The sequence below is a fragment of the Oceanobacillus sp. FSL K6-0251 genome (genome assembly GCF_038004725.1).
Lineage (GTDB): Bacteria > Bacillota > Bacilli > Bacillales > Amphibacillaceae > Oceanobacillus > Oceanobacillus oncorhynchi.
This window is the reverse complement of the sequence record NZ_JBBORS010000001.1, coordinates 1,694,257-1,809,599: the sequence shown is the minus strand read 5'-3', so window position 1 is coordinate 1,809,599 and position 115,343 is coordinate 1,694,257. Positions and strand designations below refer to the sequence as shown.

103 protein-coding genes, 5 pseudogenes and 1 other annotated feature (2 of these 109 only partly in view) are annotated in these 115,343 nt (G+C 38.5%); of the genes and pseudogenes, 25 read left to right on the top strand and 83 right to left on the bottom strand.

Going from position 1 to position 115,343, the window contains the following annotated elements; genetic code table 11:
* The 6 genes from MKY45_RS09200 to MKY45_RS09175 form a co-directional block, all read right to left on the bottom strand.
* A protein-coding gene (locus tag MKY45_RS09200; RefSeq protein WP_193065378.1) for an ATP-dependent Clp protease ATP-binding subunit crosses the window boundary here: on the bottom strand, positions 1 to 1,326 show its 5' portion. It extends 819 nt beyond the left edge of the window; only the first 1,326 of its 2,145 coding nucleotides appear in the window; its start codon is at positions 1,324 to 1,326; its stop codon lies beyond the left edge, outside the window.
* Positions 1,327 to 1,725: 399 nt separating this feature from the next.
* The gene (pdaA, locus tag MKY45_RS09195) at positions 1,726 to 2,508 is read right to left on the bottom strand and encodes a delta-lactam-biosynthetic de-N-acetylase (protein WP_341172850.1); all 783 of its coding nucleotides are present in this window, start codon (positions 2,506 to 2,508) and stop codon (positions 1,726 to 1,728) included.
* Between the two features lie 60 nt (positions 2,509 to 2,568).
* Positions 2,569 to 3,876: a Na+/H+ antiporter family protein gene (locus MKY45_RS09190; RefSeq protein ID WP_332094480.1), complete on the bottom strand. Its 1,308-nt coding sequence runs from the start codon at positions 3,874 to 3,876 to the stop codon at positions 2,569 to 2,571.
* 128 nt (positions 3,877 to 4,004) lie between these two features.
* Positions 4,005 to 4,799 (bottom strand): YfkD family protein, encoded by a 795-nt coding sequence (locus MKY45_RS09185; protein ID WP_379542156.1) that lies wholly within the window; start codon positions 4,797 to 4,799, stop codon positions 4,005 to 4,007.
* 172 nt (positions 4,800 to 4,971) lie between these two features.
* Entirely contained in the window at positions 4,972 to 5,658 is a 687-nt protein-coding gene (locus MKY45_RS09180; RefSeq protein WP_042533407.1) for an amino acid ABC transporter permease, read from the bottom strand.
* 9 nt (positions 5,659 to 5,667) lie between these two features.
* The gene (locus MKY45_RS09175) at positions 5,668 to 6,516 is read right to left on the bottom strand and encodes a transporter substrate-binding domain-containing protein (protein WP_332094481.1); all 849 of its coding nucleotides are present in this window, start codon (positions 6,514 to 6,516) and stop codon (positions 5,668 to 5,670) included.
* 201 nt (positions 6,517 to 6,717) lie between these two features.
* Between MKY45_RS09175 and MKY45_RS09170 the strand changes: the two genes are divergently transcribed.
* Complete coding sequence (locus tag MKY45_RS09170) at positions 6,718 to 6,921, top strand: hypothetical protein (protein ID WP_341172849.1); 204 nt, start codon at positions 6,718 to 6,720, stop codon at positions 6,919 to 6,921.
* A gap of 175 nt (positions 6,922 to 7,096) precedes the next feature.
* Here MKY45_RS09170 and MKY45_RS09165 read toward each other — a convergent pair whose 3' ends face one another.
* From MKY45_RS09165 to MKY45_RS09145, 5 genes are all read right to left on the bottom strand, one after another.
* The gene (locus MKY45_RS09165) at positions 7,097 to 7,912 is read right to left on the bottom strand and encodes a YihY/virulence factor BrkB family protein (protein ID WP_042533403.1); all 816 of its coding nucleotides are present in this window, start codon (positions 7,910 to 7,912) and stop codon (positions 7,097 to 7,099) included.
* A 202-nt stretch (positions 7,913 to 8,114) separates the two neighbouring features.
* A complete protein-coding gene (locus tag MKY45_RS09160; protein WP_042533401.1) occupies positions 8,115 to 8,411 on the bottom strand; it encodes a hypothetical protein in 297 nt (98 codons plus the stop codon).
* Positions 8,412 to 8,424: 13 nt separating this feature from the next.
* On the bottom strand, positions 8,425 to 8,892 hold the full coding sequence (locus MKY45_RS09155; RefSeq protein WP_306432744.1) for a low molecular weight protein-tyrosine-phosphatase: 468 nt from the start codon (positions 8,890 to 8,892) through the stop codon (positions 8,425 to 8,427).
* Between the two features lie 191 nt (positions 8,893 to 9,083).
* Entirely contained in the window at positions 9,084 to 10,079 is a 996-nt protein-coding gene (locus MKY45_RS09150; RefSeq protein ID WP_042533397.1) for a glutaminase, read from the bottom strand.
* 497 nt (positions 10,080 to 10,576) lie between these two features.
* Positions 10,577 to 11,281 (bottom strand): CAP domain-containing protein, encoded by a 705-nt coding sequence (locus tag MKY45_RS09145; RefSeq protein ID WP_042533395.1) that lies wholly within the window; start codon positions 11,279 to 11,281, stop codon positions 10,577 to 10,579.
* A gap of 817 nt (positions 11,282 to 12,098) precedes the next feature.
* Between MKY45_RS09145 and mreBH the strand changes: the two genes are divergently transcribed.
* The gene (gene mreBH, locus MKY45_RS09140) at positions 12,099 to 13,106 is read left to right on the top strand and encodes a rod-share determining protein MreBH (RefSeq protein ID WP_256706037.1); all 1,008 of its coding nucleotides are present in this window, start codon (positions 12,099 to 12,101) and stop codon (positions 13,104 to 13,106) included.
* Between the two features lie 353 nt (positions 13,107 to 13,459).
* On the opposite strand, the gene MKY45_RS09135 is transcribed toward mreBH, so the two are convergent.
* From MKY45_RS09135 to MKY45_RS09120, 4 genes are all read right to left on the bottom strand, one after another.
* Positions 13,460 to 14,632 (bottom strand): saccharopine dehydrogenase family protein, encoded by a 1,173-nt coding sequence (locus tag MKY45_RS09135; protein WP_042533391.1) that lies wholly within the window; start codon positions 14,630 to 14,632, stop codon positions 13,460 to 13,462.
* 52 nt (positions 14,633 to 14,684) lie between these two features.
* Positions 14,685 to 16,184: an aldehyde dehydrogenase family protein gene (locus tag MKY45_RS09130; protein WP_042533389.1), complete on the bottom strand. Its 1,500-nt coding sequence runs from the start codon at positions 16,182 to 16,184 to the stop codon at positions 14,685 to 14,687.
* Positions 16,185 to 16,577: 393 nt separating this feature from the next.
* Positions 16,578 to 17,474, bottom strand: coding sequence for a shikimate dehydrogenase (locus MKY45_RS09125; RefSeq protein ID WP_042533387.1), 897 nt, complete (start codon positions 17,472 to 17,474; stop codon positions 16,578 to 16,580).
* A 31-nt stretch (positions 17,475 to 17,505) separates the two neighbouring features.
* A complete protein-coding gene (locus MKY45_RS09120) occupies positions 17,506 to 18,702 on the bottom strand; it encodes an MFS transporter (protein ID WP_256706036.1) in 1,197 nt (398 codons plus the stop codon).
* 438 nt (positions 18,703 to 19,140) lie between these two features.
* Here MKY45_RS09120 and MKY45_RS09115 point away from each other — a divergent pair, with 438 nt between their 5' ends.
* Both MKY45_RS09115 and MKY45_RS09110 read left to right on the top strand, forming a co-directional pair.
* On the top strand, positions 19,141 to 20,496 hold the full coding sequence (locus MKY45_RS09115; RefSeq protein ID WP_042533383.1) for a sodium-dependent transporter: 1,356 nt from the start codon (positions 19,141 to 19,143) through the stop codon (positions 20,494 to 20,496).
* A gap of 587 nt (positions 20,497 to 21,083) precedes the next feature.
* Positions 21,084 to 22,433, top strand: a complete 1,350-nt coding sequence (locus MKY45_RS09110; RefSeq protein WP_256706035.1) for a CoA-disulfide reductase — start codon at positions 21,084 to 21,086, stop codon at positions 22,431 to 22,433.
* 35 nt (positions 22,434 to 22,468) lie between these two features.
* On the opposite strand, the gene MKY45_RS09105 is transcribed toward MKY45_RS09110, so the two are convergent.
* From MKY45_RS09105 to MKY45_RS09090, 4 genes are all read right to left on the bottom strand, one after another.
* Positions 22,469 to 23,137: a hypothetical protein gene (locus MKY45_RS09105; RefSeq protein WP_042533379.1), complete on the bottom strand. Its 669-nt coding sequence runs from the start codon at positions 23,135 to 23,137 to the stop codon at positions 22,469 to 22,471.
* A 312-nt stretch (positions 23,138 to 23,449) separates the two neighbouring features.
* The gene (locus MKY45_RS09100) at positions 23,450 to 25,336 is read right to left on the bottom strand and encodes an ABC-F family ATP-binding cassette domain-containing protein (protein ID WP_341172848.1); all 1,887 of its coding nucleotides are present in this window, start codon (positions 25,334 to 25,336) and stop codon (positions 23,450 to 23,452) included.
* A gap of 29 nt (positions 25,337 to 25,365) precedes the next feature.
* Positions 25,366 to 25,551: a hypothetical protein gene (locus MKY45_RS09095; protein WP_042533375.1), complete on the bottom strand. Its 186-nt coding sequence runs from the start codon at positions 25,549 to 25,551 to the stop codon at positions 25,366 to 25,368.
* Between the two features lie 317 nt (positions 25,552 to 25,868).
* The gene (locus MKY45_RS09090; protein WP_332094483.1) at positions 25,869 to 26,387 is read right to left on the bottom strand and encodes a TlpA family protein disulfide reductase; all 519 of its coding nucleotides are present in this window, start codon (positions 26,385 to 26,387) and stop codon (positions 25,869 to 25,871) included.
* A gap of 98 nt (positions 26,388 to 26,485) precedes the next feature.
* Between MKY45_RS09090 and MKY45_RS09085 the strand changes: the two genes are divergently transcribed.
* On the top strand, positions 26,486 to 27,472 hold the full coding sequence (locus MKY45_RS09085; protein ID WP_332094484.1) for a P1 family peptidase: 987 nt from the start codon (positions 26,486 to 26,488) through the stop codon (positions 27,470 to 27,472).
* 87 nt (positions 27,473 to 27,559) lie between these two features.
* Here MKY45_RS09085 and MKY45_RS09080 read toward each other — a convergent pair whose 3' ends face one another.
* From MKY45_RS09080 to MKY45_RS09070, 3 genes are all read right to left on the bottom strand, one after another.
* Positions 27,560 to 28,471, bottom strand: a complete 912-nt coding sequence (locus MKY45_RS09080; protein ID WP_042533369.1) for an RluA family pseudouridine synthase — start codon at positions 28,469 to 28,471, stop codon at positions 27,560 to 27,562.
* Positions 28,472 to 28,556: 85 nt separating this feature from the next.
* Positions 28,557 to 28,787, bottom strand: coding sequence for an excisionase family DNA-binding protein (locus tag MKY45_RS09075; protein ID WP_042533367.1), 231 nt, complete (start codon positions 28,785 to 28,787; stop codon positions 28,557 to 28,559).
* Complete coding sequence (locus tag MKY45_RS09070) at positions 28,788 to 29,075, bottom strand: GNAT family N-acetyltransferase (RefSeq protein WP_042533365.1); 288 nt, start codon at positions 29,073 to 29,075, stop codon at positions 28,788 to 28,790.
* A 170-nt stretch (positions 29,076 to 29,245) separates the two neighbouring features.
* On the opposite strand from MKY45_RS09070, the gene MKY45_RS09065 reads away from it, so the two are divergent.
* Entirely contained in the window at positions 29,246 to 30,118 is an 873-nt protein-coding gene (locus MKY45_RS09065) for a GNAT family N-acetyltransferase (protein ID WP_042533363.1), read from the top strand.
* A 56-nt stretch (positions 30,119 to 30,174) separates the two neighbouring features.
* Here MKY45_RS09065 and MKY45_RS09060 read toward each other — a convergent pair whose 3' ends face one another.
* Both MKY45_RS09060 and MKY45_RS09055 read right to left on the bottom strand, forming a co-directional pair.
* Positions 30,175 to 30,705, bottom strand: a complete 531-nt coding sequence (locus MKY45_RS09060; RefSeq protein ID WP_052485027.1) for a thermonuclease family protein — start codon at positions 30,703 to 30,705, stop codon at positions 30,175 to 30,177.
* A gap of 47 nt (positions 30,706 to 30,752) precedes the next feature.
* A complete protein-coding gene (locus MKY45_RS09055) occupies positions 30,753 to 31,706 on the bottom strand; it encodes a D-2-hydroxyacid dehydrogenase (RefSeq protein ID WP_042533361.1) in 954 nt (317 codons plus the stop codon).
* Between the two features lie 215 nt (positions 31,707 to 31,921).
* Here MKY45_RS09055 and MKY45_RS09050 point away from each other — a divergent pair, with 215 nt between their 5' ends.
* Together MKY45_RS09050 and MKY45_RS09045 are read left to right on the top strand one after the other, a co-directional pair.
* A complete protein-coding gene (locus MKY45_RS09050) occupies positions 31,922 to 32,791 on the top strand; it encodes an ATP-binding protein (RefSeq protein WP_175297044.1) in 870 nt (289 codons plus the stop codon).
* Positions 32,792 to 32,812: 21 nt separating this feature from the next.
* Positions 32,813 to 34,726: a vWA domain-containing protein gene (locus MKY45_RS09045; protein ID WP_341172847.1), complete on the top strand. Its 1,914-nt coding sequence runs from the start codon at positions 32,813 to 32,815 to the stop codon at positions 34,724 to 34,726.
* Positions 34,727 to 35,168: 442 nt separating this feature from the next.
* Here the strand turns inward: MKY45_RS09045 and MKY45_RS09040 are convergent, their stop codons facing one another.
* On the bottom strand, positions 35,169 to 36,197 hold the full coding sequence (locus MKY45_RS09040) for a PTS transporter subunit IIC (RefSeq protein ID WP_341172846.1): 1,029 nt from the start codon (positions 36,195 to 36,197) through the stop codon (positions 35,169 to 35,171).
* 217 nt (positions 36,198 to 36,414) lie between these two features.
* On the opposite strand from MKY45_RS09040, the gene MKY45_RS09035 reads away from it, so the two are divergent.
* The 4 genes and pseudogenes from MKY45_RS09035 (at position 36,415) to MKY45_RS09020 (ending at position 40,483) form a co-directional block, all read left to right on the top strand.
* Positions 36,415 to 37,161, top strand: coding sequence for a DeoR/GlpR family DNA-binding transcription regulator (locus MKY45_RS09035; RefSeq protein ID WP_042533356.1), 747 nt, complete (start codon positions 36,415 to 36,417; stop codon positions 37,159 to 37,161).
* Positions 37,162 to 38,073, top strand: a complete 912-nt coding sequence (pfkB, locus tag MKY45_RS09030) for a 1-phosphofructokinase (RefSeq protein ID WP_042533354.1) — start codon at positions 37,162 to 37,164, stop codon at positions 38,071 to 38,073.
* 16 nt (positions 38,074 to 38,089) lie between these two features.
* Positions 38,090 to 38,530 (top strand): annotated as a pseudogene (locus tag MKY45_RS09025) (PTS sugar transporter subunit IIA); the annotation flags it as partial.
* 69 nt (positions 38,531 to 38,599) lie between these two features.
* Entirely contained in the window at positions 38,600 to 40,483 is a 1,884-nt protein-coding gene (locus MKY45_RS09020; protein ID WP_193065127.1) for a PTS fructose transporter subunit IIABC, read from the top strand.
* 122 nt (positions 40,484 to 40,605) lie between these two features.
* Here the strand turns inward: MKY45_RS09020 and MKY45_RS09015 are convergent, their stop codons facing one another.
* Entirely contained in the window at positions 40,606 to 40,821 is a 216-nt protein-coding gene (locus MKY45_RS09015; RefSeq protein ID WP_042533352.1) for a DUF2187 family protein, read from the bottom strand.
* 156 nt (positions 40,822 to 40,977) lie between these two features.
* Between MKY45_RS09015 and MKY45_RS09010 the strand changes: the two genes are divergently transcribed.
* Complete coding sequence (locus MKY45_RS09010; RefSeq protein WP_193065113.1) at positions 40,978 to 41,385, top strand: SLAP domain-containing protein; 408 nt, start codon at positions 40,978 to 40,980, stop codon at positions 41,383 to 41,385.
* Positions 41,386 to 41,811: 426 nt separating this feature from the next.
* Positions 41,812 to 42,429 (top strand): response regulator transcription factor, encoded by a 618-nt coding sequence (locus MKY45_RS09005; RefSeq protein WP_226895178.1) that lies wholly within the window; start codon positions 41,812 to 41,814, stop codon positions 42,427 to 42,429.
* A gap of 132 nt (positions 42,430 to 42,561) precedes the next feature.
* Here MKY45_RS09005 and MKY45_RS09000 read toward each other — a convergent pair whose 3' ends face one another.
* The 8 genes from MKY45_RS09000 to MKY45_RS08965 all read right to left on the bottom strand — a co-directional run bounded on the left by MKY45_RS09000 (position 42,562) and on the right by MKY45_RS08965 (position 48,873).
* Positions 42,562 to 42,816, bottom strand: coding sequence for a spore coat protein (locus tag MKY45_RS09000; RefSeq protein ID WP_042533348.1), 255 nt, complete (start codon positions 42,814 to 42,816; stop codon positions 42,562 to 42,564).
* Between the two features lie 15 nt (positions 42,817 to 42,831).
* Positions 42,832 to 43,017 carry a hypothetical protein gene (locus MKY45_RS08995; protein WP_042533346.1) on the bottom strand — a complete coding sequence of 62 codons (186 nt, stop codon included), beginning with the start codon at positions 43,015 to 43,017 and terminating at the stop codon, positions 42,832 to 42,834.
* A gap of 106 nt (positions 43,018 to 43,123) precedes the next feature.
* Positions 43,124 to 43,657 carry an isochorismatase family protein gene (locus tag MKY45_RS08990; RefSeq protein WP_042533342.1) on the bottom strand — a complete coding sequence of 178 codons (534 nt, stop codon included), beginning with the start codon at positions 43,655 to 43,657 and terminating at the stop codon, positions 43,124 to 43,126.
* 327 nt (positions 43,658 to 43,984) lie between these two features.
* Positions 43,985 to 44,527, bottom strand: a complete 543-nt coding sequence (locus MKY45_RS08985; RefSeq protein WP_042533340.1) for a GNAT family N-acetyltransferase — start codon at positions 44,525 to 44,527, stop codon at positions 43,985 to 43,987.
* Positions 44,528 to 44,707: 180 nt separating this feature from the next.
* Positions 44,708 to 45,163, bottom strand: a complete 456-nt coding sequence (locus tag MKY45_RS08980) for a GNAT family N-acetyltransferase (RefSeq protein WP_042533338.1) — start codon at positions 45,161 to 45,163, stop codon at positions 44,708 to 44,710.
* A 105-nt stretch (positions 45,164 to 45,268) separates the two neighbouring features.
* Complete coding sequence (gene thrS / locus MKY45_RS08975; protein ID WP_341172845.1) at positions 45,269 to 47,197, bottom strand: threonine--tRNA ligase; 1,929 nt, start codon at positions 47,195 to 47,197, stop codon at positions 45,269 to 45,271.
* Entirely contained in the window at positions 47,187 to 47,348 is a 162-nt protein-coding gene (locus MKY45_RS08970; protein ID WP_341172844.1) for a hypothetical protein, read from the bottom strand. The genes thrS and MKY45_RS08970 overlap by 11 nt, the downstream gene beginning before the upstream one ends.
* A 739-nt stretch (positions 47,349 to 48,087) precedes the next feature.
* Positions 48,088 to 48,873, bottom strand: coding sequence for a lytic polysaccharide monooxygenase (locus tag MKY45_RS08965; RefSeq protein ID WP_341172843.1), 786 nt, complete (start codon positions 48,871 to 48,873; stop codon positions 48,088 to 48,090).
* A gap of 288 nt (positions 48,874 to 49,161) precedes the next feature.
* Between MKY45_RS08965 and MKY45_RS08960 the strand changes: the two genes are divergently transcribed.
* A complete protein-coding gene (locus MKY45_RS08960) occupies positions 49,162 to 49,407 on the top strand; it encodes a phage holin (RefSeq protein ID WP_042533332.1) in 246 nt (81 codons plus the stop codon).
* Positions 49,408 to 49,485: 78 nt separating this feature from the next.
* Here the strand turns inward: MKY45_RS08960 and MKY45_RS08955 are convergent, their stop codons facing one another.
* From MKY45_RS08955 to uvrA, 5 genes are all read right to left on the bottom strand, one after another.
* Positions 49,486 to 50,385, bottom strand: a complete 900-nt coding sequence (locus MKY45_RS08955; protein ID WP_289585441.1) for a diacylglycerol/lipid kinase family protein — start codon at positions 50,383 to 50,385, stop codon at positions 49,486 to 49,488.
* Between the two features lie 328 nt (positions 50,386 to 50,713).
* Positions 50,714 to 51,811 carry a hypothetical protein gene (locus tag MKY45_RS08950; protein ID WP_341172842.1) on the bottom strand — a complete coding sequence of 366 codons (1,098 nt, stop codon included), beginning with the start codon at positions 51,809 to 51,811 and terminating at the stop codon, positions 50,714 to 50,716.
* A 95-nt stretch (positions 51,812 to 51,906) separates the two neighbouring features.
* Positions 51,907 to 52,692, bottom strand: a complete 786-nt coding sequence (locus MKY45_RS08945; RefSeq protein ID WP_042533326.1) for an ABC transporter ATP-binding protein — start codon at positions 52,690 to 52,692, stop codon at positions 51,907 to 51,909.
* 331 nt (positions 52,693 to 53,023) lie between these two features.
* A complete protein-coding gene (locus tag MKY45_RS08940) occupies positions 53,024 to 53,743 on the bottom strand; it encodes a DUF998 domain-containing protein (RefSeq protein ID WP_042533324.1) in 720 nt (239 codons plus the stop codon).
* 241 nt (positions 53,744 to 53,984) lie between these two features.
* Entirely contained in the window at positions 53,985 to 56,450 is a 2,466-nt protein-coding gene (uvrA, locus tag MKY45_RS08935; protein WP_341172841.1) for an excinuclease ABC subunit UvrA, read from the bottom strand.
* Between the two features lie 260 nt (positions 56,451 to 56,710).
* Here uvrA and MKY45_RS08930 point away from each other — a divergent pair, with 260 nt between their 5' ends.
* Complete coding sequence (locus MKY45_RS08930) at positions 56,711 to 57,424, top strand: MerR family transcriptional regulator (RefSeq protein WP_042533320.1); 714 nt, start codon at positions 56,711 to 56,713, stop codon at positions 57,422 to 57,424.
* A 100-nt stretch (positions 57,425 to 57,524) separates the two neighbouring features.
* On the opposite strand, the gene MKY45_RS08925 is transcribed toward MKY45_RS08930, so the two are convergent.
* The 10 genes from MKY45_RS08925 to MKY45_RS08880 all read right to left on the bottom strand — a co-directional run bounded on the left by MKY45_RS08925 (position 57,525) and on the right by MKY45_RS08880 (position 67,167).
* Positions 57,525 to 58,448 carry an aminopeptidase gene (locus tag MKY45_RS08925; RefSeq protein ID WP_256706025.1) on the bottom strand — a complete coding sequence of 308 codons (924 nt, stop codon included), beginning with the start codon at positions 58,446 to 58,448 and terminating at the stop codon, positions 57,525 to 57,527.
* Positions 58,449 to 58,477: 29 nt separating this feature from the next.
* Complete coding sequence (locus tag MKY45_RS08920; RefSeq protein ID WP_256706024.1) at positions 58,478 to 59,152, bottom strand: AroM family protein; 675 nt, start codon at positions 59,150 to 59,152, stop codon at positions 58,478 to 58,480.
* Position 59,153: 1 nt separating this feature from the next.
* Positions 59,154 to 60,089, bottom strand: coding sequence for a DUF1177 domain-containing protein (locus MKY45_RS08915; RefSeq protein ID WP_289585331.1), 936 nt, complete (start codon positions 60,087 to 60,089; stop codon positions 59,154 to 59,156).
* Between the two features lie 37 nt (positions 60,090 to 60,126).
* Complete coding sequence (locus MKY45_RS08910; protein ID WP_042533313.1) at positions 60,127 to 61,176, bottom strand: DUF917 domain-containing protein; 1,050 nt, start codon at positions 61,174 to 61,176, stop codon at positions 60,127 to 60,129.
* A 16-nt stretch (positions 61,177 to 61,192) separates the two neighbouring features.
* Entirely contained in the window at positions 61,193 to 62,761 is a 1,569-nt protein-coding gene (locus tag MKY45_RS08905; RefSeq protein ID WP_256706022.1) for an OPT/YSL family transporter, read from the bottom strand.
* On the bottom strand, positions 62,751 to 63,404 hold the full coding sequence (locus tag MKY45_RS08900; protein WP_042533309.1) for an aspartate/glutamate racemase family protein: 654 nt from the start codon (positions 63,402 to 63,404) through the stop codon (positions 62,751 to 62,753). The genes MKY45_RS08905 and MKY45_RS08900 overlap by 11 nt, the downstream gene beginning before the upstream one ends.
* 305 nt (positions 63,405 to 63,709) lie before the next feature.
* Entirely contained in the window at positions 63,710 to 65,296 is a 1,587-nt protein-coding gene (locus MKY45_RS08895) for a PucR family transcriptional regulator (protein ID WP_341172840.1), read from the bottom strand.
* Between the two features lie 303 nt (positions 65,297 to 65,599).
* Complete coding sequence (locus MKY45_RS08890; RefSeq protein WP_042533305.1) at positions 65,600 to 65,821, bottom strand: helix-turn-helix domain-containing protein; 222 nt, start codon at positions 65,819 to 65,821, stop codon at positions 65,600 to 65,602.
* A gap of 11 nt (positions 65,822 to 65,832) precedes the next feature.
* The gene (locus MKY45_RS08885) at positions 65,833 to 66,318 is read right to left on the bottom strand and encodes a DUF2975 domain-containing protein (protein ID WP_332094141.1); all 486 of its coding nucleotides are present in this window, start codon (positions 66,316 to 66,318) and stop codon (positions 65,833 to 65,835) included.
* A 39-nt stretch (positions 66,319 to 66,357) separates the two neighbouring features.
* Entirely contained in the window at positions 66,358 to 67,167 is an 810-nt protein-coding gene (locus tag MKY45_RS08880) for a DUF817 domain-containing protein (RefSeq protein ID WP_042533300.1), read from the bottom strand.
* A gap of 303 nt (positions 67,168 to 67,470) precedes the next feature.
* Here MKY45_RS08880 and MKY45_RS08875 point away from each other — a divergent pair, with 303 nt between their 5' ends.
* Positions 67,471 to 68,574, top strand: coding sequence for a 5-methyltetrahydropteroyltriglutamate--homocysteine S-methyltransferase (locus tag MKY45_RS08875; protein WP_341172839.1), 1,104 nt, complete (start codon positions 67,471 to 67,473; stop codon positions 68,572 to 68,574).
* Between the two features lie 110 nt (positions 68,575 to 68,684).
* On the opposite strand, the pseudogene MKY45_RS23290 reads toward MKY45_RS08875, so the two are convergent.
* The 4 genes and pseudogenes from MKY45_RS23290 to MKY45_RS08855 form a co-directional block, all read right to left on the bottom strand.
* Positions 68,685 to 69,164, bottom strand: a pseudogene (locus tag MKY45_RS23290) (methylated-DNA--[protein]-cysteine S-methyltransferase); the annotation flags it as partial.
* Between the two features lie 60 nt (positions 69,165 to 69,224).
* Positions 69,225 to 69,770: pseudogene (locus tag MKY45_RS08865) on the bottom strand (bifunctional transcriptional activator/DNA repair enzyme AdaA); the annotation flags it as partial.
* A 77-nt stretch (positions 69,771 to 69,847) separates the two neighbouring features.
* Positions 69,848 to 70,264, bottom strand: coding sequence for a DUF5367 family protein (locus MKY45_RS08860; RefSeq protein ID WP_341172838.1), 417 nt, complete (start codon positions 70,262 to 70,264; stop codon positions 69,848 to 69,850).
* Entirely contained in the window at positions 70,261 to 70,848 is a 588-nt protein-coding gene (locus MKY45_RS08855; RefSeq protein WP_341172837.1) for a TetR/AcrR family transcriptional regulator, read from the bottom strand. Before MKY45_RS08855 ends, MKY45_RS08860 begins: the two co-directional genes overlap by 4 nt.
* Before the next feature lie 194 nt (positions 70,849 to 71,042).
* Here MKY45_RS08855 and MKY45_RS08850 point away from each other — a divergent pair, with 194 nt between their 5' ends.
* Positions 71,043 to 71,786, top strand: coding sequence for a GNAT family N-acetyltransferase (locus tag MKY45_RS08850; protein WP_341172836.1), 744 nt, complete (start codon positions 71,043 to 71,045; stop codon positions 71,784 to 71,786).
* 147 nt (positions 71,787 to 71,933) lie between these two features.
* Here the strand turns inward: MKY45_RS08850 and MKY45_RS08845 are convergent, their stop codons facing one another.
* On the bottom strand, positions 71,934 to 72,902 hold the full coding sequence (locus MKY45_RS08845) for a 2-hydroxyacid dehydrogenase (protein WP_341172835.1): 969 nt from the start codon (positions 72,900 to 72,902) through the stop codon (positions 71,934 to 71,936).
* Between the two features lie 341 nt (positions 72,903 to 73,243).
* On the opposite strand from MKY45_RS08845, the gene MKY45_RS08840 reads away from it, so the two are divergent.
* Complete coding sequence (locus MKY45_RS08840; RefSeq protein ID WP_332094143.1) at positions 73,244 to 73,726, top strand: DUF7832 domain-containing protein; 483 nt, start codon at positions 73,244 to 73,246, stop codon at positions 73,724 to 73,726.
* Between the two features lie 110 nt (positions 73,727 to 73,836).
* On the opposite strand, the gene MKY45_RS08835 is transcribed toward MKY45_RS08840, so the two are convergent.
* The 3 genes from MKY45_RS08835 to MKY45_RS08825 all read right to left on the bottom strand — a co-directional run bounded on the left by MKY45_RS08835 (position 73,837) and on the right by MKY45_RS08825 (position 78,809).
* Positions 73,837 to 75,522 (bottom strand): 2-isopropylmalate synthase, encoded by a 1,686-nt coding sequence (locus MKY45_RS08835; protein ID WP_042533288.1) that lies wholly within the window; start codon positions 75,520 to 75,522, stop codon positions 73,837 to 73,839.
* A gap of 65 nt (positions 75,523 to 75,587) precedes the next feature.
* Positions 75,588 to 75,851: a binding site (T-box leader), on the bottom strand.
* A gap of 308 nt (positions 75,852 to 76,159) precedes the next feature.
* Positions 76,160 to 78,061, bottom strand: coding sequence for an endonuclease MutS2 (locus MKY45_RS08830; RefSeq protein WP_042533286.1), 1,902 nt, complete (start codon positions 78,059 to 78,061; stop codon positions 76,160 to 76,162).
* A gap of 523 nt (positions 78,062 to 78,584) precedes the next feature.
* On the bottom strand, positions 78,585 to 78,809 hold the full coding sequence (locus MKY45_RS08825; RefSeq protein WP_341172834.1) for a hypothetical protein: 225 nt from the start codon (positions 78,807 to 78,809) through the stop codon (positions 78,585 to 78,587).
* A 123-nt stretch (positions 78,810 to 78,932) separates the two neighbouring features.
* Here MKY45_RS08825 and MKY45_RS08820 point away from each other — a divergent pair, with 123 nt between their 5' ends.
* The gene (locus MKY45_RS08820) at positions 78,933 to 80,969 is read left to right on the top strand and encodes a copper-translocating P-type ATPase (RefSeq protein WP_042533284.1); all 2,037 of its coding nucleotides are present in this window, start codon (positions 78,933 to 78,935) and stop codon (positions 80,967 to 80,969) included.
* Positions 80,970 to 81,044: 75 nt separating this feature from the next.
* Here MKY45_RS08820 and MKY45_RS08815 read toward each other — a convergent pair whose 3' ends face one another.
* From MKY45_RS08815 to MKY45_RS08715, 21 genes and pseudogenes are all read right to left on the bottom strand, one after another.
* On the bottom strand, positions 81,045 to 82,382 hold the full coding sequence (locus tag MKY45_RS08815) for a D-serine ammonia-lyase (protein WP_042533282.1): 1,338 nt from the start codon (positions 82,380 to 82,382) through the stop codon (positions 81,045 to 81,047).
* A gap of 90 nt (positions 82,383 to 82,472) precedes the next feature.
* The gene (locus tag MKY45_RS08810) at positions 82,473 to 83,042 is read right to left on the bottom strand and encodes a GNAT family N-acetyltransferase (RefSeq protein ID WP_042533280.1); all 570 of its coding nucleotides are present in this window, start codon (positions 83,040 to 83,042) and stop codon (positions 82,473 to 82,475) included.
* 142 nt (positions 83,043 to 83,184) lie between these two features.
* Positions 83,185 to 83,571, bottom strand: coding sequence for a hypothetical protein (locus MKY45_RS08805; RefSeq protein ID WP_042533278.1), 387 nt, complete (start codon positions 83,569 to 83,571; stop codon positions 83,185 to 83,187).
* Positions 83,572 to 83,848: 277 nt separating this feature from the next.
* The gene (locus tag MKY45_RS08800; RefSeq protein WP_042533276.1) at positions 83,849 to 84,307 is read right to left on the bottom strand and encodes a hypothetical protein; all 459 of its coding nucleotides are present in this window, start codon (positions 84,305 to 84,307) and stop codon (positions 83,849 to 83,851) included.
* A gap of 13 nt (positions 84,308 to 84,320) precedes the next feature.
* The gene (locus MKY45_RS08795; protein WP_042533274.1) at positions 84,321 to 85,121 is read right to left on the bottom strand and encodes a DUF3100 domain-containing protein; all 801 of its coding nucleotides are present in this window, start codon (positions 85,119 to 85,121) and stop codon (positions 84,321 to 84,323) included.
* Positions 85,122 to 85,136: 15 nt separating this feature from the next.
* Positions 85,137 to 86,036, bottom strand: a complete 900-nt coding sequence (locus MKY45_RS08790) for an NAD(P)-dependent oxidoreductase (RefSeq protein ID WP_341172833.1) — start codon at positions 86,034 to 86,036, stop codon at positions 85,137 to 85,139.
* A 114-nt stretch (positions 86,037 to 86,150) separates the two neighbouring features.
* Positions 86,151 to 87,602: an aldehyde dehydrogenase family protein gene (locus MKY45_RS08785; RefSeq protein WP_212928302.1), complete on the bottom strand. Its 1,452-nt coding sequence runs from the start codon at positions 87,600 to 87,602 to the stop codon at positions 86,151 to 86,153.
* 83 nt (positions 87,603 to 87,685) lie between these two features.
* The gene (locus MKY45_RS08780; protein ID WP_212928301.1) at positions 87,686 to 89,311 is read right to left on the bottom strand and encodes a helix-turn-helix domain-containing protein; all 1,626 of its coding nucleotides are present in this window, start codon (positions 89,309 to 89,311) and stop codon (positions 87,686 to 87,688) included.
* A 179-nt stretch (positions 89,312 to 89,490) separates the two neighbouring features.
* Positions 89,491 to 89,997 carry an O-acetyl-ADP-ribose deacetylase gene (locus tag MKY45_RS08775; RefSeq protein WP_042533266.1) on the bottom strand — a complete coding sequence of 169 codons (507 nt, stop codon included), beginning with the start codon at positions 89,995 to 89,997 and terminating at the stop codon, positions 89,491 to 89,493.
* A gap of 297 nt (positions 89,998 to 90,294) precedes the next feature.
* Positions 90,295 to 90,957 (bottom strand): TetR/AcrR family transcriptional regulator, encoded by a 663-nt coding sequence (locus MKY45_RS08770; protein ID WP_193063822.1) that lies wholly within the window; start codon positions 90,955 to 90,957, stop codon positions 90,295 to 90,297.
* A gap of 362 nt (positions 90,958 to 91,319) precedes the next feature.
* Positions 91,320 to 92,849: a BCCT family transporter gene (locus MKY45_RS08765; RefSeq protein WP_042533262.1), complete on the bottom strand. Its 1,530-nt coding sequence runs from the start codon at positions 92,847 to 92,849 to the stop codon at positions 91,320 to 91,322.
* A 104-nt stretch (positions 92,850 to 92,953) separates the two neighbouring features.
* Positions 92,954 to 94,465: a BCCT family transporter gene (locus MKY45_RS08760; protein ID WP_256706300.1), complete on the bottom strand. Its 1,512-nt coding sequence runs from the start codon at positions 94,463 to 94,465 to the stop codon at positions 92,954 to 92,956.
* Positions 94,466 to 94,785: 320 nt separating this feature from the next.
* Positions 94,786 to 95,795: pseudogene (gene namA / locus MKY45_RS08755) on the bottom strand (NADPH dehydrogenase NamA).
* Between the two features lie 88 nt (positions 95,796 to 95,883).
* Positions 95,884 to 96,225, bottom strand: coding sequence for an NAD(P)-binding oxidoreductase (locus tag MKY45_RS08750; protein WP_256706299.1), 342 nt, complete (start codon positions 96,223 to 96,225; stop codon positions 95,884 to 95,886).
* A gap of 150 nt (positions 96,226 to 96,375) precedes the next feature.
* Complete coding sequence (locus MKY45_RS08745; protein WP_139089098.1) at positions 96,376 to 97,428, bottom strand: proline racemase family protein; 1,053 nt, start codon at positions 97,426 to 97,428, stop codon at positions 96,376 to 96,378.
* Between the two features lie 54 nt (positions 97,429 to 97,482).
* Positions 97,483 to 98,580 (bottom strand): alcohol dehydrogenase family protein, encoded by a 1,098-nt coding sequence (locus MKY45_RS08740; RefSeq protein WP_256706017.1) that lies wholly within the window; start codon positions 98,578 to 98,580, stop codon positions 97,483 to 97,485.
* A gap of 229 nt (positions 98,581 to 98,809) precedes the next feature.
* Positions 98,810 to 100,045: an NAD(P)/FAD-dependent oxidoreductase gene (locus MKY45_RS08735; protein ID WP_256706016.1), complete on the bottom strand. Its 1,236-nt coding sequence runs from the start codon at positions 100,043 to 100,045 to the stop codon at positions 98,810 to 98,812.
* Positions 100,046 to 100,120: 75 nt separating this feature from the next.
* Positions 100,121 to 100,480 carry a Rieske (2Fe-2S) protein gene (locus tag MKY45_RS08730; RefSeq protein WP_042533254.1) on the bottom strand — a complete coding sequence of 120 codons (360 nt, stop codon included), beginning with the start codon at positions 100,478 to 100,480 and terminating at the stop codon, positions 100,121 to 100,123.
* A 108-nt stretch (positions 100,481 to 100,588) separates the two neighbouring features.
* Entirely contained in the window at positions 100,589 to 101,746 is a 1,158-nt protein-coding gene (locus tag MKY45_RS08725; protein WP_042533252.1) for an aromatic ring-hydroxylating oxygenase subunit alpha, read from the bottom strand.
* Positions 101,747 to 101,780: 34 nt separating this feature from the next.
* Entirely contained in the window at positions 101,781 to 103,328 is a 1,548-nt protein-coding gene (pruA, locus tag MKY45_RS08720) for an L-glutamate gamma-semialdehyde dehydrogenase (protein ID WP_256706015.1), read from the bottom strand.
* Positions 103,329 to 103,347: 19 nt separating this feature from the next.
* The gene (locus MKY45_RS08715; RefSeq protein ID WP_042533248.1) at positions 103,348 to 104,388 is read right to left on the bottom strand and encodes an ornithine cyclodeaminase family protein; all 1,041 of its coding nucleotides are present in this window, start codon (positions 104,386 to 104,388) and stop codon (positions 103,348 to 103,350) included.
* A 1,068-nt stretch (positions 104,389 to 105,456) separates the two neighbouring features.
* Here MKY45_RS08715 and MKY45_RS08710 point away from each other — a divergent pair.
* Positions 105,457 to 107,019, top strand: a complete 1,563-nt coding sequence (locus MKY45_RS08710) for a BCCT family transporter (RefSeq protein ID WP_193063826.1) — start codon at positions 105,457 to 105,459, stop codon at positions 107,017 to 107,019.
* A 95-nt stretch (positions 107,020 to 107,114) separates the two neighbouring features.
* Here the strand turns inward: MKY45_RS08710 and MKY45_RS08705 are convergent, their stop codons facing one another.
* The 5 genes from MKY45_RS08705 to MKY45_RS08685 form a co-directional block, all read right to left on the bottom strand.
* The gene (locus MKY45_RS08705; protein WP_338112849.1) at positions 107,115 to 107,603 is read right to left on the bottom strand and encodes an MFS transporter; all 489 of its coding nucleotides are present in this window, start codon (positions 107,601 to 107,603) and stop codon (positions 107,115 to 107,117) included.
* Complete coding sequence (locus MKY45_RS08700) at positions 107,548 to 108,531, bottom strand: MFS transporter (protein WP_256706013.1); 984 nt, start codon at positions 108,529 to 108,531, stop codon at positions 107,548 to 107,550. Before MKY45_RS08700 ends, MKY45_RS08705 begins: the two co-directional genes overlap by 56 nt.
* 47 nt (positions 108,532 to 108,578) lie before the next feature.
* Complete coding sequence (locus tag MKY45_RS08695) at positions 108,579 to 109,199, bottom strand: nitrite reductase (RefSeq protein ID WP_256706012.1); 621 nt, start codon at positions 109,197 to 109,199, stop codon at positions 108,579 to 108,581.
* A 128-nt stretch (positions 109,200 to 109,327) separates the two neighbouring features.
* On the bottom strand, positions 109,328 to 109,606 hold the full coding sequence (locus MKY45_RS08690; RefSeq protein ID WP_042533242.1) for a glutaredoxin family protein: 279 nt from the start codon (positions 109,604 to 109,606) through the stop codon (positions 109,328 to 109,330).
* Positions 109,607 to 109,642: 36 nt separating this feature from the next.
* Positions 109,643 to 109,861, bottom strand: coding sequence for a hypothetical protein (locus MKY45_RS08685; protein WP_193063829.1), 219 nt, complete (start codon positions 109,859 to 109,861; stop codon positions 109,643 to 109,645).
* A gap of 308 nt (positions 109,862 to 110,169) precedes the next feature.
* On the opposite strand from MKY45_RS08685, the pseudogene MKY45_RS08680 reads away from it, so the two are divergent.
* The 4 genes and pseudogenes from MKY45_RS08680 to MKY45_RS08665 all read left to right on the top strand — a co-directional run.
* A pseudogene (locus MKY45_RS08680) lies at positions 110,170 to 111,307 on the top strand (IS3 family transposase).
* Positions 111,308 to 112,068: 761 nt separating this feature from the next.
* Entirely contained in the window at positions 112,069 to 113,559 is a 1,491-nt protein-coding gene (locus MKY45_RS08675) for a spore germination protein (RefSeq protein WP_256706011.1), read from the top strand.
* The gene (locus MKY45_RS08670; protein ID WP_256706010.1) at positions 113,537 to 114,643 is read left to right on the top strand and encodes a GerAB/ArcD/ProY family transporter; all 1,107 of its coding nucleotides are present in this window, start codon (positions 113,537 to 113,539) and stop codon (positions 114,641 to 114,643) included. The genes MKY45_RS08675 and MKY45_RS08670 overlap by 23 nt, the downstream gene beginning before the upstream one ends.
* Positions 114,630 to 115,343: the 5' portion of a Ger(x)C family spore germination protein gene (locus tag MKY45_RS08665; protein ID WP_256706009.1), read on the top strand. Its footprint extends 399 nt past the window's final position; only the first 714 of its 1,113 coding nucleotides appear in the window; it begins with the start codon at positions 114,630 to 114,632; its stop codon lies beyond the right edge, outside the window. The genes MKY45_RS08670 and MKY45_RS08665 overlap by 14 nt, the downstream gene beginning before the upstream one ends.

The window sequence follows — 115,343 nt, the reverse complement described above, 5'->3', positions numbered from 1 at the left end:
GCGGATGGATTTCGCAACTTTCTCTACTGCTTCTTCCTGTCCGATAACTTTGGAACGAAGATCGTCAGCTAAGTTTTTCATTTTTTCTTTTTCATCTTTTTGCATTTTCGTTACAGGTATACCTGTTTTTTCTTCTACAATTAATTGAATATCAGAAACGTCTACATCCAGTGTTTTCTCGCCGTCTTCAACTTTTTCCAATTGTTTTTGTAATTGGATTTCTTGATAACGGAGATTTGCAGCACGCTCATATTCTTCTTTTTCGGCTGCTTCCTGTTTTTGTTTCACTACTTCATCTAAGCGCTCTTGCAAGGAATCAGAATCTTTCTGAGCGTTAGCAAGATTTAATCTGGAACCGACCTCATCCATTAAGTCAATTGCTTTATCCGGCAGGAAGCGGTCTTGGATATACCGGTTGGATAAACCGACAAATGCTTCAACGACTTCATCAGAATAGCGGACTTCATGGAATTTTTCATAACGGTCCTTGATACCTTTTAATATTTTCACTGCATCCTCTAAGGATGGTTCTTTTACGATAATCGGCTGCAGACGTCTTTCCAGCGCCGCATCCTTTTCAATCTGGCGATATTCTTTCAATGTTGTTGCGCCAATTACTTGCAGGTCACCGCGTGCAAGAGCTGGCTTCAAGATATTGCCTGCATCCATTTGTGAGCTTTCTGCAGTACCTGCTCCAACAAGCAAATGGATTTCATCGATAAATACAATCACGTCGTTACGCTCTTGCAGCTCAGCAATCAATTTATTCATCCGCTCTTCAAATTGACCGCGGATACCAGTGTTTGCGACTAAAGAAGCGACATCCAGCAAGTAGATTTCCTTGTTCATTAATTTAGCAGGAACATTTCCTTCTACAATATTTACAGCCAGTCCCTCTGCTATCGCTGTTTTACCAACACCTGGTTCACCGATTAATACCGGATTGTTTTTATTTCTTCTATTTAATGTTTCGATAACTCGTTTAATTTCTTTATCTCTGCCAATGACAGGATCAATCTTTCCTGCTCGTGCTTGATCAGTAATATTTTTTGCTAACTGATCAATCAAGCCATTTCCATTGTTTGATTTTTGTTGTGTTCTCGTGCGTGCGTTTGCACCACTTTGCTGATTTCCTTGGAAAAAGTTGTTGGCAAATGATTGATCCATATTGCCAAATGGAGAATTAGAGAAAAAGTCGCTGTTCATCATATTTCCTTGTATTTCTTGTAAACATTCATGGCAAAGATGCACTTCCATACGCTGTCCATTCATTTGCATTTGTGCATTAATCGTTGCCTCATTTTGTCCACAGTTTTGACATTTCATTTCTCATTCCTCCTTATAACTTAGTCAGATAGCCTATTTATTCGTTGTTTTGACTTTGACTATCTTTGACTATATTTACATTATACTCTGACCTTCTTTGACTTTCAAGTGTTTTAGTCAAATTTTTTTACTTTTTTTTGACCTTTATCTTTTATGCTAGTTTACATATAGGCTAACCCGTTAGCCCGCAAGAGATTTAACAGCTTATATATTCGTCTGATTTTTGGCCAAAGAGGTCAACACACACAAATTTCTTATAAAAAGAAGACTTTTTCTTTTCCATAAGGATGATTTGTTTTTGAAGTATATCAAAAAAACTGTCCTTTTAGAAGCGTAACGGTTTATCAGAATTGTTTCTTCTGACTTTCATCCGTTTCTTCTATATAAGGACAGTTCAACTTAATAAGGAAACTGTTTTGGCAATTGCTTGCTTAGCCATAAATCGTCTAAACTTTTAAATTGGTACCCTTCTTTCTTTAAATCCTGAATGACTTTTTCCAAAGCGGTTGCATTATCACTGGAAACTGCGTGAAGTAAGATAATGGCTCCTGGATGTATCTGCTTCATAATTTCATCGTAAGCATAATCTGCACCTTTTTGTGAGTTGGTTTCCCAATCTTTAAAGGCTAATGACCAAAATACATGGACAAGCCCTAGCTCTGTTGACCATTTTAATGTATCTGTACTAAAGGTTCCCCGGGGCGGCCTGACATAAATTAATTCATCCTGATCACTGACCTCTGCAACGGCCTGCTCTAAATCCTGCAGTTCTTTGTTAATGGCTTCCTTATCCATCACGGTAAAGTCCGGATGGTGATAGGAATGGTTGCCAATAATATGTCCTTCATCGACCATCCTTTTGACCAGTTCAGGCTCACTCTCTACATAATGCCCTGTCACAAAAAAAGCGGCAGGAACCTCTTCCTGCTTTAATACATCTAATATTTCCGGCGTAAACCCTTGCTCATAGCCATTATCAAATGTCAGATAAAGGTTTTTATCACCGGAATCGTCCACATAAAAAGCATTGTATTTATCCAATACCTCCTGATAAGAGCCAATTTGAGGCGGTGTATGATTGGAGTTCTTTTGATATCCCCATCCGTATGCGCAACCGGTATTCATTGGAAATACGCATAAGAAAAAGGCAAGTGAAAGCAGCAAAGTGATTGTTCTTTTCATTTCAAGTTCACCTACTTTTTTCTCTTACCTTTTCCTTTATAACTTCATTTTATTCACTTTTTAAAGAACCATTGCAGCAATCCATCCGAAAATAAATAAGGGAATATTATAATGGATGAAGGTTGGCACGCATGTATCCCAAATATGGTCATGTTTTCCGTCCGCATTGAGTCCGGAAGTTGGTCCAAGCGTACTGTCTGAAGCTGGCGAACCGGCATCTCCCAATGCTCCGGCTGTACCGACTAAAGCTGCTGTTGCTAAAGGCGAAAAGCCAGTTGCCAAACAGATAGGAACAAATAGAGCAGCAACAATCGGGATTGTTCCGAATGATGTCCCGATACCAATCGTAATAACCAGACCCAGCAGTAACAGAACAAATGCAATTAACGGCTTATTATTTCCTAATGCAGAAACAGATACCTCCACTAATTCCGATACAGCTCCTGTTTCCTGTAAAACATTTGCAAAACCGGCAGCTGCAAAAATGATAAAAGAAATCATCCCCATCATGGAGATTCCTCCTGCCATCACAGAATCCAGTTTTTTAAATGGCAATGCTACCAGAACGAACATAGCAATAATCCCCGTCAATGCTCCCAGAATCAAATCTTGCGTTATAATTTGAACGATAAGTGCCGATATAATAGCAATAATCGTCATTACATGCTGTTTGCCGAAAGTGATTTCTTCGACCAGATCTTCTGTTTTTATTTTTTCTTCCTTCATTGAATCTTTAGATGCTTTATCTTTTCTATAAGTAAATAGAATACCGATTAAAAGTCCAACAATCATTCCAGAACCGGGAATAAGCATAGATAAGGTTACTTCATATAAAGTAATTTCTCCCCCATTGGAGTTTAGGCCATCCAAAATCAAGCTTTGGAAAAGTAAACCAAAACCGGCCGGAATCATCACATAAGGTGCTTTCAAACCAAATGTCAGAGCCAATGCTACAGCCCGGCGATCCATCCGCATTTGATCAAATACTTTTAACAGGGGAGGAATCAATATAGGAATAAAAGCGATATGAACCGGCACCGCATTTTGTGATAAACACGCAACACCAGCTAATGCAAAGAGCATCATTGTTTTCTTCCCTGTTAATACACGAATAATAAAATTCACTAAAATTTTTGTAATCCCTGTATAACTGATAGCCACTGCAAAAGCTCCTAACAATATATAGCTTAATGCTGTATTTGCAGAGTTCCCCATACCAGCTACCAGCAATTCAACAGAATCTGCAAATCCTAACCCGGACATTAACCCGGCAGCAATTGTTGAAATTAAAATAGATAAAATAACATTAACCTTTAATAAACATAAAACAGTCATTAATAGGACTGCTGAAAGAACAACCCATTCCATTTTTCTTCCCCCAATAATCATCACATTTCTCTTTAATACTTTACCATAATAAAGCAATAAAGATTAAATTGCAATATATTTTTGCTGAATATGTAAAAAGGACTGTCTTTTCGACAATCCTTTGACGTTTATTTCACTTTAAAGGAGAAAGATAAATAATCCTGTACAGGGATCCAAGCTCCTATTCCTTGCTTAGTTACATTCTTAATTTGAATGGTTTTATTGGATCCTTTTAATTCAATATATACTTCCCCGAATGTCACCTGCCCTTTCTCATTAACGGCCGGCGCATAAGCATCCAGTATTCCATGCTTTTCCATTGGGATATTATACGAATTAGTTAATTTTGTATTATGACCGATAACGGCCTGATACGAAAGAGGAAGCTTTGTATTTTCGCTGGCTTTTAACAGCATCATCGTTTTTATTTGTTCCGGATTACTTATTTTACTGGTCAGGGCGCCATTTATTTCTTTTTCTTCCTGCTGATAATAGCTCATCTCCTGGGCTTTCTCACCGCCGACATTATTCATTTCATTTTTATTGATATGCTGGTATTCCCAATTAATATTTGATTCCGCAGATTGATAATTGATTGGCCACCTTCCCAGATAAACCATACCGCGATATCCAATTGCTATAGGAGATGGTTTGATACTGCTTTCATTCAAAATCTTAATCAGCTCCGGATTTTCGATTGGAATGCCGACGTCTTCGATCAACTCTTTCGTTAACTTGCTTGGTTCAATAATCTCCTGGTCTTCTGTTGAATTCGGAAATGTGTTTTCTTTTGAGATATCCAATACATGGCTGGGTATATTCAATCCTTCTTTTATTTCTTCAGCAAAGCTGCTGATCGGCATCAAAAGCCAGGTTAAACATAAAAGAAGTGTAAAAAAATAAGCACGATTGCATTTTTTCATTCCCGTACCTTCCTTTCTTTTTGTTTTATTTTTTCTGAAAGGAGGGAAACTATACACGAGAAGCCTTGAGACTTTTTGGAAATTATAAAGCAAGCGGAGCAATGTAAAAAAAGAGACACCGGAATGTCTCTTTTTTACCTTTTGTTAGATTCTGTTATTTCATGCAATACACTTATTTTACAAATACACTATATTTTTTCTCTAAACGATCCTGCAGCATGCCGATTAAAATACATACCGGCCAATAAATAAGCGCCACCAGCACGTACATGGTCATTGCATCAAATTCTCTTCCAGCGACAATTTGCGCTTTTTGAAATAACTCAGGCACTGTAATCACTGCTGTCAAAGACGTCGCCTTCACAATATCCATAAAAACGTTTGTTAAAGGCGGAATGGCAATTCGTGTAGCCTGGGGCAGTATAATCTTACGCAGTGTCAGCCAATAAGACATATTCAACGCCCGTGAAGACTCCCATTGTCCTTTTTCCACACTATTTAATGCCGATCTGTCGATTTCTGCAATATATGCGGCACTATTCAGACCTAATCCAATAATTGCCGCATGGACAGCGACAAGCTGAATTCCAGCAGAGGGTAAACCCAGATAGAGGATATATAAAAAAACAATAATTGGTGTTCCCCGCATAAAGGATATATATAGTCTGGCCGGCCATCTCAGGAAAATATTTTTAGAGCCTCTTGCCAAAGCTAACAACAGCCCCAAAACAAGTCCAATCAGCATACTGCCGATGGAAATCAGTAATGTTATCGGCAGCCCGCCAAGAACAAATGGCAGGCTCTCCCAAGCTAATTGAACATCAAAAAAACCGCCAAAATCAATATTGGTTATATTCATTTTAAACCTCTAAAAATCCAGACCTTCTACAATTTCGACTTCTACATCCGGTTCTTGTGAAGCATCTTCTTCGTAAAATTCTTTGGCCAGTTCACTTAATGTTCCGTCTTCACGCATATCATTTAAAGCACCATTCATTTCCTCCTGAAGCGTTGTAGATTCTTTTGGCATCATAAGAGCCTGCTCCGTCGGATTAAATTTTAAGGTTGGGTGCAAGTGTAAATCAAAATCAGGAAATGCTGCTACCCCAAATTTAGTTAAATAATAATCGTTTAATACTAAATCCGTTCTGGCTGTACTGATATCACTTAGATAAGCTTCATTCGGAGCATTGCCATAGGTTACCACTTCTGCTCCATAATGTTCTGCAATTTGGCTGTAGATAGTCGAGGCTGCCCCGCCGGCTTTTTTACCCTCTAAGTCTTCCAATGTTTCTATTTCTGAATTATCCGATTCTCTGACTGCTGCGACAATGTACGAATATTTATATGGATCCGTAAATCCAAATTTTTCTTGATTGGTTTCTGTGATCGTAGCATCATTTGCTCCTACATCAATTCTGCCGCTATTGATTGCGGTTGCTAAATCATCCGCTCCCATGATTTCAAATGATACCTCTAAATCTAAGCGCTCCCCAATTTCTCTCATAATCTCTACGGTATAGCCTGTCAACTCATCATTTTCATCGTAGTAGGATGCACCAATCAATGTTCCAGAAGTCCCTGCTACAATTTCCCCTTTTTCTTGTATGCTCTCCCAATGTTCATCTGTTCCCTCTTCCTGGTCTGCAGACCCGCAAGCAGCCAGCAACAATGTCGCTAGAAAAATAAAGCTAAAAACAAATATGTTCTTTCTCATTCGAAACCCTCCCTGTATTATACTTTTTGCATAAAATCAGTATAACAAAGAAAGATTTGTATGAAAACACTTTAGTATCCTGTTTAGGCTTTTCAATTTATTATATTAGTACAGAAATAAATCGGAGGCACATGCTTTTTAATTTCATTCTTTTAAAAACCAAGAATACCGCTTGGTCTTTAAAACATCGGTGTTCTTGCCATGGAGATGTCCGCTGCGGGAAGTCGCTTTCCGCGGGGCATAAGTGCGATTATGCTTCTGTCTGCGCCTGTCGGCTTGCCAATCAGCAAGTCTTCTTTTCACCCGCAGGGCATAAGTGCGACTTTGCTTCTGTCTGCGCCTGTCGGCTTGCCAATCAGCAAGTCTTCTTTAAAGGAGATGAGCTCGGGGCCCATGGAATGCTAGTGTTTTTCTGGGGTTGCGATTACTCACCCAACCATAACCCGTCGCAGCGGTCGCATTAACCTGACAACATTGAAGATTACTCACCCCATGAAACCCGTTAGAGCCCTATATTCAGCATTTTTATGCTTTCCTATCCTAAAAAAAAGAAACGGCAAGCTGACTCACCGTTTCTTTATTAATCTCTTTTCCAATTTAGAAGGGCTGCATTAAAAATACCGCCAATAATAATAATGATTCCAAATAAATAAAACCAAATCAATAAAATAATGATAGTACCTAAGCTGCCATAGGTAGCAGAAAAATTCCCCAGGTTATGTACATAAAAGGAAAATCCCCAGGAAACCAGCTGCCACGCAAGCGTTGCAAATGCAGTGCCCCAGACAACCTGTGAAAATTTGAGACTCCGGTTAGGTGCCAGCTTATACAAAAAGAGCAGTACAATAAAGAAGATAAAAGAAGACACAACCCAGCGCAAGGTTCCCCATGCTGCTAAAAAAGATTCTGTAAAACCAATCCATGAAAAGAGATACGTGCCAATCATTTTTCCGAAAACCGGAAGCAGTAAGGCTAAAATAATAATTAAAACCATCCCTATAGTAAGTACCATCGCCACAAGCCGTGAAACGATAAATGACCGGTCTGTTTTTATCCCGTAAGCGTAATTAAATGCTCTTGTAATTGCATTGACCCCGTTGGATGCTGCCCATAATGTTCCAATAATACTGATAGAAAGCAGTCCGCTGTTTTGAACAGTTAATGATTGCAGATTTGTTGTAATCAGCCCCATCACCTGTTCCGGTGCAAAATCACCAATTGTTTCTAAAATTAAATCCATATCAATTGGCAAATACGGAATCAAATTAAGTAAGAAGATTAAAAAAGGGAATAAAGACAAAATAAAGAAGTAAGCAAGCTGAGCTGCTAGTCCAAACACATCCACTTCCCCATAATGCCTCCAAAAATATTTACCCACACTCTGCAGATTTCGAATATTTTTCTACCTCCCCTTCCCACTTTGAAGACGGCTTGTTCAAAAAAGGAGAAGGCCGATGCTACCAAAGATAAACATTCCTTTTTTTAACTTTCACTTTAAGGGGATGTCCAAAAATCCCAATACAAATGCCACGGCAAATTTCTGCGTTGCTGGAATTTTTGAACACGCACTTTAATCCTTCAAATTTGAACATCCTATACTATTCTATTTCTTTATTTGAAAATTTATTCGTTACTTTATCTAATGTTTGTTCTACTTGCTCTAAAGCATTCATTGCATTGGCTGACCCGCTTTCAAAAGCTTCGTTCACCTTGTCCACTGTACTTTGCAGACCTTGAATTGCTTCAGAAGGATTGCTGATATAATAAGATGAAGCAGATTTTACCTCTTTTACTTTTCCGCAGGCATAACTGCGTGCTTCTTTATCCAATAACGCTACTGCACCTCCTGCTACCGCTCCTGCTACAACACCTAAAATAATTTTACGTTTTCCCATTAGTATCTCTCCTTTAATCTAAATGATGCTTTTCTTTTAAAAATTGAAGCAGCCCATGGCAGCCCTCTGAAACTAATCGATATGTCTGATCGAAATCCCCGGTATAATATGGATCAGGGATATCCTCTTCTTCTATGTCTTCCACAAATTCCATTAATTTCACGATAGCTGCCTTTTCCTGATTGTTGGATTCTGTAAGTGAATTATAATTATTCTGATCCATCGCAACCATATAATCAAATCGCTCATAATCATCTGCTGTCAGCAATCTTGATTCCATTCCATCACAGGAAATCCCCTGCTGCTCAAGTATCTCCCTTGTCCCGGAATGCGGTGATTCCCCAAGGTGCCAGTCGCCGGTTCCGCAAGAATCAACCTGAATCTTCTTTTCCAGCTGCTCTCTCTCCACAAAATCTCGAAATATCGCTTCCGCCATCGGGGAACGGCAGATATTCCCTAAACATACAAATAATACACGCACCAATACCTACACACCTCATTACTTATTTCTCTACTGCTTTTAAAAAAGCTCTTCCCATTCTATACCCCAAATATTAAAAAAAGGCTGGGATATTCTACATTAACTCCATTATAAGCAACTTAGTCTGATAAGCAAAGACTAAATTGCAGAAAGTTGTTATTCTGTTTCCATTTTTGTCGAAAAATATTTAGTTAAAACAAACTCAAATCCCAGCTGTTCGCAATATGACGGAGTAATTTAATTCCTGCAACACTATTTCCCTGCTTGTCCAAAGCTGGTCCAAATACACCAATACCACAGCCGCTTAAAAATGGCAACTCATTTTCACGCACTCTTGGAGGGACAACTGCCAGAATCCCGCCTGAAACACCACTCTTTGCAGGAATACCGACATAAGAAGCAAATTTCCCTGAAGCATCATACATCCCGCATGTCAACATTAAAGATTTGGCAATACGTACGATATTCCTGGGAATAATTATTTCTTCTGTTTCAGGGTGAATGCCATCATTCGAAAGAACCAGGCCTATACGGGCTAAATCATCTGTCGTAACATTAATCGAGCATTGCTTAAAATATGTTTCTAAGGTTACTCCTAAATCCGATTCTAAATACCCTTCTTCTAATAAGTAATAACCAATGGCTCGATTTCGCATGGAAGTATCACGTTCCGATACATATACATCAATATCAATTTCCGGACGGCGGCCGATTATTTTTTCCATTAATTGAAATAATGGCTCCAGCTTTTCATCTGATGTGTTCCCGCTTAATAATGATGAGGTAGTAATTGCTCCTGAATTGACCAGAGGATTAAATGGCCTCTGGTGTCCCTTAACTTCTAAGTGCATAATAGAGTTAAACGCTTCCCCTGTCGGTTCCACATCCACTCTTTGCAGAACATAAGCTATTCCTCTGTCCATACATGCCGTAATAAAGCTAAGAACTTTAGAAATACTTTGAATAGAAAACTCATGCTCCACATCACCAGAGCGGATTTCTGTTCCTTTCTTACCAATAATCGTAATGCCTAAAGAATTGGGATCTGCTTCTTCTAATTTTGGTATATAATCAGCAACTTTTCCAGTGTCTGTCTGTTTTTTAAAAAACTCTACCCAGCCATCTACATATTCTTGAATCCATTGCTCCGTTTTTTCTGTATTTAAATTCACATGTCCTTGTACCATTTTGACACCCCTTTACTATAAATTGAAACTATCTTCATTCTAAAACTTCTTATAAAAACTATACCCCGTAAATCATCATTTTAGCCGTCAATCTTTTCCATGATGCATTTATTTTCTTACCTGACAGAGAGTTTGGCCGGAACAATCAACCAAATGATAAAAAAGCACTCCTTTTTTCGGCAGCTAAAAACCACAAAAACTTCTGTCATTACAGCATTTTTGTGGTTTTCACTATTGTAGCATGAAGCATCTTATGTAAGAAAAACCAAGAATACCGCTTGGTCTTTAAAACATCGGTGTTCTTGCCGAAGAGATGTCCGCTACGGAAAGCGAAGTATATTTCTGGGGTTGCGATTACTCACCCCATGAAACCCGTTGGAGCGGATATATTCAGCATCTTATGTAAAAAACCTCCCGTATGAATGGCTCTTCAATAAAAAGCATTGTCATTCACGCGGAAGGTTTTTCATTTATCTTATTCTATTAAAAGAATCTGTTTATTTTCCAATAAACATTTGAGTCCAATAGTTGCCATCTTCTACATGACCAATTCCAATGTGAGTGAAATCACCATTCATGATGTTTTCACGGTGTCCTTGGCTGTTCATCCATGCATCTACAACTTCTTCTGGAGATTGCTGTCCTTGAGCAATATTTTCACCCGCAGTATTGTAATCAATACCGAAGCTTTGCATCATATCAAATGGAGAACCATAGTTCGGGCTATTATGATCGAAGTAGTTATTTTCTTGCATATCTTGTGATTTCGCGCGAGCGACTTCACTTAACTCAGTGTCTATTTCAAGCGGTGCAAGACCTTCTTTTTCTCTTTCTTGGTTAGTTAAGTCAACTACTTCTTGCTCAAATTGACTTACCTCTCCATCCGCTTGATTATTTTCTTGATTTTGCTGAGCTGCTTCCTGATTTCCAGCCTCTTCCTGATTTGCTTCTTCAGATGACTGATTTTCAGCTGGCGCCTCAGCTTCTGTATTTGGAGCTGCTTCTCCGTTTATCGTATTAAAGCAATCGAAATTGCTCGTATTTAATGTGTCCCAACCTTGCCCGTTCACAGTATAATCGTTCTGTGCGGAATTTTGAGGAAAGGCCCCTGAATTTGCAGATGCTTCTACATCTGAAACGAACGCTCCTCCAAATAATACGGTTGCTGACAATGCAGTAGCAATGCCTACTTTCTTAAACATGCACATACACTCCTTTTTTTGTTGTTTTGTTTTGTGCGAAATCATCATAACACAGGGTTTTCTGTAATATTTGAAATAATCAAGGCAAGGTTTACCAGAGCTCTTTTTCCCACTCTATTTTTTTGCTTCTAAACTTGTAAAACCTTATCAAATCTACTATTCTAAATGAAGTATAATTCTCCTGCTTTGGAAATTACTCAATTGACAGGAAATCATTTCTATAAAATGAATATTGACAAGTTTCTACAGCAGGTCTAATGTTACATCATAAGCACATTTGTAACAGAAATGTTACTTGATTTCATTTTGCTTATGTTTTATTTTAAAAACTAGTTCTTTCTATATAATAAAGGGAGTTCAATACCCCCAAAAAAGCAATCATTTGATAGAATAGTATTTTAAGAAAATGAAATAATTTTGTTATTATTTATCGATAACCAGTAGACCTATAGTAGCAGCCGATTTAAAATACACGCTGCGCTGGTTACGATATTTTGTCGTGATTTGTACATTATTACTATAAAGAATCAAAAAATGTAATCATTTAAATTTAGATATGTATATGTATGAAATGTATAAAAACGGATATGAAACAGACTGATATAAAGAAATGTTTTTTCATTCTTTTTGAGGTTTATTGAATATTCACTTACAGAGGAAATTTAGAAATCCAATAAAAATAAGGCGTTGGAAAAGGAACTTCTTGGTCTTATTTACTGGTCTTTTTGAACACGTACTTATATGGAAAAGTGCCGTAGCTTATCTTTTCTGTCTAGAATCAAAAATAAAAATGGAATTATAATGGAGGATTTTATATATGTTTTCAAGTGCTGAAATTGGTATTGATTTAGGAACTGCAAATATTCTGGTGTATTCAAAATCAAAGGGAGTTGTTTTAAACGAACCTTGTGTAGTAGCAATTGACGTGAATACAAAGCAAGTAATGGCTGTCGGAACAGAAGCAAAGGAAATGGTCGGTAAGACGCCGAAGAATATCATCCCGATCCGCCCTTTAAAGGATGGGGTAATTGCAGATTATGACGTTACTGCTCAATTACTGAAGGAATTACTTAAAAAGGTAAGCAAAACATTAGGGATGTCTATGCGTAAACCGAATGTCATTGTATGTACCCCATCAGGCAGCACAAGCGTAGAAAGAAGAGCGATTCATAATGCGGTATCAAGCTATGGCGCAAAACAAGTTCATTTAATTGAAGAGCCTGTTGCTGCAGCAATCGGTGCGGATTTACCGGTGGATGAGCCTTATGCAAATGTGATCGTGGATATCGGAGGCGGTACTTCAGAGGTTGGTATTATTTCCTTTGGAGGTATTGTATCCTGTAACTCTGTACGTACTGCAGGAGATAAAATGGATGAAGAAATTATTCAGCATATCCGGAAGCAATATAATATTTTAATCGGAGAGCGCACTGCCGAAAATATCAAAATGGAAATTGGGTATGCACATCCAAATCATAAAGAAGAAACAATGGAAATCCGCGGCCGTGATATGGTTACTGGACTTCCAAAAACAATCGAAGTTACTTCTACCGAAATTTATGCGTCCTTAAAAGAATCTTTAGAACAAATTTTAGAAACGATTCGTTCAACATTAGAAGAATGCCCGCCAGAATTGAGTGGTGACATCGTTGATAACGGGATTGTTCTTACAGGCGGCGGTTCTCAACTAAATGGAATGCAGGAGTGGCTTGCAGAAGAGCTTAGCGTTCCTGTTCATATTGCTCCAAATCCGTTAGAATCTGTTGCTATTGGAACTGGACGGGCGTTGAAAATGATTCATAAATTACAAAAAGCAGTAAAATAGAATTTATTTTTCTCTGAGGTGCACCCAGAAATAGAATAAATTGCGATATTTAATTCATTTTTGCTCTATCATAATCATATACGGGGACTTATAACCCCTGTATATGATTAAAATAGCTTTTCCTTTTAAAAATTAGAGTTTTAAAGGGCTTTTTAAAGCTGTCTAAAAGAATGTTAGAAAGAAACGAAGCAACGAGCTCACTTAGTTTCTCTCTCCATCTTTTATATTTAAAGTACAATCGTCTCTTTTGAGTAAAATCAACCAAAGGTTCTTCCTTTTTTTAAAATACCAATAGGGGAGTTCTTTTTCTCGTGCTCTTTAATGAAATCGTTTTCTGTATTAGTTTATCTTTGTCAAGAAACTGTGGAGTGTGTTTCCATCGATATTTTTTCTTTTATTATTACTCCCCTTTTCGCCATTTCGTTAATATAAGCTTTTCCCGGGATGATTTTTTCAGGCGGATACACTCCTTTTTTGGTGACAACCCCTCCTGCAATCATCTGTGCAGCAATAGATATGGTGTTTGCTGTCGCCCGTGCCATCGCCGTCACGCCTGTCTCCTGATCTTTATACGTTACCATTTCATAGGTGAATATTGTTTCTACACGCTTATTATAGCCTGTAATCACAGCACGTAATAAAACAGCATCCTCTTTATCCTTTAAATCAACAATGGGGTCAAGCACCTTCAGCAAAACCTTGCGGGGGCTGACTTTTACGCCATCGATAACCACCTCATAATTGTTTCTGGTTAAATTCAAATCGACCAGTAGCTTGAATTTTTCTGCATGCCCGGGATAACGTATTGTTTTATATTCTAATGTCTCTAAATAAGGAAAAGACTTTGTCAGTGTTGACGTTCCGCCTGAGGTGTGAAATGCCTCCAACTCTCCAAAATCAGCAAATTCTATCGGCTCTATTTCAGATAAGGATGGCACGGTGATTAATTTATGATTCCGGATAATCTCTGATGGATCGGTATAATGATCTAATACACCTTCCATAGAAAATACATGATTATATTTTAAAGGAGCTTCCGGCTGGACAGGAATCCCGCCTACAAATAATTGAATGGAAGCTGCTTTTTCTAATTTGCTGGCACCATAACCGGATAATATATTGATCATACCGGGGGCTACACCTAAATCAGGGATAATCGTTACACCGGCAGCCCTCGCCTCTCCTTCCAGCTCCAGCACTTTATCCGTAATATGGTCAATATGACCTCCCAGATCTACGACCGAGGTGCCCACTTTGATGCCTGTTTTCGCAACCGTCTCATTAAAGGTATAAAATAAAGCATTCACTACTACATCAAAACGGCTCATAAAATCAGCGAGCTCCGCTTCATTTTTTGCATTTACCTGATAGGCCGTCATCAGAGGCGATTGAAGCTGATAACAAATATCCTGAGCCCGCCCTAAATCGATATCTGCAAGACCAATTTCTTTGATGCCCTCACTATTTGCCAAATCTCTTGCAACCTCTTTTCCCATGAGGCCGGTTCCTAACACTCCTATTTTCATGCTAATTCCTCCTTTTCGCTTCCTGCTTTTCAAGGCAACCTATCATGATAGTCTATGCATCTGTATCAATTTGGGCACGCTGCAGCTTCCCGCTATAATCGACATAGACTGCCTTCCATTCTGTAAAAACATCAAGCGCCTGCACACCGGAATCACGATGGCCATTCCCCGTGCCCTTTGTTCCTCCAAAAGGTAAATGGATTTCCGCTCCTGTTGTTCCGGCATTGACGTAAACAATCCCCGTATCTAAATCACGCTGCGCTTGAAAAACTCGATTGACATCCTTGGTGAATATAGAACTGGATAAGCCATACTTCACCTTATTATTTGCAGCAATGGCTTCTTCAAAATTATTTACTTCAATGAGTGAAACAACCGGCCCAAAAATTTCTTCCTGTGCAATTCGCATATCTATCGAAACGTCAGTAAATAGCGTCGGTTCAAAGTAAAAGCCTTTCTCATAATTTTCTACAGTAAGCTGTTTGCCGCCAGCAGCTAATTTTGCTCCTTCTTCTTTCCCAATTTCTATATATTTTAAGATTTTATCTAAGCCGGTCTGATTAATGATTGGACCAATCTTATTATTGGAATCAAGTCCATCTCCTATCGTCAGGTTTTTCATCGCTTTTAATAAACGTTCTTCCAGTGTTTTTCGAACAGCCTTATGGACAATAACGCGGCTGCAGGCGGTACAGCGCTGGCCGCTTGTTCCAAAGGCGCTCCAGAGAATCCCTTCTACGGCTAAATCAATATCTGCATCTTCCATTACAATCACAGCATTCTTCCCGCCCATTTCAAGGGAAACCTTTTTCAATTGTTTCCCGCATTCCGTTGCTACCTTTCTGCCTGTTTCATTGGAGCCGGTGAATGAAATAACACGGATTGCATCATGCTCAATCATTGCCTGCCCGACGATAGCACCAGAACCATAGACAACTTGAAGAATTCCTTTTGGCAGTCCTGCTTCCTCAAAAATCCTTGCTAATTCATTTGCCATAAGCGGGGTTTCCGAGGAAGGCTTCCAGATAACTGCATTCCCGGAAACAATTGCTGGAAACGATTTCCATGTCGCAATTGCAATCGGGAAATTCCATGGCGTGATAATCCCGACCACCCCGACTGGGCATCTCTCGCTCATCGCAAATTTATCCTTTAATTCAGAAGGGGTAGTCTGCCCAAATAAACGCCTTCCCTCTCCTGCCATATAAAAAGCCATATCGATTCCTTCTTGAACCTCTCCCCGTGCTTCTTCAATGACTTTCCCGTTTTCCAATGTTAATAGCTGAGATAACCTTTCCTTCCGTTCCTTCATCATTGTTCCTGCTTTATACAATAGTTCTGCACGCTGCGGCGCAGGTACCAGTGCCCACTCCCTTTGTGCAATACGTGCTGATTCTGCTGCCTGTGTAATTGCTTCTGCACCGGAATTAGGAACTTCTGCAATTACTTCTCCATTTGCCGGATTATAGACCTTTTCCTTATTTGTTACCTCTGTCCATTCACCGTTAATAAAGTTTTTTAAATTTCTTTCTTCTTTTGTAAGCGTTATCATTTTGATTTCCTCCCTTTTAAAAAATGATTCAATCACATTTCTCAGGTAAGTTCATTCATCAAATTGATTTGAGATGATTATAAAATTCATATAGCTTGAAATACGATGACCGTTTCCCGGACTCTTTGAAAGATTCAAAAAGATTAATTTGGTCTTGCGTTCTTCTTTCTCACAAAATAATTTACTCTTTCTAATTTTAGTATAATGGAACTGCCAATATGTTTACAACTAATTTCAAATAATTTTCAGAAATTGACATATATACTTACATTGACTTATGTTTGACGGATAATAGACAGTCTTCATCTTCATCGTTTAAAAAATTAGCTGGATAAAGTCCGGTTAAAACCAAACTGCATCCAGCCAATCAAACGCTTTTTTAGGTTGCTTCAATTAAAACATGATTTTTTTTATTTTTTCACGAGGCATTTCCTCACCAGTGAATTTTTCGAATGCAAGCGCCCCCTGCCAAAGCATCATGCCAAGGCCATTAATCGCTGTACTGCCACCTTCTGCTGCTTGCTGGAGCAGCTTTGAGCGCTGCGGGTTGTACACTACATCGGTAACAACAAGATCATCACGAAGCACGTCTAACGTATCGTCGATAATGCTCAGATCATCAAGCGGCTTCATACCAAGGCTTGTAGCATTAGCAAGAACGAGGCTTTCAGCAACTTCGCGGCGAAATGCTTCTTTATCCTCAAGCGGTAAAATATTTGCTTTTACTTGGTATTCTTGCATTTCTTCATTGATGTATTTCACGTTTTTTTCTGCATTGCTGAAAAATTTATCATCACGGGCGAAAACACTAATTTCCCGGATACCTGATTGAACAAGCTGCGTGGCAATTGGTGTAGCAACCCCGCCAGAACCAACTAATGTGACTTTTTGTCCTTTAAGTTCGACGCCGTGTTCAAGCAAATTAGACACATAACCAAGCCCGTCTGTGTTATATCCTTTTAGCTTGCCGTTTTCGTTCACAACAGTATTGACAGCACCAGCATGCTTCGCACCTTCATCAAGCTCGTCCAAGTATTGAATCACTTCCATTTTGTTTGGCATCGATATGTTAAACCCAATAGCTCCTATAGCTTTCATACCTTCTACAGCCTTCTCTAATTCATCGTTGCCTACTTCAAATGCAAGGTATGCATAATTTAAATCTTTCAGCGTATAGCCTAAGTTGTGCATACGCGGAGATAAGCTGTGCCCAATCGGTGTAGCGAGAAGCCCAACCAATTTCGTGTAACCATCTATTTTTTCTAAGTTTTTTTCAAAATCTGCTGCCATCCTATCCATCTCCTCTATTTTATTCTTACCCTTAAGAAAAAATCTTTTTTCTTCGGGAAGCGATATAAAGTGCTAACAGAATACCCAGTACTGCAATCACCATATCAAACACAAGGGTCATGCTGATTCCAATATAACCAACAAGTGACCCGGTAATGATTGGAACCAAAATAAAAGCGGCACTTGATGCAATATTTACATAAGCTGTTGTTGTTCCTTTGTTTTTCCGGAAAAAATCAGTCATGATACTTAACGCCAGCTGGAAAAGTCCTGAGGTAAATAATCCTAATAAGAAGGTGCTGACCAGAACAACCGGGTAGGACTCAACAAAGAACAGTAAAAGCATTGCAATAAAAGCTATAATTGGATAAACGATTAAAACAGTAATCGGCTTAATAAATCGATCCAGAACTACAGCAAGCAATATTACTGAAACCAGAGCACCAACGCTGAAATAGCTGAGCAGCTGAACAGAATCATGTTCACTTAAGCCGATAAACTGTTCGCCAAGTTCAGGTAACCATGTTTGCCAAACAACAAATAATGCCGTTGAAGTAAAACCAATTAAGATAATAGCAAGGCCTTCTCGCATCATGGATGGCTTGGCTTTTAATGCTTTCTTATCCTGTTCTTTATCTGATTCCTCATCTTCTGAAGCATCGCCATTTTCTACGTCAGGGAAAGGCATAAAGAACAAGTAAACGCCGCTAATGACATAAAGAATACCGAGGATAAAGAATGACCATCCCCAAAATATGCCATTTGCTGCTAAAAAGGAAATCAAGAATGGTAAAACGGTTGCTCCAATAGAGACAAAAGCTTTAACTAAAACAGTTGCTGTGCTCGATTTTTTCGGAAATGATTCAATCAGCGCCGGGTATGTCCCAGAATCCAATAACGAGTTAGCAATCCCAGCAGTAATCGCGAATGCAAATGCTAAATAATAGCTTGATGTCAGCGGCATACCGAGCAAAAACAGTAAATACAAAAAACTCGCCGCAATAATAATTGGCTTACGGCCGATTTTGTCAGAAAGCCTGCCCACAAAAAATAAAGCCGCTAATTTCCCAATACCGATAGCTGAAACGAGAAAACTGACCTGAGAGGGAGTCACATCATACAGTCGAGATAAATTACCCATATTAGAAGCAATAATAATATTGATCATGCCGAGCATGAAAAAGTTTAAATAGAGGCCAATTGAGGTCTTTATATAAGGATTGTTCAACTTCTGTCCTCTCCTTTTGTTGTTACTAATTGATATACTTAGAATTAGTATGAGCGGCTTAGAAAAATCTATTCTCCTTCATTAATGGGCTTTTCTTGCTTTATATTGGAAAGACTAAGAAAACCAAAAATATCACTTAGTTTTTTAAACATCCGTATTCTTGCTAAGAAGATGTCCACTGCGGGAAGCGAAGTGTATTTCCGCGGCCTAAGATTACTCACTCCAAAAAAACTGTTGGAGCGGTTATATCCAGCTATTTCTATAACCATTCTTATTCTTTAGGAAAGGTTGTCCTTTATTAAAAGGCTCTAAAGGATATCCCAGTACTCAAAGGAATCGATAAAGTTATGTTTATGCCAGAATAAAACTCCCCGCTGAAGGAAGCTCCGTTTTATGATATACTGGACATTGATTTTATAGAGGAAGGATTTTACGAATATGGAAAAACAGACAGAACAATGGTCAACAAGACTTGGATTTATTTTATCTTCTGCCGGTGCCGCAGTCGGTTTGGGTGCTATCTGGAAATTCCCTTACATGACCGGGATGAACGGCGGGGGAGCATTTTTCTTTATATTTATATTATTTACTGTTCTGATTGGCCTTCCGCTGCTTATTGCCGAATTTGTTATTGGCCGCGGCGCCCAGAAGGAAGCTGTCAGCGCTTATCAAAAACTAACCCTCAAACGGAGTATCTTTTCATTTATTGGGCATTGGGGCGTTGCCGGGGCTTTTATTTTAATGTCCTTTTACAGTGTTGTCGGGGGCTGGGTACTGATTTACAGTCTGATGTCTATCCCAGGTATGGTTATCTCAGATAACGGTGATTATGCTGCTTTATTTGATACCATTACCGGAAACCCGCTGCTTACGATTGCAGGACTCGCATTCTTCGTATTTTTAAATTCCTTTGTTATCTCTAATGGGATTCAGAATGGTATTGAAAAATATAGTAAAATACTGATGCCTTTATTATTTCTTTTTTTCATTATTATCGTGATTCGTGCATTAACCTTTGAAGGTGCCATGGAAGGCGTACGTTTCTTCCTGCAGCCTGATTTTTCCCAGTTAAATGGTGAAAATATTTTATATGCATTGGGACAGGCCTTCTTTTCACTGGCAATCGGAATCTCTGTAATGGTAACCTACAGCTCGTATCTGGCTAAAAATGTCAGCTTAACAAAATCAGCAGCTTCTGTTTCTGTTATGAACATTCTGGTATCCTTACTTGCCGGATTAGCGATCTTTCCAATTGTATTCTCATTTGGTCTTGAACCGACGGAAGGACCTGGATTATTATTTATCGTTCTTCCGGAAGCATTCTCGCAAATGCCTTTTGGTGAATTATTCTTGAGCTTGTTCTTGTTCTTATTCTTATTTGCGATTTTAACTTCTTCGTTTAGTATGCTGGAGATTATTACCTCTTCAGTGAATGAAAGAGTAAAAGCTTCCCGGAAACAAATTGCCTGGGTTGCCGGAGTGGCCGTATTTATCTTTGGGATACCAGCCGCTTTATCATCCAATGCCCTTGCTGATTTTCACATTTTCGGAAAAACAGCATTCGACGCAAGTGATTTCTTAGTCAGCAACATTATGCTTCCTGTCGGCTGTTTATTTATCGCCTTATTTGTAGGATTTAAAATGAATCGTGCATTAGTCGAGCAAGAATTTCATGCAGGAAATCCTTTTGGCAACGGAATGTTCCAAGTATGGTACCAGATATTACGTTGGGTTGCCCCAATTACAATCGTGATTGTTTTCCTTTATTCACTTGGAATATTCGAGCTGTTTTAATAAAGCGAATAAAATCTCTCTGCTTTTGCAGAGAGATTTTTTTAAAGAATAAGAAAGCATATAAAAAAATGCTGAATACAGCCGCTCCAGAATTTGTGTTATTTCTTTATAAAAAAGTAAATAAAACATAGTTATTCTTAGATGAGAGCGGATGTTGTCGACTCCTGCGGGAAAAGCAACAGGTGAAGACCCCGCAAAAAAAAAGTGAACTTCTTTTTTTCTACCCGCGGGGCATAAGTGCGACTTTGCTTCTGTCTGCGCCTGTCGGCTTGCCAATCAGCAAGTCTTCTGTAAAGGAGATGAGCTCGGGGCCCATGGAATGCGTAGTGTCTTTCTGGGGTTGCGATTACTCACCCAACCATAACCCGTCGCAGCGGTCGCATTAACCTGACAACATTGAAGATTACTCGCCCCATCGAAAACTGTCGGAGCGGACATCTCCTTGGCAAGAACACCGATGTTTTAAGTGGTGTTCTTGTTTTTTTATTGCATAAACACTTTTTAAATCGGACAATAACGGGAACTATATAGTAATGAACTAATACTATGCTATTTTAAGAAGCCATTTGGAAAGGAGCCATTTGAGTATGGTAAATAAAATTGTTATTGTCGGCGGTGTCGGCGGCGGTGCTACGGTCGCAGCACAAATACGGAGAAACGACCCCAATTCTGAAATTCATATTCTTGAACGATCTGGTTATGTATCCTTTGCTAACTGCGGAATGCCCTATTTTATTGGAGGAGAAATTACGGACCGGGATCGGGTGATTTATTCTGAAAATGATTTTGCAGAGAAATATCAGCTTTCTATTGAAACCTATGCAGAGGTTACACATATTGAAAGAGAAAAGAAAACCATTTTCTTTGAAAAAAATAATAAACCCTATGAGATGGACTATGATACATTGATTCTTTCTCCCGGAGCACGGGCTGTTATGCCGGATTTAGATGGTATGGAATCCAATACGTTCACATTGCGGATCATCGAGGATATGGACCGGATAGAAGCATTTATTTCAGATAAAAAACCAAAAACAGCAGCCATTATCGGCGGCGGATTTGTCGGCTTGGAAATGCTTGAGAATCTGCATAGAAGAGGACTCCAATGCTCGCTTGTCGACCATTCCGAGCATGTCATGTCAAGGTTAGATGCTGATATGGCAAGCCATGTCGATGAACATATAACAGAGAACGGGGTAGATCTTTATCTGAATGATAAATTGGAAAGTTACTCCAATCACGGCACTACCCTGCATCTTCAAAGCGGAAAAAGCCTTCAGGCAGATATGACATTAATGGCTGTCGGTATTACACCAAATATTGAGCTGGCAAAAGATGCTGGCTTGGAATTAGGAGAAACCGGGGCAATTAAAGTGAATGATGTCATGCAGACCAGCGACCCTGCTATTTATGCGCTGGGAGATGCTGTCGAGGAAGTTGATTTTATTACAAAAAAGCCAGCACATGTAGCATTGGCATGGCCGGCGCATCGTCAGGCTTTTGTTATTGCATCCCATTTAAACGGCGAAAAGATTCAGCGTGACGGGATTTTAGGTTCATCTATTTTCCGTGTTTTTGATTTAACGGTTGCTATCACCGGGCAAAATGAAGATGCGTTGGATAAATTAGATATCCCTTTTGAAGCAGTTCTGTCCAAAGGTTATTCTCATGCCGGCTACTATCCCGGTTCGGAAAAGCTCTGGATGAAGATTGTATTTGACCCGAAATCCGGACAATTATTAGGAGGCAGTGTTATCGGGCCAAAGGGAGCGGATAAGCGCATGGCCGTATTAGCCACAGCAATTAAAGGAAAACTCACTGTAGATGATTTAACCGACCTGGAGCTTGGCTACAACCCGATTTATTCAGGCTCTAAGGATGCTATTAATATTTTAGGATATAAAGCAAGGGAACAATGGAAAAAAGCAAATAAATGACACAAGCCGGCTGATAACATCCAGCCGGCTTGTTTTTAATGATCTTCAAATTGATAAACTAATTCATATCTTGTTTCATCTAATAATTCTGCAACATGCACACGGACGCCGTGACCAAATACAATCTCATCATCCGTCATCGCTACAATCATCGCCCGGGTATTATTATGGATATCCAAATAAATATCCCCGACAGCAGGCTGTAATGCATCATCATTCTCTGCTAAATAAGAAATCGATTCATCCTGCAGCTGTTTTTCTTCCGGAACAAGGGATTTATCGAAATAAGCAATTTCTTGGCTTGCCTCGGCTTTCCCTGGAACCATCACAACATATTCACTATGTTTAACACCATTATCGCGTGTTGTAATTACATTTCCGTCTTCTACCCGCTCTACCTTCTCGATTTCATTTAATGAATAATGATCTAAAAAGTCCGGAGTAGGCTTCACGATCAAAATATAATCACCAGCTTTTGGTTTTGCATATTGATCAATCGTATATCTTTTACCATAAAAAATAAATGTATCATTATGTTTAGGACGGTAAAAATTAATATCTTTTGCGGTTGTTAATACTTGTTTCATATCCTTTAACCGATACATGTGAACAGATTTTTTGAACATTGGTTTGACAGAATATACCTTATGCAATTCATTTTCATAAAATACAAACTGACCTTTTCTTACTTGAAAAAGCTTCATTTAATGACCTCCTTGATTAATCAATTCCAAAATAAGGTACGCTCTTCTTCTCTATATTCCCTTATACTCGTAAAAATGAAACATGTAAAAACTTTTCTTTTCAATTTGAGAAGTGATAGATTGTTTTAATTGAGGATCAGGGACTAATATTGCTATGCGCAATAAAAGAAGCTTTAGCTAGTTACAGGTGCGTTCAGCGCCTTCACACTAGACTTTTTCAACCTATCTGGTGATTTTCCAACGTAAGTATAACACGCGAAACAACCGAATGCTACCCAGTTTTTGTATAACTTCAAAATTAATTTCACCAAATCATTTTCCTGATTCAAAGCTTTCTTTCAATAATGATAATTCTTCCCAGCGTTGCATCTTTTCTTCTAATTTATCTTCTACCTCTTGCTGTTCTGTAAATAAAGGCTGTACCTTGCCAATATCACTTCCAGCTTCCGCAATTTCCTGTTCAATTTCGGTCAATCGTGATTCGAGCTGAGTAATTTCATCCTCTATTGTTTCCCACTCACGCTGTTCCATGTAAGATAATTTCTTTTTCGTTTTTACAGATACAGCCGCTTTTGATTCTTTCGGAACTGAAGCCTTTGTCTGCTTTGGAATCGCGTTGGTTTCCAGGAATTCGCTGTAGTTTCCATAATAAACAGAAACCTCCCCTTCCCCTTTGAATACAAAAAGCTTGTCTACAATACGGTCCAGGAAATAACGATCATGAGAAACGGTAACTACGACTCCTGGAAACGACTCCAGATATTCTTCTAAAACAGCCAGCGTTTGCGTATCTAGATCATTTGTCGGTTCATCTAAAAACAAAACATTTGGTTCATGCATCAATACTTTGAGTAAATAAAGGCGCCGTTTCTCACCGCCTGATAACGTGCGTATATAAGACCATTGCTGTGCTCTTGGAAATAGAAATTGCTCCAGCAGCTGCTCTGCGGTAATTACCTGACCATCTGCAGTATGCATGACTTCGGCTACTTCTTTAATATACTCGATAATACGCAAATCTCCATCCAAATCTTCGTCATCCTGGGTATAATAACCGATTCGCACTGTCTCGCCGATCTTTACCTCTCCCTTATCAGGCGAAATACGCTCTGCCATCATATTGAGCAAGGTTGTTTTACCTGTACCATTAGAACCTATAATACCAATTCTGTCCCCAGGAATAATCTGATAGGAGAAATCATGAATCAGTGTCTGCCGGCCAAAATCCTTTGAGATTTCCGTCAGGTCAATAACGTCATTTCCAAGCCGCTTCGAGCCCGCTTGAATAGTAAGATTTTCTTTTTTCGTATCAAATTTCTTTTCCTTCATTTCCTCTGCCCGTTCGACCCGGGCACGCTGCTTCGTCGACCTCGCCTTAGCCCCTCGTTTCAGCCAGGCAAGTTCTCGCTTTAATGTATTGCGATGCTTTTGCTCATCACTTATTTCCTGCGCTTCTCGTTCTGCTTTTTTCTCTAAAAACAGTTCATAATTCCCTTCATAAACATAGAGATTTCCTTTATCCAGTTCAAAAATACGATTAGTTACCCGGTTCAGAAAGTAACGGTCATGCGTCACTAATAAAATCGAGCCGCGATAGCTCTGTAAATATTTCTCCAGCCATTCGACCGTTTCGTGATCAAGATGGTTGGTAGGCTCATCTAAAATAAGCAGATCAGCAGGCTGAATCAGCGCTTTAGCAATAGCAACCCTTTTCCGTTGTCCGCCAGATAACTCATGAACCTTCTTGTCAAAAGCTGTAATCCCAAGCTTCGTTAAAATTGTTTTTGCATTAGCATTAGCCTCCCATGCCTCTGCCTGATCCATTTTTTGCTGCAGCTGTAACAGCTTCCCCTGAAACGACTCGTTCTCCGGTTCCTTCTCCAAATTTAACAGGGCTTGTTCATAAGCACGCATCAGTCTCATTTGCTCTGATTCTCCATAGTAAATCTGCTCAATCACCGTTAATTCCTCATAAAGATCCATTTCCTGTGCAATATATTCAATCTGATAATCCTTTGCGTGTTTTATTTCACCTTGATCCGGATCATCTATTCCTGCAATGACTTTTAAAAAGCTTGACTTCCCTGTTCCATTCACGCCAATCAAACCGATTCGCTCCAATTCACCGATGGCCGCATGGATATTTGTAAACAGATTTTTATCTCCATAAGACTTGCTGATATTTTCAATACGTAACATCACGCATCACTTCCTTCATAAAAATATGATTATGATTTATCAGACTCTTTCTTTTCCTTAATCCACGTCTTAATCATTAGAACGATAAGTAATAATAACCATGAAGTAACCAAGTAGAAAATAAGCTGACTGGCTTGACTCATCTCTTGAAAAAATGTAAGCAGGCCAACCCACACAATGAGAATAATCACAAATTGTCCAAGCAGTAATTTCATTTCTAACGCCTCCTTAAAGTTTAGGTTATCTATGTATTCTTGATTTTACTATCTATAAAAAAAACGCCTAACGTATATTTTATCGCATACGCAGGCATTTTTCTATCTATATTCATTATCTTTTCGTAAAGGAGACGTTCATTTATTCATGTTTAATTAAAAATCCTGTTCCTCATCGATGTTCAAACGCAGCCTCTATTATAATGCCATAAAACGAAACTTCACTCCGTGGGAGTTTTACGGACAGTCCTCCGTGATAAAACAAGTATTTCCGCTTATAGATAAAGATTTCATGCTTGTTTTTAAATCTTTACGAATTATTCTTTCTTCATCTGCTCAAACTGCTTCATCATCTGCTCATAACTTAAAGCGCCAATCGATTTAAATTGAATGATTCCTTCTGCATCAACCATATACGTCACGGGAATCGGCTGAATTCGATACAAATTACTGACTTCACCTTCTTTATCTAATAAAACAGGAAAGGTCAGTTCAAGTTCTTGGATAAATTGCCCCACTTTCTCCGTACTCATTTCTTCATCCGTTAAGTTTACGGAAAGAATGATTGGATCATGCCCCTGATAAAACCGCTCCATATCCGGCATTTCCTGCTTGCAAGGCGGACACCAGGTTGCCCAGAAATTAATCATGACCCGCTCGCCTTGAAAATCAGACAATTGCAGGGTTTCCCCGTCTAGTGTTTCCAGCGTGAAATCCGGCGCTTTATCCCCAATCTCTGTTCCCTCCTGCACTCCCTCTGCATATGCAGGGTGTATTGTTAGTAAAAAAAGAAGCAAACTAATCATTAACATGTTAATTTTTTTATTTCTCCTCATTTAATCACCTCTGTCTTAATTTCTCCGATACCGTCTATGCCATACAAACGTTATCCCGTTTGTTATAATTTACTTAAAAATGAAAGGTTTTGAAGTGTATGACATTACCAAAAGGAACAAAAAACTGTATTACAGATGTCCCCGACGTGCAAGTAGGTCACGTGACGCTGTATGAGCACCTGAATGAAACAGATACGATTTGCACGGGAGTTACAGCTATATTGCCTCATACCGGAAATATATTCAGAAAAAAAGTTATCGCTGGAAATGCTGTTATTAATGGATTTGGGAAAACAACAGGGTTAATGCAGATAGACGAGCTTGGTGTTTTAGAAGCCCCTATTATGCTGACAAATACCCTAAGTGTCGGAGCAGTGATGCAGGGAACCTTAGCTTATATGCTGGAGGAGACAGAAGAAATCGGTGATACAGCAGGCACAATCAATTTAGTTGTGGGGGAATGCAATGACGGGTACTTGAACAGCATCCGCTTACAAGCTGTCAAACCGGAGCATGCTGGAAATGCTATTCAAAACGCAACATCCGAAAGCAGTCTGGAAGGAGCAGTGGGTGCAGGAACCGGCATGCAGTGTTTAGGATATAAAGGAGGCATTGGCACTTCTTCCAGAATCATCTCTGCTGAAAACAAAAAATATACGCTTGGCACACTAGTTGTAAGTAATTTTGGCAGACGTGAACAGGCTTTATTTCCTGTGAATTCTACAGAAAATCCGGATACACCTGACGGATCGATTATGATGATTCTTGCTACAGACGCTCCATTTTCCGACCGCCAGCTTAAACGGCTTGCCAAGCGTTGTGCAGTTGGGCTGGGGAGAACAGGGAGCACGATAGATAATGGAAGCGGAGATATCGCTATCGCCTTTTCCACAGCCGCAAAAATTGAGCATCATGCCAATCAGATAATTGAGCCTATGACAATGATTCGAGACGATCATCCAATCATGAACCAATTTTTCCAGGGTGTTGCAGAAGTGATTGAAGAAGCCATTTACCGTTCCTTACAGCAGGCAGAAACAACTGTGGGACGCGGAGGGAGAACATTGGAAAGGGCACCGATTTAAGAATTCTTTTTATTGGGCTGTATTTCTTCTTCCTATATGAAAAAAAGCCATTATCCATGCACAATTGGATAATGGCTTTTATGATTACTATTTCGATTTATGATAGAAAGATTTAGGAACATCTGAACGGAAAAACATCAGTGTATTTGTTTTCGGATGGTAAAGTGCCAGCGCTTTTGCGTGCAGACCCAGCCGGCCAAGTATACGGCGATTTCCACCGCCATATTTCTTATCGCCTACTACCGGATGGCCGAGCTCCTGCATATGGACCCGGATTTGATTCTTTCTGCCCGTTTCCAGCTCTACCTCCAGCAATGAAAATTGTTGATTGGATTGAATAACCCGATAACGCGTCGCGGCCCGCTGCCCATCATTTTTAACTCGGCTGGAATACATTTTATGTGTCGGGCTTTCTTTTAACCAGGAAACGATATACCCTTTTTCTTTGGCGACCTTTCCTTCCACTAAAACAACATAGGTTCTTTCTTTCACGATATCCTTCCAATTATCCTGGAGTTTCCGTTTCACTTTTTCACTTTTTGCAAAAACCATTACTCCAGACGTTTCCTTGTCCAGTCGATGGACGACAAAGATACGGTTGGCAGGATCCTCCTGTTTTACATAATCCATCAGCTGATGAAAAGCAGTTTGTCTTCTCTCTTCCTTCGTCGCAATTGAAAGCAATCCTGCTTCTTTATCGATGACAATAATATCTTCATCCTCATAAACGATTGACATGCCAATAAAGACTTCCTGCTTCACCGCTTCTTTATTCTTTAATATTTTAACAACCTGTCCCTTTTCCAGCATGTAATTATGCTGCGTTTGAATGCGATCATTCACAGAAACCTGTCCTCTGGTTAAAATAGACTTTACGGAATTACGGCTGCGGTTCGCTAAAACCCCTCTCAGAAAAGAAAATAGTTCTCCCGGCTCCGTCACTTCGTAAGTCAAAAAAGGGGCAGCTTTTTTCGATCGGGGACGTTTTTTGTTTTTCATCTTAAATCTCCTTTGTTCTTACACACCGTATAGAATTTCATTTTTTACAAACCTTTTTCATTATATACACCCTTGGAAATAGAAGCTAATCCTCGTCCTTCACATCAATATCCTCTGGGATTGGTTCATCTAAGTATGCTTGAATGACCTTCCTATACTTCTCGACCTGTTCGAAATATGTTGTAAATTGTTCTTTATTGATTAAATAGTTTTCCCCATCATAAATCGCACGTATCTTCCCTTGTAAAACATAAGTACGCACAATGGATTCATCTATTGATAAATACGCTGCTGTTTCTTTGATTGTTAGATACATTTAAATAAATTGCTTTTGAAGGACGTCATGATACGCTTCATTTTTCTGCATTTGTTTTTTTGCAAACGGGCATAAAGGGATAATATATTTGTCGTTTTCTCGTGCATATAGAACAACTTGCTCCAGCAGCTGTTGAGCAATCCCCTGGCTTCGGAGTTCTTTTGCCACATACGTATGATCAATAACTAAACGGTTCGATCCTGATTGTACAAAAGTAATTTCTGCTTCCGGATCCTTGATATCCTCCCCAACGTAAAATTTTGTTTCTCCTTTATGAATGGTAGCCATGTTAGCCCTCCTAAATATCTACATTTCTTTCATTATACTCTTTCAAGTTTCTGGTCTCAAGACATTATTTTTGTAAGCGTTTTAAATATTAAGAAATTAAACTCTTTTTTTAAAATAGATTGCTGGACGAAACCAGATACTTCTTTCTACAATGAACATGAGGTGATTTTTTGAATACTTATATCCGACAATTATTACCATCCGATAAAATATTAATGGAAAATATGCAGACAGAAATAGAAGATGATTATATTATACGCATTTTTGAGATTTTATGTACTGGAAACCACGTACTTTTTGGACTTTTTTATAATAATCAATTAGTCAGCACAGCCGGCTATTCTGTTTTCGCATCCGCCTATGCCATGCTAGGCAGATTAAGAAGCGATATTCGTTATCAAGGAAATGGGTATTCCAATCGGATAACTAAATACGTGCTGGATCAGGCATTCCAAAACAAAGACGTGGAATGGGCAGGTGCAAACACACAAGCTCATAACGCTCCGGCACAAAAGGTATTGAACCGTATCGATTTGGAAAAGCAGACCGAATTTTATGGATGTACAGCAAAAACATTGGATGGCATATCAGGTGCAGAGGAAACTTGGCGGGAAATAACGCAGACAGATGAAAAACTGAAATTATTAAATACATACCATGTTCATGAAAATACGTTTTTTCCGCTTGAATGCTATTATCCTTTTCCAAGCTCGCCTAAGCTTTTTCAAGAAGATCAAATAAAGAGCTGGCGATTCTTTCAAGAGAATGGCCATCCTCCATTAATTACAAAGAAAAATATAAAAAAAGAGGTGTATCTTCACGCTATTTACCCATATAAAGATTTATTTCAGCGCAGAGGGTTATGGAATACTATTGCGAAAGCGCAGCATGCGTTACAAATACAGCATCCAGATAAGAAAGTCCATGTATGGATTGATATTCCCGCAGCCATTATCGACCAGCTGCCTAATGCTCATCCATTTGAATTAGATTCTCCATGGCTGCTCTATGGAATAGACAGAGAAGCGTGGGCAAACCTCTAAAAAAAGCAGGCGATGCATTTAAAAGATACATCGCCTGCTTTTAGCCTTCATGCTTTTTAATATTCGTGAAACCTGCTTTCTGCATAGCCGGGAATTGACCAGATATTTTCTCCATGTTCTTTTGCCTCTTCCTGCGCTTGCTCCAGCTCTTCTAAGTACTTTGTATTCGGCTCATACACAAAGCCGACCCTTGCATACCCTTCTTCGACTAATAACTGGTTAACATTATCACCATCTGCCCAGATATAGGCAAGCATCCGGTCGTAATCGTCTCTTTCAGGATTTCCTCTTTCTAACTCGACCGTTTCCCCTTCCGGCATCAGTTCTTTGGCAAAATCACTTGCTTCCTCGCCAAATGGCTGTACTTCCGTATCAGGCTTCACACTTTCCGGGGTATCAATCAAGAGTAAGCGGACCCGCTCTCTTGTTCCATCTTCCAGATGAACAATCACAGTATCACCATCAACGACCCGTTCCACAGTGACTAATTCTCTTCCTTCTGCCGGTTCATTGTCTTCTAAAAAATCCAGCAGCTCGCATCCTGTTAAAACAAACAGCGACGCGAACAGAATAAACAGCTTTTTCATTTCTTACATCCTTACCATTATCCATATTCTTTTTTTTGAATTATTTATTAATAACCACGTTCATGCTGGTATAGATTAATCGACGGCGCTTTCCCATCTAAATAGTTCTTTAAATTCGGAATAAAAATATCTTCAATCACACGCTGATTATAAAACTCCGTTGCTCCTGCGGTATGCGGTGTCAAAATGACATTTTCCATCTCCCAAAGCGGATTAGATGCTTCTAACGGTTCCTTTTCAAATACATCCAGCCCGGCACCGGCAATTTCATTATTCTCTAACGCCTCAATCAGCGCTTTCTCATCAACAATTGACCCTCGTCCGATATTGACAAAGAAAGCATCGTTTTTCATCTGTTTAAATTGCTCTGCGCCAATCAGACGATGGGTATCCTCTGTTAATGGCAAAGTAACAACTACATAATCACTTTGCGGAAGTACTTTATCTAATTGATGCGGCTGATACATTTCATCCACATTTTCTGCAGCTTTCCCTGAATGACGGACTCCAAGCACCTTCATCCCAAAGGCTTTTGCTATTTTAGCTGTTTCCTGTCCTATTTTCCCTGTGCCAAGCACTGCCATTGTCTTGTTATGGATTTCCCCGCGAAGTTTTGCGTGGTGCCATACTTTTTCCTGCTGCTGTCTGACATAAGTATGAATTAACCGTGTAAATCCTAGAATATACGCAAAAATTGTTTCGGAAATCGGATAGCTGTGCACCCCGTTTGCGCTTGTTAATTGAATGTTCTTTTCCACAATTTTATCTAAGTTTAACGAATCGACCCCTGCACTCCAGGATTGTACCCATTTCAGCTGATTGCTTTCCAGATAGGTACTTTCTTTATCCTTGCGCCAATTAACAAGGATTTCTGCTTGCTTCAGAATATCATCAGAAAGTTCTTTGCCTGTATGGATTTCCCAGTCTGGAGCAGCCTTTTTTATTTCTTCTACATACGTATCCTCCAGATTTAAATGAATTGCCATCGTCCTTTTTGCCATATATCCTCCTATCCGACACCATTCTCATAAACATCGATGGTACCTGTCTCTATATTCTTATCATTATCTTAGCAATTGCTCAGCCATATCGCAACGACTGCGCATTCTTTGTATTTTTCGAGAACAAGTAATACAATTGTGAACGGAGCCTATATCTATTTAAAGACATTGATAAAACGGAATCACAGCAATGGATTTCGAAAGGAGAAACAATAATGAATGCTATTCAATTACCTGAGGCAGTCCAAGAGCTGCTTGAAAATAATAAAAAAGAAGTAACAGATCGCGAGGAATTGATTCGTTCCGGCGGATACCTCCCGCCAAGCGATGATTTATTGATTGATGCCATTGTCGCATTAAGTATGGGTAAAAATATATTATTAAAAGGACCGACCGGCGCTGGGAAAACAAAATTTGCGGAAACCCTCTCCTCTCTTTTTCAGCGGCCGATGTACAGTGTAAACTGTTCCGTTGACTTAGATGCAGAAAGCTTGATGGGGTTCAAAACGCTTGCTTATGAAGAAGAAAAACAGACAATTGAATTTGTTCCGGGGCCAGTTACCAATGCAATGAAGCAGGGAACATTTCTTTATATTGATGAAATTAATATGGCTAAGCCGGAAACCTTGCCGTTGATTAATGGTGTTTTAGATTATCGCCGAACGATTACGAACCCTTTCACCAACGAGATTGTGACTGCTGCAGACGGGTTTGGCGTTATCGCGGCGATCAACGAAGGCTATATTGGAACAGTTCCTTTAAACGAAGCATTAAAAAACCGTTTCATTGTCATTGACGTACCTTATATTCAAGGAGAACAGCTGGAACAATTAATTACTGAATCGACCAAACTGACAGACAAACAGCTGATTGGGCGTTTTGTGACACTATCCAATGATTTGATCACAGCGGTAAGTCAAGGAAAATTGTCAGAGGATGCTGCTTCTATCCGCGCCCTGCTGGATGCTTGCGACCTCTCAACCTATCTTCCGCCTAAACGCGCTATTTTACGCAGTATTGTGGATAAGCTCGAAGAAGATCGTGAGAAAGCGTTTGTGGGGAATTTGGCAGACACGTTATTTTAATTAAAGAGGAGTAACTTTGATATGTACCGATTTCACCAAACAAAGGTTGACACCCATTTATTTATGCAATTGCAGGATTTAACGACTGTTTTGGCGAAGAATGAACAATTGCAATTCGAGTCCAGCTTTGGTTCCTTTATTGATATAACAGAAAACAAAGTAACCGCTGGCCGTTTTTGGGACCGTCTCCCGGCTGAAATGCAGGAAGCGGGCGCGAAATCAGATGTCATCCTGCGCACATTAGGCACCCTGCATCAGACCGATGTAAAAATCCTGCAGCAATTCAAAAAGGATTGGGAAGATTCCCTTCTTCCCAAATTCGCAATTCAGCTGATGACATTATTAGAAGACATTCGTTTAGAGGACGCAATCCGGAAAGAACGTCCGGGCACGAAGCGAAACTTTTCTTACAGGCGAGCGTATTTCCATCACTATTTCACGACCCAGCTGCAGTCCAATGTCACACGCAGCTATGCAACCGATGAAATATTTTGTATGATTTATTTATTGCTTTTTGCCAATCAGCCAGACCCGGGGTTTCCTCGTGTGGAGAAAGCACAGCTGGAGATGCTCGACAGTATAAAAGGGCATCTGTACAGCGTCTTTGAGACAAAGCATACACGTGATAATGTGGCGTTGACCGAACAAATCATGCGAAAAATGCAGCAAGCAGGCTATACAGATTCAATTCACGAATACTTCATCCTGCCAATCGGGCATGTCGAATCGTATGAAAAAAATACGCTGTTTGATGAATTAACACGTACCGATCCGTTAGTGAATGACGACCAGCAGGAAGAAACAAATGAAGAAAATGAATACTTCGATGAAACCTTCTCTACCTGGCATCGTGAAAATAAAAATGATGACCGCAAGCAAAACTTTCTGCAATTTGAGTTGGAGCAAGGCACAAAAACCTCGATGCTTGGCGGCGGTGCCCGGGAAACAGAAGACGGCGATCAAGCAATGGCTGCGATTCAAGGAACTTCCGGTCAGAGTAAACAAAATGACTATTCCGATAAGGAAACGCTGACCAAAGAAGAAAACACTTCTGAAAACAGTAGTGAATCAAGCTTTGGGAAAGAAAATGAACATGCACAGATGTTTACAGAGTATGCAGAGACTCCTACAGAGGATGAACAATTACAATACCGGCAGTTTGTAGAGGAAATTGATCCCTTTAAAAGAAAACTTGCCAAAACCATTCAATTAACGTTAGAGCATAAACAGGATACACCGAGAACAGATTTATTATTTGGCAGGCTCTCTAAAAAACTGCTTCCTATCTTTTTAGAGGATTCTCCACGTGTATTTTATAAAAAGGAACAGGAATCAAAAGAATTCGATGCGGTCTTCACCCTATTGATTGATTGCTCTGCCTCGATGGAGAACAAGATGGAAGAAACAAAACGCGGTGTGACCCTGTTTCATGAAGTGTTAAAAGAGCTGCGCATTCCGCATGAAATCATCGGTTTCTGGGAGGATGCCAATAAAGCGAGTGACAGCTACCAGCCGAATTATCTGCAATATATCCAGACTGTGGAGGATTCTTTGTATAAAGAGCAAGGAGCTAAAATTATGCAGCTGGAAGCACAAGAAGACAATCGAGATGGCTTCAGTATTCGTCATGTCACTAAAAAATTAATTCCCCGCAGCGAGAAAAATAAATTTCTGCTGATTTTTTCCGACGGACAGCCGGCAGCTTCCGGCTATGACCAGAATGGCATTGTGGATACGTATCAGGCTGTAGCCGATGCCCGCAAGCATCAGATTGATGTAGTTGGAATGTTTCTCGCAAACGGTCAGATTGAAGAAAACGATGATACAATGATGCAAAATATTTACGGGAAAGAACGCATCATGGTTCCAGATGTGAGCGCCCTGCCAGAGCATTTCACTCCGCTGCTCAAGCGTTTATTACTGAAAGCAATTTGATAAAACGAAACTTCACTCAGTGGGAGTCTTTCGACGCACAAATGTTTCCGATGGGGCGAGTAATCGCAAAAGCACTTCGATGGGACGAGTAATCGCAGTCCCAGTCCCAGGATGTGCTAGTGCAGACGTTGCGACAAATGTTTTCGGTGGGGTGAGTAATCGCAACCCCAGGACGTCGCGAACTTAGTCTGCTTCCTTAATTCTCCCACTGAGTGTTAGCTGAGTGATTCAGGGAGTTAGCGTCCGTTATCTCCCGCCTAAATAAATTTATTTTTACGCTTTATTTTGAGGCGGGAGTTTTACGGACGGTTCTCCGTGATAAAGTGTTTTTTCCCCATATAAAAGGCGAGCATTTTTCGGAAATGCTCGCCTTTTATGATTAAATGCAAATATATACTATTTTTCTGAATTTTATTTCCAAACCAATATAACCTGGATAGCTTTATTGAACTTCCATGTGCAGATCGCCTGTTTTTGCCCAGCCTTTCATCTGCAGTGCCTTGTAAGTCATTACAGAAATAATTGCCGGCGTAATCACACCAACTACAATATACATGACTAAAACGCCCGCACCTTGGTTGGCTAAAATATTTAATGGCGCAATAAACGAGTTTAATCCTAAACCGGCTAGCTCATAGGGTACTTCAAAATCAAATATTAAAATAGCAATGGGTGCACAGATAATCGATGATGCAAACGGTCCGATAACTAAGCGCGGATTCTTCACAATATTTGGGACCTGCACTTTCGGCGTTAAGAAGAATTGTGCAATATTTGCACCTAAATTGTTTTGTTTGACCGACATGGCAGTGAACCCTACAAATTGAGCTGTGCAACCAATCAATGCCGCAGCACTTGATACGGAATCAAGCTGTAGTGCAATGGCTATAGCCGCGGAAGATGCCGGCGACATTAAAAAGATACTCCAAATTAATGAAATAACAATCGCTGAAATAAACGGAGACCCTGTAGTAGAGCTTGCGATGATTGCACTGATTTTCTCAAGTAATGGGGTTGTCACGGCCGCTAAACCAACACCTGCAACTCCCCCTACAAAAATAGAACAAAACGGAATTGCCATCATATCAAGCGATGTTTTCCCTGTTACACGCTTTCCGACCCAGGTAGCAATAACAGCAGCCAGTACTGCGCTGATAGGCTGTCCTGTAATAAGCGTCCAGCTTCCGTCAGCCGTCATAGATAAAGCATTCGCGCCAACCGTACTGGAAGCCATCGCTCCAAAAATAACTAATGTATTTCCCCCAAGCTGATAGGCTATTCCAGCTCCAATCGCCGGCGCCAGCATCAGCTGAGCTGCATTACCAATCAATAGAAAACCTTCCCACCCTGTAAATGTTCCGATTGTTTCAATCAACAATCCGATACCAAGCGTCACTAAGACGGCGTTCGCCAATCCTTGTGATGCTTTGTACATTCGATCAATTATGTATTTCTTTGTTGACTCTTTCACTTTTCGTACCTCCTAATAATTCACTTAAATTCCTTTTCTTTAAATTAGTGGGAAATGTTATTTAATTCTAAACAGAAAGTGCTATTTATCATAAACCCATTTCTTTTTTGCGTCAATAATTATTTTTTTCTGAATGTTTATCTTTTCGATGAAAATGAACGTTTTTGGTTGTTTCCGACTGAATTTAATGATATTCTATCATTAAGAGGTGAAAGTAATGCTGACAGATGAACGCCATCAATTTATTTTACATCGTCTAAATGAAAGCGGTGTAGTTAAGTCTGTAGATTTAATCGAGAGACTTAACTGCTCTGAGTCCACTATACGTAGGGATCTTGCTCATCTAGAAGAAAAAGGGCTCCTGCTCCGCATCCACGGCGGAGCAAAATTGAACGCTACATTTGGAGCGGAATTGACCTATCAGGAGAAAACAGTCAAAAACAGTCAACAAAAGAAAAATATAGGAAGGCATGCTGCCTCCCTTTTAGAAGAGAATGATGTGATTTATTTAGATGCAGGGACGACAACACTGGAGATGATACCGCATCTTGCTAATTTGTCGATTACCGTTGTAACAAACGGTATTGCCCATGCTTCGATGCTTGCAGACAGACAAATTGAAGCCTATCTCGTAGGCGGTAAATTAAAGCATTCCACAAAAGCAATGGTGGGCGCGCCAAGTCAACATTCTTTAATGAATTATCAATTCACTAAAGCCTTTCTCGGCGTAGACAGCATTGATATGACATATGGCTGTACCACGCCGGATCCGGAGGAAGCAACAATGAAACAGCTTGCTATTGAAAGAGCTTCAGACACATATTTTCTTGCAGATGACAGCAAATGGAACAAAGTCAGTTTCGCAAAAATATGTAATTTCTCGGATGTAACGTTTATTACGGATAAAATATCAACGATTCACCAACCCTATTTAAATCACACAACTATTTTGGAGGTAGATTAGATGATCTATACAATCACTTTAAATCCATCGATTGACTATATTGTTCCGGTCGACAAATTGGATTTAGGCGGGCTGAGTTATATGAATAATGATTATAAGCTCCCCGGCGGAAAAGGCATCAATGTATCACGAATTTTAAAGGCACTCAGGGCAGACGCTGTTGCTCTTGGATTTGTCGGAGGCTTTACCGGAAAATTTATTGAAGATGCTTTAGACGAATTAGATGTTCGGACAAACTTTGTTAATATCCAGGAAGATACCCGCATCAATATTAAGCTGAAAGCTGATCAGGAAACCGAAATAAATGGACGCGGTCCTGCTTTATCGGATGAAGAAGTGGCAAGGTTCCTGAAGCAATTTGAAGAAGTGAAGGATGGAGATACGGTAATTTTATCCGGAAGCAAGCCCCCTTCCCTTCCAGACAACTTCTATGAGCAATTAATCCAAAGAGCAACCGATCAAGGTGCTGCGTTTGCGATTGATACAACAGGTGCTGCCCTTGAAGCATCCTTGAGCTACCAGCCGTTATTAGTGAAGCCGAATATTCATGAGCTGGAAGCATTATTTGATGTGAAGCTGCAAACAGATGAAGAAGTCATCGCTTACGGGAAAAAGCTCTTAGAAAGAGGGGCAAAACACGTGATTATTTCCATGGGTGGAGATGGTGCATTACTTATCACGAAACAGGGAAACTATAAAGCAAAAGCACCAAAAGGAAAGCTGATTAACTCCGTAGGTGCCGGCGACTCCATGGTTGCAGGATTTATCAGCTCCTTCTTAAAATCGGGAGATCCGGCCGAATCATTTAAAACAGCAGTTGCTTCTGGCAGCGCTACTGCTTTTTCAGAAGACCTGGCTACTGCAGAAGCCATTGAAAAGCTGCGTTCCCAAATCCAAGTAGAAACCATTTAATTTTTAAATAGAAAGGATGAGAAACATGCAGGTAACCGATTTATTAAAAAAAGATGTTATGATTTTAAACCTTCAAGGCACATCGAAAGAAGCTGTCATTGATGAAATGATTTCAAGTCTTTATAAAAATGGCATTATAACAGAACAAGCATCATTTAAAGAAGCTATCCTGGCTCGCGAAGACCAATCCTCCACCGGCCTCGGTGACGGAATCGCCATGCCACATGCGAAAACAGCAGCTGTAACTGAACCTACTGTCTTATTCGCTAAAAGTGAAGCAGGAATCGATTATGATTCCTTAGATGGACAGCCTGCCCACCTCTTCTTTATGATTGCTGTTCCTGATGATGGAAGTGATACGCATTTGCAAACCATCGCAGCGCTATCCCGTCTTTTAATGGAACCGGATTTTACAGGTAAATTAAAAGAAGCAGGCACTCCAGATGAAGTACAAGCGCTTTTTGCAGAAGCAACCGAAGAAAACGATGCTCCGGAAGATGAAGCAGCGGAAGATAAAAACGAAGAGATGAATGTCACCGACCTATTGAAAAAAGACGTCATGCTTCTTGATCTTCAAGCTTCATCCAAAGAAGCAGCAATAGATGAAATGATTGCAAACCTTTATAAGCATAATGTTTTAACAGAGCAGGCATCTTTTAAAGAAGCTATATTGGCTCGTGAAGAACAGTCCTCTACCGGGTTAGGCGACGGTATTGCAATGCCGCATGCAAAGACAAAAGCAGTAACCGAACCTACTGTTCTATTTGCTAAAAGTAAAATTGGAGTAGATTATAATTCCTTAGACGGACAGCCTGCACACCTTTTCTTTATGATTGCTGTCCCTGAAGGCGGAAACGATACGCACTTACAAACACTGGCTGCTCTTTCCAAACTGTTGATGGAACCTGTCTTTGTAGCAAAACTGAAAGAAGCATCTACTCCGGATGAAGTGCAGCAGCTGTTCCTTGATGCAACACAAGAGGATACAACAGAGGAAAAAGCAGAGGCGCCCGAATCAGGCAGTTCTGCCAGCAGTGATGAAAAACCTTTCGTCGTAGCAGTAACCGCTTGTCCCACTGGTATTGCCCATACCTATATGGCAGAGGATGCTCTCAAGAAAAAAGCAAAAGAAATGAATGTAGACATCAAAGTAGAAACAAATGGTTCAGACGGTACGAAAAACCATTTAACAAACGAAGACATTGAGCGTGCTTCCGGCGTTATCATTGCTGCCAGCAAAAAAGTGGAAATGGCCCGCTTTGATGGCAAGCACGTTGTTGAGCGACCGGTTGTAGACGGCATTAAAAAAGCAGAGGAACTTATTACCAAAGCATCGGCGCAAGATGCTCCCATTTATCGTGACTCCGGGGAAAAATCTGAAGAAGACGGCGAATATGAAAAACAATCCGCCTGGGGTAAGATTTATAAGGATTTAATGAACGGGATTTCCCATATGCTTCCATTTGTTATTGGTGGCGGGATTCTAATGGCTATTTCCTTCTTGTTTGAAAGTTTCTTAGGAAGTGAATCAGAATTCTTCTTATTCTTTAACAGCGTAGGAGGTACAGCATTTAATTTCTTAATCCCAATTCTTGCTGGTTATATCGCCATGAGTATCGGCGACAGACCTGGTTTAATGCCTGGTATTGTAGCTGGTATGATGGCAGTACAGAGTGACGCCGGTTTTATCGGCGGTCTTATCGGTGGTTTTGTAGCTGGTTACTTGGTGGTATTAATCAAACACTTATTAAAAGATCTGCCACAGTCTTTAGCAAGTCTTAAACCAATTTTATTATATCCTGTGCTCGGGTTACTTGCCACGGGAACAGCAATGTACTTTGCAATTGGACCAGTTTTTTCTAAGCTAAATAGTTTCATCCTTAGTTTCCTTGAAGGTATGGGAACAGGAAATATTGTTATACTCGGTATCCTTCTTGGCGGCATGATGGCTATCGATATGGGTGGGCCATTTAATAAAGCTGCTTATACTTTCTCTATCGGAATCTTTAATGATACAGGAGATGGAGCATTTATGGCAGCTGCCATGATTGGTGGTATGGTTCCTCCATTAGCAATCGCTCTGGCAACAACGTTCTTTAAAAATAAATTCACCCCAGATGAGCGTAAATCTGGAACAGCGAATTATATAATGGGGCTATCCTTTGTTACAGAAGGCGCTATTCCATTCGCAGCTGCTGATCCATTACGCGTGATTACCTCATCTGTTATCGGTGCTGCAATCGCTGGAGGATTGACTCAATTCTTCCATAGTACCATTCCAGCACCACATGGCGGTATTTTCGTTGTTTTCTTAGGTAATGCATGGTGGTTCTTCTTACTATCATTACTTATTGGTACAGTTATCTCAGCGTTAATACTTGGTATATGGAAAAAACCAGTTTCCAAATAAGAAAGAATCCATACCTGGATTTTCAAGGGGCGAGTTCGACAAATGTTGAACTTGCCTCTTTTTCTAATATATAAAAAAGCTCTGGCATCATTGCGATGCCAGAGCTTTTTATTATATCGAAACTATTTTCTCTTGTAATTTTTATGGTTAACTACGGTTTTGATCGGTTCCCCTGTAGATGGGTGATTTCCGATACGGACAATAACTGAATTCTCGCGGATAATAAGCACTTCTGCTTTCTTACCTTTATATTCACCGCGAACAATACTAATCGTTTCACCGACCTCAGCAATATCCTCCTGCTTCACCGGTTCTTGTTCTAAATTTTCTTCTTCCATGTTATAACCTCCCTGTATCAATAGCGAACTAGTAATTTACCTCATTCATCGTACCACAAGTGTATAAGGAATTATATTTTTTTTCAAAAGAAACGCTAAAAATTTATTTCTACGCTCGAATCTTATATAATCAAGGTATCTTAAGGAGGATTTGTTATGAACCTTGTTTTTGACCCTAAATGGGATAAAGCGCTTCCCGATACAGACCGTCTTAAAATTGAACAAACGTTTCAAAAATTCGTATTGCCGAATACTGCCGGTAAACAAATAACATTTACCCCTTTATGGCAAGCAAGAAATCACCGGTCTGATTTATTGGTTACTGTTTTAATAAATAATTATAGCGGCCAAGCGTATTCCTTTGGAGACACCACACTAAAATACGTCGAAGACAACGCAGTAAAAGCCGAAAAGACATTCACTTTAGAAAGAGTTTATGTGCCTCCAGACTCTAGCATGCCCTGGACATTTATTTTTCCGGAATCCAGCTTTATAAACAGCTCTATTAACTTACATGGCAGCTTAATTTGTCACAACTTAAACGACCTTGATCCTCCTGATTGATTATGACGGATAATGGCTAATTATGATGAAAAATAACCGTCATTATATTTACTGGTTAAATCTGGAACCGGAAAATAGATTAAAAAACGTACCCTTTGAACTAAGTTTCGTTTTATAATTAGTATATTACTTGGATATTCATGCATAGGTAGGTACTTTTTCTTTTTTAAACCGGGATTTAACTATCATTTTTTATTAAAAAACTATTACAAGATTTTAATTCATACAATCCTATGCTATATTTGAAGATAGGTTTCATCATGAACAAGTTGAAAATCCATATCCCTGCCCTTATAGTATTAAAAGCTCGAACAGATTAGTCGAAACCTGTAAGTCAGCTTCAAGAATCAACATCGCATAATTATTCATTTTATATTGACATCACGAAAATACTTGCTCAAATGACAGGAGAGGATAATATTGAGTATGACACCAACTTCGAATTCAACTTTGAATTTTATTGACGCATTTACGTTATCTGAAAAAACAAATTTAAATATTTCAATCCTATCTTTAAGAGATTTGGATGATTTTCAACTTGATTCATCAAATATACCGGATTTAATTATGATCCCAATTTATCAATACAACGATATTACACGCATTCTTGAACAGGAACAATTAAAGGATGTTAAAATTGCAATCATCCTGCCTAATTTGCATATGAAGGATATTATCCGATTGTATGAATTTGATATAGATGGATATTTTGTTAAAAATATGAGCCTGAATGAAATCATATCAGGAATCCGTTTTATCAATGAAGGATGCATTTATGTTTACCCCGAGTTAGCTAAAGCATTACACGATGAATTTTTAACTTTATCTTCTACGTTACAATCCCGTCCGGATGGTCTTCTTACCAAACGGGAATGGGATGTTTTACTTGAAATATCCAGAGGAAACAACAATGAAATTATTGCCAATAACTTAGAAATCTCTGATAAAACAGTGAAAAACCATGTAACCACCGTTTTACGTAAGTTAAATGTTAATGACCGGACGAATGCGATGCTGTTAGCGTATCGGAAAGGCTGGATCTAAAAAATAAAAAGTATAACTAAAACGAGAAGCCTATGAAATATATAGACTTCTCGTTTTTATAATGAATGGTTTGTAAAGCACTCAGGCATTCTAAAACTGCACTTTATGCTTTACACACTCTCTTTTCAGCTATTAGCTGCCCTGAGATAATTCTGTTTGCACTTGTTGTACTTCTTGAGGTGTTGCTGTTTGACCAGGCTGATAATAACCATGCTGCAATGCATATTGATATACTTTCAATTGGCGTGCTTCGTCCCGATTTCTTAGTTCTACAAATTTTTGGCGCAACGCAGGGTTATTCGATTCAGAAATATAACCGGCGTAACCTTTCAAACTTGCATTAAGACCGTTTAAATAATCATTTACCATCTCTTTATCCTGAAACATTTTCAAATCACCCTCCTACTGTAAAAATGACATTAATTGTTGTTGTGCATTACGAGCATCCTGCGCATCAAATTGCAGGATTGATTTAAACTCCGGATCTTGTGCCTGTTCAGCATATGCCTCCAGCTTATTCACAATCATCCCGTGCTCTCCAATAACCTTACGCAATGTTTCCAGTTCTGTTTGCGTTAATTGGTTCATCAGACAAACCCCTTTCCAAAAATTTATCAAGGTTATTATGCCCGGTGAACTCATTTATATGCCTTTGGATAGGTGCGATAAAGAAATTTTTTACTGTTTTAATGCATCAAGTCTGTATCCAAAATTTATATTCTTCCATATCAAGTACTTCTATCGATCCTGACCAATGCAAAACAGTTCCAATAAAATCCGGAATATCTAAGTCTGACATCTCATATACTTCTCCATTATTTACGGTAGCAGTAGCATCCTCTACAAATACAACTTTGAAACCTCTATCATATGCAGCAATTGCTGTAAATAAACAACAAAATTCTGTGTTAAGGCCAATAATGACAAGCTCGTCCACTTTATATTTCTGACACTTTTCCAATAAATCTGTTTGGTAAAAAGCACTGGGAGTTTCTTTTTGAATTATTTCTGTAGCATATTTTTTAAAAGACGGATAAATCTCTGCACCTTTTCCCTCAATATAGAACGGATCTTCTCTATTTTCACTAGTATGTTGAATAAAAAAAACAGGAAAATTCTGATTTGAAAAATCCTTTAATACCGTCTCCATATTTTTTACACGTTGCCCTAGACTATATTGTTCATTAATCAGCTCTTTCTGCATATCAATTGCTAATACTGCCTTCAATGTAGCTCCTCCAATTGTATTTAAAATTTTTTAATTTATTGAATCAATATATACCATTAGAATCAGCTCTCTAATTTAAATTCCTGCTTTTTTGCCAAAAAAGAGTTTCCTTATATAGGAGAACTCTTTTCATCAGCTTATTTTTTAGTGCTTTTTATCTTTTCCGGATAAAAAGTTATTTGCTTCTTTTCATTTTAATAATACTTAATTTGACCTTGAAGCGTTCCAGTATATAATTCAAACTTATATTCATCAAAATTTGTAAAATAAAGAATGGTTTATTCCTTGAATATACATTTAAATCCCTCTATGTCGAAATTTCTTTTATTAAGCCTTTAATCTCAAAACATCGCTTGTCAGCTTCGGATCAAACCCGTAGATTTCTTTCTGCTTGTATGAATGGATTTCCTCATAAATAGTTATCATATAATCCAGTAATTGCTCATTTGTTTTCTCTTGTTCATCCCAGTACATAATATCCAATTCTATTTCTGTATGAGATACTAATGCCTGGAATCGATAAGAAATCCTTTCTGATACCTTAAAGCCTTCACGGAAATAAAAACGCAGGCGTTTCTCTGTATCTTCATCCCTTTCATCCACTGGCTCTACTTCCAAAATAATCGTTTTCCGTTTGTTTTTTAGCTGTTGAATCAACTTTTTACCTATTCCCTTTCCCCGAGCCCTTTCAGAAACCCATAAAAAGTCAACAAAAACAAAATCGGCATACTCCGCATACATCATAATATGTAAATCACTTTCATCCTTATGATAATGATTGGGCTTATCCACCAGTAAAGCTTTTAATTGCTCTTCTGCTTTCATTTCTTCCACTGGAAAATATCCGTTTAATCGTTGAAACCAATCCATTGTAAAACCTCCTGAAAAATTTTTTGCTTCCCTTTTTTATTTGCTGTCTCCAGTCACAGCTGACTATTTGACAGGAGAGATAGACACACGAATACAGCGTCAAGGCAATGAACGCTTTCCTTGATAAAAGGCCGATGATTTCATAGAATCATCAGCCTTAAAATCATACTTCGCATTCCTCTACTCTTCCATCAAAAGCACTGCTTCTTCTTCTACAAATTCACCTGTCCGCTGAAAGCCGCTATGTTCATATAATGTGATGGCAACATGATTTTCCTTCACGGTAGATGTACGTAACGCTTCTTTCGGATAATTCTTTTGGAAGTCTTCCATAAATTTCTTTAAAGAAGCTTTTCCATATCCTTTGCCTTGAAAATCCTTCGCAATCATAAACCGGTCCATCCACCATGAATCCTTATCATAAATATCACTTGCCGGATAATAGCATAACATGAGAAATCCGACCATTTCCTCCTCATGATAAATCGCATAAGGACGTTTCTCTTCCTTTTCATAAACTGCTTCCAAAACAGAATACCAATTAGGAGCTATAAAATCTTTTTGATTATCATTCACCTTTAATAATGAGCATTTTTTATAGTTCGAGCTGTCAACCTTCTTAAATGTAATTGTCATCCTCACTCATCTCCCTTAGTTATAGATGATACTTTCATTTTAAACGATAGGAAAAAGAATGGACAGTAATTACTCAAAGATATCTGGTTTAAAATTCCTGATGCTTCAAAATGATACGTGCTTTTCCGCAATTTCTTTTTCGAGTCGTTTCCGTACATCGCTCGCAGGTGAGCTCTGGCTTTGCTTTTCGCCATATTTCCGGACGTTTATCGCCTCGTTCTCTTCTTCCTCATCACCGACAACAAAAATATACGGTATTTTTTTCATCTGTGCCTCTCTTAATTTTAATCCCAGCTTTTCTTCCCGATAATCTGCTTCAATACGGATACCTGTTTCTTTGAAAGTATCCATTAATTGATTTGCATAGGAATGATGTGCAGAGGAAACTGGTAAAATAATGGCTTGAACAGGAGCCAGCCAAACTGGAAAAGCGCCTGCAAAGTGTTCAAGCAGAATACCAAAAAAGCGGTCGATGGATCCATAAATTGCCCGGTGGATAACAACAGGGCGCAGCTTTTCATTTTCTGCATTGACATAAGTTAAATCAAATTTTTCCGGCATTTGAAAATCAAGCTGTAATGTCGCACATTGATGGCTGCGTCCTAAGGCGTCTTTGATATGAAAATCAATTTTTGGGCCATAAAATGCGCCATCACCTTCATTTACTTGGTAAGGCAGCTCCATACGCTCTAACACATTTTCTAACGCCTGTTCTGAAGCCTCCCAAGCAGCATCCTCTCCCATAGATTTCTCTGGACGTGTAGATAATTCAACCGCATAGCTGAAGCCAAACACCCCATATATTTCATCAATTAAACGAATGGCTCTTTCCATTTCCGCCTCTACCTGATCTTCCCTTGCAAAAATATGGGCATCATCCTGACAGAAAGTGCGGACCCGGAGCAGTCCATTTAAAGCGCCGCTGTATTCATGACGATGGACTTGACCGAATTCCGACAGCCTGATTGGCAAATCACGATAAGAACGCAGCTTTTGCTTATAGATTAACATATGCCCCGGGCAATTCATCGGCTTTAATGCGAAATTGGTATGATCGACTTCCGAAAAATACATATTCTCCTGATAGTGATCCCAATGGCCTGACTCTTCCCAAAGCTGCTGGTTCATCAGAAGTGGTGTACGCACTTCCTGATAGCCTGCTTTTAATTGTGCTTCTCTGGAAAATTGTTCAAGCTCCTGGCGAATAATTTGACCATTCGGCAAATAGAACGGCATGCCAGGCGCTTCTTCAGAAAACATAAACAGATCCAGCTGCTTTCCTAATTTACGGTGATCTCTTTTTTCTGCTTCCTCTATAAAATGCAAATGTGCTTCTACATCTTTTTTCTTCGCAAAGGCAATGCCATAAATACGCTGCAGCATTTCGTTATTACTGTCGCCCCGCCAATATGCTCCTGCCAGCTTTATAAGATGAAATGCTTTAACATACCCAGTAGATGGTAAATGTGGACCTCTGCACAAATCAGAGAAATCTCCTTGTTCATAGATTGTGATTGCTTCATCAGCCGGGATACTTTCTAACAACTCTACCTTATAAGGCTGATGGTGTTTTTTGAAATAAGCTTTTGCTTCTTCCAAGGAGAGTTCATACGAATGAATTGAAAGATTTTCCTGAATAATCTTTTGCATCTCTTTTTCGATTTTCATCAAATCTGCCTGTGTAATGGATTCCTGACATTTCATATCATAATAGAACCCATGTTCAATCACCGGCCCAATACCAAACTGAACGTTTCCTTTTCCGTAAAGCCGCTCAACAGCCTGTGCTAAAATATGTGCTGCAGTATGCCGCATAACCTCCAGACCTTCGTCTGAATCCAGTGTTAACAATTCAATTGCACTCTCTTCGGAAATAGGATAACTTACATCTACCAGCTTCCCATTCACTTTTCCAGCAACAGCTTTCTTCGCTAAGCCTTTTGATATTTGTTCAGCGATTTCTTTTAAGAAAACTCCTTTTTCTACATCATCTTCTCTTCCATCCGGAAATCTAATTTTCACTTCATTTTTCATTTTCTTCATACTCCTTCTTCATTTTAGGCAAATAAAAAAGCATACACTTCCCTCTATACAAAGGGACGAATATACTTCTCCGCGGTTCCACCCAGATTCCCGCCAAGTGATTGGCAGCTTCATTTTGCAGTAACGTTGCATATGACGGCATCAGTTGTCACCCTGACGCAGCTCGGAGGTGGTAAATTACGCTTCTTGGTTAGAGAGCTCTCACCTTCTGCTCCCCTCTCTTTAAACCTTCCAAGTAATTCATGTCCTCTTCTTCGCTTTTCATTGTTCCAAGCTTTTTATTGTATTAAAAAAAACACATCCTCCCCTTCCTAAGAAGGGGCGAATGTGTTATCTTCGCGGTTCCACCCAGATTCCCGCCAAGTGATTGGCAGCTTCATTTTGCAGTAACGTTGCATATGACGGCATCAGTTGTCACCCTGACGCAGCTCGGAGGTGGTAAATTACGCTTCTTGGTTAGAGAGCTCTCACCTTCTGCTCTCCTCTCTTTGAGCCTTCCAAGTAATTCATGTCCTCTTCTTCGCTTCTCTTGAATAAATTATAAAATATCATACTAAAGTTTTTTAATTTATGCAAGGGGAATTTTTTATTTGATAATTACACTTATAATGTGTGTTCAAAAAGCCAGATAAATAAGACCAAGTCGGCTAAGGCTGTAACGTCCTGGGACTGCGATTACTCTCCTTACCGGAAACGTTTGTGCGTCGAAAATTAAAGATGACGAGCTATCTCCAAACAGAGCGTATGCTTGAGAGTATTGGAAATAGCTCGTCAACGCAAAAATTCGCTATGTCATTTTTAGTGGGACTTTTGAACATTCTCTTATATTTCAATAGCTTATCTGATTAGACTATTTAGATGTTTAAAGAATGCTGTTTTTTTCATTCAATAACCTCCCAGACACCAGAAATTCCGGGCGTTTCTCCACTTGTCCACCATTTTGCTTGGAAAACTTTTCCGTTATAGATAACTTTGTCTCCTCCAAGATAAACAGCATTAGCTTCCCATACCGGATAATTAGGGACTTCTGTTTCCGATTCTTCCGGGTCTTGTTCTGCCCCATCTCCGTCAAAGTCAACGTCTATAACATTATAGAAAGCATTCGCCGTATCATCCACATCCCAAACACCTAAAATAACATGGTAACCAGTCCTCTCAGGAATCGTTACTTGATGCGTTACTTTCTCCCCAGGTCTCGCCCCTCCATCATACACTTCATAAAATGGAATAAGTTCAAATTGGTCTCTGGTTAATGGTTCATTCGGATTCCAATCGGGTTTAGTTATATAATAATGCCATTTCGTTGTTGCATGCATCGCTGTTAAATGCCAAGTAAATGTATTAACTCCTGAATTCAAATCAACTTTTTCCCATCGATCTGAAGTCTGCTCATCTAATTCAGGAAAAACCCCCCCCGCCGAAGCAATTTCCCCATCTGAAATACTTACTCCCGGAAATCCTTTTGGTGCTTCTAAGCTTTGTGGCTCCCATTGAACACCGCCGCAATTTGTATTCACCTGTTCATTACACAATAACCCTCTTGATTTTGGCTGCTCAATATACCCATGTGCAGCAACAGCTCCTAGCCCAACAAACATAAAAAAGACGAGCGAAATAACGGTTGTTCCGAGATACTTCAGTGACTTACCATGAAATAACCTTTGCATAAAACTCCTCCTTTACTTGTTTAGACGGTTATAGATTAAAATCCAATGTTTTCTTAATGATATAATATTTTGGCTAATTTTCATTTAATTTACAACCGTCTTAAATTTATATTATCACTAAAAATGAAAGCGTCAACATAGATTATAATGTTTAATACAATTGTAACATTTTTGATACTTATGTAACAATACATTCTTATAATTCAAAAAAATCATAGCATTCCAATAAAAAAATTCCGTTATAATTCTTTTACCCTGCCCATATCTTATAAAAAGGAGGCTGCTTTCTTGAGTGAAAATCTGGCAAAAATAAATAATAAATGGATTCGGCTGGCTGTTTTAATCATTGTATTCATCAATACAGCTGCCATGCTGTTAGGCTACAAACTCATCCCTTTATCGAACGAAGAGCTTGTTTCCGTGCTATCTCTCATCGCTTTATTCATATCCGAAATCTGGAATCATTGGAAAAATAACAGCTATACCCCCTCCGCAAAAGAAGCGGATAAACTGATGGAAAAGCTGAAACGTTAAGATAGAAAAAGCTGATGGACAAGGTCCTGCCCCTCTATATTTAGAGAAGGCATCCCCTTATCCCTCAGCTTTAGCTTTTTATTCCATCTCCCCATAAATCATGTCCAAATGTTTCGGGAGCACTTCAATCGTTGCTGGTGTTTTATTTAAAAATTCGCCATCACAATCAATATTTTGTTCCGGGGAAGTAGATACTTCTAAACGGTTTGTCCGAAAATAAATAATATCATCATCTTTTTCATTTTCCGGATAATCATCCTGTATCTTAGCTTCCAGCCATTTCTTTAAATACTTCAGTTTTGCTTCTTTGACAATCAGGACATCGAATTTTCCGTCCTGTACATCTGCATTCGGAAAGAAGGATTGAATCCCGCCGAGAAAGGAACCATTTCCAACAACCAGCAATTCTGCTTTCTCATCATAATCGAATTCCTCACTATGCAATTTCAATGCAAAAGCTTCATTTTGAAAAGCAAGCCTGGATGTATTCAGATAATAAGAAACCCTTCCGAAAACCTGCTTATTTGCTTCATCCATTTCTTCAGCAACCTTGGAAATAATACCGATGCCCCAGAAATTTAAAAAGTAATTTTCCCCATATTTACCCACATCGACCTGCATTCGTTTCTGCATGATAATTTGCTCTAACGCTTCTATTGGCTTTTGGCTGATGCCAAGCGTCCGGGAAAAATCATTGCATGTTCCGCCTGGCAAAATAGCAAAAACCGGCCTGTTTTTCAATGGAACGAGGGCATTCATAATTTCAAAAACAGTTCCATCTCCCCCACCCGCAATCAGTAAATCAACTTCTTCCGCATGCTTTTCAACAAAACGTTCTCCATCCCCTTCCTTTTTGGTCTGCAAGATAGTTACCTCTTCAAATATTTCCGTTAATCTAGATTGAATTTTATCTAATTGTTGTGCCAGCTTTTGTTTTCCGGCGTTCGGGTTTATAATTAAAGCGACTTTTTTCACCATTTCCGCTCCTCACAAATCCATATTTTACTGCATCAATATGTTTAAAGTTCTCCATTACATTTATAAATAATCATAAAGTGAGACTTCATTCAACGTGAGCCTGCGCCTGTTATCTCCTGCCTAAATAAATACTTTTTCACACTCTCTTGGAAGACGTCAGTTTTACAAGCGCTTCTTCATGAAAAATACCTTTATTCCATTGTACATGAGACCTGCTGTTCTTGCTAAAACACAGCCTAAATTATTTGTAAGATGTTATTCCTTCAAAAGAAAAAAGCTGGCGAAACGTTTTCCTAGAACATTCTACCAGCTGTTAATCTATTCTTATTTAGAATTCTGTCTCTTTTACTTCTCCGGTAGTCTGATCTACCGTATACCATCCATACGTAGCGGTATGTGCTAAGCCGTCATCCTGATCAACAAGCTCATATACCTGTACCACATAGTTTCCTTCTTCATCCTGGTGACTAGTAACAACCTCTAAACTATCGTCGACCATATTTAAGTGTTCTTTAACTAATTTTTCAGCTGCTGCAGCATCAATCGATGAGGCATTCTCATCTGTATTCTCTTCTTCATTCTCTTCTGATTCCGGATTCTGATTGCTCTCAGAGTTGTCCATATCGGCATCGTCTGATGTATCACTGTCACTGGTATCTGTACCACCCTGACCAGAATTATTTTCCTCACTGTCAGGACTTACCTGATCATTTTCTTCTTCCGTTGCATTTGCTTCATTATTAGCTGTATCTTCATCTGTTGATTCATTTGTTTCTTCTGCAGCTGCTCCATCCGTATCCTGGTCTGCAGTGTCATTGTCTGTATTATTTTCCTGTTCGGTCTGATTCGAATCCGCTTCAGCCTCACTATTTGAAGTATCTCCGTCATTTTCCTCAACTGGAATATCTTCTGTTTCCACATCAGATACGATCCACTTCTCTTCATTCCAGAAAATAGAATAAGTAACGCTAAGCATATTATCCGTCTGTTCCTGCTCTACTTCATACAAATTATCTTCTGCTTTTTCTAATTCATATGTTTCTTCTTCATCAAACCAGACAGGTTCTTCGGAAGCAACTATGTAGATGGATCCCTCTTCATTCTCTTCAAAATAAGCATCTGCCATCTTTGCTGCTAAATCCTCGGACATAATGGTCGAGAATTCCTCCTGAAGCTCTTCCGGAGAATCAAAATCCGTTACTTCTCCGTCTTCCGCTGCATTTTCAATCACATTTTGGAATGCTTCATTGTAGGTTTGTAATACCTCTTCTGCTTCTTCTGCCTCTAATTCAGGGATTTCTTCTGTCTGTTCATCCGGTTCTGGCATTGGCTTTTGAGCTTCTTCGTCATCATTATTGCTGCAGGCTCCCAGCAATAATACGATAGCCGCAGCTACAGCCATCAGCCTAAACAATCTGCTTTTCACTATATTTTCCCCCATTTCTAATTTCTTCTTCTTTATCATACACCTTTTCCAGTAAATTAGAAATATCTTCAAACAGGGAAAAGTCATGCAAGCCGCTACCTTCTTTTTTCAATCGTTAACCAGGGTCTGCCTCCATCCCAATGTACCTGAACAGGGATTTTAAATGTTTCACTTAATAAAGCATCGGTTAAAACATCGTGCTTTTCTCCAGTCGCTACTAATTTTCCGTCACGAACTAAGGCCACGTGGGAAATGGCTTCTGTAATTTCTTCGATATGATGTGTAACATAAAGCAGGTGCGTATTCGCTTGTATATCGTTCATTAATTCCAGTACCTCTTCACGCGATAAAATATCTAAACCGGAGCAGGGTTCATCTAAAATCAGTATTTCCGGTTGACTCATTAACGCCCGGCCAATAAGAACTCTTCTTCTTTCCCCTTGCGAAAGCACTTGATATTTTTTTCCTTTTAAGTAGTCTAATCGAAGGTCTGAAAGAATCTGATCAGCCTGCTGCCAATCCGCTTCAGATACCTCTTCATAAATCCCAAAGGAAGCAAATTTACCGCTGATAATCACATTTTCAACCGGCTCCAGCTGGATCGTCTCTTGAAAACGCTCCAATGCACTGCTTACATAGCCGATTGATTTTCGTAATTCAGATAAATCTGTTCTTCCAAAAAGCCGATCCAGCACGGTCATTTTTCCAGACGTCGGATAATTATAACCAGTAATAATATTTAAGAGCGAGGTTTTACCTGATCCATTTAAACCTAAAATCGCCCAATGCTCTCCCTCTTTAATTTGCCAATTAATATCCTGTAAAATTTCCTGATCATTTCTGCGCCATGTTATCTCATTAAAATAAACAATGTTCTCCATTTCTTATCCCCTCTATCTAATTGAAAAGTCTGTTAATTATTCCGCTAGAATACTATAAGATGTGCTGCTTTTCTAGTAAAATGCACTTTATGATTTCTGTTGCCGCTAGTTTTTCGGTTAATTCTATCTATTTGTTTATTGTCGGCTGCTTAGGTCTTTTTCCTTCTCCACCTTAACAATTTCATAATTATCAGAATATCCAAATCAAAGCACTAAGCCGCTGTCAGTTCAATCTTATTTATTGAATTGTTAAGTTTAGTCAGCAAACAGATTGATAATTCTATGAAAAGGAGTTATTTCATGCATTTATCCATGTCTTTGCAATTCAGCTTCATATATCATATCCCCTGCTCCAGAGACCAATAGCCGTACCTGTCAGCCAGATATATACCGAGGCATAGAGAATACGCTGAAGCAAACCGCCGGGCAGACTGGTCAATACAGGCTGTAAGAAAAGACTGAAAAGAGCTGCTGAAGTGACTGTCGTACAAATCATCGTCCACCAAAATAGACGCGGCATTTTTTTATAAATCGCAATACTGATTAAAATCATCGCAGGAATCTGCACAATCATTCCCGGGAGTGCTGTGAACGTATGCCAATAAAAATGAATATCTGCAGGAATGATACCAGAGATGCCATAACTCACTCCAAAAATTCCAATAAAAATACTTGCTATTTTAGCAGAACGAACCTTGGGCCATAGCGGGTACAGCAAAACAGCACCCATCAAAACAGCTAACCCGGTTAAGAAAAATGTCCAGTTCATCAGCCAATGGTAGGGTGAACAGATAGCGTAGCTTGCAAGTACATACGTATCCGTTCCACAAGCCGTTACTCCAAGGTCACTCATCGGTTGATTCATAAAGCTATAAGGAGCTGTAGTTGCCCGGATAACAACTGCTTCGATGATAAAATAAGCACTTAAAGCAATCCAGCTGAGCAGACCGATTAGAATAGATAATCTGTTAGATTTACGTAATAAAAATATTACTGCAACAGCCGCCAATGCAACAATCAGCATTGTTATTGCGTGAAATTCATAACGCATTTTCTTCTGCCTCCTCTGCTAATTGAATATATGGTCATTTGGCAAAGTTATATTCACTAATTCATATCCCTTTCTTTCTACTTACGTTGCTTCCCCCTGCAAGGATTCATTCCATTTAGTTGGAAGCTTTATTATTTGAAAAGGCCACCCTTCTTTTTTAAGGATGTCCTTTTCAAGCAAAGTATATTTAAAATGAAACTTCCCTCAGTGGGGGTTTTCCCGCCAGTCACACTGCGATAAATTAAACCTGCAAATACTGTCCTGTATATGAAGCTTTGTTTTCCTTTATCATCTCTGGTGTTCCTTCTGCAATCACCTTTCCTCCTTTTGCACCGCCTTCAGGACCTAAATCTACCACCCAGTCTGCTGCTTCGATTACCTGACTGTTGTGCTCCACCATAATCACTGTATTTCCTGCATCCACCAGCCGATTTAACAGCTTGAGCAGCTGAATCGTATCATTCGGATGCAATCCAGTGGTCGGCTCATCTAATAAATATAGTGACGTCTTTTTCCCTTGCTTCATTAATTCTTTGGCCAGCTTTAATCGTTGCCCTTCTCCTCCAGATAAAGTGGTTAAGGATTGTCCCATTTTCAAATAGCCTAAACCGATTTCTGTTAGGAGCTTTAAGATGGCTTGTATCTTTTTCTCCCCTTCAAATATAGAAAGGGATTCATGGATAGAGCTTTCTAAAATATCATTGATAGAATAGCCCTGGTATTTTACTGCTAATATCTCTTGTTTAAACCTTCTCCCCAGACATTCCGGACAAACGACCTCTAAATCAGGGAAAAAGAGCATATTGGTCGTTACATAGCCAAGTCCCTGACAATTTTCACAGCGACCTCCTGCTGTATTGAAGGAGAAATGCTTTGCTGTGAGCTTCTTTTCCTTTGCTTCCGGCAGCTTAGCAAACATAGCTCGAACAGGTGTAAATAAATCAATGTAAGTTGCCGTATTGGACCGTTTCATTCTGCTGAGCGGAGACTGGCCGACAATAATCATCTGATCAAAGACATCTAGACCAGTTATTTTTTCAAAGTCTTCATGGATGGCATCATTCGCTTTTGCCAGCACTTCAAATAACAGCGATGACTTTCCTGAGCCTGAAACACCAGTTACTGCGGTTAAGCAGGCTGTCGGAAAAGTTACGGTCACATCCTGAAGATTATTGGCAGCAGCGTGATGTATTGTTATCCCGGCTTCGTATTTCTTTGTCCGATTATTCATTTTCCGAGGCTTCTCTGCACGCAAATATTGCCCTGTAACTGACTTTTCCTGCTGAAGCAATTCCTGCAGTGTTCCTTGACCAACCACAGTACCTCCAAGCTTTCCAGCTCCCGGTCCAATATCAATAATATAATCTGCCTCCCGCATGACATCCACATCATGCTCAATCAACAGAACGGTATTCCCTAAATCACGCAAATGCTTTAAGATACTAATCAGGCCGGCTGTGTCCTTCGGGTGCAAACCGACTGTCGGCTCATCCATAATATATAATACACCGGTAAGTGCAGAATCTAAAAGTGCAGATAACCGAATACGCTGTGCCTCCCCGCCGGATAACGTAATCACTTGTCTATCCAGTGTCAGATAACCCAGCCCTATTTTGATAATTCGGGAAAGCTTTGTTTTTATATCCTCCACAAATGTTTCGACAAGCTGATAACTTGTCTGCTCCAGTGATGCTTCTAATTTATCTATCCAAGCTGCCATTTCCTCTAAAGAATGGACAACCAGCTGTGGAATTGTCCAGCCTTCAACGGTAACTGATCTGCTCACTTCATTTAAACGTTCTCCATGACAAGCTGGACAAGTCTGCGAATAGAAATAAGCATCTGCTTCGGCTGAAGAACCATCATGCTCTGCATATCGGCGCCACATCGAGGTTAATACGCCGGGGAATTTTCCTTTTTCTACTGTTTTTGGAGGCTTTACGTTTGGAAACAGCTGCTTCACTTCATCACTTTCTACACCATAGTAAAGAATAGCCTTTTGCCCTTCATTAAAGTCCCTGATAGCTACGTTATCGGCATCCGGAAGCTGATAATATTGAAAAGCTGCTTTTAAAACAGCAATTTGATATTCGCCATAACGCCCGGCAAAAATATCCACAGCGCCATCCTCTAAAGAAAGCTCCTCATGAAAAACTGATGGCAAATGAATAGCTACTGTTTCTCCCAATCCTTTACAGTTCGAACAAGCTCCTTCGGTTGTATTATAAGAAAAGTGCGTCCGAGTCAGCTTTTCCATTTTTACATTACAATTCGGACATAAGATATATTCTGTAAAGCTATCCGCTTCTTTTTCCACGTTTCCTTCATAAGTCATTGGATTAATGCTATATTGACAGCTTGGGCATGTTCTTTCTCCAAGCTTTTCAAATACCATTCTCAAGCTGGTATACATATCTGTCATCGTCCCCACTGTCGAACGTGGATTCCGATTGGTGATATGCTGATTGATACTGATTGCAGGTGATAACCCGCTGATAGAATCAACTTTGGGTTTGTTGATTCCCTGCATCCCCATTGATTCTAAATATTGACGCTGACATTCATTGAATAAGGTGTCCAGAGCAAGCGTGCTTTTCCCAGACCCAGAAGGGCCTGTAACCACAATCAGTTTGTTTTTAGGGATAGACACAGAAAGATTCTTTAGATTATTCTCCCGCGCTCCGTTTACGGTCATTACATTATGCATGTTGATATTCCTCCTCCGTGATTTTTGTTTTCTTTCTGTTTTCTGTTTTCAAGTGCAATGTTTTTTTCATGGTGACATGATGAACGATAGTTTTAATAACCAATTGCATCTTGATATCCCTCCTTTCTAACATCTATTACCATCATATAACATTTGTGCAAGTGCAAAGTTTGAGTTAAAATGATAAGCTATAATAACGTTCAATTAACCAAAACCCGTCATGGGTCTATAAGGTTTTAATCTAATCTTTGGAGGTAATCATGGAACTGCGGCCAATCGATATTGCTAAGAAACTAGATGTAGGAACAAGTGCATTAAGACACTATGAAGAATGGGGCATTGTGCCAAAAGCGATTCGGAAAGCAAATGGATATCGTGTGTACACTGAGGTCCATGAAGCTTATTTTCAGTGTATCCGGGCTATGTACCCTGGTTTTGGGATGGGGACCGTCCGCAGAGTGATGCCTCTGCTGCAGGAAAATAAATATATTGAAGCATTATGGGAAGTCAACCAAGTGCAGGCTGAGTTATTTGAAAGAAAACAGCAGGCATTGGATGCTGCTTCTATCTTAAGTCCAGATAATATACAGGATTTCATGAAAAAACAGCAAAAGAAATATTATTCGATTGGAGAAGTAGAAGACGAATTACATGTTGCTGCAACCACCCTCAGACATTGGGAAAAGGAAGGGTTAATCACTCCTGAAAGAAATCCGGAAAATGGTTATCGACTATATACAAGGGAGGATATGAGGAGAATATTGATCATCAAAACGGTACAATCCTCTGTTTATTTATTGGACACCGTACGCGATATCCTGGATAAGATACAGCATCATAGTTTAACAGATGCCAGAAAAATTGTTATTGATGCACTGGATTATATGGATTATCAAATCGAGCAGCAATTAAGAGGAGCTTATTATCTATATAGACTGATTGATTTGTTGAAGAGCAAAAATACAGCTGTTTAATCTTTTTTCTGGGAACGCTTCGTATTTTTTAACGCTGTAACACAATGCCCATAAAAATATAAAACAGATATTCCATAAAATGGAATATCTGTTTTATATTTTATTCAAATTCCCAATCTAATTGCGGTTTTTTGGTAACACAATCAATATGCACATCTGCTTTATTCATTCCGCCAAAAGTATGATTAGAGCCAAAAGCAACATGGACCGTTTCATAAGCTTTTTCATCTTCTAAAATATTTCCAGTGATTCTCGCAGCATGGTTTGTGCCAATTCCAAGCTCAGCTGCCAGACGCCCATTTCCTTCTCCAAGAAGGGTTAATAGCAATTCCCCCTGTTCTCCGGTTGCTTGAACAAGCCGTCCTTTTTCAACTGTCAAAACAACAGGCCCATCTACCAATCCGATTCCTGCCATGGACCCATTTATTTCTATTTTCCCTTCAGCCAGTCCTTCTACAGGAGCAATATATGCTTCCCCAGATGGAAGGTTTCCTGATGCTGTTTTACCGCGGAATATTCCTGTGCTTGCTATTCCATCTCTGCCTTCTAGCGGAATACGGAGTTTAAGATTTTTTTCTTTTCCAGTTGTAATGGTTACTGCTTTCGCTTTTGTCAGCTTAGCGGTCATTTCGTTTGTTTCTTTTTCTACGCGCTTGTAATCTGCACTCATTGCTCCTTGAAGAATCATATCTTCCGTAATTCCTGGCATCGTAATCACACTTACCCCATGGGCATTTGCATTTTTTCTTGCAGCTGTATGAGTAAGGGAATGCTTGGTCAGGCAGAATACAAGATCATATGAAAGCATCGCTTCAGAGATTGCTTCCGATGGTTCTTCTCCCGATTTACTGCGGTCCGACATTATTTGTAAATTTGTATTCCAGCCATCCTGCTCCAAAGCCTCATTAAATTTCTTTCCCAGAGCTTCTGTACTATGATCTGTTACCACTAAAATTTTCGTATCTTTCTCTGCAAATACATTATTCTTCATTAATTTCGCAACGGTTTGCTGAAAAGAATTCATTTTACTGCCTTCTTTCTATGCCTTAAAAATTATAATCTATTTAAGTGTGCTTTTGCTGCATAAGCAGCGACTTTTCTTGGCAGAAATACCTTTAGTCCACTTGCATTTACTGCTCTCTTCTCATGCTCTTCATTGTAACCCATACAATCAAGGACAATCAAATCTGCTCCCCGGTTTTTTAAAGCTCTTGCAGCTCCTTCTATATTACTTTTTTCATAAGGAGAAGCTACTTCCACAAGCTTTTTTATTTCCGGATGATTCCACTTTTCAATCAACGAATCTCTTTGCTCTTCTAAAGGAATAATTAACCCCAGATTTCCTGACGGCATTACCTTGTGGACAGCTTGGTTTAACTCAACGTCTGGATAAATAATTGGCTTGGTCCCTTGTAAAGTTGGAAAATCTCCTGTACAAAGCATAATAATTACTTCTGTCTGTTCTTCCAACATATCTCTTTCTTCCTGGAGCAGTGGAAGAAGTTTTGATTTTCCCATTTTCACAGAGCCTCCGTTTCTGACTCTGGATATATACGTTATGTCCGAAGCATCCGGAGCAACGGTATGAAATGAATCCACATCAAGCCGGTCCAATGCTCCTTTTTCAATGATTTCTGTTTCTGATCCAAGAATTCTCTGAATAGAAGGAGTAACATCTGTACGCGGAGCTTGTCCGATAGTTAAGACGCCAACGCTTCCTTTTCCCATCTTAGGCTTTCCCCAATGTTTGCAGATGTTTCATCGATCCATAAAGTTCTTCCAAACGATTATACTCTGCTTCATCATAAAATTCGATTTGCTTCTGAGTAAATTCTTTAGCTACTTCAATTGAAAAACGGACAGCCTGTGCAACATCCACTTCATGGCTTGCTCCTGTACCGCTTCCCGGAACAGCTGTCTGCGCAGTTATTGCTACACCAATAACTGGTGCATCTGTCGCAACTGATGGTTGGAGGATACTGTTAATATGGAAAACATCATTTCCATATGGAGTAATATCCTGTGTGGTGACCGCAAAAGTGACTGGTAATTCTCCCGTTGTCATCTCCATAATTCTTATTAAGTCATCGTTGAATTTTAAAACATATCCAGACTTCACAGTTGGTGACAATGCTATTCCGCGGTGATTAAATACTTTATTTCCTTTTGTCGTATCGATAGATAATACTGCATCCATCTCTGGGAATACTTCATATTGATTCATCGTCAAAATATCAACCGGTGATCCCATAAAGTCTACAGGCTTATGTGGCTGAGTTGGTGCATTTGGACAAATATGTGTGGTGATATAAATATCTCCAGGCAGGCGATCTCCTTTTTCAGCCATCGTTGCTAGTTTCAAAGCTGTTGTAACTGCTGCAGCCGCACCATCCCCATCAGAGACAAACCCGATACGATTTGGACGTGCACCAAGTCCGCCTAATCTTCCAACAATACCTAAAGAAGGCGCTTCCCCTCCGTCTATTTTTCCATTTGTTCCTTTAATCACTATTTTAATGAAATCAGTCGAACCAGCTTCTCCATTTACTGTCTCAAAACCGGCATCGCAATAAGTCATTTCATCGAACAGTTTTACAATTTTTTCACCATTGATACTTGGATTATCTAATAATTCCATAACTTCCATTGTATATTTTAAAGACATTTTATCTTCAGCTCCTTAACGTGTTTTGTATATTCTTTTAAATAATTGATTTATTGATAATTGGCTCTACCGTTTTTAATAGCTTCTGATTGTACATGGTAGAACTTAAAAGTAAGTTCTCTTTTGGTACTGACATAACAGCTATTTTTATGCCTTCTTTAATTTCTGCACTAACAAGCGGTTTCCCCGTCTCGACATCGAAAGTCATAATTAGATCAGGAAATGTTCCTTTACGCTCTCCGTTCTTTTCTGCGGTCATATATTCGTTCCAAAAAGTAAGCTCTAAATCATCAATGCGAACATAACCAACATCAAATCCACCTGTTTTATCTAATTGAAATTCATTCACTTTACCAGAATGAATAATTCTTCCTTTTAAGTACGTCACTGCTTTTTCAATCCGTTCTGGACCCTCAGGTACAGATAAAAATTCATTACCTAGTTCAATTGCCTGTGTTATTGCTCCAACTGCTGCATTTTCCTTAATATACTGTGTATCGACTGGATTTCGGCAAACACCAACCATGCCTCCTGCTTGCACTGAGATGGAGCGGACTGCACTGGAAGTAAGGTCTAATGTACCTGTGATGGAACCAGCTGCTTCTTTATCACCTTTCCCTCCAGCAAAGGTTTGAATCGATTGATAATCCGCTACTTCGGAAAGATTCATTGACCCCATGGAACCTGTTGGATGTGCTCTCCCATTGGAAGGGGCATCTACTACTGGCAAGCCAGTAGCAGCAGCTTGCAGCCAGCCATTAATCGTTGTTGAAGCACCATTTTCATTTGTCATTAATGCTGCAATCGGCTTGTCAAATTCCATTTTCATTCGATGAATTGTATTAACTAATTGATCGGAATCAACATACATTTCTTTAGCGGAAGGAGCTCCTACTAAGGAAACACAAGGAACAAATTCATTGTCCTGCAATTCATCGACTGTAATCAGCTCCGGATTCCCCAAAGCAAAAGCAAGGTCGGTCTTTTCTAAGCCGTCAGCGATCCAGCCGCCTCCACCTCCGCCAAGAATACATCCTCCATATACAGCACTGATTGCATCTTCTTTTGTCAACATTTTTCTAACCATTGTCCAATCCCCCTAATTATCTTGCTTTCCATAAAGATGAAAAGAAGCTATAAATCGCATCACCGGCGATAAATCCGGCTGCCATCGTATACATTGTATTTTCTGCCTCTTGGCCTCGAAGCTTGATAACTGCTATTCGAATAATCAGTCCGGCGATAACAGCCCAGCCGGCAAGTGGGTTAACAATCAGCAAACCTGTCGCAAATAAAACTCCCATTTGACGTTTTGGACCGCCAATAAGCTGGATAATTGCACCAGGAATGGCCCATATTAATATCATCATGCCTACATTTCCTGTCAGACCCGATTCAATTGTTGCTGCATAAACTGCATCAACAGGTGGAATGAGTCCTTGTTCAAAGAAACTCTCTGCGAATAAAAAAACAACGACAAATGCGACAACAAATCCGATAAACGCACTTTTAAGCTGTTGCTTCCTTCCAAACAATTCCTGCTCCAGAGTGGCCCCTTTTCGTAAAATAACACCTGTTTTCAAATCAAATCCCAAGTCTGCAAAAGCAGGTCCAGTCGAAGCGGTATATCCTGTTAGTAACGCAAGGGCAATCGGTGGAAATCCAATCATCATTCCGATTAATAAGAAAATCAGCGTTACTGCAAATGCAGGAAACCATCCAGAGTGCATAGCGGCAATTCCGACAATCATCTCACTGATGATAGCAGCAAGTGCAGCAAATAAAACAAATATAACAATCTGCCATACTGGCATGTCTGTCATAATTCCACCTAAAATTGCGACTACCACTGCACCTAGAGCATAAAATAGATAACCAAGTCCAAAACCAGTTTTGATATCCTTTTCTGTACGTGTATATTCACGCTCTGGAATCTGTTCATTTATTTTTCTCTGTTCTTTTCTCGATTTGACAAGGATGAAAATAAACTGTAACAGTGCTACACTTCCCGCACCAATCATCATGCCATGTGGAATATAATATGCATTTAAGTCTAATCCAAATAAAGGATCAGAATATCCCATAAGTAATAAACCTATTCCAAACATGGCAAGAGCCCAAATATTACCGATAAAAGCTACACCAAAGGCTGACATCGAGATGCCAAAGTAAGAACCAATTACCCCGCCAACAATGCCCAAACTTAAATATTTGGCTTTCTTTCCACCTTCATCTCCTGCTTTGATAGCTTCTGCAGTTGCTATTCCTGATGGCCAAGCTTCATCTGAACCAAATAACTTTGTGTCAAACACTTTATATAAGATTAAAGCATCGATAGCAAGAGCAATTCCTGAACCAATCAGCATAGGTATTATCAACTCAGGAACTCCCATTGCATAAGGTAATCCAATTGGAATCAATAAACTGTTTGCTGCGCCAAAGGTTGCAGCAGATATCGTTGTTTGCACCAAATTCTGGTTTTCCAATGTACGATATTTATAAAACATCTGCATCGGAATCCTCGCAATTAGCATTGCAATTAGAGCACCAATAATAGAGGTATTCGGAGTAATCCCCAGTGACGTAATTAACTGCATCCCAATAATCGCACCTAAAAACGCGATAATAATAGAGAATATAATAAATGTAGGATCAAACGTTTTATTCTTCATCTTTTTCCCTGCTTTCTATTAGCTGATAGGCTATCGCCTGCGCTTCGACTAGATCAATCACAGGAATTTTCACCCTTTTCTGTAAATAGTTCTTTAAACGTATTGTTGAAAAGCCTGTACAAGCGAATAAAATAACATCAGCACCCGATTCTATCTGCTCATGAACAAGTGTCAATAGTTCCTGTTTTGCGTTCTCTTTGAATAAATCTGTTGTTTTACTTAGTTTTGGTGAAGAAGTATAAGCGTGGAAACGACTTCCGAGCTCTTCTTTCATTCTTATTGGAGCCTCTTGGGTTATCCCAATAATTCCAACCTTACTCCCTACCATACTGGCAGCATGTGCACCTGAGACTCCTGCACCGATTATTGGAATATCTGTTTCCAAACGAGCTTCATCTAATGCCGGATCCGCCGCACAGCTGATGGTAATTGCATCAATATCCCTTTCTTGGGATAGCTCTTTTGCCAGAGAAACAATTTTGGGTATCGCTGCTGCTTCCGATTCATTATCATATATACCATTCGGCTGCTCTCCGATACATTTTGTTTTTGAGGCAATTTGATACAACTCTTTCATTCTTGTTCCATGCTCCATCAAAATATTTTCATTATCTGTTGATAATACTCTGATAATTCCTAACATTACTTCATCTCCTTTCCGGCTATTATAAAGAGTTATAAATTATTTTAGAATGTTAAAAATGTGCAATATATTTACAATAAATTTTCACACTTTTTTCAACTGCAAAAAAAGTGCATACGTTTTATCTTTCTAAAAATGACTAAAAATAAACTCATTATAGCTGTTATGAAATCAATTAAATGCCCTGGTTCCCAAAAAAAACTGGAGCAACACTCAAATTCTATCAGTAGAGTCTGAGTATTGCCCCGGTTTCTTTCATTTCCACAATCTTTTATTCATAACAATATTTTTTATCGTTTTATCTTTCAAGATAATTCTTTTATTTTCAAACAAAAACGCAATATAAAACCTGCTTCCGGATTACTGATATCCATATTTAACTCCTCTTCAATTTTATTAATTCGGTAATTTAAGGTACGTCTGTGAATAAATAATTTTTCAGAAGTTTTAGAGACATTTCCGTTATTATCCAAATAAGCGATTAGCGTATGCAGTAAATCATCATTTTCTTCCCGAAGCAAGGGAGACAGAACTGTGTCGGTATATTTTTGCACAACATCTTCCGAGGTTAAATTAATCAATATCTCATAAATTCCTAATTGGTCTTGGATATAAACATTTTCTTCCGGTTTTACCTTTTCCCCTATTTCCATCATTTTTGTAACAGAATGCATCGACTGATCGAAGTTTTGAGGATCTGATATGCAAGAACTTATTGAAATACGAATCGGTACTGCACTGTTTCTTGCATTATATTGTACAACAATCTGCTGCCATGCCTTAACAAGCATTGAATAATTCACCTTTTTCCCATAATGAAATGCATAAAAATAATTATGTTTTTCAAAAATTAATGTCTGACCAAATTCGAATTTCTTTATTAGAACGTCCAATTCTTTCCTGATGAGACAGGAGGAATCCACCAACAAATTCGCAGGCTGGTTCGACTGTCTTATCCATGGCGCTTGAAAGTGTACAATGGTTATTCCCTTATCTTCATTCTCCTTTAAATCATTTAAAAAAGATTCCATTAACTCTATTTCATATAGCCGATTTTTTTGATAATAAATCTGATCACTTATAAATAGTTCACTCAATTTATTACTCATTTTCTTCATAGTGACAGAATCTGTTTCGGCTAATTTTTCATCTGCATAGAGCACATGAATAATTCCAAAGATTTGATTCTTTGACGTCAAAGGAATCAGCATCCTATTTTTATATCCTTGCATTTTATAAATAATAAATGATTGATCATTGAATTCTGCTATCCATCCTTCAATGACTTTTAAATAAGAAGCAGCTTGTGGAGGAGAAAATAAAGCGTTCTTTTTCCTCCATCCATCTGTTTTAAAATAAGCAGAACGATACAAAAGTTTTCCTTCCAGATCTTCCACATAGACAGAAGCTTTCACGACTTCTGCCATACTTTCAATTGCCTGCTCCATGGAAATAAAATTTGATTCTTGTATTTGAGTAAATGGATGATGGGTTTGAATTTGCAGTTGTTTCTCTTCATATAATTTTTCATATAGAGGCATCAAAATATTGATATACGAAATATTCTTTGGAATAGATATAATCGGAAAATCTCTTCTGCTTGCCAATTCAATCATTTTTTCTGGAAGCTTATTAATAAACCTTCCAAGTTTGACTACAATCCCAGACGCACCTTTCTCAATTAAAGTACGGACAATGTCAACTTGCTTTTCTTCGTCATCCTTAATCGAATAGAAAGTAGTCATAATCAATATACCGGGTGTAACCCAATCCAGCACTTCAGGAACCTCCATTACTTCAACAGAATTAATTATATTATTTAACCCCTCATGCCCTGTAATTAGTGTTCCTTCTGATAACTCTCCAATTTTTAATGCTTCTGCAATTCTCATAAACGTACTCCTAACCATTTCCTAATCTCATTTATAATTTTCAAAACAAATTATTGGTTCACTATCTGAAATAGGATATTACAGTATCTTACCTCTTTACATTATTTGAAGTCAAATACATCAAACACTTTTATATCACATTAATAAACAGCCATGAACCTCAATAATCCTGAGTTTATGGCTGTTAGTTTCTTATTAAAGGCTGCACTAAAAATTAACCTTTTAGACAATTCCTATACTTTTTTATAAACTTCATCAAGGGAATCCAATGATTCATTTTAGTATAACTTTAGAAAAAACCTCTCAAACTCCTTCTTCCTCATCCGGCACATACTCTAAAATATCCCCTGGCTGACATTCCAAAGCCTCACAAATCTTTTCCAATGTAGAGAACCGAATCGCTTTTGCTTTTCCATTTTTCAAGATAGACAGATTTGCCATGGTAATACCAACCTTCTCTGTTAATTCCGTTACACTCATTTTACGTTTTGCCAGCATCACATCAATATGAATCACTATTGCCATATCATCACCCCTCACACGGTCAAATCATTTTCTGTTTTAATTTCTAACGCATTTTTAAACAGCTTCTGTAAAAGGGAAGCAAATACAGCAACAACAAATGAAACAAACAATGGCACCATGCCAATTATAATTACACCTGGAGCATCATCCTTCTCGGCAAACAAATAAATAAACGGCATCGTCAGAATATAAATCCCAGTAATTGTTAAGGCACATTGTTTAATCTTTTTCAGAGTAAAAACAGCCTCTTCTGAAAAGGTCTGATTTTGGTCAATCAGCCTCAGTAGTTTTAAGGCTTGGTAAAGTGCCAGATAAAATGGAATCGTTGTTAAAAAAACACCAATTACAATTGGATATATGACCCATTTAACCATCGCAGAACTATCCGAAATATCGATGATAATTTGCGGAATTAAAATAACCGATAGGGCAATCATAATTAATCCCATTAAATAAATAACTGTTTTCAAAAATGTCGTTGAGCTTTTCTGCATCATAATCACCTCGTTTATATATATATAAAATACTTCTCTTAATTAACTTTTACTTCTGGCAATTCCTTGATTACTTCCTTCCAATAACCCTTCTATCTTCGCCTGTGATTGTTTTAACATTGCTACAATCAAGAAGCTGACAATGACTAATAACAGCCAGGAGCTTACTTTTCCTAAATGTACCATGCTCCATACTTCTGCCTGGTTTGGATATTCCCATGCCTGGAAAAAGGTTGCTATATTCTCGGCTATCCATATAAAGAAACCAATCAGGAAAAAAGAAAGGACGATGGGCATACGATAGCGTTTATTGCCGACCTTATAATCCACCCATGCTCTTAAAAATACGATAAGTACTAATGCAGACAGCCACCATCTGATGTCCAGCCAATAATGATGGGTAAAGAAATTCAAATAAATTGCAGCTGCCAGCGGTCCTGCTAAAAAGATAGATGGCCATTTTACCAGCCGAACATCTAATCTTCTCCATGCCTGACACAAATAGCTGGCGACACTTGCATACATAAAACCACTGTATAGCGGAACTCCAAAAATCTTCGTAAACGCTTCTTCCGGATAGACCCATGAGCCCATATTCACTTTAAAAATTTCTAAAGTCAATCCAATGATATGAAATAAGGTAATGACGACAAGCTCTTTTTTCGTTTCTAATCCGGAGGCTATCATAAAAACCTGTGTGATGAGACAGATAACCAATAGCCAATCATATCTTGACAGGAAAGGCAGATCGATAAACTTTGTTATCGCTAAGGACGCAAAAATAATGACTGGAAAGATACAGGACAGCGCCTGTTCATAACCAAATCGGATAAGCTGTTTGATTGCTTTCATTTTCTCAATCTCCAATTTAAAATTTTATTATTAACATTGATTATAGATAACTATTTATCGAAAATCAATAAAAATATTTCAACTAAGAATAAATTTCTTCATTCCCCCTGTTATAACAGGCTATTGCATCTTTTCAAAATTAAATGGAACATTTCTGATAGAAATTATAATTAAGCAGGATACCCGCTATATGTTAAAACTATATCTACCAATATGTTTTAAGTATTTTACAGACTTTTATTATTCTGTATATAATTAATCTATTAAGCATAAGTAAATACATACTTACGAGGAGTTGCAGCGATGTTAAACATAAAATACGATATTGTAGGTTCTTTTTTAAGACCCGATGAAATCAAGATTGCCCGTGCAAAATATTTTAATGGAGAAATTGATTTGAATGCATTAAGAGAAGCAGAAGATCAGGCCATTTCCGATTTGGTGGAGAAGGAAGTGGCACACGGTCTCAAATTTGTTACAGACGGTGAGTTCAGACGCAGATGGTGGCACCTTGACTGGCTGAAAGAATTTGACGGCTTTACTACAAAGCATTTTGATAAGGTAATCAACGACGTCACGAACAAAATTGAGCTAGGATGTATTGAAGGGAAAATTTCTTATAACAAGAATAAGAATCATCCAGAAATAGAAGCCTGGGATTATTTACATAGCCTCGCTAAAAATTACGATGGCGTAGAAGCAAAAAAATCTATCTCCGGACCGAATATGATTCTGGTTGATCATTTTCTTCAGCTCGGCATCAAGGATACACCATATTATGGCACCGATATTGACCTCGTTATTGAGGATATTGGAAAAGCCTATCAGGAAGCCGTTCAGGATTTATACGATCATGGATGCCGTTACTTACAGATTGATGATACGTCATGGACCTATATGATTGATGACACATTCAATGAAAAAGTATCCGCTCTGGCTTATACAAAAGAAGAGGTTTTAGAATGGTTTAGACGAGCTTCTGCCAAGGCTTTGGAGAAAAAACCCGAAGACATGACAATTGCAACGCATTTCTGCAAAGGAAACTTTAAAGGAAACCCGCTCTTTTCAGGATTTTATGATTCAGTCGCAGAAGTTATCAGCACGATTCCTTATGACGGTTTCTTTGTGGAATATGATGATGCCCGTTCCGGTTCCTTTGCACCTTGGGAAGTGCTTAAAAATACCGGCGCTACATTTGTAGTCGGTCTTATCTCTACCAAAAATCCGGCATTGGAAGCACATGATGATATTAAGAAAAGATATTTGGAAGCCAAATCCGTCGTGGGCGATAACATTGCACTATCTCCACAATGCGGTTTTGCTTCCGTGGAAGAAGGAAATTCTATTGATGAGGAAATACAGTGGAAAAAGATTGACCTCTTAGTTTCCTGTCAGGATTTCCTCTAAAGAAGAATGCTCTCCGGAGCTGCGAAATAATAAAGCATTAGAAAGCGTGGCTGTGCCAGACTTCTAATGCTTTTTCCATCTCTAGAAATTCTAATAGATGCTCTTAGAATTTATCTCCTCTCCAGCTCTAATAAACTTTCTTTCATCGGAATACCTCCGCGAAATCCTGTCAGCTTGCCATCCTTTGCAATCACACGATGACATGGAACCAGAATCATTACTGGATTGGCGCCGATTGCGGCACCAACAGCTCGTACCGCTTTCGGTTTTTCTATTTTTTCCGCTATATTCATATACGAAACTGTTTCTCCATAAGGGATGTGCTGCAGCGCTTCCCAAACAGATTCTTGAAAAGCAGTCCCTTTTAAATCCATTGCCAAATCAAATTCTTTTCGTTCACCATCTAAATAGGAAATCAGCTGCTCTTTGTAACAATTAATTTTCCCCTCATCATGTACCAGTTCTGAGTCTGCTCTTTTTTTATCTGCCCAGGCTTCAATTTCATCTATTTCTTTATTTTGAGATCCGACATAGCATAATCCATTATCAGTTGCCGCAAGATAGAACGACCAGCCGTTATGCTCTAATTTTCCATAATAAATTGTTTCTTCTTGGTTATGCTTCATTGCAGACACCTTCTCCCTGTACGCTTTTCTAAATTGACGCGGTGTTTGTTGATTCTTTTCTTTAAAAAGTGTTGTGAAGCGAGTTGGATTTGTTATACCGATAAGATGAGCTATCTCCTTCACAGATAAATCCGTTTCTATTAAGCAGTCCTTTGCTTTTTCCAGCCGAATTTGCTGCAAATAAGCCAATGGAGTTATTCCTGTCCACCTTTTAAACACGCGATGCAAATGATAAGGACTGCCATGACACGCTTCTGCAAGCTCATTTAATGTTAAAGACGTTGCATAATTTTCTCTGATATAATTTTCCGCCTGTGTTACCCATTCTTCATCCGGAAGGCTGCTTCCTCCAGATTTACATCTCTTACATGGCCTATATCCAGCCTGTAAAGCATCTTCTGCCTTTTTGAAAATGGTAACATTATCAAAGTTGGGAACTCTTGATTTACAAGAAGGACGGCAAAAGATTTTTGTTGTTTTCACCGCATAAAAGAATTGCCCGTCATACGATTTATCATTCTCTATAATTGCCCTTCGCTGCTCTGCAGTTATTTTTGTATCCAACAGCAACCACCTCTTCTTTCATTGTACACTTGAAAGATAAGAAATAAAGAATAATCCAATTAAAAAGCAAGATATGAAAGTTTCTACTTTCCTCTTACAACTTGTTTTTGTCTGACTTTCTGCTGGAATAAAAAGGGTATTACTAAATACAAAGCATAGGCAAAAGTCATCCAGAATGAAAAAGCAATTACCTGTGTCTCGTGTAAGTCAGGAAATATCATTTGATAATTTGAAAAAACAAAGCTATCCAATAGTAAACCAATCATGGTTCCTACAATTCCAAATCGTATCGCGGCATACTCCTTTTTATCAAATAGGGTATAAAGATAGATGACCAGCGTTAATAGAATGGCTGTTCCAACGAGAAGTGCTCCGGAACTATACATAAATGCATCTGTACCAGGCGGAAAAAGAACAGCTTCTCCAAAAATCCGGAAAAATAAGGTAGCTGCGCCCCAAACGATGACACCCCATGCTGCTGTGAACAAATAGGTTTTCATTCCACTGCCTCCTTCTCGCTTAAATTTGTAAGAGCCTCTATAATCTGCTCAAATTCCTGATATACTTTTTCAACGGGAAAATCTTTTTGCAGTAATGCCTGCATCGCCAAGCCATCCACCATGGCATTAAACATAATTCCCCATGCTTCCATAGAAACACCATGCACCGGAGATGCCGGCCATATTTTTAATAGATTCTCGGATAATGCCTGATTTTCTGCCTGCATAATCTCTGAGAGCTGATTTCTGATCTTCTCATTTTTGAAACTGGCTGCTGTCATTAAAATAAACAGCTGATGAAAAAAAGAATTATAGGAACAGCGGCTTTTAGCCGAAGCAATCGCCTGCTTTAGCACATAGGTATTACTTTTAGAAATTTCATCCCAGCTTTTTTCACATATGTCCTCGACAATACTCAAGAGCAGCTGTTCCTTGGTCCGAAAATGGTAATAAATCGTCCCTTGAGTTACTCCGGCTGTATCTGCTACCGCTCTCAAAGTAAACTTCTCCGTCCCCTTCTCAACCAGACATTCCTTGGCATATTGAATTAACTCCTGCTTGCTGACACCATTAGGTTTTGCCATTCGCACACCGTCCTTTTAGTTATTCAACTGACTAACTATAAATTATCATAACCAAATGTTTTTTACAATGATTCTTCCGGATGTTATTACACGACGTAAAAGTCTGTTACTATACCGAAAAAAAGAATATCTTTTCGTATTGAATATTTATACAAATAAATGTATAATAATTCAAAAGCTATCGGAGGGATATTATGCTTGATAAGACGATGGAAGAATTATCTTTAAACAATTGGCAGCCTTTATCTACATTACTTTATGACGGCTGGGTGCTGAGATTTGCGAATGGTTATACCAAACGGGCGAATTCCATTCAGCCTATCCTCTATTCCACTTACGAATTGGAACAAAAAATTGACGTTTGCGAGAAAATCTATTCAGATAATAATTTACGTCCTACGTTTAAAATCACTCCTTTTGTTCAGCCAGAAAACTTAGATGATATATTAAAGGAGCAGGCTTATTCAATGGTGGACTATACCAGCGTCCAAACTATAGCTTTAGATACTATCAGCGAGCCGGCTCTACATAGGGTAATAATAGATGAAAAGATAAACAGAGAGTGGCTGGATTGTTTTTGCCAACTTAATAATGTAGAAGAAAAAAATAAGGATACTATGATGCAGATGCTATCCAATATCGTAACGCAAAAGTGCTTTATATCCCTCTATTATAATGAAGAAGTAATTGCCTGCGGTCTTGGTGTTATCGAAAGGGAATACATAGGACTTTACGATATTGTCACCGATAGTCAATACAGGAATCAAGGATTTGCCGAACAGCTGATATTGCACTTACTAAAATGGGGAAAAGATAAGGGAGCAAAATATAGTTACCTGGCTGTTTTGCTGAATAATGAACCTGCATTACGACTCTATTCCAAAATTGGTTTTTCAGAAGTTTACAGATATTGGTACAGAGTAAAAGAAAATAAGTAAACGCCCGTTCTTCTGCCGGAACTGCAACAGCGGATCAATAAGCTTGCAAAAGGGCCGATTGTATCTATTATTATAAATACACAATCAGCCCTTCTTTTCTTTCTAAAACAATAAATTATTTTCTTATCTCAGCCGGTATCCGGCATATTACCGCTTCATAACGTTTTGAGGCTCTCCTTCTAAAAATGCCACCGTATTATCAAAAGCAATTTTAGCTCGTGCTTCCATGGCTTCATCTGTTAAAAAGCCGACATGTGGAGTTAAAATAGCATTTTTCGCATGCAATAATTTATAATCTCCTGGAATTGGCGGTTCCATATCAAACACATCAATACCAGCTCCTGCGATTTTGCCGCTGTTCAACGCATCTGCCAACGCGTCATTATCCACAATCGGCCCCCGTGCACAATTAATTAAAACAGCTGTTTCTTTCATCAAGCTTAGTTTTTCTTTAGAAATCAGCCCCTTCGTGTTCGGCATCAGCGGCACATGTAAGGTTACAATATCTGATTGAGCCAATACCTCATCTAAATCCATATACTCCACGCCCAGTTCTACTGCTTCTGGATTGATACTCGGCTGGTTGGAGGCAACTAATTTAGCGCCAAATGCTTTGAATAAACGGGCAGTCTCGATACCAATTTTTCCTGTACCGATAATACCGACTGTTTTTCCTTTGATTTCTTTTCCCTGAAAAGCTCCAGGATAATCTGCAACACGGATATCACTATTCCCCTGCGTTATGCGGCGATACAAATCCATCACCAGGCCGATGGCTAATTCAGCAACTGCCTGATTGGCATATCCGGCTGCATTACATACGAGGATATCTTGATTTTTTGCATCTGCAATCCCTACATGATCCACTCCTGTAAAAGCAACATTGATTAATTTTAAATTGTCATTTTGATTAATTACTTCAGTCGGATACGGATTATTTGCAATCATTACTACATCTGCATTCTCACTCCGTTTTGCCAGTTCTTTCGTATCGGTTGTTTTTTCATTATAGTAAACAAATTCATGCCCTTTCTGTTTAATTGGTTCTGCTAATTTTTCAATAAGTGAATCTGGAACATTTAGCGGTTCTAATAATTTGACTAACATACCTGTCATTCAATCCTTTCTGCTATCCTTCTTAGCTGCTGGTTTAGTTTTTTAGTCTACATTTTAAACTATCTATTGTTTCATTATAATGATAAACATTATGTTAACTCAAGAAATGACCATCATTCTTTTCGGTCACATCTAATTCATTTTGAACATTGCGCCCTTTTTAATCCAGTTATGCAGCTAAATTTTAACTTCTGTTCCTATCACTTGAATACAGTAAAAACGTGCCTGTCTTCATCAATCTATTCTGCCGGATAACTGTAAACAGCTATTCTATTGTATGATGATACACTTATTAGATAAAAGCTGGAAGTACATAACATATATTTAAAGGGGATAAAAACATGTATTTTGATCGAATTGATTATCATCACGCGTCTGCTTACGAACCGTATATGCAAAAATTTCAAAAAGACGAGGAAGAACTGACAGAAACAGATATGGATGTAATTGAATATTATGCTGGAAACCATATCGGCTTCTTTCTGACCTGGATTGTTCAACATCAGTTTGAAGGGGAATTGTTAAAAGAAACAGCAAATGAAGATCTCCAGGCTGTACGAAACGAAACAATGTCCGGGATAGAATTTTTTATTAAAAATTGTGATGGAAAATTCACAGAGGAAGATGTCTCTGAAGAAATTTTTCCGTTTGTAAATGCTTATTATGAAAGATACTATCTGACTGATTATGGATTATGGGTAATAGATGATTTAAAAGAAGTACCATTTGGTTTCATCGGTACATGGGAAAATTATCATGATTTCGAGTATACTATCGATCATGCCTACCAAGACTACAAAGATCAGAAACTCTATCTGAATTAAAGAAGAGCTTCTCTTAAACATACATATGTCTAAGAGAAGCTCTTCCATTCATTGATACTTTTTTTGAAGTCTCTTGTTACTCTTCTTTTACTTGAGATTCCTAAAACACATCATTTTACCGTTTCTTTTTGACTTATCAAGGCATCCTCCAGTCGATTCACTGCTACCACTAAAGCATATACAGATGCCGCAGTGATATCCTCATGAATGCCTGCTCCCCAGTAAATTTCTCCCTGATGGGAAATACCAATCTGTGCACAAGCCTCTGCAGCGGAATCTTTACCTAAAGATTGCTGTTCATAAACTTCTAAAGCATAATCGATGTCAAAATGCGCTTTTAACGCATTACTGATCGCATCCAGACTTCCGGCTCCTTTACCTTGCAGCTCGATTTGCTCCTTTTCTTTTTGGATGGTTAACGTTACTTCCTGCCCGGTTCCTTTATTAAAATAGTAATCTACTAATTCAAAGTTTGGATGATATTCCACATAATTTTCTCTAAAGACCTGATAAATTTCTTCCGCGGAAAGCTCTCTGCTTGTTTGATCAGACACTTTTTTCGTTGCATATCCCATTGCTTCGTTCATTTTATACGGAAGTTTTACGCCAAAGTTCGTTTCCAGAATATAACCGATTCCGCCTTTTCCGGACTGACTGTTGACCCGAATAACATCTGCCTGATAATTTCTGCCGATATCTACTGGATCTACTGGAATATAAGGAACATCCCACTTTTCCGTATTTGTTTCCTGACGGTATTTCATCCCTTTGGAAATTGCATCCTGATGTGAACCAGAAAAGGCTGTAAAGACAAGATCGCCGGAATACGGATGTCTTTCATGCACTTCTGTTCGAGTCAGCTTCTCATACTTTTCACGGATGGCATTCATCTGACTGAAATCCAATTCCGGATCAAACCCTTGGGAATACATATTCATTGCTAAGGTAATCAAATCGACATTCCCTGTACGCTCACCGATGCCAAATAACGTACCTTCTACTCGCTCTGCACCAGCTAAAACGCCAAATTCAGCATCACTCACGCCACTTCCACGATCGTTATGCGGATGAATCGATAAAGTAACTCCATCCCGATAAGCCAGATTTTTGTGAATATATTCAATTTGATTAGCAAAAATATGCGGCATCGCAATTTGAACAGTGGTCGGGATATTGATGATTGCTTTATGATCAGGTGTCGGCTTCCAAATATCTAACACACTATTACAAATATCTAAAGCATAATCTACCTCTGTTCCTGGAAAGCTTTCCGGACTATATTGGAAATAGATATCTCCTCCTGCTTCTTCCGCAAGCTCTTTCACTAAAACAGCTCCATTTAGAGCAATTTGTTTAATTTCCTCTTTAGATTTCTTAAATACTTGCCTGCGCTGAGCTTCCGAAGTGGAGTTATATAAATGCACGATAGCTCTTGGTGCACCTTGAATTGCTTCAAAGGTTCTGCGTATAATATGCTCTCTTGCCTGCGTGATCACCATAATTGTTACGTCATCTGGAATCATATTATTATCAATTAATTTCCGTAAAAGATTAAACTCCGTATCAGAGGCAGCCGGAAAACCAACTTCGATTTCTTTAAAGCCGATATCTACTAATAGCTGGAACAATTCCAGCTTTTCTTCCAAATTCATTGGAATAGGCAACGCTTGGTTTCCATCCCGCAAGTCCACGCTGCACCATGTTGGAGCTTTCTCCAAGGTTTCTTTCTTCACCCAGTCATAAGATATTGTCGGTGGCATAAAATATTGTTTTCCGTATTTTTGATGATTAAACATGATACATTCCTCCTCAAATTTAAATTGAAATAAAAAAAGCCTTTCTTCTCCAGCAATTCACTTTGCTAGGAGACGAAAGACTTATTCTTACGCGGTACCACCCCGATTTCATGGTAAACCAAATTACCATGCACTTATCCAGATACAGACAAAACTGTCTTATATCCTTCCCGTGTAACGGTGGGGTTCCGTCCTTAATTACTTTCTTAACTTGATTTCACTAAGGCTGCTCTAAGGCGAGTTCCCTGCTTCCCTGTCATTGCTTCTCATCAGCCAGCAACTTTCTGTAAACAAGTCAGACAAGTACTATTCCTTATCCTTGCATTCCAATTTTGATATTTTCACTATCTTATCAGATTTATCAGAGAATGGGAAGGGGGAATTTTAAAAATATTTTTTGTTGCTTGTAAATTCATATTGAAAACATCAGCTTGGCACTATTTGTATCAAATATTAAATGTTTTTTAATAACCCTCCAAATTCATAAGCAAAATTTCATTCAGGGAGTTAACACCCGTAAAATCCCCGCCTAAATAAATTCATTTATACTCTCTATTTGGAGGGAGAGGTTTACGTAAGGTTCAAATAACAGAAGATGCCTACCCTTTTTTATAGTCAGCACGGACAAAAGGCCAGCTTACTTTTCCCTGTTTCTAATCTCCTTCTCCACCTTCCGCAACGCTTTTTTAGATCCCCGCTCCAAATCATGCTGCATTTTCAGAGAATGATAATTCTCGAATAAAGTATCCATATCGTAACCTGCAGGATATAAATCCTTCCCTTTAATCTCTAAGGAGATTCGCTTTACATTCACCGTAATCAGCTCATTTTTATAAAAAACGACCACATTATATTGTGAATCAGCTCCTTCATAGATAATTCCGAAATCATCGTATTCCAACAGCTTGACCCGATCTCCTTTTTCGTACTCCGTAAATACAGCTGATTTCTGTTTAACTGTCTTAGGCTTTCTAATTTTATTATGATTAACAAGGTCAAAATGATATTCTTTATTATTCATATATTCCTTCGCTTTTTGAAGAACTTGTTCTTTCATGTTCATTTTCCTGGAGATCCACAGCGCATTACTTTCTCCTGATTTCCCCATAATCAATTTATACAGCGGCTCTAATGTTTCACTATTAAATTGCATCGCCGCATTCATGAAGTCCGGATGCATTTCTGAAAAACGCTTGATTTCACCATAGTGGGTTGTAGCTACAGTAATACAGCCCATCTGATAAAATTCTTCTAAAATAGAGATAGCAAGAGCTGCTCCTTCATTCGGCTCTGTTCCGCTGCCAATCTCATCAAAGAGTACTAAAGAATGATGATTCGCCTGCTGCATAATCTCAGCTATATTTTGCATATGAGAGGAGAATGTACTTAGCGCATTTTCCATGCTTTGATTATCGCCAATATCCACAAAAATATTTTCGAATAAGCTGATTTCCGTTTCCTTATTAGCCGTTATATGAAACCCTGACATCACAGATAATGTCAGAAGCCCAATCGTTTTTAATACAACGGTTTTTCCGCCGGCATTTGGTCCGGTGATAATCAGGCTCCTGAAATCTTCACCTATCTCAAAATTCAAAGGCACTGCTTTCCCTGTTAACAGCGGATGTTTACAATCGATCAGTTTCATATACCCATGGTCATTCAATTTGGGCTCAATTCCGTCCGTCTGCTTACTAAATTTAGCTTTGGCAAACACCATATCATATTGGCCAATCAATTCCATATTTATTTTTAATTCGCTGATATTCTCTAAAATCATTCCCGATAAAGTTGCCAGAATTTGATATTCTTCCATCTGCTCCTCAGCTTTTAATACAGCAAGTTCATTATTTAATTTACTGACTGCAGCAGGTTCAATAAAAACCGTAGAGCCTTTGGAAGAGGTGTCTACAATGACGCCATCGACATGATGCTTATAAGCAGCTTTTACTGGAATTGTATATCGATCATCTTTTTTACTGATAAATGCTTCCTGGATATATTTTTTATACACACTGCTTTTCAAAAATCGGTTTAAACGTTCCTCCATCTTCGTCTCAACAGCTTGGATATGGTTTCGAATCCGTTTTAATTCTTTGCTTGCTGCGGAATCGATTCGATTTCCTTTTATCGAAAAATCAAGCTCTTCTTCTATACTTTGAAATACGGCCATTGAATTTGCATAAGAGGCTAATACAGGTGCAAAAAATGCTTTATCGAGCATGTATTTTTTGATTTTCCGGCAGCCCCGCAGGAAATCCGATACATTTACTAGATCATCCGGCTGTAAGATGATTCCCTTTTCTAGATTTTGCATGATATTTTCAATATTGGAAACGCCCAGGAAAGGAACACGGCTATTCGTATTCAAAATGGCCACCGCTTCCGTCGTTTCATTCAATCTGCTTTTCACCACGTTAATATTTGAGCTGGGCTTTAATTTATCCATTAACTGCATTCCCAGCCCGCTGATACAATAAGATTTGATAATTTTTTTTAGTTCATTATATTGCAGTTTATCAAAGGTTATCTCATTCATTTTTTGTTCTCCTTTACGATATGCGTTGAAGTAATCAAGTTCCTCTCTTGTTTACAAGGGAGCGTATGAATGAAGATACCTGCCCATTAGATTTCAATACGTATCTTCTCATCCATTTTGAGAATGAATTTTATCAATAAAAAAAGCCGCAGGAATACCGCAGCTTTTTTACATAATAACCCATCTGTCATGTACATCTGTTTCAGAATAACAACAGATAGCACAACGAGACAAGACGATTATGATGAGGTGCTTATAAGTTCAGCAGGTATCTTCATAGGTTGAAATAAATACATTACAAATAAAGGGTCTACTCACCCTAATTATTTCTATATTTATTTCGTTTGAAATTATCCTATTTAGAACCTACTACAATACTCACACAGCACACTCCTTATTTATTTAAATAGCATTGAAATCTAATTTATAATCACATTATACAATATTTAAAAATGAAATGGAACTGCAAATTTATATGAGATGTATTTCTTCTTACATTAGGTCAAGGCATCCCATCTCTTTTCTATTTCAAGTATTGTTTGACGTCTTCTATGGTTTCCAATTCATCTATATGATCTATTATTGCTTCCAGTGTGCTTATTTCCTGTTCGTGTATCTTTTTCTTTATATCTTCTGAAGGTGGAGCTACAAACTTTGTGATTAATCGAATTGTGGTATTGGCTATACCTTCCGCTCTGCCTTCTTCCTTCCCTTCATTCCGAAAAATCTCCGCTAATGTCATTGTCAACTCGCTTCCTTCTTGATAAGTGTTTCCTATATGGTCGATTATATCATAAAATTGTTTTTTGGTAAGATGCCGCTGGACACGGAAAATATAATAAAACAATAAAAGGAAAGGAGTGGATTACAAATGCATGAACAACATAATCATCACAACGCGCATCATTCCGACCATGAACATCATCAAGAGAAGCATCATGCTCATTCCCACCACGATCATCATGAGCATATGATTGCAGATTTTAAAAAGCGGTTTTACATTTCGCTTGTACTGGCACTGCCGATTATTCTGCTTTCGGATATGATTCAGTCGTTCTTTAATTATTCGCTAACATTTGCAGGGGACCATTGGGTTGAGCTCATTCTGGCATCTATTATTTTCTTCTACGGCGGCTGGCCATTTTTAACAGGTGCTGTGGACGAATTAAAACAAAAATCTCCTGGAATGATGACCCTGATTGGATTTGCAATTACTGTAGCCTATGTTTATAGTGCCGCTACTGTATTGGGTTTGGAAGGTCATGATTTATTCTGGGAATTAGCAACACTGATTGCCATTATGCTGCTGGGGCATTGGATAGAAATGAAATCTGTCAGCAAAGCCTCTGATTCCATGGAATCATTAGTAGAGCTGATGCCACAGGAGGCAACCAAAATAGACAAAACGGGCAACACCGAAGTCATCCCCGTTTCAGAGCTAAAAAAAGGGAATCATGTTCTGATTAAACCAGGTGAAAAAATACCAGCAGATGGTATCATTATTAACGGAAAATCCTCTGTGGATGAATCCATGCTGACTGGCGAATCGGTCCCTGTTGAAAAACAAGTGAAAGATGAAGCAATCGGCGGTTCAATTAACACATCTGGTTCATTGACAATTGAGGTTTCTAAAACAAGTGAAGAAGGCTATCTTTCACAGGTGGTTCAGCTTGTTAAAGAAGCACAGGAAAGTAAGTCAAAAACGCAAAAGCTTTCCGACCGTGCAGCAAAATTACTGTTTTATGTTGCTATAACTGCCGGAATCCTTACATTTGTTATTTGGATTTCTCTTGGCTATGGAATGGAAGAAGCGATGACACGAATGGTAACAGTTCTCGTTATTTCCTGTCCACACGCCTTAGGGCTGGCAATTCCTTTGGTAGTTGCCCGTTCCACTTATCTGTCAGCTCAAAACGGTTTGTTTATCCGTAATCGTGCAGGCTTTGAAGATGCACGAAAAATCGATACAGTCGTATTTGATAAAACAGGCACGTTGACCAAAGGGGAATTTGCTGTAACAGATATTATTTCCAGCAGCAATATAACCGAAAAAGAGCTTCTGCAAAAAACAGCTTCTATTGAAGCACAGTCGGAGCATCCGATTGCTGCAGGGGTTGTTGCGTCTGCGAAGAAGCAGCAAATAAACTTGACCACACCAGAAACCTTTGATTCCATAACAGGTGCAGGTGTAAAAGCAAAATTGGAAGGTTCCTGGCTTCTAGCAGTAAGCCCCGGTTATATGGATAAAAACGGAATCCCTTATGATAAAGAAGCTTTTAACCAGCTTGCTGATGCAGGTAAAACAGTAATTTTTGTTCTGGAGGAAGAACAGTTCATTGGAATGATTGCCCTTGCTGACCAAGTCAAAGCTTCCTCCAAAGAAGCTGTACGCCGTTTACATGAGCTTGGCATTGAAGCACAGATGCTGACTGGTGATAATCAGACCGTAGCGACCGGCGTGGCCAAAGAAATCGGCATTGACCACGTTATCGCTGAGGTGCTCCCAGACCAAAAAGCCGATCAAATCAAACAGCTGCAGGCAAATAAAAAAAGAACAGCGATGACCGGCGACGGCATCAATGACTCCCCTGCTTTAGCCACTGCTGATTTAGGCGTAGCAGTCGGGGCCGGTACAGATGTCGCGATGGAAACAGCTGATGTTGTCTTAGTGAATAGTGACCCGGTCGATGTTGTTTCCATCATAGAGCTTTCCCGCTCAACCTATCGCAAAATGATTCAAAACCTTTGGTGGGCAGCAGGCTATAATATTATTGCCATTCCATTAGCAGCAGGAATACTAGCCCCTTGGGGCATTGTACTAAACCCTGCCGTTGGCGCAGTATTAATGTCACTCAGTACGATTATGGTAGCGTTCAATGCCAGGTTATTGAAAAATAAACATGCCTAAAGAAGGCCTCTGCCATGTAGAAAAACGCAAATCGGCTGGCGCGTCTGATTTGCGTTTTTTCTATTCTTTCAATAATCACCTTATATCAGGATTGTTTTTATATTCCAGTCCCTTTTGATATTCCGCTTCCTGAATGTCACCCGGCACCATGCTTCCACCGGTAGCCCAAATTAAATGCGTATCTCCATCGGTCACTTTCAGTTCATTTTGAACGACATAAGAAGGTCCCATCAACCCGGTTACAGCAGAAGGTTCCAAATGAATGCCCTCTGCATCAGCCATTTCTGCAATTAGGCGGAACATTTGCTCATCACTTACCGTATAAATTCCTTCTAACAGCGGCTCCATGACTTTTCCGACAAAACCAGAGGGTCTGCCGACAGCTAGCCCATCTGCGGCTGTTTGATTGTCTAATCCAAAGTCATTGACGGAAATCTCATTATGCAGTCCTGTCATCATTCCGACCAGCATACAAGGGGAATGAGTCGGTTCTGCAAAATAACATTTTACAGCGTCACCAAAGATAACCTTCAAACCAAACGCAACACCGCCCGGGCCTCCGCCGACACCGCAAGGCAAGTAAACATGGAGCGGCTTCTCCGGACTCACTTGAATTTCCCGTTCTTCGAATTGCTTTTTCAAACGAATAGCTGCCACCGTATATCCTAAAAATAAATCCTTAGAATTTTCATCATCGATGAAATAGCTTTTCGAATCATTTTCAGCTTCTTTTCTTCCCTCTTCCACTGCCTTGCTATAATCAGATGGATGCTCCATAACCTGAACTCCGCGCGATCTTAACAAATCTTTTTTCCATTGCTTTGCATCTGCAGACATATGGACAATGACTTGAAAACCAAGCTTGGCGCTGATGACGCCGATACTCAGACCCAAATTACCTGTAGAGCCTACAAGAATCGTATACTGCGAGAAAAATTCCCGATACGTTGCTTCCGTCATTTTACTATAATCATCTGTTTCGGATAACAAATGATGCTCCTGTAACAGGGTTTCTGCATATTTGAGAACTTCATAAATACCGCCTCTGGCTTTAATCGAACCGGAAATCGGCAAATGACTATCCAGCTTTATGTAAAATGCACCAGGGATTTTTTGACCTGTAATCGTTTCGATTCTGGCCTTGATTTGATTCCCTTCTATCAGCGGTGATTCAATAATTCCCCTGTCCTTTTCCGTTTCGGGATAGGCCTTTGCTATAAAAGGTGCAAATCGTTTTAAGCGTTCCTCCGCATCTTTCATATCTTTTAATTGAAGCGGCTGGTCTTGCAATGCTTCCTTATTATCCTTCACACCTGGATTACTCCAATAAAACGGGGTGTAATTTAATATGGGGCCCAGATCCGGAAATTCTCTGATCCATTTCTCCATCGGTTTCCCCTTTACGATTGTCATTATCCTGTCACCTCTTTTTGAAAATTGTTCTGTTAAGCTAGATTATAACACTCTCCACTTAAAACAAATAATTTGATGGCAGGTATTCTATTATGTTTTTTCTTCGCTTAACCACGTTTCCCTCGTTAATTTCATTTGCATAGAATCGATCCATTCCCCTTCAAATTCCAGCTCGTTTTCATTGATGCCAACTTTCACAAAACCAATTTTTTCATAAACATGCCTCGCCCTTGGATTAAATTCCAAAACGTCCAGGGTCAGATAATGAAGTGTCGTGTTTTTAAACACATAATCGATAAGAAGCTGTGTCGCCTCTGTTCCTAAGCCGCGATTTCTCCCCTGTGGACCGATAAGTATTCTGAAATTCATACTATGCGTGGATTCGTCGTATAAATTGATTACTGCTTCGCCCACCAAAATGTCCAGGAATGAATCAACAATAGCCAAGTCCAGACGGTCCGTTTGAGTGTGTCTTGAACGGTACCAGCCAAGAATATTTTCTTCTTCCTCCTCAAAGTCAAAATCCATATCGCTTCCAGTTAATTTTAAAACTTCCTCATCCGTCAGGCATGCATTTATATGAGGAAAATCTTCTTCCTTAAATGGCCGAAGTGTAACCTTTTCACCTTTCAGCCAAGGTTTATGACTTAAATCTATCATACCGCAGCTCCCCCTTTTTCATTAACATACATGGATATAGTCCTAATTTCCAATGAAAGCCATTCTTTTTCAATCGAATTGACACAAAGAAAGTCATAGAAAAAGCACCTTGTTATCTGCCTGACTTAACAAGGTGCTCTGCTTATTTCTTAAACGCTTTATATATAAAATAACCAATGATACCAATCACTGCATAAACTGCAAAAAAGACAATAAAGCCCCATAAGCCCATGACAGCATCAGCAAATTCCATATTTCCGCGTTGTGTATAGGCCTGCTGAATCTCCACAGCAAATACAAGGACGACCATTACGGTAAATGTGTAGAGAAAAGCCAAAATGGCAATACTCCACTTTATTTTAGATAGAATTTTAAATACTACATAGACAATAAAGAAAGTTACGATTCCCAGGATACCAAAAATCCAGAAATGCAATTCTTTATCTGTCATATTCGAACCAAATGTACTGGCAATCACATCATGCATATCATTGATTAAATCGACAATCAACATAATTGCTTCCCTCATAGCAGACTCCCCTCTGTCAGAAAATGCTTATAATCATAGCCTACACGAAAACAAAAAATAATTCCTTACTTATCTCTTTAAATTTATACAGCTTTACGCAATCAAAGGAAGTATGATAATGGGGAACATGTTCATCTTGGAATAGCAATATATATATGCTTATTGTTAGGTGTGAATGTTGAGTTATTTAAAAAGATTATTTATGCCGTACACGATTTATACATAACTCGCTGTATTCATTAAGACTATATTCTTTAAGAACAGCGCTACTTATCATTTAAATAATTCCTTGGAATCGCAATATAATTTCTGCAATTAATGCCGAACCTATAAATGTTCCTAACATGACTAAGCTTGCCACAACAATCGTCTTCCATCCTAATTTCACAAAATCTGTCCACGAACGGCCGATGGCAATACCGGCATAAGCTAATATAGGCGTTGCAAGTGCGAGAAGCTCGACCTGACTCGTCCATTCAACAATTTTCTCCGAACCGGGCATCCATGGCATAGATACCAGAACGCCTATCAGTGAAATATAAGCAATACTCGGGAAGTTAACCGGTATAAGTTCTCTTAAAATAAATCCAGCTAAACAAATCAGTATGAGTGTGATCATCCCAGGAAGCGCTGTTAATGGCATAATTTCATAGCCTGCCCAATTTCCTATAAGGGCTGTAAACCCAAAAATAACTAATAATAATGTCCATTCTTGTATGTTTTTTAATAACATCATTAAGCCCTCCTTATCATTTAGACGATCTGCTTCGAGTCATCACACGGTATATTTTTTCTGTCAGCGGCAAACCAATAAACAGGCTGACCCATAGTCCAGTTGAAAGTGATAATAAATTACTTGCTCCAGCAAATGCGACAATTTGGGTCTCTAAATCTGGAAATGCAGCTACGAGCGAACCGCTGGCTGCTGCCATCATACTGCCGCTTCCTACTCCTGAGGCCATGGCAAAAGAAAGCGGATTTAACGGAGTAATCGTTGCAAGAAGACCGGAAATCAGCCCCAAGAATACGGCTCCAAAAACCGTTCCAAAAATATACATTGCCATAACACCGCGGCCTTCCGGAGAATTAACTCCAAATTTATCCATGATCAGCCCTACATTTGGCTCTCTCCCAATCGAATGAGTCATTCCAACAGCTTCTCGTTTCAACCCCAGCCAAATTGCAACAGGGAGAGCAAATAGTATTGTCCCTAAATTACCAAGTTCTTGCAAAAGCAATGCCGGACCTGCAGCAATTACTTCCGGTAAAGATGGGCCAATGATAACTCCGATTTTTGCTAATAATAAAGCAACTCCGAGCACAATAATAGGCTCTGCATTTTTTGATTGCTCTTCTTTAACCAATGGGGTAAAAAATAAAACCAGCCCGATAATTAAGGCATATAGCATAGGTAAAAGTAAAATTACTCCGGGACCGACCGTGATACTAAATTGTCCAATTGCTTCTGTTATCAAAACAATGACAAGTACGATAGCATGCAAACGCCAATCCTTCCATAACCCCATAACTGTACTGGATTTTTTACTCATTTTGGAACCCTCCTTTTAATTTTTATTCAGCAATTCTACTTGTCTTAATTGACCAATCATTTCATAGACAGCTGTAGAATCTTTATGATTCTTCCCGTTATAACTGGCGATTTGAAATAATTGGTGTGCGGATTGACTGGAGACCGTCGGGATTTGCTGACCTTCAGCAAGGTCCCGGTATAAATTCATATCTTTCATCATATTCGCTAATGAAAATTTCACATCATTAAATGTGTCTTTTAACATATTTGCTCCAAAAACATCCATTACACGTGTTTGCGCAGTTCCATTTTGTAAAATAGAAGCAATTTTCTCCTTGGAAACACCCGCCTTTTCACCAGTAATAAGTGCTTCACTCAACAAGGTGATTACTCCTCCAACCACCATGTTATGACACAATTTCACAATTTGTCCTGCACCGCTTTCCCCTACGTATTCGATATTCTCCCCCACCGCTTCTAAAACAGGTAATACCTCTGGAAAAGCTTGTTCGCTTCCTCCGGCCATAATCGTCAGCGTACCATTATGAGCACCTTCCGGACCGCCGCTTAATGGGCAATCAAAATATTCTATTTCATATGTTTTAGCGATTTCATGCAATTGTCTTGTAATTGCTACATCATTTGTGCTCATATCTAAGATATAAGCCCCTTTCTTCATCACAGAAAATGCTCCCTGCTCTTGATCTGTCATTAATTGCTGAATAACGGAAGGAGACGGCAGGGATAAAATTATAACATCAACCAATTTTGCTAATGTTCTAACATTTTCAGCACCAATGGCTCCTTTATCCGTCAATGCCTGTACAAGTTCATCATTAATATCAAAAACATGTACATGATAATCTTTTTTTAATAAATTGGAAGCAATTCCAGCTCCCATTAATCCGCATCCGACGATTCCTATATTTTTCACGAAACTCTCCCTTTCCTGGTTGACTTCATTTAGATAATAGACAGACGGCGAATATCAGGTTTATTAGAATATAGATGTGCATTCCAGGATATGAGCCGTCTGTTTATTATCTTTTTATGCTTTAATATAAACAGTTTTATACTCTGTCCAAAAATCTAATGCTGTTGACCCTTGTTCACGAGGACCAATGCTGGATGCTTTTTTGCCGCCAAATGGATATTGATTTTCAAAATAATTAGACGGTATATTCACATGTGTAACCCCCGATTCAATTTCACGAATAAAATGAAACGCTTTATTCATATCATTGGTATATATCGTTGACGAAAGCCCAAATTCATTATCATTCGCCAGCTCAATTGCTTCCTCATACGTATCTACTATTGTAATTCCCATTACCGGACCAAAAATTTCTTCCCGGTTAATCGTCATTTCCTTTGTTACATTACTGAATATGGTCGGCAAGACAAAATATCCTTTGTCCTTTCCGTCGTCTGTCAAACGCTTTCCTCCATATTCCAATGTGGCTCCTTCATCTATAGCAGAGTGAACATAATGTAAATAGGTGTTTAACTGTCCTTCATCAATTACCGGGCCATTATCTACGTTCTCTGTAAATCCATCAGCAATAACTAATTTTTCTGCCCGTTTTACTAATTTTTCAATTAATTCTTTTGCGATAGACTTTAATACAATCACACGGCTGGTCCCTGTACAACGCTGTCCATTATCTAAAAACCCGCTAATCACCAGATTTTCAACCGTTTCGTCAATATTGGCATCTTCAAGAATAATAGATGGATTTTTTCCGCCCATTTCAGCCTGCATTTTTGCTCCGCGAGCCGTTACAGCTTTTCCAAGCGCCAATCCTACATCCGTTGATCCTGTAAACGATACAGCCTTGATTTTCGGATGATTTCCAATAGCGCTCCCAATCACGCCGCCAGGTCCTGTCACCATGTTAATTACTCCAGCCGGTACCCCAGCCTCTTCAAATAATTCCATGATTTTCACACTAATTAGCGACGTATTGCTTGCAGGCTTAAAGACTACGGTGTTTCCTGCAATAATTGCCGGAGCTATTTTCCAAATCCCGATACCTAACGGAAAATTATAAGGAGCTATCACACCAACCACCCCAAGCGGTTCTCGAATAGTATAGCCGAAGATATCATTATCTTGAGAAGGTATGGTTTCACCTGTCAGTCTGGTTGCTTCTCCGCTAAATTGCTTCATCGCCTCAATCGTTTTACGTACTTCTCCATGTGCCTCCCGGAGTGATTTGCCAACTTCTTTTGTAATAATGACAGCCAATTCTTCCTTATTGCTTTCAAGAAGCTGAATCAAATTGAAAATGACATCCCCTCTTTTCGGAGCTGCTGTGCGCGACCATTTTAAAAAAGCGTTTTCAGAAGCTTGTATAGCTAACTCGACATCTTCCTCATTAGATTGTTGGAAAAAGCCTACTATTTCATCTGTTTTTGCAGGATTTATGCTTGCGTATGTTTCATTTGTTTTTGATGGAACCCATTCCCCATTTATAAAATTAAAATACGTATTGCTCATTTCTAAATAGCCTCCTTTGAATACTTGATATATTTCATCTTAAAATGAAAGCGCTTAAAATTAAATAGGGCGAGCAACAAAGATTACCCATCTTTTTTGTTGCTCGCCACATATAGACGAAAGGCTATCACGAAATCAATCCAATCCTTCTCATCATCAAATTGAATGTCTAATGCTTCCTCTATTTTTCGTAAACGATAGTAAAGTGTATTGGCATGTATATGCAAATGCTCAGCAGTTAGTTTATGATTTTTATTTAAATGGATAAATACTTGAAGTGTTTCAATAAAGCTTTCATCCAGAGAATATAAATGCTGCAGCTTATCATGCATAAACATTTTCAGAACATCCTCGTCTACTTCATATAAAAGCCTCTCAACTCCCAGCATAGCATATTCAACTATCTCCATCTGGTGATGTTTGGCATATCCAATGGAGCGAATAGCTTCCTGATAGGAAACAGACAGTTCCTTTATATTCGTTTCTCTGCCAATACCATAAATAACCTCCATGTTATTCCAATATTTTTTTATTTGTTTAATAAGCTCATATAAACGATTCTTTTTTGGCTCCGGTACAATAACAATTACCTGAAAGGTACGCGTAAAAATTAAACTGTCTATTCCCAGTGACTGACTAATTCGCTCTATTGACTGGATAAATCGTTCTTTTTCTATTAATTTATCTAGCTGCCATAATGATTTATCCTTCCCTTCCATTATCATACATTGCACAGTCCAATCTTTCTTCCATTTCACATATTGTAAAGCATGCTGCAGATCTCTATCTGAAATTCCTTCCATTAACTGATTAAACACTTCTTCTCTGAAATGGATTTCTTTTTCAAAAAGCGCATTGTTTTTAACCAATTCTAATGCAATGGGAAGGCTTGCTTGTTCAATAGCAATTTTGCTCATATAAGAAAAATCATTAAAGGCTTTTTCAAATTTCAATAATCCCAGCCTTTCATTTCCTCTTACAATAGGAAAAATATTTTCTTTATCGTATTCTTTTATCTCATGATCAAACTGAACCGGCGATTCAATAATTTTTTCCAATAAAGAAATGACATTTTCAATGCCTCGCCCTTCAATAATTAATTCATAAAATTGATTATGAATAGCATACGATTGTCTCAGTAAATTATTTTTCTCCTTTAAATCCTGGTAAACATTCGAATTATCGATTGCGATAGCCGTTTGATCCGCAACCACTTCAATAACCTGCATATCCTCTTTTGTAAATATATTTTTACGGCTGAAATTATTGACAACAACCATGCCATAGCAGCGGTTCTTATTTACAATCGGAACAACAAATGTGCTTTTTATTTTTCTTTCTTTGATTCCTTTATAATAATATTGATAATTTTTTGCAGTCATATTTTTCATATAGTCATCAATTTCTTCTTCCGAAGTGAATAGTTTTGACTTTTTTTCTTGAAACACCCTGCCAGCAATCGATTCACCGGGAGCGAATGCAATTTTTTCAAATGCTTCCTTATTCACATCCTGCCCTTCAGCAAATTTAAGTGTTTTCGTTTTTTCATCATATAAATAGATAATAAAAACTCCTGACACATCAATTAACTCCGTGGCTGCTATAATAACACTTTTTAGGATTTCTTCTATTTTTAATGACTTTGTCAGCATTTTATTTATTTCCAGCAGTTTTTTTGCTTTATGAATATCCTTAAAGTTTTCATCCATTCATTTCACCACTTTTCCAAAAGTCTAAATAAATAATTTATTTATTATCTTATCACAATTACTTTAAAATAATTGTGATATCTCAAAGTATCACGATAAAATGCCTCGACAAACACAAAACGCCCCTGGAGTTAGATGATTCCATCTAATTCCAGGGGCTGTCGTACTATATATAAGAATTATCCCACAATGGATGCATACCATTTTTGAAACAAGGTAAAGGCTTCTTCGTCATACGCAATAAGATACACACGCATCTCATTCTCTGATAAAAAGTCATGAATGACTGAGACAGCAATGTTAAACGCTTGTTCCTTTGGATATCCATAAACGCCGGAAGAAATAAGCGGAAAAGCAATACTTTCCATTTGATACTCCTTCGCTAAAGCAAGCGAATGCTTGTAGCAGTCGGCCAATAGCTTTTCTTCATTTCTTTGCCCACCGTGCCAAACTGGTCCGACAGTATGGATAACATATTCAGCCGGCAGCTGATAGCCTTTTGTTATTTTCGCTTGACCTGTTTCACAGCCGCCAAGGTTCCGGCATTCCTCATACAGTTCAGGTCCTGCCGCCCGGTGAATTGCTCCATCAGCCCCGCCTCCTCCAAGCAAAGTAGAGTTAGCAGGATTTACAATAGCAGCTGCATTGACTTTTGTAATATCACCTTGAATGATGTTAAAAGACATAAACGTCCCTCCAGGTAAATTATTAATCCTTCTAATCTAATTATTTCCCATTTTCATAATAGAGAAATGACTGCATAGGAAAATACAAAAAATAACATTAAAACGGATAATACTTATTGGTAGCTGGATGATTATGAAGCGTCTGTAGCTGACTTATGTAATATAATTATAAGGAAGTGAGGTTTGTGTTGCAAATAAAGATGGATTCATTTACCAGTCCTCTGGATTTGAAATCAAAAAAATCGCTCATTATTTAAACCCTATTAATGCAAGGTATCTAAATAATGAACGAATCCATTACTTGGCTAAGGTATAGTTGTTTACAATTCCTTTTATATGTTCCATCGTCTTCTCTGCTGCTTCATCCGCATTCAAATGACGCCGATTATTCAATACAGTGATTAACATCCCCTGCCATACCAGCACGGTTCTCTCGTTAATAATAGCAGCTGTTTCTTCAGATAGCATACCTTCCTGAACAGACTTATACAATTCATTTCGGCTTCTCGATGAAAGGTTATAATCCGTTATAATAGTCTTTATATCTTCTGAAACCTCTCCGTATAAATCTGATTGGTAGACATTATAATAATATTTCAATAATTCTTCTGGATTTTCTCCCAGATCAGCTAAAAAGATAGCATAATAAATTTCCGGATCTTCAAAAGAATGTTTACAAAAGCTTTCCCAACTCAATAAGTATTTATCCAAAGGATTTTCTTCCTTTTCCATATATTCAGGAAGACCTTCAATATATTTATTTAAATATTTCAGTGCTGCAAAAAAGATGAGGTGAGAAACTTCCTGAAAATAATTATAGATAGTGGCACTATTATATCCTGCTTTCGTAGCAATCTCTCGTATAGTAACATTTTCAATGCCCTTTTGCTCAATAATTTCAACTGTAGCATCTACGAAATATTGCCACATGCGCTGCATTTGAATTTCTTTGTTTGACATTTGGAATCCCTCCCTTACTCTTTATTAATTATGCAGAACTACGTTACTACTATAAAGGTTTTTCAATTGGGAATCAACAATAGTCGGGAAAGAACAAACAAATGACACAAAATTGCCTATAAAAGCTATCCGTAAAACAGCAAAGCAGCATGCGCTCTTTTTTCCGCGAATGCTGCTTATACATTGAAATGTCAGTTGATCAGGCTGTCTTGATTTATTTTACATAAATACAATTTTAATTGAATCTTTACATCAAATATCAAACTGGAATTGATCAACTCCTGTTTATCAGCGTATTGACCATATATATGAAAGGCTGTTTTACTGAATTATTTATCCTTGAGATGATATCGAAATCCTGCTTATCCGGTTTTCGATTTAACCTCTTCTTCCTTTTTTACTTTCGAATATTTAAATTCACTTTTCAATGCTTTTAATATCGTATATGTCATAAATAGCATAAATATAATAAACGGAGTGGACACTACAATGACTACTGTCTTTATCGTTTCTAAGCCTCCAGCTAATATAAATACGGCTGATATACAAAAAATAACTAATCCCCAGATAAACTTTATCTTGTTATCAGGATTAATATTCCCTTCAGAGCTAAACATTGCAAGCACAAACGTGCCTGAGTCGGCTGAAGTGATGAAAAATACTAAACATAGAAGCATCATTAAAGCACTGGTTAGAGAGCTCAATGGAAAATATTCCAGGAACGAAAATAACGCCTGCGTAACATCTGTGTTGACAGCATCGCCCAGCATACTATTCCCCAGGTCATGGATGAGGTGTATACCTGCTCCGCCAAAAATGGAAAACCAAATAAAGCATAATATAGTGGGGAAGAAAAGAACTGCAATGACAAACTCCCTGATTGTCCTTCCTTTTGATATTCTGGATATAAATGCGCCAACAAACGATGCCCAGGTTAACCACCATGCAAGGTAAAATATTGTCCAATTGGAAACCCAATTTTGCTGGTCGCCATTAAAAGGAGCTAACTGTGAACTCATTGTCAATATATCACTTAAATAACTTCCTGTCCCGCTGATAAAAATATCTATTATCTGTTTTGTAGGCCCTATAAGGAAAATAAACAGCATCAAGCTAAGAGCTAACAGCATATTAAAATTAGAAAGATATTTTATCCCGCGATTGACCCCTGTAAGCGCAGATATCATAAATAATATCGTGCCAACAATGATAATAATCATTGAAACAGCTATTGTATTAGAAAATCCCCAAAGAAAATTTGCTCCCTCAGAAATTTGAATTGCTCCTAATCCAAATGCCTGAGCAATACCTATAACTGTAATGAAAATTGCATAAATATCAATTGTTTTGCCCCATGGCCCATAAATTCTATCACCCAAAACAGGGTAAAAAATAGAGCTTACTCTGGCAGGAAGATTTTTTCTAAATTGAAAGTAAGCCATTCCTAATCCAACTAAACCAAACAATGCCCATGGGTGTAATCCCCAATGAAAAAATGTATACTTTATTGAAAGTTCGGCTGACTCAGAAGTTAATCCTTCACCAACAGGCGGGGACGTATAATGCATGACGGGCTCGGCAGTCGCCCAAAAAACCAAACCAATCCCCATCCCTGCAGCAAATAACATGGATATCCAAGACAACGTACTAAATTCAGGCTGGTCCGAATCCTTTCCTAATTTTATCGAACCATATTTTGAAAACATAAGATAGATACTGGTAATTACAATTAATAAACTAACCACAAGATAAATCGGGCCAAAATAATTCACATTAAAACTCAAGAAAGCAGGAGCAGCTTTTTCCAACCACTCTCTAAATACAATACCAAAGACCATAAAGGATAATGAAATAATTAAAGAGACACGTAAAATCAAATTATTTTTAAACATAGAAATTCCTTTCTAATTCATTTTTAATGAAAACAAAGATAGGTTTCATAGCCCCGCCTTAGGTAAGCGTTTACAATTAAACGTTCCTTCTTTTCTTTTTTAAGTCAGCTAACTTCCTTTCCATCTTCTGCATACTCACTTTTTATTTCAGACTCATCTTTCATTAAACCTTTTAAAATTGCGTAACACATGATTAAAATTAATAAAGCAAGCGGCGAAGTGAAGACTATAAGTACTGATTTTGCAGTCTCTAATCCTCCAGCTATAACTAAAATAATTGCATAGCTAAAAAGAACACCTCCCCAGATCAGCTTTATTCTATTAGGCGGGTTAAGGCTCCCCCCTGAACTGAACATTGCTAACACAAAAGCTCCAGAATCTGCTTGTGTGATAAAAAAGACTAAGCTTAACAGCATAACTAGAATGCTTGTGAAAGAACTCATTGGAAAATAATCAAGAAATGCAAATAACGCAGAAGTAACATTTGAACTAACAATATCTCCTAACACTGTATTCCCTAATTCATGTATCAGGTAAATACCTGTACCTCCAAATACAGAAAACCATACAAAACACATCAGTGAAGGCACAACGAGTACTGCCAGCACAAACTCTTTAATTGTTCGTCCTCTGGATACTCTTGCGATAAATGCTCCAACAAACGGAGCACATGACAGCCACCATGCAAGGTAAAACACAGTCCAATTTGAAATCCAATTTTGTTCTTCACTATTAAACGGAGCCAGTCTGGTGCTCATGGATAAAAAATCATTTAAATAACTGCCAGTACCAGTAATAAACACATCAATTATATGTTTAGCCGGTCCGAAACCAAATATAAATAATGTAATCAGAATGGCTAGTATCATATTAAAATTAGAAAGATACTTGATACCACGTTTCAGTCCGGTAACTGCAGACGTCATAAATAATATGGTACCAATGATTATAATTACTATGGAAACAGCTGTTGTATTAGATAATCCCCATAATATATTAGCCCCTTCAGAAATTTGTAGGGCTCCTAATCCAAACGAATTCGCTAAACCGATAGCAGAGATAATGATTACAAATATATCGATGGCGTTTCCGATTGGACCGTATATTCTTTCTTTTAAAAGCGGATAAAAAATAGAACTAAATCTAGCAGGCAGCCCTTTTCTAAATTGAAAGTAAGCCATACCCAGCCCAATAATCCCATATAACCCCCAAGGCTGGAGCCCCCAATGGAAGAAAGTATATTTTATCGCAGTATCCGCAGATTCTGCAGTAGATCCTTCCCCTTGCGGCGGATATAAATAGTGAGTAATTGGTTCAGCAGTTGCCCAAAATACTAAACCTATCGCCATACCGGCTGCAAATAACATTGAGATCCATGAAACAGTGCTGAACTCAGGCTTCTCGGTATCTTTTCCTAATTTAATATTTCCAAATTTCGAAAAAGCTAAATATGCGCATATTCCGACAACGATAAAGCCTGCGAACAAATAAAAAACTCCAAAGTAATTAACGTTAAAACTTAAAAACGTTGGAGCCATTTTTTCTAACCAATTTCTAAATAAGAGACCCAGAACAATTAAACAGCAAGAAATGATTATTGAAACTCTTAAAACGATATGTTGTTTGATAATAATCCTCCTAAACCAATTTAAAAAGTCCCAACTTTCTGACTTATTTTTTTATAGTACAGCTAGATAAATGAATATATTTAGCTAGGTAATCTACTTGAAGTCATGGTCTTTCTTATTTCATTCTGCTTTCCTGAAATAAAATGAATATTAAAAGATTTTTACCCTCAAGCCATCTGTGAAAAAATCCTGCATGTATCTACACGTGCATTTCGTTTTATGACAATATTTAATTCACTAAAGAATCCAACCAAATTATTACTCTTTTATAAAACTTGAAATATATCATATCACTCTCTTAATCTTTTTTATTTCCAGCCGCGATATTGAACCGGCGCCTCAATATCATACCCTAATTCAACGGCTGCCGCTTTTGCCCAATACGGATTCTTTAGTAAGGCTCTCCCGAGTACTACCACATCTGCTCGTTCATTTTGTAATATTTCTTCCGCTTGTATGCCATTTGTGATCAGTCCAACAGCACCAGTAGCAATCATTGTTTCTCGTTTAATTGCTTCACATCGCGGCACTTGATAACCGGGATACGGGTTGATTTCGGCTGGCACAACACCGCCGGAACTGCAATCAATAAGATCGACACCTTGTTTTTTCATTTCATTTGTGAAATAAATCATATTTTCCAAGGTATTCCCCTCTTATGGTACTCATCAGTAGAAATTCGTACGAATACAGGTCCGCTCCATTCTTTTTTTACTGCTTCTATAATTTCAGAAAGAAAACGGTAACGATTCTCCTGTGACCCGCCATATTGATCTGTTCGTTTATTTGCTAACGGGGACAAAAATTGGTTGATTAAATATCCATGCGCTCCATGTATTTCCACGACATCAAAAGCTGCTTCCTTTGCACGCCGAGCTGCTTGTCTGAATGCTTCAACTGTTCGTTCGATATCTTCGGCGTCCATTCCAATAGGAACCTTACTTTTACTGTTAAAGCGAAACGAAGAAGGAGCGAAAATGTCAGAGTCTACTACTGCCTTTCTGCCTGCATGGGCTAACTGGATACCTGCTTTTGCTCCATATGCATGTATCTGTTCATTCAAATCCTTTAACCCTTCTACATGAATATCATCCCAAATTCCTAAATCCTCCACAGAAATACGCCCTTCTGGCTGAACTGCGGTTGCTTCCGTGATAATCAGTCCAACCTGACCGACTGCCCGGCTCGCTAAATGTGTCAAGTGAAAGGGTGTGATGATTCCATCTTCTTTACATGAGTACATACACATCGGTGACATAACAATTCTATTCTTTATCTCCATGCCACGAAATGTTATTGGTGTGAATAATTTGGGCATATTCAGTCTTTTGCTCTCCTTTTTCAGTTTCTCATATCGATTAACTAAATGATTCATTTTGCAGGGGTTAAAATTGTACCCCCTGCATCTAGATATTTTTTAGCGCTTCTTTTATTTCTGTCTCACCTGTAACAAGGTCAAATGCACGGTGATATGTTTTTTCTTCATTTAAAGCTGCAACAGCAGTCTGTGCTACGTCTTCTCGCGGAATTGTATCTCTAACTACATAATCTGCTGCCTTAATTTTTCCTGTACCCGGTTCATTTAACAAACCGCCCGGGTGGAGAATCGTGTAATTCAAACCACTCGCTTGAAGGAACCTGTCCGCATAATGTTTTGCAACTGGGTTACAAAATGTTTTCCAATTTGACCATTTGCTCCTATTACAAGAACTTTCATGTAATACTCCCCGCCCTCTCTTTAAATTCAGTTTAAATATGAGGTTGTTTATGCCGGCCTTTGATTCATCCCTTATTATCTCTCCAGTAATACCAGAATTTATTATTCTTAGCTAACAGATCAAAATGAACTGGCTGTAATTATTTAATTAACCAAACACCATTCCCAATATTCCGAACATTCACCATAAATCTCCTACGGTATATCCTTCTGTGAATGGATCCGTTTCATCTAAAATATACTTTGTAAATCCATAAATCCATGCTTGCCCGCCTACTTTTATGCGGATAGCATCCCTTTCCCCAACTTTTGAGGTTCCCGAAATATTTCCTTCAAAAATAATACCAATCAGCCCTTCATTTCTCCATCTGTCGCCTACTTTTAATTCTCCCTTGGCGTATTTAACAGCTATTAGGGCAGAAGTTCCAGTCCCGCATGCACATCTATCCAGAGCACCAGTCCATGTACTTTCGTCATTAAAATCAATCTCACCGGTATACATCGTATTTACAATTGTAGAATCAGCATCTGGATTATCTGTCGGCCCGTGCATTATGGAAATCGTAATCCCAATACCTGGATAATCCGGATGTTCAGGGACTTCAAGCTGTTCCTTTGCTGCTTGTGTACAAAGAGCAGAAATTCTTGTTATTTCTTTCCCTTGATCCGGTACAAGCTCAAGCCAATCAAATTGTCTGCTATTTATAATGCAATAATACATTCCGCCCCAGGCCACATCGACTTTTACTTTACCAAGGGTAGGAACATCAATCTCTGCATCGATATGGACCGCATAAGATGCCACATTATCAAAATAAACCTGCGTTACTTTACCATCTTTACAATCTGCTGTAATAGGAATGACTCCTGCAGGTGCTTCAAGAGCAAACTTTGTTACAGGCTCCTGCATTGGTATCATACCAGTTTCCAAAAGTGCTGTCGCAACACTTATTGTATTACCGCCTGACATCATAGGATATTCCAGCTGTTCCATTATAATATATCCCGCAGCTGCATCAGGATGCTTGGCAGGCACAATAAGGTTACAACAAATAGGCGGGTATCCTCTGGGCTCCCTAAGCATCAATTTTCTCAGCTGATCATCATTTTTTTCAAGCCAAAGCGCTTGCTCATATACTGATTTTCCCGGAATTGTCGGAATCCCTGACGTAACAACCCTCATAGGTAATCCGGCATGCACTTCTATCGCATCAAACGATCTTTTAATTCTCACAGGAAATCCCCCCTATAGACAGCTTTTTCATTCTTAATTATTAATCGCGTGTAACTATTTCGCAGTAACATCGATTATAAATTTACCAGCTAGTGTTTTAGACAAGAAAGCTTTTTGAGCTTCTACAATATCTTTTAATGGAAATTCTTTTGCTATGGCTGGTTTGATTTTCCCTTCTTCAATATAACGAATCAGATTCTGGAAGGCTTCTTTTGTTTGATAGGTACTACCAAACAAACTTAAATCTTTTAAATAAAGATCCCGAACATCAAGCTCTACAAGCGGCCCGCCAATTGCTCCAATAACGCCGTATTTTCCGCCTTTCTTCAAAACTTCTAAAAGCTCCGGCCACATCTTTCCGGCAGCTACGTCTAAAACGACATCCACCTTCATTTTTCCAATTTTTTCAACGTAGCTGTCCCCTCGATAGATTATTTCATCAGCGCCGTAGCTTTTAACTCTTTCTACTTTATCACTGCCGCAAACAGCAATAACCTTCGCACCTCTTACTTTCACTAACTGTACGAGTGCAGCGCCAACGCCCCCTGAAGCACCAGTTACCAGAACGACATCATCTTTTTCGACTCCCACTCTGGAAATAAGGTTTTCAGCGGTTCCATATGAACAAGGAAAAGTGGCAAGTTCCTTATCAGATAAACTGGAATTGATTACAAAAGCTTCTTCTGCCAGTACAGTTGCATATTCGGCAAAAGCACCATCACATTCTGAACCAAATGTAATTGATTCTAAACCATTTTCACTTGTTTCTCTTTGTTGAACGGAACGTATTAGTATTCTTTCGCCAAGTCTGTCTTGACTGACACCTTCTCCGACAGCTACTATAATGCCGCAGCCATCTGCTCCCTGAATCCTCGGGAACTCCATCGCCTTCCCGAGCCATGAACCATCATCTGTTACTTCTTCCTTGAATCCTGATGCTCCGCCTTCATTCGTTTCTGATTTTACACTTTTTGAATACCACCCTATACGCGTGTTCACATCTGTATTATTTACAGCTGCTCCGCCAATTTTCACCAGTACTTCTCCTGCTTTTGGAGTTGGTACATCAATATCTGTACGGTATTCTAACTTTTCAAACCCGCCATTTCCTGTTAAATATACTCCACGCATTTTTTTTGGTATTGTATTCATCGTTTCTCTCCTTTTAAAACATTTCACTATGCCAGCTAGTATTAATCTAAATTAAAAAACATTCTAAATACTTGGATGACAAAATTTCATCCAACGTATTTCTTTTCAATTCTGAGGAATAATATAAATAATATTACTCCATATTTTCTACATTTTAGGAAGTTGTTTTTTGAAATTTATTATTCCTCAGAGCTGCTTTTTAATTTCACCTTTATGAAGAAGGATAACCTTAATCCACCTCTACATACATACACTCTTTCAATTTTATATCCGTATTAGGTAATAGCTCTGGAACTACAGGCTTCTGCTGGTTAATTAATCTGCGCACTGCCAAAGCATTTTTGGGTTGATTTACGAGTAAAGCCGCCTCGATTACATTACTTTTATTTAGATAAAAATAGCTAAATTCCTTATCTTCTACATTTCCCCGTAACACTGTCGTTTCCCAATTTTTCGTATGTCCAAAATATTGTAACCGGTAATCGTATTGATCGGACCAAAAATATGGAACGGTAGAATAAGAGGTTTGCTCTCCTCCCAGCATATTTTTCGCAACACATTTACCATGATTGATTGCATGGTCCCAATGTTCTATGTGAATGTTATTTCCTAAAAATGGCCACATCGCGCAATCCCCGGCAGCATATACATTTGGTAATGATGTCTCACCAAATTCATTAACGATATAACCACTGTCAATCTGTAATTCTTTATCAAGCAATGCTGTATTTGGAATAACTCCGACACCTACAATGACTGCCTGGCATGGAATGGTTTTCCCTTTCTCTGTCAGAACTTCTTCAACCTGTGTCTCTCCATTAAATTGTACAACGGTATCTTCCATAATAGCTTCTACGCCTTCAGCTTGATGCATTTGAAGGAAATATTCTCCCATTTCGTCACCTAGAATGTGAGCTAAAGGGAGTGGTGCACGCTCCAACAAAGTTACTTCTTTACCCAGCTTTTTGAATGAAGATGCAAGCTCTGCTCCAATAAAACCTGCTCCAACAATAGCAATCTGTTGAATATCATCCAAATTCCCCCTTATTGCTTTTGCATCAGACAATGTCTTCAAATAGTGAACACCTTCCAGATCAGATCCTTGTATCGGCAACCTTCTTAAGCTGGAACCTGTCGTTAATAAAAGCTTATCCCAGTTTATTGTTTCTCCATCTGATAAAACGGCGCTTTGCTTCTCTGAATCAATCGAAACGATTTCAACACCAAGCTTCAAATCGATTTGCAGCTCTTCAAGATTTTCTTGCGTATGCAAAGCGATATCCGTTTCTGTGGATTCACCCAGCATAAATTCCTTTGAAAGCGGCGGGCGGTCATACGGCAGCTCTGTATCTCGGTCAATTAACACAATTCGGCCTTCATACTCCTCATTACGCAGCGCTTCGGCTGCATGTATTCCTGCTATACCAGCTCCGATAATCATAATCGTTTCAGCAGAATTAGTCATCTTTCATCCTCTCCAATCTTCTTTAAAACGGAATATATTTTACATTTCTGTATCATATTAAATTATTTCGCTTCATCATTCTCCATATATATCCAAAGCTTTTATCCATATCGAGCCGTCTTGTTCCATTACGTCATAGACAGACAATGGCGTAACAGCTGGCCCCTCTAATACAGAGCCGTCGCGAATGTCAAAACAAGCAAAGTGAAGCGGGCAATATAAACAATGGTCCTCTAGTTCCCCATCCACCATTTCTGAATAGGCATGCGAACAAATGCCATCTACCGCATACACGGAACCGTCTACTCTTGCCAGAACTACGGTTTCTTTTCCAAGAAATATATCAATCATTTCCCCTTCTTTAACTGAATCACTTGCTGCTGCAAAGGTATACTTATTTTCCTCTAACGGAAGGTTTTCTGTCTGATTTGTCATTTTTTTATCTCCCTCCTCGATAGCTTCTCAAAACGAAAACAGTGTTTTTGGAAGAAGGGATATAATGATGTTAAAATCGTCTCCCACCACTATATCCCTACCTATCGTTTAGTTCTTTTCCATTTCGTCCTGCACGTACTTCTTAAAATTGGCAACTCGCCAGTCAATTGGCGTCAGCGTGCCGCCATCTTTATATGATCTGGATTCATTTCCTTGCTGTGCAAGTGCGCAAGCCTCCCAATCCTCTTGACAGGTTACATCCCAGAATTCAACTGCATCATCGATATATGCGTCATCTTTTTCTAAAACATCCGGGTCAAACAACCAGTATCCTTTCACCACAGATTCATCTGCTTTAATCGGGAAGATTGCCGCAATAAATACATAGTCAGAAGCCATGCAGATATAAGAATGCGGGAAAATATGCAAATAAGCAATTTTACGCTGATCCTCTTCACTTAATCCAGGGAATACAGGCCGGTAAGCTTTCCCGTCTACATTCACGCGCTCAAATCCAGGATTTAATCCCATAGATCCAACGTGTTTGATAACCTTTGTTTCCGGCACCTCTTCATCAACCCATTGTCTAGGCTGCATTGGCGGAGTTGCTTTGCTTAATTCCGGATGAATCGTGCCGCAATGATAGCATTCCTCTGCGTTATCCATTAACAATTTCCAATTTGCTTTTACATTATAGGTTCCTGTTTTACCAATTTTCAGTCTGTGCATTTGGTATTGCTCATAAATAGACCAGGATTCTGGCAAATTAAAACTCTCTTTTAGTGAAGGAGCTTCTGAATCCGCATTGATCCAAATAAATCCATCCCATGTTTCTGTTCTTATGCTAACCAGGGAATGCTCACTTCTATCAAAGCCTTCATCTTCATCCGAAATATTTGGCGCTTTTGTCAATTCACCAGTATCCCCACTATACATCCAGCTATGATAAGGGCAGATGATTCTCCCTCTAGGGAAGTTTCCTGCCTCTGTCGTACACAAGCGGGAACCGCGATGGCGGCAGACATTATAGTACGTATTAATTTCGCCATCTGAACCGCGGGTAACAATAAAATTCTCATGTGCAATCTGAACTGTCTTATAATCGCCGCTGTTCGGGATTTCTTCTTCTCTTCCTGCAAGCAGCCATGTCTTAAACCATATTTTCTCTAACTCTTCATGAAAGTGATTCGGATCATAATAATCACTCCCTGGAGACGTAGGCTCAAACTTTGCGTAACTTGGAAAACCGCCTTCAATTGATTTCATACTATTAACCTCCCATTTTAAATAGATTTATAAGTTAAAAATTTTCAGCAATTGTTTTTGCTTGCACAAAATGCAATAAATACTCTAAAGTTCCTGTTTTCTCCCCAGTACCGGACATATAATAACCGCCAAATGGCTGGATTCCTACTAATGCTCCTGTACATTTACCGTTTAAAAATAAATTTCCGCATTCCATTTTTCTTCGAGCATAGGAGATTTGTTCACGATTGTTCGTATATAAAGCTCCTGTCAATCCAAACTGAGTATCATTATATACATCGATTCCTTCTTCAACACTCGATGCTTTGCATATAGCCAGAACCGGCCCAAAAATTTCCTCTTTCATTATCCTTGATCCTGGAGCGACATCTTTGAAAATGGTTGGCGTAATATAATACCCTTCCGTATTATCACTGTTGCCGCCAAAAGCCAGTTTTCCTTCTTCTTTCCCAATTTCTATATATTCGTTGATATTTTTAAACGCTTTATCATCAATCACAGGACCAATTGGATTATTTTCAGTACCTGGGCCGACATGAAGTTTTTTCGTACGTTCAACAATTTTATCAACCATTTCATCGTAAACGCTCTCATGAATGATAGCTCTGGAGCCCGCAGAACACTTTTGTCCTTGGTAACCAAATGCCGATGTTACAATTCCATCTGCAGCAGCGTCTAAATCTGCTGATTCATCTACAACAATACCGTTCTTTCCGCCCATTTCAGCAACAACCCGCTTTACCCAGCGTTGATTTGGTATTCTTTTATGAGCCAATTCATCGATGTGCAGACCTGCTTCCATGGAACCGGTAAACGAAATAAAATTGATATCTCTGTGTGTTACTAAATCGTCCCCTATTTCTCTGGAGGAACCTGGAATATAATTAATAACTCCATCAGGAACACCTGCTTCATGCATGATTTCCATAAATTTAGCTGCTACGATTGGAGTCAAGGAAGCTGGCTTCAATAGTACAGTATTGCCGGTAACGATGGCGGACACAGTCATTCCCGTAACAATTGCCAACGGGAAATTCCAAGGAGAAATGACAGCTCCAACCCCAAGCGGCTTATATTCAAGATGGTTTTCAATCCCCGGTATGGTAACCAGATTTTCTCCCTGTTCAAGCTTGATGGCTTTACGAGCATACATTTCCAGAAAATCAATTGCCTCGTTAATTTCTCCATCAGCTTCCGCCCAATTTTTACCTGCTTCATATATTTGCCAGGCAACCAATTCCGGTTTGCGCCGCTCCATAATTTTAGCTGCTTTGAATAAATAACGGGCCCTTTCCAGGAAAGTTATAGCGCCCCAGCCTTCATGTGCTTTTTTGGCAGCAGTTATTGCTTCTTCAATATCTTCTTTACCAGCTTGGCTAACATAACCGATCACTTCATGATGGGAAGCCGGATTATAAGAAGCCAGTTTGTTTTCTTTTGAAACTTCTTTTCCTCCAATAATCAGAGGATATTCCTTGCCAAATTCTGTTCTTACATATTCTAAATTTTTATTTAATGCTTCTCGATTTTCAGATTTTCCCCAATCTGTCGGCATATCGTTTTTAAATGGTGTGATAGGCAATAAAGACACCTCCTAAAGATTAATACATTGCAGGCTCAGACCATAATTTCACTGGAGTACCTAATCCGCGCTCTTTCGCATTTTGATAAATCTGATAGCTGTTTGCTGTATCTGTTGCGCAAATACCCAGTGTTACAAAGAAGATGCTGTCATCGTCATTTTCCCGAATAACTTTATCTCCTTTAATTACCTGACCTAATTCAATAATATCGTCCTGAGCTAATTTACCAGCTTTTGTAAGTTCAGATAAAGGATATTTATCATCTTTTAAACGGAGCTTATAATCCATGCAATATTTATTAAATCCTTCTAAAATAGCTTCGTTTTTATGATCCCACATCGACACTCCAGAGTGGAAAGATCCTTTTTTAATCCATTCTTTCGGAATATATTCATTTCCTAAGTTGACGTTTGTTGCTGTATATACAATATCAGATTGCGCTACCGCCTGTTCTACATCTTTACAGATTTCAAAATTATAGCCTAAATGCTTCCATCTATCAGCGAATTGTTTTGCGCGATCCTCATTCATGTCATATAGTCGTACGGTTTTAATATTTTTCATTACTTTGCTTGTTGCCTCGATATGAGCATTTTGAATAACACCGCATCCTACTAATCCAAGTACTTCCGAGTCTGGACGGGCACAATACTTCGCTCCTAGAGCACTGGAAGCCCCTGTACGTAAAGCGCTTACAATCGTATCATCCATAACCGCAAATGGATATCCTGTATCTTCATTATAAAGAATAATCATTCCATTTGATCTTGGTGTCTGTCTTTCTACCGGGTTCAAAGGATTACTCGGGATACCTTTAACAGCAGCAACACGCATTTCTTCTGAACGGATCAAAGCAGCGTGTACACCAATTCTTTTACCTGAGTAGTTTCCTTCTTCCCATAACAGGTGTAATAATTCTGGTTCAACCACTTTATCTTCTGCCAACCATAAATTTACTTTTTCTACATATTCCAGAATCATATCCATATCTTTTGCGCCGCTTTCAATACATTCCTCTTGAGACAACCATAAAACGTCTACTTCTTTAGAATTACTCATTAAACAAACACTTCCTTTTTTTTATTTTTTAGTTAACTTTCATTTAAGTAAAGATATTTCGTTCTTTTGGTTAATGTTCTATGCTATTTCTCATAAATCCCTTCTTTCAGATAATCAAGTTTGAAAAGTTAATTACGGTTATATTATAATCATGATTATTAATAAATGCAATACTTTATTTACTCAACTTTCGCACCTAAGAATAAGCATATATATCTTGCTATTTCAGGGTGAACATGTTCCCCCTTATCATGCTTGCATTTTGGTGGAATATCCGGCCTTGTTGGAATTGGTGATGGTGCATAGCTCCGCTCCAGCGAATGAAAGAAATAACATTCTAATGAGCTGGACGAAATAGCAGCTTTCGCCTGAATAACCAATTATGACAGCATGGATATGAAATACAGAGAATCGCTTCGATGCACAGAAAGTAATCTTGGCGGAACATGTTTCCATGCAGCATGAAAAATATGTTCTATCGGATCAAATTTCTGTTTGGTAAGTTGTTTTTCACATATAGAACATCCTGCTAGCGAAGGCGGACCGTTTTGACTCCTGAGGGATCAGCACCATCTGAAGATCCACTTTTGCCAAGTGCTCTTCTTGGCAAAAGTTAGCTGAAGAGCGTGCCCCTAGGCAGACTAAGACCGCAACGTCCTGGGACTGCGATTACTCGCCCCATCGAAAACATTTGTACGTCGGAAAGCAAAATGGTCCGCCGCAGCGGTGCTTTACACTTCACCTTTTATTCTTTGTCAAGGGTGTTATCGAAGGAACGATCAACTCCTGTTTATATAGAAGCGAAATTACTTTTTAATGTGCGAAAGTTGAGTTATTTATTAAAAATTTATAAAAAATTATTTGTATTCAATCATGATTATGATATAATCTTGATTGTGTAAGCGATTCCAATTATATCTATTAATTACATTTAAGTCTAGTATTTGTTTTTTAAGGAAGTGATTTTAAACTTATAACTACTACTAAAATTTGTTAAAATTACCATAAGACGAGCTGGGATAATTTGTCGGATTACTTTAGGGAGTATTGAAACTGGGAGGAGATTTTTTGTTTAAGGAAAATAGCGTTCTTAGTATATCTTTAATATTAAGTATTTTGTTTGTAATCATCGGGGTTGCTTTTAATGATTGGCTAGGGCAGAAAGCATCTGTATTTTTGAATTTTACAGTCACTTATTTCAACTGGTTTTATTTACTTGTAGGCACTATATTTGTAGGGTTTTGTCTTTTTCTAATGTTTTCGAAATATGGAAAGACACGGTTAGGAAAAGACACTGATAAGCCTGCTTATAGTACGTTGTCATGGATTTCCATGCTGTTCAGTGCAGGCATGGGGGTTGGTTTGGTGTTTTGGGCAGTTGCTGAACCAGTTTCACATTATATAACACCTCCAACTGGAGAAGGTGCAACAGCAGAAGCTGCCACCGAAGCAATGAAAGCCACCTTTTTTCATTGGGGGATGCACCCTTGGGCATTATTCGGAACTGTAGCTTTAGGTTTAGCTTATTTTCATTTTCGAAAAGGGCTTCCACCTTCCATAAGTTCTATTTTTTATCCGTTGTTGGGGAATCGGATTTATGAAACTCCTGGCAAAATAATTGATATTGTTTCTGTATTTATCACTGCAGTTGGTGTAGCTAGTACATTTGGATTAAGTACTTTACAAATTAACAATGGAATGAATGCTCAATGGGGAGTGCCCATTACATTCCCTATTCAAATGCTTATCATCGGATTTGCTACTTTGTTATTTATTATTTCCTCGTGGTCAGGATTAAATCGGGGATTGAAATATTTATCTTACTTCAACATAGTACTTTTAGCTTTTGTTGTGTCTATCATACTTATCCTAGGGCCTACCAGACAAATCTTTGAAATACTGATCTCCACTACAGGAAGTTATGTAGGAAGTATACTGCCTACGAGTCTTCGGATGGAACCTTTTAATAGTGAAGGAAGCAATTGGATAGGCACATGGACGGTGTTCTACTGGGCCTGGTGGACCACATGGTCTCCTTTTGTAGGCTCATTTGTGGCCAGAATTTCGAAGGGAAGAACCATTAAGGAATTTGTTTTGGGCGTATTATTAGTACCCTCCTTGATATCCTTTATCTGGTTTTCAGTTCTCGGAGGCAGTGCTATTCATTTAATTCATGATTTAGGCAACAGCCAATTAGCGGAAACGATAAACGCAAATGTAGACGGAGCTTTGTTTGCTTTTCTAAGTGAATTCCCACTGGGCAACTTTTTAAGCATATTGGCTCTCTTGCTAATTTTTATTTTCTTTATCACCTCAGCAGATTCCGCTACATTTGTATTAGGGATGCTGAGCAGCAATGGTAAACCAAATCCGTCAAGAAATCTTAAAATAACATGGGGACTAATCACTGCAGGGTCTGCTGTCGTTTTCCTATTAGCCGGCGGACTGGAAGCAGTCAGAACAATAGCTATCGTCATAGCCACCCCATTTACCATTATTACTGTTTTTATTTGCTGGGCAGTGCTGAAAGAGTTAAGAAATGAAGATAAAATTAGACACTCTAAAATCGCAAATAAAAAATATAAAGTGGCTCGATATAGTGATTACAATTATAAATCCCGCGCTAAATAAGTGTACAAGTTATACAGAGAACATTTAGGATCAACATTGTAAAAAAAGATTCCATCTATCAAAATATGATAGATGGAATCTTTTTGTGTTCACCATTATTTTTTGGATTGAATAAACAACAACGCCAACACAGCTCCAACGAAAGCAAACATACCTGCCCAGAAGAAGCCTTGCTGGAAACCTTCATTCAGAGCAACGACTGAATCAGCAACGTCACTCGCTCTGGTTGCTGCACCGGCAATCGCAACCATAATTGATAGACCAATGGCAGAGCCGATTTGGAAGTTCGTATTGTATAAACCGGAAGCAAGCCCTGATTTTTTGGGCTCTACTTCTGATACAGACGCTGTTGTAGAAGCTAAATAAGCAAGTGCATTTCCAAGCGCTGCAACAAATGAAGGGATTAATACACTTATAAAGTAAGTGCCATCCACTGTTGCAAATTGTGAAAATAAAATATTACCCAATCCGAGAATCACAAAACCTGTAGCCATCGTCATTTTTATACCTAACTTAGCCAATACCTTTTCAGCTACGACGATCATGAAGAATGCCATAAATAATGGCACAGGCAATACTGCCATTGCGCCGGCTGTCGGAGAGTAATGTAACACTTGCTGCAGATAAAGAATCAACATATATTAACGGGAACCATGCTGCCTGTGTTAAAAAGACACCGATATTACCAATACCTAAGTCAGGTGTTTTAAATATATTAAGTGGTAGTAGCGCTTCTTTCATCTTGGATTCTACAAGAAGGAAAATCAGAAACAGAACAACACCTGCAATAAGCGAAATCATAACATTGCTTGATGTCCAGCCGCTGTGTTCCGCTGATACAATGCCATAAACAAGCAACATCAGAGATGCTGTGACTAGAACAGCTCCGACATAATCAATACGTCCTTTCAATCGTTGACCAGATTTTTGTAATAGTTTAGGACTGAAAATCAAAACGATAATGCTCAATGGTACATAGATGAACAATGTCCAGCGCCAGCCGAGTGTCCCAGTTAAAAGTCCGCCAAATACAATTCCGAATGCCCCGCCTGCTGCCCCCGATAAGCCCCAAAAAGCAAGTGCTTTTGCTTTTTCAGCCGAGCTGAAACTAAACAGCCGCATAACCATAGATAGAGCTGAAGGGGCAATTAAAGCGGAACCCAAGCCTTGAATTCCACGGAATATATTTAGACTTAGCTCGCTCCAGGCTAAACCAGCAAATAAAGATGAAACTGCCAAAATTAGAACACCCAAGCTAAAAATACGGCGATTGCCATATAGATCGGCTAATTTACCTCCTAATAACAGGAAGCCTCCAAATATGAGCAGAAATGCACTCATTACCCATTGTAAGCTTTCTTGCGTATAACCGAGTGTTTTCTGAATGGACGGTAAAGCAATTTGGATAATAGACGCATCCATGATTACAAGGAAGTTCGCAAAACATAAGAGAAACAGTGCTTTCCACCGTTTAGGATCTAGTTGTGAGATGGTATTTGTATGTGTAGACATCGTTGTATTACCTCCAATAGTGCATGTACCTAATCATCATAAAGATGCTATTTATATATCAATTGATCTTTCCCGATTCTTCTCCAGAATTTAAAGAAAGGCTCTCTTTTCTTGCCAAGCTGTGAATAATTTTCAATAATTCTCTCTACAATTTCGTATAGCTCTTCCGGCTCCAGGTCCTCTTTCAGAAGCATCCCCACTTCTGCATCAAAGCCCTTGCCCTTTCCACCTACATATAAATTGTACTGATCCTTGAATTTCATAACGCCTATATCGCTGACCATTGGTTCTCCACAGCCAATCGGACAGCCTGTATAAGCCATTTTTAATGTGAAAGGAACCTGTTTGCCGGCAAATCGTTTATTAAGTTCTTTTGCTACAGGCATCCCTTCTCTTTCTTCCCCTTTACAGAAATTGCAGGTTCTCAAGCTCTTAACGTAATTTCCCACTGGATAACAAGCCAATCCAGCACTTTCAAATTCCTTTATAATTTCTTCTTTATCACTTTCCGGTATTTCGATATAAAGCTGTTGAAAAGTGGTTAATTCCAGCTCTTCATTTTCATCCATATATTTAGAGATGGTCAGCAGCTGGTTGGCATTTAATTTTGATCCGAATCCGATACCTCCATTGACGGCGATTTTAATCTTTTTTCCATCACTCTCCATATAAACTCCCCCCTCTTTATACTTTTTCATCATTTTTATACAATACATTGGTAAGGTATTTTTAATGACAGAAAAGAAATGGACTCCATAAAGAAATAAAATCTCTTTACGGAATCCATTTCTTTCTCTTAGCTGACTTCTAACAGCTTTTTGATTTCTTCTTTATTTTGCTCAAACCCGGTCATGCTTTTCGCTTTTTTCCTTAAACCCAGCATAGACGATCGAGAAAAAACAATACCGGGAACGATTCTATTTCCTGTTATCTTTTTTAATTCCTTCTCTTTTTCGGGCTGTTTCGCTAAGTCATATTGTTTATGCGGGATTTGATGTTCTTCCAAAAAGTTTTTCAAATCCTGGCAATCTGAGCAAGTTGGTCTAGTATAAATCTCCAAATGATATGCAGTCATTTGCAAAATTACCTCCTCCAAATATGATGACATTAATTATTTACTTACTTCAATATTGAATGAATAAGTGTGTACCTTATTACCGAATTCAAATTCTGCCCAAATTTTATACATTCCCTGCTTTGGAAAATGAGCATGGAATGTGGTTGTGTCGTCAGAATCTGGATGAACATGGATATATTGTTCTGCTGCTTCATCTACAATGACTACATGCCCTAAAGCCCCTAAATGCGGTTCAGGAGTTTCTCCATGCATATTAAAATCTAAGGGTACTGCTTTTCCGGTCTCTGCTTTGACGTCATCTAACGTAACGGTTTTACCATTACTTGATTCCGATTACTAAGTCGTCTCGTGTAGCTTCAACTTCTGTTGTTATGGTTTCAAGATTATTAATTTTAGGTATTCTTTAAATTTGGGTGAAGGGTCTATGTATTAGCCCAAAGTTCCCTCCAGTTTTTTTATGTAAAATATTGCAAAATAATGATGCTAGTATAGTTTCATGGACACAACCTAGTTAAGTTTTTAGGAAATTGACAATACTATTAACGAAAGGTTGTGTCCATATGGGAAACAAAAATAATGGCAAAAAATATAATGAAGACTTTAAAAAGATGATTGTTGATCTTTATAATACTGGCAGCTCAGCTAGAGATTTAAGTAACGAATATGGCGTTTCTGAAGTAACTATATATGCTTGGGCCAAGAGATATTCTCCTATAAAAATAGAAGATGGTTCAACGGTTACTCCAGATGAAATGGTTAAAATGAAAAAGCAAATGCTCCGTCTTCAGGAGGAGAATGACATCTTAAAAAAGGCTATGGCCATATTCGCGAAAAAGTAAGTCTTTCTGAGCTGACAACGATGATAGAAAAACATTCCAATCACCATTCGATCCAAATGCTTTGTGATGTATTACATGTTCCTAGAAGTACGTATTACGATACATTAAATAAAACCGAATCAAATCGCAAAAAGGAAAATAAAATGTTGACCCAAGAAATTAAACGCATTTATACAGAAAGCAAACAGCGTTATGGTGCACCTAAAATCCATTATATTCTCCAAACAGAAGGTTTTCGGGTGAGCCTTAAACGTGTGCAGCGTCTGATGAAAGAAGCTGGTATTCGCTGCATTGTGATGAAGAAATTCAGACCGACACCAAGCAAAGAAACAATAATAGAACGTGAAAACATCTTGAAACGAGACTTTTCAACAACCACGGTGAATGAAAAATGGGTTGGGGATATTACGTATATCAACACATTAAAAGATGGCAGGTGTTACTTGGCTTCCGTTATGGATTTACACACAAAGAAGATAGTTGGATACGCTTTTTTCCGTTCCATGACAACCGGTTTAATTTCAAAAGCCTTAGAAAATGCTTATCAAACCCAACAACCGAAAGACGGGTTAGTCTTTCATTCGGATTTAGGTTCCCAATATACCAGTGATGAATTTGCGAAAATGGTTGATTCTTATCAAATGACGCATTCCTTTAGCCTTAAGGGTTGTCCATACGACAATGCCTGCATCGAATCGTTTCATGCGATTTTGAAAAAAGAAGAAGTCTTTTTTATTCCGCTAAAATAGCGTTATTCCAATATATTGAAGGGTGGTATAACCGCAAAAGAATACATGGAAGTATCCATTATCAAACACCACAAAAGCTAGAAAATAAGATAAAGGCAAGTGCAGCATAACGCAACACTTGATTCAGTGCACGGCTTTACTTGGAGTGGCGGGCATGATAGCCTCTCGTGGAAAGCTAGTAACGTTTTAAATAAGCTGATTTCCTGGCTTAGCAATCATGCCCGCAGAGGCTTCATGTCAAACCCTCAGCGTTTTCAGGGAATCACAATGAGAAAACAGATTTTGACTTAACTATGTTGTGTCCGAAATATTGACATAGATCCAAATCTTCTTTACTGATATAAAGTAAACAAAGAAAGGTTTTATTAACTGGAGGTGTATTATATGAATGCGGAAATAATGATGTTAGTAATAACATTGGTAATAGGATTCTCATTATTTTTCATGGTGGTTACCAAAAAAGGTAGTCCGATTAAAGCTTTTTTTCTATGGTTAATTTAATTGATTGTTGTACTAAGTATAACTATATTAAGTTAAATTTTGGAGTAATTGATATATTCACTTCAACATTCGGTCTTATAACAATTCTAATGTTAATACTGGTATTGGCAATAAAAAGTGAGTTTGAAGATTGTGAAATACACTTAAACTATATGGGACAAAAACGGAATAAAGTATAGCCTCCAAAACTCAATTATTGGGCCAATTTGTGGAATATGGCTTATGGGGCTGCTGAGCGTTGATGTTCAAGTAATTTGTCCACTGATGTCCTTGCATTCTCTTTGAAACAACTTCCATCTTCTATTTGCATAATTGTATTCAAATTCCACATACTACTAACAAGAAGTGGCAGTAAAAAGGGTGTGCAGGGATGAAATTTAAAAGAAATAAATTCAAAAAGTCTTTAATAAATCAGGCAAATCTCTCCATAGAGAATATCAAAAGTCAATTAAATCATTCCAGCGATTTAAAAGACCGTGAAATACATAGCAATAATCAAATCTATATTATCCTTTACATCAATTCATTAGTTGATCAGGAAAAGCTTGAATCAAAAATAATTAAACCGCTTACAAAAATGGAAAACAACAATATTTTAAACGAACTATATAGCCAGGAGATCAGCACTGCCAAAAGTAATAAAATAGCCATCAACGGATTATTAGACGGTTATTGTCTGCTAATAAAAAAAGGCAGGAATAGTGAAGGGTTCCTGCTGAAAGCGAACGCATCAACCGATAGAGAAGTTTCAGAGCCTATCATAGAAAAAACAATCCTTGGGGCAAAAGTAGGTTTTGTTGAAAGCTTAGACAAAAACATTTTTTTACTCCGTACAGTAACAAAATCACCCGGTTTCACGGTTAAAAAGTATACATTGGGTTCCTCAACAACAACGAATGTATCACTAATTTATTTGGATTATTTGGCAGATCCGGAAATCATCAAAAAGGTTGAACAACGTATAAAAAGTATTACGATTGATTCCATCCGATCAGCAGGAGATATTCAGGATGGCATTGAAGATTATACAGTTACTCCGTTTCCCCAGCTTTTACTTACAGAACGGCCAGATCGCGCTTCAGCAAATTTAAAGGACGGAAGGATTGCTTTAATTATAGATGGAAGTCCTACTGTAATTATATTGCCAGCAACATTTATGACGTTCTTTCAAACACCGGATGACTATATTACCCGCTGGTGGTTAGGTTCATTTTTTAGATTTATACGTCTATTCAGCTATATTATTGCACTTATTCTACCGGCATTATATATTGCTTTCGTTTCATTCCATTATGAGGTAATTCCTTTGGAACTTGTTTATTCGCTGCAGTCTTCGTTGAGCTACGTACCATTTCGGCCATTTATAGAGTTAATGATTATGCAGCTTTCCTTAGAGTTGCTTAGAGAAGCGTCCATTCGACTGCCACCTACCGTCGCCACAACTTTTGGGATCGTCGGAGGGCTAGTTGTAGGAACAGCAATGGTTGAGGCTGGAATTGTCTCCTATGGCGGGCTTATTATTGTTGCATTAACATCAGTCTCATCATTTGTTCAGCCAAATCTAGAAATGAGCAGCTCAATTCGTATCTTAGGATTTCCTTTAATGCTATTGGCAGCTACATTTGGCTTTTTTGGAATTGTCATTGGAGTGTTATGTGTGTTAATTCACTTGTCACGCCTTACTTCATTCGGTCATCCATATTTTTCACCTTTTGTTCCATTGAACTTGGAGGATTTTAAAGATACTATCATTCGTGTTCCTTCTTGGATGATGTATAAACACTCTAAAAATTCACCTCATTATAAGCAAGAAAAACGATCAAGGAAGTGGAAACTAGATGAAAGTGAAGAGCCGTATTAGTTCTGAAAATTTATTTTTTGTGCTGGTGCAAACGATGATGGGTGTAGGCTTGTTATCATTACCTCATCAAACACATCACGCAGCAGGCAGTGACGGATGGATTTCCATTTTAATTACTGGATTTTTTATTCAACTAATTGTACTGCTTATCTGGTTACTTTGCATAAAGTTCCCCAATCTTACCTTATTTGATTTTTCTAAAGTAATTTTGGGGAAAACTTCTGGAACTGCATTAAATTTTTTATATATTATTTACCTGCTGACAATGATTTGTTATATCTTCATTGTATATGCGGATATTTTGAAACGATGGATACTCCCTGAAACTCCAGTATGGGTATTATTTTTGATTGAATTCGTTCTACTTATTTATGGAAGTATTTGTAAGATAAAAAATGTGATATCTTTATTATCTTTCCTATTCATATTCATCCTGTTTTTATTCTTCATTACGTTTTTTGTTTATGGTGATTCATCCATAGATGTTCGCTATCTTTTCCCTATTGGTTCCAGTGGTGGATGGAATATTCTTAAAAGTACAAGTGATTCAATGATATCTTTAACAGGGTTTGAAACATTACTTATTTATTTTGCTTTTATAAAGCAGTCTAAAAAAAATATTTCAGCACTGAAAGGAGCTTTTTTAGCAGTATTATTTGTAACCATTTTTTTAACGTATATTGTGATTCTAAGTACCGTAATGCTTAGTCCTGAAGAAATAAAAATCACGTCGGAACCGGTTCTATATATACTAAGTGCAATAGAAATAAGAATTTTAAGCCGATTAGATTTAATATTTCTTTCTTTCTGGGGTCTGATAGTTTTTACTACTATTATCAGCTACTCCTTTTCAGCAAGTATAGGAATAAGTAAATTAATCCGTATCAAACATAAATTTGCTGTGATACTATCTGGAACATTCGTCTTTATCATTTCGATGATATTTTATTATATGGAGATTACCTTACTTGAAAAATGGTTAACGCATTTAAGTTTAATTTTCGGCATTATTATCCCTATCCTACTGCTTTTAATAACAATTATTTTTAAAAGAGAGGTGGCATCGACCTATGAGAAAAACTGAGCTCTTTTTAATCTTCATTATACTTCCATTACTAACTGGGTGCTGGGATGAAAGACTTCTAAGGGATTCCCGTACCGTGTATTTATCAGGTTTTGACTTGGATGAGAATGGTGATTATCAAACAACTTCAATTATTAGAGAAATGAATATTAGTGAGTCAAGCAGGGGGGAAATATCCATATCGAATGAACTGGTAACTGGAAAAGGAGGTTCGATAAAAGAGGCAAGCATGACAATTGATCGAAGCGTACCTGGTAATTACGATCCCGCAAAAGGAAGAGCTTTAATCTTAGGAATCGAGGTAGCCAAAGGTGATATTTACAATGTGCTGGGTCCTCTTTACCGGGATCCAAGGGTGGATATAAACGCCAAAATTGCTGTGACAGATAGCAGTGCAAATGAGATAATTACCCATTTATCCGAAAATGAAGTTGAAAAAGGGGAATACCTGTACGAATTGATTCACAGCAGTGAAATACATTCGGAGATCCAGGATATTACACTAAGATCGATTCGCACCTATTTGTTTGATGAAGGAAAAGATTTCATGCTCCCTTATTTGAGCAAGGACGAGGAAGATAATGAAGTTAAAATAAGTGGGGCTGCTCTTTTTCATGACCACAGCTTTACCGGACAGTTCCTTACCCCTGATGAAAGTACTTTGCTATTATTATTTATGGAAACACAATCCAAAAAAGCA

Excerpts from the sequence above, each read along its gene's own strand:
- MKY45_RS08965 (WP_341172843.1), bottom strand. The coding sequence starts at position 48,873 with ATGCAAAGGTTATTTCATGGTAAGTCACTGAAGTATCTCGGAACAACC.
- MKY45_RS08670 (WP_256706010.1), top strand. The coding sequence starts at position 113,537 with ATGAAAGTGAAGAGCCGTATTAGTTCTGAAAATTTATTTTTTGTGCTG.
- MKY45_RS09150 (WP_042533397.1), bottom strand. The coding sequence starts at position 10,079 with ATGGTACAAGGACATGTGAATTTAAATACAGAAAAAACGGAGCAATGG.
- MKY45_RS08905 (WP_256706022.1), bottom strand. The coding sequence starts at position 62,761 with ATGAAGAATAAAACGTTTGATCCTACATTTATTATATTCTCTATTATT.
- MKY45_RS08845 (WP_341172835.1), bottom strand. The coding sequence starts at position 72,902 with ATGACAGGTATGTTAGTCAAATTATTAGAACCGCTAAATGTTCCAGAT.
- MKY45_RS08820 (WP_042533284.1), top strand. The coding sequence starts at position 78,933 with ATGCATGAACAACATAATCATCACAACGCGCATCATTCCGACCATGAA.
- MKY45_RS09080 (WP_042533369.1), bottom strand. The coding sequence starts at position 28,471 with ATGAAAAACAAAAAACGTCCCCGATCGAAAAAAGCTGCCCCTTTTTTG.
- MKY45_RS08970 (WP_341172844.1), bottom strand. The coding sequence starts at position 47,348 with ATGCCGTCATATGCAACGTTACTGCAAAATGAAGCTGCCAATCACTTG.
- MKY45_RS08880 (WP_042533300.1), bottom strand. The coding sequence starts at position 67,167 with ATGAAAGCAATCAAACAGCTTATCCGATTTGGTTATGAACAGGCGCTG.
- MKY45_RS08925 (WP_256706025.1), bottom strand. The coding sequence starts at position 58,448 with ATGAATTCTTTTCAGCAAACCGTTGCGAAATTAATGAAGAATAATGTA.
- MKY45_RS08810 (WP_042533280.1), bottom strand. The coding sequence starts at position 83,042 with ATGATAGATTTAAGTCATAAACCTTGGCTGAAAGGTGAAAAGGTTACA.
- MKY45_RS09070 (WP_042533365.1), bottom strand. The coding sequence starts at position 29,075 with ATGGCTACCATTCATAAAGGAGAAACAAAATTTTACGTTGGGGAGGAT.
- MKY45_RS08765 (WP_042533262.1), bottom strand. The coding sequence starts at position 92,849 with ATGTTTAAAAATAATTTGATTTTACGTGTCTCTTTAATTATTTCATTA.
- thrS (WP_341172845.1), bottom strand. The coding sequence starts at position 47,197 with ATGAAAAATGAAGTGAAAATTAGATTTCCGGATGGAAGAGAAGATGAT.
- MKY45_RS09180 (WP_042533407.1), bottom strand. The coding sequence starts at position 5,658 with ATGAATATAACCAATATTGATTTTGGCGGTTTTTTTGATGTTCAATTA.
- MKY45_RS08780 (WP_212928301.1), bottom strand. The coding sequence starts at position 89,311 with ATGGATGAAAACTTTAAGGATATTCATAAAGCAAAAAAACTGCTGGAA.
- MKY45_RS08770 (WP_193063822.1), bottom strand. The coding sequence starts at position 90,957 with ATGTCAAACAAAGAAATTCAAATGCAGCGCATGTGGCAATATTTCGTA.
- MKY45_RS09110 (WP_256706035.1), top strand. The coding sequence starts at position 21,084 with ATGGTAAATAAAATTGTTATTGTCGGCGGTGTCGGCGGCGGTGCTACG.
- mreBH (WP_256706037.1), top strand. The coding sequence starts at position 12,099 with ATGTTTTCAAGTGCTGAAATTGGTATTGATTTAGGAACTGCAAATATT.
- MKY45_RS08695 (WP_256706012.1), bottom strand. The coding sequence starts at position 109,199 with ATGGAGAGTGATGGAAAAAAGATTAAAATCGCCGTCAATGGAGGTATC.
- MKY45_RS08690 (WP_042533242.1), bottom strand. The coding sequence starts at position 109,606 with ATGACTGCATATCATTTGGAGATTTATACTAGACCAACTTGCTCAGAT.
- MKY45_RS08910 (WP_042533313.1), bottom strand. The coding sequence starts at position 61,176 with ATGGTTAGAAAAATGTTGACAAAAGAAGATGCAATCAGTGCTGTATAT.
- MKY45_RS09145 (WP_042533395.1), bottom strand. The coding sequence starts at position 11,281 with ATGTTTAAGAAAGTAGGCATTGCTACTGCATTGTCAGCAACCGTATTA.
- MKY45_RS09130 (WP_042533389.1), bottom strand. The coding sequence starts at position 16,184 with ATGATAACGCTTACAAAAGAAGAAAGAAATTTAAAAAACTTTATTAAC.
- MKY45_RS09105 (WP_042533379.1), bottom strand. The coding sequence starts at position 23,137 with ATGAAGCTTTTTCAAGTAAGAAAAGGTCAGTTTGTATTTTATGAAAAT.
- MKY45_RS08775 (WP_042533266.1), bottom strand. The coding sequence starts at position 89,997 with ATGTCTTTTAACATCATTCAAGGTGATATTACAAAAGTCAATGCAGCT.
- MKY45_RS08875 (WP_341172839.1), top strand. The coding sequence starts at position 67,471 with ATGTTAAACATAAAATACGATATTGTAGGTTCTTTTTTAAGACCCGAT.
- MKY45_RS08840 (WP_332094143.1), top strand. The coding sequence starts at position 73,244 with ATGTATTTTGATCGAATTGATTATCATCACGCGTCTGCTTACGAACCG.
- MKY45_RS08890 (WP_042533305.1), bottom strand. The coding sequence starts at position 65,821 with ATGGCAATAGTGATTCATATTGATGTGATGCTGGCAAAACGTAAAATG.
- MKY45_RS08785 (WP_212928302.1), bottom strand. The coding sequence starts at position 87,602 with ATGAGCAATACGTATTTTAATTTTATAAATGGGGAATGGGTTCCATCA.
- MKY45_RS09185 (WP_379542156.1), bottom strand. The coding sequence starts at position 4,799 with ATGAAAAAATGCAATCGTGCTTATTTTTTTACACTTCTTTTATGTTTA.
- MKY45_RS08830 (WP_042533286.1), bottom strand. The coding sequence starts at position 78,061 with ATGAATGAGATAACCTTTGATAAACTGCAATATAATGAACTAAAAAAA.
- MKY45_RS09055 (WP_042533361.1), bottom strand. The coding sequence starts at position 31,706 with ATGGCAAAAAGGACGATGGCAATTCATTTAAATCTGGAGGATACGTAT.
- pdaA (WP_341172850.1), bottom strand. The coding sequence starts at position 2,508 with ATGAAAAGAACAATCACTTTGCTGCTTTCACTTGCCTTTTTCTTATGC.
- MKY45_RS09035 (WP_042533356.1), top strand. The coding sequence starts at position 36,415 with ATGCTGACAGATGAACGCCATCAATTTATTTTACATCGTCTAAATGAA.
- MKY45_RS09090 (WP_332094483.1), bottom strand. The coding sequence starts at position 26,387 with ATGAGGAGAAATAAAAAAATTAACATGTTAATGATTAGTTTGCTTCTT.
- MKY45_RS09100 (WP_341172848.1), bottom strand. The coding sequence starts at position 25,336 with ATGTTACGTATTGAAAATATCAGCAAGTCTTATGGAGATAAAAATCTG.
- MKY45_RS08705 (WP_338112849.1), bottom strand. The coding sequence starts at position 107,603 with ATGGCAGTATTGCCTGTGCCATTATTTATGGCATTCTTCATGATCGTC.
- MKY45_RS09000 (WP_042533348.1), bottom strand. The coding sequence starts at position 42,816 with ATGTTTCAGGATAAAGAGATGGTAAATGATTATTTAAACGGTCTTAAT.
- MKY45_RS09170 (WP_341172849.1), top strand. The coding sequence starts at position 6,718 with ATGGAGATGTCCGCTGCGGGAAGTCGCTTTCCGCGGGGCATAAGTGCG.
- MKY45_RS09125 (WP_042533387.1), bottom strand. The coding sequence starts at position 17,474 with ATGGCAGCAGATTTTGAAAAAAACTTAGAAAAAATAGATGGTTACACG.
- MKY45_RS09045 (WP_341172847.1), top strand. The coding sequence starts at position 32,813 with ATGTACCGATTTCACCAAACAAAGGTTGACACCCATTTATTTATGCAA.
- MKY45_RS08685 (WP_193063829.1), bottom strand. The coding sequence starts at position 109,861 with ATGCATGGAGAAACTCCTGAACCGCATTTAGGGGCTTTAGGGCATGTA.
- MKY45_RS08940 (WP_042533324.1), bottom strand. The coding sequence starts at position 53,743 with ATGCGTTATGAATTTCACGCAATAACAATGCTGATTGTTGCATTGGCG.
- MKY45_RS08885 (WP_332094141.1), bottom strand. The coding sequence starts at position 66,318 with ATGATGCAGAAAAGCTCAACGACATTTTTGAAAACAGTTATTTATTTA.
- MKY45_RS08730 (WP_042533254.1), bottom strand. The coding sequence starts at position 100,480 with ATGACAAATCAGACAGAAAACCTTCCGTTAGAGGAAAATAAGTATACC.
- MKY45_RS09020 (WP_193065127.1), top strand. The coding sequence starts at position 38,600 with ATGAATGTCACCGACCTATTGAAAAAAGACGTCATGCTTCTTGATCTT.
- uvrA (WP_341172841.1), bottom strand. The coding sequence starts at position 56,450 with ATGCATAATGTAATGACCGTAAACGGAGCGCGGGAGAATAATCTAAAG.
- MKY45_RS08675 (WP_256706011.1), top strand. The coding sequence starts at position 112,069 with ATGAAATTTAAAAGAAATAAATTCAAAAAGTCTTTAATAAATCAGGCA.
- MKY45_RS08835 (WP_042533288.1), bottom strand. The coding sequence starts at position 75,522 with ATGTTTAATCATCAAAAATACGGAAAACAATATTTTATGCCACCGACA.
- MKY45_RS09010 (WP_193065113.1), top strand. The coding sequence starts at position 40,978 with ATGAACCTTGTTTTTGACCCTAAATGGGATAAAGCGCTTCCCGATACA.
- MKY45_RS09075 (WP_042533367.1), bottom strand. The coding sequence starts at position 28,787 with ATGTATCTAACAATCAAAGAAACAGCAGCGTATTTATCAATAGATGAA.
- MKY45_RS09015 (WP_042533352.1), bottom strand. The coding sequence starts at position 40,821 with ATGGAAGAAGAAAATTTAGAACAAGAACCGGTGAAGCAGGAGGATATT.
- MKY45_RS09115 (WP_042533383.1), top strand. The coding sequence starts at position 19,141 with ATGGAAAAACAGACAGAACAATGGTCAACAAGACTTGGATTTATTTTA.
- MKY45_RS08895 (WP_341172840.1), bottom strand. The coding sequence starts at position 65,296 with ATGAGAATTGCAGAAGCATTAAAAATTGGAGAGTTATCAGAAGGAACA.
- MKY45_RS08715 (WP_042533248.1), bottom strand. The coding sequence starts at position 104,388 with ATGAGTAATTCTAAAGAAGTAGACGTTTTATGGTTGTCTCAAGAGGAA.
- MKY45_RS08850 (WP_341172836.1), top strand. The coding sequence starts at position 71,043 with ATGCTTGATAAGACGATGGAAGAATTATCTTTAAACAATTGGCAGCCT.
- MKY45_RS08980 (WP_042533338.1), bottom strand. The coding sequence starts at position 45,163 with ATGACAATTACATTTAAGAAGGTTGACAGCTCGAACTATAAAAAATGC.
- MKY45_RS08930 (WP_042533320.1), top strand. The coding sequence starts at position 56,711 with ATGGAACTGCGGCCAATCGATATTGCTAAGAAACTAGATGTAGGAACA.
- MKY45_RS08995 (WP_042533346.1), bottom strand. The coding sequence starts at position 43,017 with ATGAACCAATTAACGCAAACAGAACTGGAAACATTGCGTAAGGTTATT.
- MKY45_RS08920 (WP_256706024.1), bottom strand. The coding sequence starts at position 59,152 with ATGGGAAAAGGAAGCGTTGGCGTCTTAACTATCGGACAAGCTCCGCGT.
- MKY45_RS09050 (WP_175297044.1), top strand. The coding sequence starts at position 31,922 with ATGAATGCTATTCAATTACCTGAGGCAGTCCAAGAGCTGCTTGAAAAT.
- MKY45_RS08860 (WP_341172838.1), bottom strand. The coding sequence starts at position 70,264 with ATGAAAACCTATTTGTTCACAGCAGCATGGGGTGTCATCGTTTGGGGC.
- MKY45_RS08900 (WP_042533309.1), bottom strand. The coding sequence starts at position 63,404 with ATGTTAGGAATTATCAGAGTATTATCAACAGATAATGAAAATATTTTG.
- MKY45_RS09135 (WP_042533391.1), bottom strand. The coding sequence starts at position 14,632 with ATGAAAATAGGAGTGTTAGGAACCGGCCTCATGGGAAAAGAGGTTGCA.
- MKY45_RS08700 (WP_256706013.1), bottom strand. The coding sequence starts at position 108,531 with ATGTCTACACATACAAATACCATCTCACAACTAGATCCTAAACGGTGG.
- MKY45_RS08855 (WP_341172837.1), bottom strand. The coding sequence starts at position 70,848 with ATGGCAAAACCTAATGGTGTCAGCAAGCAGGAGTTAATTCAATATGCC.
- MKY45_RS08945 (WP_042533326.1), bottom strand. The coding sequence starts at position 52,692 with ATGGAGAACATTGTTTATTTTAATGAGATAACATGGCGCAGAAATGAT.
- MKY45_RS08915 (WP_289585331.1), bottom strand. The coding sequence starts at position 60,089 with ATGTCTTTAAAATATACAATGGAAGTTATGGAATTATTAGATAATCCA.
- MKY45_RS08795 (WP_042533274.1), bottom strand. The coding sequence starts at position 85,121 with ATGAGTAAAAAATCCAGTACAGTTATGGGGTTATGGAAGGATTGGCGT.
- MKY45_RS09175 (WP_332094481.1), bottom strand. The coding sequence starts at position 6,516 with ATGAGAAAGAACATATTTGTTTTTAGCTTTATTTTTCTAGCGACATTG.
- MKY45_RS08725 (WP_042533252.1), bottom strand. The coding sequence starts at position 101,746 with ATGAAATCAATTGAAGGCGGTTTTCCAAGTTACGCAAAGTTTGAGCCT.
- MKY45_RS09060 (WP_052485027.1), bottom strand. The coding sequence starts at position 30,705 with ATGAAAAAGCTGTTTATTCTGTTCGCGTCGCTGTTTGTTTTAACAGGA.
- MKY45_RS09085 (WP_332094484.1), top strand. The coding sequence starts at position 26,486 with ATGACATTACCAAAAGGAACAAAAAACTGTATTACAGATGTCCCCGAC.
- MKY45_RS09005 (WP_226895178.1), top strand. The coding sequence starts at position 41,812 with ATGACACCAACTTCGAATTCAACTTTGAATTTTATTGACGCATTTACG.
- MKY45_RS08985 (WP_042533340.1), bottom strand. The coding sequence starts at position 44,527 with ATGGATTGGTTTCAACGATTAAACGGATATTTTCCAGTGGAAGAAATG.
- MKY45_RS09190 (WP_332094480.1), bottom strand. The coding sequence starts at position 3,876 with ATGGAATGGGTTGTTCTTTCAGCAGTCCTATTAATGACTGTTTTATGT.
- MKY45_RS08735 (WP_256706016.1), bottom strand. The coding sequence starts at position 100,045 with ATGACTAATTCTGCTGAAACGATTATGATTATCGGAGCTGGTATAGCA.
- MKY45_RS09160 (WP_042533401.1), bottom strand. The coding sequence starts at position 8,411 with ATGGGAAAACGTAAAATTATTTTAGGTGTTGTAGCAGGAGCGGTAGCA.
- MKY45_RS08815 (WP_042533282.1), bottom strand. The coding sequence starts at position 82,382 with ATGACAATCGTAAAGGGGAAACCGATGGAGAAATGGATCAGAGAATTT.
- MKY45_RS08740 (WP_256706017.1), bottom strand. The coding sequence starts at position 98,580 with ATGAATACAATACCAAAAAAAATGCGTGGAGTATATTTAACAGGAAAT.
- pfkB (WP_042533354.1), top strand. The coding sequence starts at position 37,162 with ATGATCTATACAATCACTTTAAATCCATCGATTGACTATATTGTTCCG.
- MKY45_RS08800 (WP_042533276.1), bottom strand. The coding sequence starts at position 84,307 with ATGATGTTATTAAAAAACATACAAGAATGGACATTATTATTAGTTATT.
- MKY45_RS08955 (WP_289585441.1), bottom strand. The coding sequence starts at position 50,385 with ATGGTGAAAAAAGTCGCTTTAATTATAAACCCGAACGCCGGAAAACAA.
- MKY45_RS08805 (WP_042533278.1), bottom strand. The coding sequence starts at position 83,571 with ATGAGGGAAGCAATTATGTTGATTGTCGATTTAATCAATGATATGCAT.
- MKY45_RS09095 (WP_042533375.1), bottom strand. The coding sequence starts at position 25,551 with ATGAAATTACTGCTTGGACAATTTGTGATTATTCTCATTGTGTGGGTT.